A 115,343-nucleotide genomic window follows, 5' to 3' on the forward strand; every position below is an offset into this window, starting at 1 on the left:
GCCCGCTGCGCCATGACCACGCCGGTAGCGGCATGGTCGTCGGCGACTGCTACACCCGCCTGGAGGTGAGTGATGGTGTGCGTCTGCGCGAACTGGCCCAGGCTCATCAGCTCACCGTCAACACCTTCGCCCAGGCGGCCTGGGCCTTGCTGTTGGCGCGTTACAGCGGCGACCGCGATGTGGCCTTTGGCGTGACCGTGGCCGGTCGCCCGGTGAGTATGCCGCAGATGCAGCGCACCGTCGGCCTGTTCATCAACAGCGTGGCCCTGCGCGTGCAGTTGCCCGCGGCGGGTGAGCGCTGCAGTGTGCGCCAGTGGCTGCAGGGCCTGCTGCAAAGCAACATGGAACTGCGCGAGTACGAATACCTGCCGCTGGTGGCGATTCAGGCGTGCAGCGAGCTGCCCAAGGGCCAGCCGCTATTCGACAGCCTGTTCGTGTTCGAGAATGCGCCGGTTGAAACCGCCGTGCTCGATCACGCCCAGCACCTGAACGCCAGCTCCGACTCGGGCCGTACCCACACCAACTTCCCGCTGACGGCGGTGTGCTACCCGGGTGATGACCTGGGCCTGCACCTGTCTTTCGACCAGCGCTACTTCGACTACCCGACCGTCGAGCGCCTGCTGGCCGAATTCAAGCGCCTGCTGCTGGCGCTGGTACAAGGTTTTGATGGGGAGGTGAGCGAGCTACCGTTGCTGAGCGCCCAGGAGCAAGGCTTCCTGCTGGAGGACTGCAACCGGACCGAGCGGGTTTATCCGCTGGAACAAAGCTATATCGCGCAGTTCGAAGCGCAGGTCGTGGCGCATCCACAGCGTACCGTGGCCCGCTGCCTGGAGGCGTCCTATGATTACGCCGGGCTGAACCTGGCGGCCAACCGCCTGGGCCATGCGCTGGTGGCTGCCGGGGTCTGCGTGGACCAGCCAGTGGCACTACTTGCCGAGCGTGGGTTGCCGCTGCTGGGCATGATCGTCGGCAGCTTCAAGGCCGGCGCCGGCTACCTGCCGCTGGACCCGGGCCTGCCGGCGGCGCGCCTGCAAAGCATCATCCAGCTCAGCCGCACGCCAGTGCTGGTGTGCAGCGCGGCCTGCGCCGAGCAGGGGCGGCAGTTGCTCGGTGAGCTGGAGACTGCGCTGCGGCCGCAACTGCTGGTCTGGGAAGACGTCCAGGCCAACCCGATCGCAAGCCACAACCCGGGTATCCACAGTGGCCCGGACAACCTCGCCTACGTGATCTACACCTCAGGCTCGACCGGCCTGCCGAAAGGGGTGATGGTCGAGCAGCGCGGCATGCTCAACAACCAGCTGAGCAAGGTGCCGTACCTGGCCCTGAGCGAGCAGGACGTGATCGCCCAGACTGCCTCGCAAAGCTTCGACATCTCAGTCTGGCAGTTCCTGGCTGCGCCGCTGTTCGGCGCCAAGGTAGAGATCGTGCCTAACGCCATCGCCCATGACCCGCAGGGCCTGCTGGCGCACGTGCAGGCCACCGGCATCACCGTGCTGGAGAGCGTGCCGTCGCTGATCCAGGGCATGCTGGCCAGCGACCACCAGGCCCTCGACGGCCTGCGCTGGATGCTGCCGACCGGCGAGGCCATGCCACCGGAGCTGGCGGCGCAGTGGCTGCAGCGCTACCCGCAGATCGGCCTGGTCAATGCCTATGGGCCGGCGGAGTGCTCGGATGACGTGGCGTTCTTCCGCGTCGATGCCGCCTCGACCCAAGGCAGCTACCTGCCAATCGGCACGCCAACCGACAACAACCGGCTGTACCTGTTCGGCGAGGACCAGGCGCTGGTGCCGCTGGGTGCGGTGGGCGAGCTGTGCGTGGCGGGTACGGGTGTAGGCCGTGGCTACGTCGGTGACCCGGTGCGCACGGCGCTGGCGTTCATCCCTCACCCTTACGGGGCGCCGGGCGAACGCCTGTACCGCACTGGCGACCTGGCGCGGCAACGCCCGGACGGTGTGCTGGAGTACGTCGGGCGCATCGACCATCAGGTGAAGATTCGCGGCTATCGCATCGAACTGGGCGAAATCGAGGCCCGGCTGCATGAGCAGGCGGAAATTCGCGATGCTGCCGTGGCGGTGCAGGAGGGTGTGAACGGCAAGCATCTGGTTGGCTACCTGGTGGCGCACCAAGGCGTCAGTGCCGATGCCGCGTTGCTGGAGCAGGTCAAGCAACGTCTGCGTGCCGAGTTGCCGGAGTACATGGTGCCGTTGCACTGGGGCTGGTTCGACAGCTTGCCGCACAACGCCAACGGCAAGCTCGACCGCAAGGCCCTGCCAGCCATCGACATCGGCGGCCAGTACAGTCAGGCCTATCAGGCGCCACGCAACGAATTGGAGGACATGTTGGCGGGTATTTGGGCCGATGTGCTCAAAGCCGAGCGGGTGGGGGTGCACGACAACTTCTTCGAGCTGGGCGGGCATTCGTTGTTGGCCACGCAGATCGCTTCGCGGGTGCAGAAGCAGCTACAGCTGAACGTGCCGCTGCGGGCGATGTTCGAGTGCAGCACGGTGGAGGCGTTGGCCGAGTATGTTCAGGGGCTGCAGGGCAGTGCGCTGGATGATGACAAGATCGACCGGCTCAGTGACCTGATGGCGGAACTGGAGGGGTTGTGATGGGCAGGGGCGCTTGGCGCCCCTTTCATTGGGTGCGCCAGGCATGGCGCGTTGCGCGTAGCGCAACCCGCTTGGTTGTGGTGGCCAAAGCGGGTGACTTGGATGTGAAAGTCCTCTACACACCCGGCAAGGGGAAGTGTTAGCCGGAGGCAAGGGTGTCGTGGGTGACCGCGAATCTGAAGGAAGCCCGAGGCAAACTGCTGGCCTGACGAACAGGAAGCGGATAGAGGCGGCACAGCGGGGTGAGGCGGCCCAAATCGTCAAAGCCCAATACTTGCACGGGGCGCTGTGACGTAAATCCGACAGGCATAAGCAGGAAGGTCGCGCGAATTACCCTGGGAGATCTGCACGTTTGCCGATGTGCTACCGAGCGTCGAGAGGCGACGGGATGAACGTGCAGAAGTCAGCCGAAGCCGTAGTAAGTGGCGGATAACCGCGCCACCAAGGGCCGAACAGGTTATGCCGCTAGTAGGCGTCACTGTCTCGTTGGTAGCCGTAATGCAGAAATTTCCTACAACGGAATCTGTCACTCCGAATCCCGGCCAGAAGCCGAGGGTGATGCCTGACAGTGCAAAGGTGCCGGCGGCGTCAGCGACGTGGACGAACGCGGAGCCGGACACGCTGATGGAGCGGGTGCTTGCACCGGCCAACCTCAGGCGTGCGTATCAACGCGTGGTTAGCAACAAGGGGGCTCCGGGTGCCGATGGCATGACGGTCGCTGACTTGGCGGGCTACGTGAAACAGTATTGGCCAACCCTCAAGGCCAGGTTGCTGGCCGGTGAATACCATCCCCAAGCAGTGCGAGCGGTTGAAATTCCCAAGCCGCAGGGCGGCACACGGCAACTGGGAATCCCCACCGTCGTGGATCGCCTGATCCAGCAAGCATTACAGCAACAACTCACGCTACTCTTCGATCCGCTGTTTTCGGACTACAGCTACGGTTTTCGTCCGGGCAAAAGCGCTCACCAAGCCGTTGAAATGGCCCGCTCCCATGTGGCGGCGGGGCATCGCTGGTGCGTGGAGCTTGATCTGGAAAAGTTCTTTGATCGGGTCAACCACGACATCCTGATGGCCTGCTTGCAGCGTCGCGTCGAAGACAAGCGAGTGCTTAGGCTCATCCGCCGCTACCTTGAAGCTGGGGCCATGTCGGGCGGTATCGTCAGCCAACGGCAAGAGGGGACACCGCAAGGCGGCCCACTCTCGCCGTTGCTGTCGAATATCCTTCTGGATGAGCTCGACCGCGAATTGGAACGGCGGGGTCATCGCTTCGTGCGCTACGCCGATGATGCGAACATTTATGTGCGCAGTCCTCGGGCGGGCGAGCGGGTGTTGGCCAGTATCGAGCGCTTCCTGTGCCATCGTTTGAAACTGACGGTGAACCGGAAGAAGAGCCAAGTAGCAGGGGCTTGGAAGTGTGACTACTTGGGTTACGGGATGAGCAGGCACCAGCAACCAAGGCTGCGTGTGGCAACGATGAGCCTGGGGCGTTTACGCGACCGGCTCAGAATATTGCTGCGGAGTGTAAGGGCCCGCAAAGTGGCGACTGTCATTGAGCGAATCAACCCTGTCCTGCGAGGCTGGGCTGGCTACTTCAAGCTCAGCCAGAGCAAACGCCCACTTGAGAAATTGGATGGTTGGGTCAGGCATAAACTTCGCTGCGTCATCTGGCGTCAATGGAAACGGCCCTCAACGAGGGCGCGCAACCTGATGCGCCTGGGCCTGAGCGAAGAACGTGCCTGTAAATCGGCCTTTAATGGCCGAGGCCCGTGGTGGAACTCGGGAGCATCTCATGTGAATCAGGCGCTACCGAAGAGGCTATGGGATAGGTTCGGACTGGTCTCGATACTGGATACGATAAACCGGCTTAGCCGTATAACCTGAACCGCCGTGTACGGAACCGTACGCACGGTGGTGTGAGAGGACGGCGGCTGTGAAGCCGCCTCCTACTCGATTCGGGTTGCGCACACTGCGGTTGAGTCGTTCATCCGGATTTGCAGATCAATCAGGCAGTCGCTCGTTGCTGGCTATTTTCGTGAAGAGGCCCTCAAAGCTAGGCTAATAATCGCCAAACGGTTCCCTTAGAACCCACTGGTCAACAATTGGCCGTCGTACTCGAATATTAGTAAATGCATGTTCTTCAATTAAATAACTTTCCCTGGTTGCCTCATTTTTCCCATTCCATATTTTTTTGATCTTGCCCGCAGCCACGAGCACATCGAAATCCTTGATGTACACACCAAATACACGAGCTTCACCTTTGTGAAGCTTGGCGGCTGCATTCGCATAGCGCTCGGCCACGCCATAGTTGCGTGTAAAATAAAACCCCTGCCCATGATCAACAATTTGATGTCGCTGGGGCTGAACGCCAGACTCTAAAGACCACGTAGAGCTCCTGATGCCGCCATGATATCCTGCAAATACATAATCTGGCGGAAGATTGTTTGAGGTATGTGCAGGAGCGTGTACCGGTTCTAACATTGTCATCCGCACCTCGAGACGGTGATACTTACCTTCCCCTTTTAAGAGCGCCCCATGCCAATCTGGGATGTGGGCGCGACCTGAGAATGCCGAAGATAACCCTCGCCAAAAACGGAAATGCCCACTTGGATCCTGCCAGTTTATTGGGTCTCCCTGGCAATAACCATATGCATTCAGACCACCGCGCTTGAACGGGCTGAAACTGTCAGGCGAGTTGAAACGCATGAGCCCAGGGCTAAATGCCCGTAAACCGTTACCCAGCAAATAATTACCAGTCATCGGGTCCGGTCGCTCACCGTTAAAACCCAGCAGGCCCGATGAGTTCGGGTGATACCCATAAGGTGAGTAAGTGGATGTGTTAGCGGCCGACATTTCGCTCGCCTCATCAATAGGATTCATGTAAGTAGGCACCATGATGTTTTTCTCGGCGTGGCTTTGCGGTCGACTTTGACAGTGTTCGTTAAAATGCGCTACTGATAAAAATAACAGGTTGTGTGGAAGGGGGCTGAAGCGGCCCTGTGTTTCTGGCTGACTTCACTTCCGTCGCGGTTTTAATCTGGGTGCTTTGCTGAATCCAGGATTTAATTTTTAGGATTTCCCCTAGGTCGATGCATTAATAAAGGCTTCATCCAGCGATTTGGCGCGGTGGCGTTCCATGAACTGTCCACCACTGTCAAACGCTTCCAGTCGTTTGTTTGCGAGCATATAAAAGCGCTGGCAGTTTTTCGTGATTTCCTCTGTGTAATGAGAAGATATCAGCACGCTCGCGCCTTCCGCGCACGCGCTTTTTATACCGAGCCATATATAATGTCGAAACTCAGGGTCTACGCCAGCCGTTGGCTCATCAAGAATGATCAAGTCACTGTTTAAAAGCAGCAAGGTCAGCGTGAAGTAGCTGCGAATTTCACCGTAGCTGCAATTGGCGGCTTTTTTCTTGGCGATTTCTGCATATCGCTTGGACAGTGATGGGGACCATTTGGCTAGTTTCGAGAGAATCTCTGTGTGATCTGGGGAAGCGTTGGGGGTCAGGCTGGTGATAAGCTTGCCCGCTTCGTTCATACGCAGTAATGGGGGCGGTGTAAGGATTTGGGTCAAATAGGCCTGGCGCCTGGATACATTGGAAATGGCACCTTTTGCCGGTTTCTTTATTTTACAGATGAGGTCGAAAAGGGTTGTCTTTCCGGCCCCGTTGTTGCCCAGAATGCCGACCAGTTCCCCCGCTTTTATAGTGAGTTCAATGTCGTTCAGCAGCGGATTTTCGCTGTATCCGAAGTGAAGGTTTTTTATAGTTAAAATGTCCATCAGTATCGGCTCCATATGGGTTGGATTCTGAAATATCTTCCGGTCAGGTATGTCGAGGCCGCAGAGGCCGAAAGTGCAATCAGGAAACTGTTGAGAAGGGGCATTTCGCCATGGAAGATCTGCGCGCTTAGAAAGAGCGGGTTGATCAGCATCAGCGCCTGAGAAGCATCGTGCCCCAGCGTGGCGCCGGTGTATCCGGAGACCAGCATGAGAAATGACATGAGTGAGAAAAGTGTGCTGGCTGTGCTGAATTTTATCGGCAGCGCAGCGATCCCCAGGCCGATACAGGTGAACATGAGGTAGCTGGTGTAGAAGCATGCCATCAGATAGAGGAATTCAGGAAGTGAGTAGTGACCTCGTAGGGGTTTGGTCAAGAGATAGAAAAGCGTGGCGTACAGTGAGCTCAATAAGAAATAGCTGAGTGTATGGGCCGTCAGGAATATCTTGATTGCGCCGGGTTGGTAGATGAAGGATCGCGTGAAGCCACTTTCCCTTCTGCCGATGAGGTAGAAGCTGAATCCAAAGAACGCGAGGGTGGCAGAGATGTATGAGTAGAACCAGGCGGCTGAAGCGGTATAGGTCGAGGCTGCATGCGTTGGCTGGGTGATGATGAAGAGTATGCAGGGGGCCAGTGCTGACCAAAGAAGCGATGTGGGCTCCCTCAAGTGCTCAGTGGTCAAGATTTTTGTGATGGTCGTGATTTTCTGTGCGCTGCGGATACAGTGGTTTGGATTCATGAGTAGACCAATTTGGTGTCATGGTTGCGGTGTTATTTGATTTCGCAGTGAGTGTCGAAGCCAATGCCATGAGGGTAATGCCAAATTGATTTTCCATGAGTGTCTCCTGGTTTTTGGTGTGGTCTGAAATGTATGGGTATGGAGGTTTAGGCGTTCGGTTGTTTCAAGTCAATCTTTCGGTGGGGATGGCGTGGCTGGACGTGATATTGGAGTGTTCGGTTTAAAGCTATTTTTGTGGGAAAACTCTTCAGAAGGTTCTTGCTTAAATCTGATAATGTTTTTTGGGGTTTATTTTTTCTTCTAATTGTGTAAGAAATTTCTGTTTTTGATGCTCGAACGCTCTGTTGTGAATGTCCGAATGTTCTTTGTTGTGCGTGTGTGTAGGATTTGAATAAGGGAAGCAAGCAAACGATGTTTAACGACAGGGCGTGCCGAATAATTGTTTCTAGATATGTTGAGTGGCAGATTTAAATCTGCGCGGGGTAGATTTGCCCGGTCGGGAGATTTAATGCTTGCGAAAGAACGGCCTGCGTCCAATCACCAATGTGTCTCCACTCCCAGTGTAGGAGCGGGTTTACCCGCGAATACAGTGGCGGCGGCAACGGTGAACGGCTGGTGGAAATTGGCCAGCAGGTCCGGCCCTTTCGCGGGTAAACCCGCTCCTACGGCCGACCGCGCAGGCCTTGCGATCACGAGCCTGGCGCAAAACCCAGCCGTTAGCGCGAGCCCCGTAGGAGCGGGTTCACCCGCGAACACCGGCGTAGCCGGTGCCATGCCCCGCGTCACCTGCTTCGCGGCGCTCGATCTGTGCCCCACCACATGCACTAGCGCTTGCCCAGAATCTTCCCAAGCATCTCCGGCCGTGGTGCCCCTTGCTGGCTTTGCAGGTTGCCTTGCTCATCCTGATAGAAAATGGCCGGGGTCGCCTGCAACCCCATCTCTTCCATCAACGCCATGTTCGCCGCCAGCTTCTGTTGCACAGCCTCTGGCACCTGTTCCAGCGCCTTCAGGGTACTGGCCTTGCCGGCCTTTTCATGCTGCTGCAGTGCCTTGACCGGGTCTTTCGCTGCCAGCAGTGCCGCCGATTTGCCCGGGCTGTCTTCGCGGATGATGCCGACCATGATATGGCGCAACTGCACCTTGCCCGATTCCACCCACGGCCGCGCCTGTTCCCAGAACATGTTGCAGTAGGGGCAGTTCGGGTCGCTGAACAGGTACACCTTGCGCGGCGCATCGGCCTTGCCGTCGGCGATCCACGCGGTTTTCTCCATTTTCGCCCAGATTTCCTTGCTCATCGGCGCGTATACCAGCTTTTGCAGCGGCTCGGCGCTCAGGTCTTTGCCCTGTTCGTCGAACAGGCTGCCGACCAGTACATGCTTGCCGTCAGGGGTCAGGTACAGGGCCAGGGCGTTGTTCTGGTACTCGGCGGCATAACCGCGCAGGCCGTTGGGCGCATCGAAGCTGCCCTTGATCACGGCGCCTTTGGCTTGCAGTTGCTGAACTGCCTTGGGCAGTTCTTCGGCCTGCAGGGCAGGGGCGGCCAGCAGGGCCAGGGACAGGGGCAGCAGTGCAGTCAATCGCATGTCAGTTTCCTTGTGCGGCAGGGCCGGGCGCAAGGGCCCGGTCGAAAGGTTCCAGGGCGTGGCGCAGGCTGGCCCGGGACAGCTCGCCCAGGTGGCTGCCGACCAGCCGCCCGTTGGCGTCGTAGAACAGGGTGGTGGGCAAGGCCATGGAGCCGACGCGCTGGGCCAGCAGGCCGGTGCCGTCGAACAGCACGTGGGTCAGGCTCAGGCCGGTGGTGGCGAGGAAGGTGCTGACGTTTTCCGGGGTTTCGCCCTGGTTGACGAACAGGAAGGTCACGTGCGGGTAAGCGCTTTGCGCCTGTTGCAGCACGGGCATCTCACGCCGACACGGTGGGCACCAGGTGGCCCAGATGTTGATGACCAGCGGCTTGCCGCGGTAGCTGTGCAATGCCACGGCCTGGCCGCCGGCGTTGCGCAGGCTCAGTTCGGGCAGCTCGGTGCCTTTGCTGTACAGGTGGCCACCGAGGCTGGCCAGGCCCCAGAACAGTGCGCCGCTGAACAGCGCCCAGCCTAGCGGGCGGCGCAGGCCGGGGTGGCGCCAGCCCTGCCACAGGGCTCCGAGCACAATGCCCGCAAGGCCCGACCAGAACAGGAAGCCGCCGTCACGGATGTCGATGATTTGCAGCGGGTCGTCCCGGTACATCGGCCAGTAGGCCAGTACGAAGCCGGCGCGGGCACACAGCAGGCCGATCAGGAACAGGTTGAACAGCGCCGATTCCGGGCTCTCGCCGCCACGTCGGGCGACCCACCAGCCGACCACGCTGGCGATCACCAGGGCGGTGAGCATCAGCAGGTGGTTGAGGGCCATGGTCAGTGGCCCGAGTGTTACGGTCAGCATCAGCCTTGGCTCCTGGTCTGGACCCAGTGTTGCTGGAACGCTGCTGCGTCCACCTCACCGGTGATGCGCCGCGCGCGGCGTTCTTCGCCTTCCGGGCCGATCCAGATGATGCTGGGCGGGCCGGGTACCTGGTAGCGCTGCAGCAGGGCTTTGCTGGCTGGGCTGTCGGCGGTCACGTCCAGGCGCAGCAGGTGCACGCCGGCCAGGCCGGTCTGCACGTCGCTGCGGGCGAACACCTGCTTTTCCATGACTTTGCACGACACGCACCAGTCGGCATAGTAGTCGAGCATCACCCACTGGCCGCGGGCTTTGGCCGCGTCCAGCTCACGTTGCAGGTCCTCGGGGCGGCTGACGGTGACGAAGCTGTCCTCGGCATGCTGGCCAGCGGCCGCTGTGTTGCCCCCGGCGAACGGACGTAGTGGCTGCCAGAGGTCGTCGCCGCCTGCTGCCGCACCGACCAGCAACAGGCCGCCCCACAGGGCGCCGAGTAACGGCACTGCACGCAACGCCGGCAGCCGCTGCAGGGCTGGCCAGGCAGCCCAGGCCAAGGCGATCAGCCAGGCGCCGCTCAGTGCCAGCAGCAAGGTAGCAGGCAGCAGGCTGCGCACGGTGTACAGCGCCATGGCCAGGAACACGAAACCGAACACACCCTTGACCCGGTTCATCCACGCACCCGGGCGCGGCAGATAACGGTTGCCCAGGGTTACCAGCAACAGCAGCGGCACGCCCATGCCCAGGCCGAGGCTGAACAGCACCAGCGCGCCTTGCAGTACGTCACCGCTCTGCGCGATGTACAGCAGCGCACCGGCCAACGGCGCAGTCATGCACGGGCCGAGCAACAGGCCGGACAACGCCCCGAGCAATGCCGCGCCATACAGGTTGCCGCCACGGGTACCTTGCCCGGCGCGGTCCAGGCGGTCGCGCAGGGCGGCAGGCAGTTGCAGTTCGAAGACGCCGAACATCGGCAGTGCCAGCAGCACGAACAGCCCTGCCAGGCTGCCCAGCAGCCAGGGTTGCTGCAGCCAGGCCTGCAGGCTGGCACCCAGCAGGGCAGCAACCACCCCGAGCCCGGCGTACACCAGGGCCATGCTCAGCACATAGACCCCAGCCAGCAGCCAGCCGCGCCGGGCACTGGCGCCATTGCCCAGCACCAGCCCGGCAAGGATCGGCAGCATCGGCAGCGAGCAGGGGGTGAAGGCCAGCAGCAGCCCAAGGCCGAAGAACGCCAGCAGGCTCCAGGCCAGGTGGCCTTGCTGAAGGCCGCTGGCCAGGGCCTGGTCGCTGGCTTGCTCGGCGGCGGGCGTTACGCTGCCACCCAAGTCGATCGAGGTGGTCTGCGGCGGGTAGCACAGGCCGGCATCGGCACAGCCCTGCCAGCCCAGGCGCAACTGACCCTGGGCGTTGGCAGGCAATAGCAGTTCAAGCTGGTCGCGATACACCGCGCTGTCGCCGAAGAACTCGTCGTGATGGTTGAGTGCCGGTGGCAGTTGCGGGTGTTGCTCGGTGGGCAGGCCATCGAACTTCAGGCGCTTCTGGTACAGGTAGTAGCCCGGCTTGATCTGGAAGTACAGGCGCATCTGGCCGTCGGCCTGGCGGTCGTGGGTCAGCACGAAGGCTTGGTCAACCGGCAGGAAGTCTGGTTTCACATCGAACGGGTTGGCTTGCAACGGGCCGGCCAGTAGGAGTGTGAGGAAGAGCAGGAGAACGCGCATGTCTTCGCCTTGGCAGATCTGGGAATGGGGCCATGCTGGCTGGGGTTGATTAAATGAAGGTTAACGCGGGTGTTGGGGTTGGGGGTGAGTCAGGAGTAGTAAGAGCTTGTTCTGGGTTTGCAGGGTCTTTGTTGTTGGATTTTCGAGGGGGCGGTGTTGGAATTTTGAGGGGACGGCGTTGGGATTTTGAGGGGACGGCGTTGGAATTTTGAGGTGTTTGCCGATTCATTTTCAGCGCCTGTGAGATCGAGCGCCGCCCGCGCGGCGCTTCGCGGGTAAACCCGCTCCTTGTATGTTGTCCTTAGCCTGGCGGGAGAGGTTATTCTCGTCAGGCTGAAGAAGCACTTCCGGGGAGGCCGATCGCTCCTAAAGGCAGGGATTACCCCTGACCTTGTACGTAGAGAGGCCCCCCGCCTCATTGCCCACTGCGAAGAGTATCGAGAAGCCGACAAGTCGGACTTCGCATTACAAGGTTGCAGCAGCATGAAGTTCGAGGTCGGGGAACCGGAGGCCATTGTTACCTAACTCGCTGGGGAGAGGGAAGAATGAGTGTCTGTGTTGGCCTCGATATCGGCTCACGCACTTCGATCGTCGGGGTACGTAAAGATGGGCGTCCGGCCGGACAGTGGGATATCGCTCAAACCCCTGCAGGCCGTAAGGCTGCGGTGAAAAAGCTGCTGGCACTCAAGCCCAAGTCGATCGTGATGGAGGCGACCGGAATCTATTACCTAGACTTGGCTCTTGAGCTACATGCGGCTGACCTCCCTGTTTCAGTGATCAACCCCAAGAGCTTTCACAATTTCGCCAAACTGATGCTGGTGAACAGCAAGACCGATGCAATAGATGCTCAGTTGCTGTCCGAGTACGGCGAGCGTATGACACCGCGCTTGTGGACGCCTCCAAGCCCTGTGCAGCTTGAGCTGAGGGCTCTGGGCCGGCACATCAACCGTTTGGTGGGACACCGTACCAGGGCGAAGAACGAACTTCATGCGCTGCAGGCGACCTCTACGACCGTGTCGATGCTGATCGAAGATCAAGAAGAAGCCATTGCTTCACTGGATAATCGAATTGAACGCTTTCGTAAGGCTGGCCGCGAGATGGTCGCCCAGTGTCCGACGCTTACTCGGCAGTACAAGCAGCTGCTCGCAGGCCCAGGAATAGGAGAAGTCTCAGCACTTGCTGCATTGGCTGAGCTGACCACCCTTCCTCAAATGCTCAAGTCCTCGCAGGTAGCTCGTCACGCGGGGCTGGATGTTCGGCAGACACAGTCGGGGACGAGCATTGACAAGCCCGGTCGGCTCGGCAAAAGCGGGAATGCTTATCTGCGGGCAGCCATGTACATGCCTGCCTTGACCGCAGTGCGCTGCGACCCTTATGCGAAGGCTTTTTACGAATCCCTGGTCAGTAGGGGCAAGAAAAAAATGCAGGCTATCGCTGCTGTCATGCGCAAGTATCTGACAGGCATCTGGGCATGCATGCGTGGGGATGTGCCATTTGATACGGTGAAGCTTTTCAGCTCTGAACACCTCGGAAAAGCTTGACCGCCAACAGAGTATCTACGTTTGTTTCGGGCCAATTATTCCTGTGGGATTTGCGCGCGACCGCCTTGGCGCATGTCTCGATATCGCGTCGTACAAACAAGGCGGTCGCGCGCGACTGGTGCAGGAGGGACTGGCCCGAAACAAACGTAGGAGCGGGTTTACCCGCGAAGCGCCGCGCGGGCGGCGCTCGATCTCATAGGCGCTGCAAATCGCCCGGCGAACACCTACCAGGCGCTGAAAATCGCCCGGCGAACACCTACCAGGCGCTGAAAATCTCCCGGCAAACACCTACCAGGCGCTGAAAATCTCCCGGCGAACACCTACCAGCCGCTGAAAATCTCCCGCCAAACACCTACCCGCCAAAGCGCGAATTCCGCCCCTTGCCCTATACACACCGCGACACATTGTCGGCTTGACTTTGCCTCTACCCACCCAATTGCTGTAAAGTTGACACCAAGGTCAGCTTTTCTCAAGCCAGGCCAAGAATCAAAAGAAAGGGCAGGCCCCAACTGCCCAGAGGATCAAGCATGTCCAACCGTGATATTTCCCGGCGCGCCTTCCTGCAAGGCGGCCTGATCGCTGGTGTCGGCGTGACCATGGCGCCACTTGGCAGCCAGGCCTTCGCCGCGTTGATGGAGGAGCGCGTCACCACCTCGCCACAGAAGTGGATGAACCACGACGGCAAGGCGCGTTTCCGTAACGATGCCTTGTCCAAGGTCTGCGGCGACAAAGTGTTCGCCCGCGACATCCGCGCCAAGGACATGCCCGGCTGGCCCGCGCAGCAAGGTCATGCGCTGCTGCTCAAGGCGACCAAGGTCGACCGGATTTATGCCGGCCATGACCTCAGCCTGCTCGGCAGCGACCTGCAGCCGGACCGCATCGTCACCGCCGCCGACCTCGAACAGGACGGCATCGCCTGGCCCGAGGCCCATTCGCCCGACCCGCTGCTGCCGCCCGGCAAGGTGCCGATGTTCATCGGCCACCCGGTGGCGATCCTGATCTGGCACGACTTCGAGCGCTTCCGCCAGGCCAAGCGCAAGCTGCAGTTCAATCAGCAGGCGATCCGTTACGGTGCCCAGGCGCCGTTGTACCAGCGCGACCCTTATGGCAGCTTCCGTTTCGTGCGGGTGGGCGGCACCACGCCGTTCGACGACGATGAGTTCTCCAGCCTGAAGAACTCCATGCTGTTCCCCACCATTCTCAACCGCAAGCCGGTGTGGTCGAAGCAGCCCAACCAGCACGGCGACCTGACCGAGCAGGGGTTGTTCTACGCCAAGCGCATGGCCGAGCAACTGGACAACCCGCCCGAGGACTGGCTGGTGTTCGACGAGCGCTACAAGACGCCATCCATCGAACCTGCCGCGCTGGAGCCGGACAACGGCAACGGCTGGTATGACCCGGCCACGGGCACGCTGCACTTCGTGGTCGCCACTCAGTGCCCGTTCGAAGTGGCGCAGGAATGCGTGCACATGATCAAACCGTCGCGCTTCGCCCTGAACACGCTGAACATGCACCCGGGCTATACCGTGGGCTATGGCTCAAAAGACAACAATATCTTCGTCTTCTATGCCGCAGTGGCTGCGCTGTACGGCGCCGGCGTGCCGATCCGCCTGGCCAACGACCGCTACGAGCAGTTCCAGAGCGGCATCAAGCGCCATGCCTTCGATATCCGCTACCAGTTGGCGGTGGACAAGAAGGACAACAGCTTCAAGATCTTCCGCGCCGACATGAGCTGCGACGGCGGCGGGCGCATCAACTACAGCCCGTCGGTGGCCGCCGTGGGCGCCACTGCTGCCCAGTCGATCTACTACATGCCACAGAACGACCTGTCGGTGACCGCCTACTACTCCCGTGGCGTCGAGGCCGGTTCCATGCGCGGTTACGGCACCCTGCAGAGCATGGCGGCCACCGAGATGATGGTGGATGAGATCGCTGGCCGCCTGGGGGTCGATGCTATCGACCTACGCCGCGCCAACGCGCTGAAATCGGGCATGAAGAACACCCAGGGTGCGGTCCCGGCCGGCGCCCTGCGCCTTTACGAGATCCTCGACAAGGCCGCTGTGCACGAGTGGTGGCGCAACCGCGAGGCCCGCAAGCAACAGATGGACGCCAAGGACCCGGACCACTGGTACGGCGTCGGCTTCGCCATCTGCCAGAAGGACTTCGGCACAGGCTCCGAGGCGCCGATGGCCAGTGTCGAGTTCAGCGCCGATGGCCGCATCAGCCTGCGCCACATCGGCACCGAGCTGGGCACTGGCATGTCCACTTCCCAAGCACTGGTGGTAAGCGACTTCCTTGGCCGTTCGGCCGACGAGGTGAAGACCGCGGTCACCGAATGGTCGGAGCTGCAGCTGACCACCAGCGGCAACCCCTACCTGATCAGTCAGCCCGAACAGGACGCTGCGCTGCGCAATCCGCGCTGGGTCGGCAAGCTGGCGTCGCCGTCGTCGGCGACCAACTCGGCCTTCTACTTCAGCCATGCTACCCGCGAAGCGGCGCGTGTGCTGTTCAATCATGGGCTGTGGCCGGCGGCCATGGCGATCTGGAGCCAAGGCCCGCACGGCGGCCAGGCCAACCCGCTGGTGGTGCGCCGTGAAAATGCGGTGTGGGTCAACGGTGAGCTGACCGGCAACGGCCTGGCGCCGATTCCGTTTGCCCAGCTGGCGCAGAAGGCCCACGACATGGGGCTGGTCACTGGCGTGAGCGTGCACGGCTTCAACCGCTGGAGCTGGGCCGAGGCCGACTTTGTCATCGATGGCGTGCGCGAGCGCTTCCCGCTCGATGCCATGGCGGTGAAATACGGCGATGGTGCGGTGAATGCCAAGAAGGCGCAGATGGGCAGCCATGGCTATCACCTGCTCGACCGGCAGAATGCAGCCTACCCCGACACCCAGCTGAACAACGCCATGGTCACCTACTACAGCCCGGTGGCGACCATCGTCGAGGTCAAGGTCAACAAAGGCACCTTGGAGACGCAGGTGCTCAACCACCACAGTTGGGTCGAGTGTGGCCGGGTGCTGGTGCCGGAACTGGTCAAGGGCCAGCTCGAAGGCGGTATCGCCATGGGCATTGGCCATGCACTGACCGAAGAAATGCCGTTGTACGAGGGTGGGCCCGGGGAGGGCGACTGGAACTTCAACCGCTACCGCCTGCCGCATGCGCGCGATGTGGCGGTGTGGCAGCAGACCAGCGAAATCCTCCCGCCGCTGTCACCGACCGACCCCTCCAAGGGCATCGCCGAAGTGGTGATGATCCCGGTCGTCGGTGCCATCGGCAATGCCGTCGCGCATGCCATCGGCAAGCGCGTGCGCGATCTCCCCATCACCCCAGCCCGTATCAAGGAGGCCCTCAATGGCTAACCGTCCACTGCAACTGACGCTCAATGGTCAACCGGTCGGGCCGGTCGAGGTCCCCGCGGACCTGGCGATGATCGACTACCTGCACGAACACCAGAACCTCACCGGCTCGCGCCTGGGTTGCGGCCAGGGCATCTGCCACGCCTGCGTGGTGATCGTCGACAACCCCGACGGCACCAGCGAAGAAGTGCGCACCTGCATCACCGGTGCGCATTACTTCGAAGGCAAGAAGGTTCGCACCATCGAAGGCCATGCCAAGAAAGACGAGGCCGGCAACCTGACGCTCAACCCGATCCAGCAGAAGTTCGTCGACCTGTTCGCCTTCCAGTGCAGCTACTGCGCACCAGGCTTCGTCAATGCCGCTACCGTGCTGGTGGAAACGGCCCAGCGCCAGCCGTTGAAGAAGAGCGAAGTGGAGGACCGCATCGAGGCCAGCCTCGGTCACCACATCTGCCGCTGCACAGGCTATGTGCGCTACTACGATGCCACCCGCAAGGTGCTCAACGATCTCGGCCTGGTCAAGGAGGGTTGAACATGGGCTTCGTACGTAGCGCCTCGGCGTTGGCTCTCGGGCTGGCTGTCAGTTCGTTTGCCTTGGCGGCCGACGATGCGCAGGTCAAGCGCGGTGAATACCTGGCCCGCGCGGCCGACTGCATGGCCTGCCACACCGCCGAAGGCGGCGCGCCGTATGCGGGCGGCCTGCCGATCCATTCGCCGTTCGGCACCATTTATGGCAGCAATATCACCCCGGACAAACAGTATGGCATCGGCAACTACAGCGCCGACGAGTTCTTCGCCGCAGTCACCGAGGGCAAGCGCAAGGATGGCGCCAACCTTTATCCTGCGATGCCTTACACCTCGTACCACCTGATCAAGCGTGAAGATTCGGACGCGATCCTCGCCTACCTGATGACCATACCGCCGATCAACCGCCCGGCACCGCAGACCGCGCTGCGCTTCCCGTTCAATGTGCGCATGGGGCTCAGCGGCTGGAACATGCTGTATGGCAAGAGCGTGCAACTGCAGCCGACCGAGGGTAAAAGCCCGGCCTGGCAGCGCGGCCAGTACATGGTAGAGGTCATGGGCCATTGTGGCGAATGCCATACCCCGCGCAACCCGATCGGTGCGCTGCAGCAGGACCAACGCCTGAGCGGCGGCCTGCTGGGTGGCTACCTGGCGCCAAGCCTGCTGGCCCAGGACCTGGCCGAGCGCGGCTGGACCCAGCCGGACCTGACCACCTTCCTCAAGCACGGCATCAGCGCCCAGGGCAGCATGTTCAACGAGATGTTCCCGGTGGTGCACCACAGCACCCAGCACCTGGAAGATGCAGACCTTGCGGCCATGGCCACCTACCTGCTGGGCGACCAGCCGCCGCCGGCCAAGGCTATCGAGTCCGTTGCCCTGGAGCAGATGAGCGACAGTGCCAAGCGGGGCCACCAGCAGTACCTGAACGTCTGCGCCGGCTGCCATGGGGTCGACGGCGAGGGCAAGCCGCACATCGCCGTAGCCATGCGCGGCAACACCGTGCTGCGCCAGGCCGACTCCCGCAATCTGGTCAAGGTGGTTCTGGAAGGCATCCGTGAACAGCAGTTCACCGGCTTTGAGCGCATGCAGCCGATGCCGGGCTTTGCCGACAAGCTTGATGACCAACAGGTGATAGATATGGTCAACTACTTGCGCCAGGCCTGGGGTGGATTGCCCGGCGACCTGAACCTACAGCAGCTCGCCGAGCTGAAGGCGGAGTAAAGCGTGCAGCATCTCGATCTACAGGTGATCCGTCAGGCTTTGCAGTGGTCCTGCAACGGCCAGCGGGTATGGTTGTGCACGGTGCTCGCCACCTACGGCTCGGCGCCGCGTGCGCCGGGTTCGCTGCTGGCGGTGAACGCCAGCGGCCAGTGGCTCGGCTCGCTGTCCGGTGGCTGTGTCGAAGACGACTTTCTCGAACGCGTGGCCCTGGGGGAATTCCCGGAGCCGGTTGCCATCGTGCGTTATGGCGACGGCAGCGACCCGCGTTCGCGCGTTCGCCTGCCGTGTGGCGGTGTGCTTGAAGTACTGGTGGAGAACCTGCCGGTTGAATGCGAGGTGCAGGCGCATCTGCGTGAGCTGGAACGTGCGCTGCAGGGTCAGCGCCGGATACTGCGTGAGGTGAGCCTGCCTACGGGTACCCGCCAGCTGCTCGATGACCATAGTCAGGGGCCACGGGTGGAACGGGAAAATGCCCGGGTGCGCTTGCGTGTCGGCGCCGCCCAGCGGCTGCTGCTGGCCGGTTATTCCAGCGTGGCGCATTTTTGCGTCGAATTCGGCAGGGGCATGGGGTTTGAGGTCATCCTTTGCGAGCCGCGTGACGAAGTACTCGACGGCGTAGTGCTGAATGGCATCGAGGTGCGCCGCGAGCTTCCGTCGGAATTCATCGCCAATGGCGGTTGCCATGCCGACACGGCAGTGGTGGCATTGACCCACGATCCAAAAATCGATGACCTGGCCATGCTTGAAGCCGTGCGGACCGAAGCGTTCTACATCGGCGTGATGGGCTCCAAGGCCACCTCCGACAAGCGTCGCGAACGCTTGCAGCGAATTGGTGGCCTGGGTTGCGACGAGCTGGCGCGCATCCATGCGCCGATTGGCCTGAACCTGGGCAGCAAGACCCCGGCCGAGATCGCCCTGGCGGTACTGGCCGATATCCTTCGTGTGCGCAACGGCATCGAGCGGGCGGCGCTGTGAGCGTGGTTGCGCTGGTGCTGGCGGCGGGGCGCGGCACGCGTTTCGGCGCTGACAAGCGCCGGGCGACCCTGGCGGATGGCCGCAGTTTGCTGGCGCATAGCGCGGAGCGGGCACGGGCGGTGTTTAATGATGTGCGTGTGGTGTTGCGCGCGGGCGAGCAGGGCGGGGATTTCGGTTTGCCTGGCGGTTACCGAGTGATCGTCAGCCCGGATGCGGCAGCGGGCATGGGGCACAGCCTGGCGGCCGGGGTCGGGTCGTTGGGCGACAGCCAGGCACAGGCGGTGGCGATCTTGTTGGGTGATATGCCGTGGATCGAGTTGGCTACCTTGCGCCGCTTGGCCGAGGCTTCCAGCGCTTCGAACATTGTGTTGCCACGCCATGCCGGGCAGCAGGGCCACCCGGTGATTTTTGGGCGCGATTTCTGGCCGGCGCTGGGGCTATTGGCCGGCGATGAAGGGGCGCGGGCGGTGGTGCAGGCGCAGCGGGATTGTTGTGTTGTGGTTGAGGTGGAGGATGCTGGGGTGTTGCTGGATGTGGATACCCCGCAGGGGTTGATGTAGGGCCAAGGTGTTCGCCATAGCGTCCGCGGCGCCTGTGGCAGGTGTTCGCAGATGTCACGACGAACAACCCGGCCCCTCACCACACCCAAGCCGAACCCCCACCCCCCACAAAAGGTCCATAATCCCCCTTAATCCGCCCAAGGTGCAATAACAGCCACACCACTCCGGGAGCCCCACCATGCACGTTCTGCTCTGCGAGGACGACGACCTGATCGCCGCCGGCATCTGCGCCGGCCTCACCGCCCAGGGCCTGACTGTGGACCGGGTGGGTAACGCCGCTGCTGCGCGGGCGATGCTGCAGGCCGCGCAGTTTGACGTGATGATTCTCGACCTCGGCCTGCCCGACGAAGACGGCCTCAAGCTGCTGCGCCGCCTGCGCGAAAAAGGCGAGACCCTGCCGGTACTGGTGCTCACCGCCCGCGATGCCGTCACCGATCGTGTCGATGGCCTGCAGGCCGGTGCCGACGATTACCTGCTCAAGCCCTTCGATCTGCGCGAGCTGGCCGCACGCCTGCATACCTTGCTGCGGCGGGTGGCCGGGCGGGCGGTGAACGTGATCGAGCACGGCCCGCTGCGCTATGACCCGAGTAGCTGCGAGGCGACCTTGGCCGGCCAGCATGTCGACCTGTCCCGCCGTGAGCAGGCCCTGCTCCAGGCGCTGCTGCAGAACCCCGGGCGCGTGCTGTCCAGCGAGCAACTGAAAGACTGCGTGTATGGTTTCAGCGACGAAGTCGAGAGCAACGCCCTGAACGTGCACATCCACCACCTGCGGCGCAAGCTGGGTAACGGCATTGTCGAGACCGTGCGTGGCCTGGGCTACCGGCTGGGCCCGGCGCAGGCACCGCAAGAGGCCGCATCATGAGCCTTCGGGTACGCCTGAGCCTAATCCTCGGCAGCGCCTTCGTGATCATCTGGGCGCTGGCCGCGGCGTGGATGCTGCGTGACCTGCGCCAGCAGATGATGTTTTCCCTCGACCAGCGGCTGGTGGCGTCGGCGCGTATGGTCGCCGGGCTGATCGACCAACTGCCGCAGCCGCTGACCGCCAAGGGCGGGGAGGCGCATTTTTCCGCCGACCAGTTCAGCGTACCGGATGGCATGGCCTGCCAGGTCAGCTCGCTGCGTGGCGAGATCCTCGCCAGCAACCACAAGCACGATGGCGCCATGGACGACGAGCGCAGCGGGTTTCGTGACCAGACCATCGACGATGCGCTTTGGCGCACCTTTACCTACAACCACGGCGATGTGCGCATCACCACGGCCGACCGGCACATGGAGCGCGAGGCGCTGAACCAGTCGATTCTGCTGGCGGCATCGGCGCCGGTACTGATGGCCCTGCTCGGCAGCCTGGGGCTGTTGTGGATCGGCCTTGGCAAGGGCCTGGAGCCGCTCAACCGCATGCGTGATGCGTTGCGCCGCAGGCGTGCGGACAGTGTCGAGCCGCTGCAGGTGGCGGGCATGCCCAGCGAGTTGCAGCCGTTGCTGGAGACCCAGAACCAGCTGTTCCTGCGCATTGCCCAGACCCTCGAGCGTGAGCGGCGCCTGACCGACGATGCCGCGCATGAACTGCGCAGCCCGCTGACCGCGATCAAGACCCACCTGCAGGTGGCGCGCATGACCGACGGTGCAGTGCGCGAGCAGGCGCTGGAGCATGCCGAGCAGGGCACCGACCGCATGCACCGCACGCTTGAGCAGTTGCTGATGCTGGCGCGGGTGGAAGGCAGCCTGTCGTTCGAGGATGGCGTGCAGTGCAGCGCCGAGCAGGTGGCCCGTCAGGCGGTGCAGGATGCCGGCGGCGGCGACAACCGGCGTATCGTGTTGCGTTTGCCAGAGGAGGCGACGCAAATCTACCTGGGGATGCCGGCACCGTTGGCGGTGGCAGCGCTGCGCAACCTGCTGGACAACGCCTTGCGTCATGGCGGCGATGAAGCCGTGGAGTTGGAGGTGCAAATGGCGGACGGCCAGGTGGGCTTCATGGTGCGTGACCATGGGCCAGGCATTGCTGAAGCGGACCTGGAGCACCTGACCGAGCGCTTCTGGCGCAATGGGCAGAGTGGTGGTTGCGGTTTGGGGCTGGCGATTGTGCAGGCGATCGTGCAGCGGTGTGCCGGTAGCCTGCGCTTTGACAGCCGTAGTGACGGCTTGCGGGTCTTGTTGCAGGTACCGGCGCGTCCTGGGCATTGATGTTTATCGCCTGTGCTGGCCTCTTCGCGGGTGAACCCGCTCCTACGGGCGGTGCGGTCTGTGGGGGCGGGTTTGCCTGTGCTGGCCTCTTCGCGGGTGAACCCGCTCCTACGCGGGCGGTGTGGTTGTTGTAGGAGCGGGTTTACCCGCGAAAGGGCCGGCACAGACAAAGATAAAATCGCGTAACAACCGCTAAATCCTCCCCCCACTCAAGCGTTTCCAAAGCGATAACCGCCCATCCGCTTGCTCGCGAGGATTTACCCATGTCCACCGCTTCCAGCCTTGCCCGGGTTGTACCGGCCAGCGTGCCGCAACCCTTGTACGAATTCACCGATTCGCCTTTGCTGCAACGCCAGCAACAGCAGGAATCCAACGCCCGCAGCTACCCGCGGCGCATCCCGCTGGCGCTCAGGCGTGCCCGTGGCATCCACGTCGAAGACGTCGAAGGCCGCCAGTTCATCGACTGCCTGGCCGGTGCCGGCACCCTGGCCCTGGGCCACAACCACCCGGTGGTGGTCGAGGCGATCCAGCGGGTGCTGGCTGACGAGTTGCCGCTGCACACCTTGGACCTGACCACCCCGGTCAAGGACCGCTTCGTCCAGGACCTGTTCGGCATCCTGCCCGAGGCGCTGCGCCGCGAGGCCAAGGTGCAGTTCTGTGGCCCGACCGGCACTGATGCAGTCGAGGCTGCGCTCAAGCTGGTGCGCACCGCCACCGGCCGCAGCACCGTGCTGGCCTTCCAGGGCGCCTACCATGGCATGAGCCAAGGCGCGCTGAGCCTGATGGGCAGCCATGGGCCGAAACAGCCACTGGGGGCCTTGCTCGGCAACGGCGTGCAGTTCATGCCTTACCCGTACGACTACCGCTGCCCGTTCGGCTTGGGCGGCGAAGCCGGGGTGAAGACCAACCTGCATTACCTGGAAAACCTGCTGCTCGACCCGGAAAGCGGCGTGCCGCTGCCGGCGGCGGTGATCCTTGAGGTGGTGCAGGGCGAGGGTGGTGTGATCCCGGCCGATATCGAATGGCTCAGGGGTGTGCGCCGTATCACCGAGCAGGCCGGTGTGGCGCTGATCCTCGACGAGATCCAGAGCGGCTTTGCCCGCACCGGGCGCATGTTCGCCTTCGAACATGCCGGCATCGTCCCGGACGTGGTCACGCTGTCCAAGGCCATTGGCGGCAGCCTGCCGTTGGCGGTGGTGGTGTACCGCGACTGGCTGGATACCTGGAAGCCGGGCGCACATGCTGGCACTTTCCGTGGCAACCAGATGGCCATGGCCGCGGGTTCGGCGGTGATCAATTACTTGGTCGAGCATCGCCTGGCCGAACATGCCGAGGCTATGGGGCTGCGCTTGCGCAAGCACCTGCTGCAGTTGCAGCAGGACTATCCGCAGTTGGGTGACATTCGCGGGCGTGGGCTGATGCTCGGGGTGGAACTGGTCGACCCACAAGGCCAGCCTGATGCGCTGGGCCACCCGCCGGCTAACCGCGACCTGGCGCCTAAGGTGCAGCGCGAGTGCCTCAAGCGCGGCCTGATCCTGGAGTTGGGTGGGCGACATGGGGCGGTGGTGCGTTTCCTGCCCCCGTTGATTATCAGTGGCGAGCAGATCGACGAGGTGGCGCAGCGGTTTGCCGAGGCGTTGATCGCGGCAGTCTGAACCATTGCCTGGGGGCGCAAAGCGCCCCCAGGCTATCTCAAGTCAATCAAAGGTCCGCCCGGCCCGCCAATAACCCATCAGGGTCAGGCACTCTCGTTGCAGCCCGCGCTCCTTGATCAGATACCGGCGAATATCCATTACCGTCGCCGATTCCCCCGCGACCCAGGCATGGAACGCACTGCTGGTGCTACTGGCCTGTTCCCACAAGATCCGTGTGTCGATGTCCACTTCTTCCAGCTTCGCCCGTGGTGCGGCAGGCTCCTGTGGCAGGCTGGCCAGTTCGCGCACGGCATGCTGCATGGCCTGGCCATGCGCGCAGCCCAGCAGCTCGCGCGGCAGCCAATGCAGTTCGGTGGCATCGCCATGGCGCAGATCCAGGCAATCAGCTTCCAACGGCACCTCGATGAACGCCTGCACCGCAAGCTCGGGCTGGGTCTCTGCCAGTTGCTCAAGGATGCCGGCAATCGCCGGAAGTGCCGTTTCGTCACCCACCAGCAGTACGTTGCGCACCCCCTGGGGTGGCTTCCATTCATAACCGCCGGGGTCGCCGGCATAGGCCAGGTTGGGCGCGACCATCTGCAGGCGGTCACCCACCTGGGCATGGCTGGCCCAAGCCGAAGCAGGGCCGTTGACGCCATGCAGCACGAAATCTACATCGACTTCCAGTGCTTCCCGACGCAGCGCGCGGATGGTGTAGGTACGCATGGGTGGGCGTTGTGCTGGCGGCAAGGCGCTGTGCGCAGTTTTCCAGTGGGCATCGGCGGGAAGTACAGGCAGCGAACCATCTGGGGCGGGAAAGAACAGCTTGACCCGTTGGTCGGGGGCCAGGGTGGCCATCTGGGCCACATCCGGGCCGGTGAACACCAGGCGTGCAAGTGATGGGGAAAGGGTGATGCGTTGCTTGAGCTGTAGGTCGAACAGGCGGTAGGCGCTGGCAGCCGGGCTGTGGCTGCCGACCAGGCGGCGCAGGCCTTGCTGGAGTGCCTGGGTGATGCGGGCGGGGCTGGACATGCGAAGGTCCTCTTGCAGGGCGGCTTTCTCGGTAAACGAGCCGCCGCGACGGCAAATTAACGCCTCGCTGTTGGCTTGTCAGCCACGCCCGAGATTGACCCAGAAATTCACCGACAACGATGAGTGAGATAAATCGAATGGCTGGCCGTGGAATGTGGTGTGTCTGCAACTGCCGTCAGGGGCGCGGAGGCATTAATTTTTTTCAGGTTGTATCCGTTTCGTAGGGATAGCCGGGCCCCGCCCGATACCTCACTCGTACGGAAGCAATCTGATGAATGCCGAAAAGTCCCTGCTACTGGCCCGCCGTTTCATTGAACTGCCGCAGGAGAAACGCGGCGTGTTCCTCGAGACCCTGGCCAGGGAGGGCATCGACTTTTCCCAGTTCCCCATTCCGGCCGGGGTCCAGGCGCCGGACCGCCAAGGGTTATCCTATGCCCAGCAGCGCATGTGGGTACTTTGGCAGATGGACCCCCAGGGCGGCGCCTACAACCTGCCAGGCGCGGTGCGTCTGACCGGGCAACTGGACGAGTCCGCGCTGGAGCAGGCGTTCGCCAGCCTGCTGGCGCGTCACCAGAGCCTGACCACAGTATTCGAGGTCCAGCCTGACGACAGTCTGCTCCAGGTCCATCGCCCGGTCGGCGAGGCCTTGATCGAGCGTGTCGACCTGCGTCAGTGGGATGAGGCCGAGTGCGAAGCGAAGGTGCGTGCAGAAGCCGAGGCCGAGTCATTGCGTCCATTCGACCTGGCGCAAGGGCCGCTGCTGCGCGTGCGTCTGCTGCGCCTGGCCGAGCAGGAACATGTGCTGCTGTTGACCCTGCATCACATTGTTTCCGACGGTTGGTCGATGAACGTGCTGATCGACGAGTTCAGCCGCTGCTACGACGCCTTCGCCGTTGGCCATGCGCCGCAACTGCCGGACCTGCCGATCCAGTACGTCGACTATGCCCTGTGGCAGCGCCGCTGGCTGGAAGCCGGCGAACTGGCACGGCAGCTGGCGTACTGGCAGGCGCAGTTGGGCGATGAGCAGCCCGTGCTCGAGCTGCCCTTGGATAATGCCCGTCCGGCGACCCCGAGCTTCAGCGGCGAGCGCCGCTCGTTCGCGGTCGATGCGGCCTTGGCCGAGCGGCTGCGCGGCTTCGCCCGCCAGCATAACCTCACGCCGTTCATGGTCATGCTTGGCGCGTTCGGCTTGCTCCTGCAACGCTATACCGGCCAGCCCGACCTGCGTATCGGCAGCCCGGTGGCCAACCGCAACCGCGCCGAAGTCGAAGGGCTGATCGGTTTGTTCGTCAACACCCAGGTGTTGCGTGTGCGGCCGGACGCGCACCTCGATGTGCTGGCCTACCTGCAAGGCATCAAGCAGGTCGTACTCGGTGCCCAGGCGCACCAGGACCTGCCGTTCGAACGCCTGGTCGAGGCGCTCAAGGTCGAGCGCAGCCTGAGCCATGCGCCGCTGTTCCAGGTGATGTACAACCACCAGCCACAAGTCGCCGACCTGGCCACCGTGACCCTGGCCTCGGGGCTGCAACTGTCGCCCCTGGCATGGCGCAGCCGCACCACCCAGTTCGACCTGAGTCTGGACACCTACGAGCAGGGTGGCACCCTGCACGCCGCCTTCACCTACGCCAGCGACCTGTTCCAGGCCGCCACCATCGAACGCATGGCGACACACTGGCAGGCCCTGCTGCAGGCCCTGGTCAGCCAGCCGCACAGCGCGCTGTGGCAGCTGCCGATGCTCGATGACGCCAGCCGTCGCACAGTGCTGGAGGATTGGAACGCCACCGCCCGCGATTATCCGCTCGGGCGCGGCGTGCACCAGCTGTTCGAGGATCAGGTGCGCCACGCGCCAGACGCCCCGGCGCTGATGTTCGGTGATACCGCGCTCAGCTATGCGCAGCTCGATGCCCGCGCCAACCGCCTGGCTCACTTCCTGCGTGTGCAAGGCGCCGGAGCCGACAGCCTGGTGGGTATCAGCGTGCTGCGCAGCGTAGAAATGGTCGTCGGGCTGATGGCGATCCTCAAGGCCGGTGCGGCTTACGTGCCGCTGGATCCGGAATACCCCGAGGAGCGCCTGGCCTACATGATCGAGGACAGCGGCATTCGCCTGCTGCTGACCCAGCAGGCGCTGCAGGGCAGCCTGCCGGTGCCCGGTGACGTGCAGTGCATCGCCCTGGACCAACTGACGCTGGACGACCAGCCAGACAGCCCGCCCCAGGTGGCGAACGACCCACGGCAGCTGGCCTATGTCATCTATACCTCCGGCTCCACCGGCCGGCCGAAAGGCGCCGGCAACAGCCATGAAGCCCTGGCCAACCGCCTGCACTGGATGCAGGAAGCCTATGGCCTGGGCGCCGGTGACACGGTGCTGCAGAAGACCCCGTTCAGCTTCGACGTCTCGGTCTGGGAGTTCTTCTGGCCGCTGATGACCGGTGCTCGGCTGGCCGTGGCCGCACCCGGTGACCACCGGGATCCGACGCGCCTGATCGAGACCATTCGTCGCCATCAGGTCAGCACCCTGCATTTCGTGCCCTCGATGCTCCAGGCCTTCATCCACGAGCCCGGTGTCGAGACCTGCGACAGCCTGCGCCGCATCGTCTGCAGCGGCGAGGCATTGCCGGTGGACGCGCAGCTGCAGGTGTTCGGCAAGCTGCCGGCGGCGGCGCTGTACAACCTCTACGGCCCCACCGAGGCGGCTATCGACGTCACGCACTGGACCTGCATCGACGAAGGCCGCGACAGCGTGCCCATCGGCCAGCCCATCGCCAACATCCGCACCTATGTGCTCGATGCTGGCCTCGAGCCGGTGGCGCCGGGCGTTGCCGGCGAACTCTATCTGGGTGGCATTGGCCTGGCCCGTGGTTACCACCGGCGTCCGGGGTTGACCGCCGAGCGCTTCGTTGCCGACCCCTTCGTAGCCGGACAGCGTCTGTACCGTACCGGCGACCGGGTTCGCCAGCGTGTGGATGGCGTGATCGAGTACTTGGGGCGTTTCGATCATCAAGTGAAAATCCGTGGCCTGCGCATCGAACTGGGCGAGATCGAGGCGTGCCTGGCCCAGCATGCCTGGGTGCGCGAGGCCGTGGTGTTGGCGCTGGACGGCAAGCAACTGGTGGCCTACCTGGTGCTCGACGAAACGCCAGACGGCTGGCAGCAAGGGCTTAAGGACTGGCTGCTGCAGGCACTACCGGAATTCATGGTGCCCAGCCACCTGATGCCGCTGGAGCACTTCCCGCTGACCCCCAACGGCAAGCTTGACCGCAAGGCCCTGCCGCAACCGGATGCCGCTCCGCGCGGCGCCTACGTGGCGCCGCAAACCGATGTGCAGCATATCCTGGCGCAGGTCTGGAGCGAGGTGCTGGGCGTGGCCGAGGTCGGTCTGGACGACAACTTCTTCGAGCTGGGCGGCGATTCGATCATCGCCATCCAGGTGGTTGGCCGCGCTCGACGCCAGGGCCTGCAGTTCAGCCCGCGCGACCTGTTCCAGTTCCAGACCGTGCGCGGCCTGGCCGGCGCGGTCGGACGCCAGCCATCGTTGACGGTTGAGCAGGCGCCGGCCACCGGCGAGGTGGCGCTTAGCCCTGTGCAGCGACATTTCTTCGAACAGGCCATTGCGGTCCGCCAGCACTGGAATCAATCATTGCTGCTCGGAGCCCGGCAACCGTTGCAGGCCCAGGCGCTGGTCGATGCCTTGGGCGATGTGGTCAACCACCATGACGCCCTGCGGCTGCGCTTCGAGCCCGCCGCCGAAGGCTGGCGGCAGCACTATGGCGCGCCGGTCGCGCAGGTCGAGCTGTGGCAGCGCCAGGCTGCGGATGCCCAGGCGCTGACGACGCTCTGCGACGATGCCCAGCGCAGCCTCGACCTGGGCAGTGGACCGCTGTTGCGCGCCATGCTGGTCGACTTGCCGCAAGGCGAGCAGCGCCTGTTGCTGGTCATCCACCACCTGGTGGTCGACGGCGTGTCCTGGCGTATTCTCCTGGAGGACCTGGAGCAGGCTTATGCCCAGCGCCTGGCCGGGCAGCCGCTGTCGCTGGCGCCGCGCACCAGCAGCTACCAGGCCTGGTCTGCGCAACTGCACGAGCAGGTGCCGGCGTTCCTCGGACAATTGCCCTACTGGCAAGCGCAGCGCGGCGATGGCGCACTGCCGTGCGACAGGCCGGACGCGCCGGTGAGCAACCGCCATGGGGCCAAACTGGCGTCGCGTCTGTCCCGCGAGCGCACCCGTCAGTTGCTGCAGGTCGCGCCCGCAGCCTATCGCACCCAGGTCAACGACCTGCTGCTGACCGCCCTGGCACGTGTCATCTGCCAATGGAGCGGCAGCCAGGCGGCGCTGGTGCAGCTGGAGGGGCATGGCCGCGAAGAGCTGTTCGACGGCATCGACCTGACCCGCAGCGTCGGCTGGTTCACCAGCCTCTATCCACTGCGCCTGGCCCCACGCGCCGATCATGGTGACTCGATCAAGGCCATCAAGGAACAGCTGCGCGCGGTGCCGGACAAAGGCATGGGCTACGGCGTACTGCGTTACCTGGGTGACGCCTCGGTGCGCGAGGCCCTGGCGACGCTCGACGCGCCGCGCATCACCTTCAACTATCTGGGCCAGTTCGACAGCCAGTTCGATGCCCAGGCCTTGCTGGCGCCGGCCACCGAGCGCGGTGGTGACGGCCAGGACCCGGACGCGCCGCTGGCCAACTGGCTGACCCTGGAAGGACAGGTCTACAACGGCGAGCTGTCGCTGCAATGGGGCTTCAGCCTGGCGATGTTTGACACCGACACGATCCAGGCGCTGGCCACGGCCTATGAACAGGAGCTGGAGGCGCTCATCGAGCACTGCCTGGGCGTGCCTGCCGGGCAACCGTCGCCGTCGGACTTCCCGTTGGCGCGCATTACTCAGGCGCAACTGGATGCATTGCCGGTGCCCGGCCACGAGATCGAAGACCTCTACCCGTTGTCGCCCATGCAGCAGGGCATGTTCTTCCACTCGCTGTATGAAACCCAGGGCGGCGCCTACATCAACCAGTTGCGCCTGGATATCGGCGGCCTGGACCTGGAACGCTTCGGCGAGGCCTGGCAGGCGGCCCTGGCACGTCACGAGATCCTGCGCAGCAGCATTCACTGGCAGGGCCTGGACAGTGCCCACCAGATCGTCCAGCGTCAGTTGCCACTGCCGCTGCGCATCGTCGACGAACCTGCGGCAGACCTCGATGCACTGGCTCGGGCCGAGCACGAAGCGGGTTTCGACCTGTCCCGCGCACCCTTGTTCAGGCTGCTGCTGGTGCGTACCGGGGCCGACGACTGGCACCTGGTCTACACCTGCCATCACATCCTCCTGGATGGCTGGAGCAATGCCCAGCTACTGGCCCAGGTGATCCAGCACTACGTCGGTGAGCGCACGTCAGCGCCGGCCGGCCGTTTCCATGATTACCTGGCGTGGCTGCAACGCCAGGACGCCAGTGCCGGCGAGCGTTTCTGGAAAGCCCGTCTCGGCGCCTTGCAGGCGCCGACGCTGCTCGCCCAGGCCCTGCGTCGCCCCGCCGACGCGCAAGGCGAGGGTGAGTACCTCGCCCGCCTCGACGCCGCGCAGACCGCCGAACTGGAGCGTTTTGCCCGTCAGCACAAGGTGACCTTGAACACGCTGTTCCAGGCGGCCTGGGGCCTGTTGCTACAGCGCCTGACCGGGCAAGCCTGCGTGGCCTTCGGCGCCACGGTGTCCGGACGCTCGGCGCCATTGCCGGGCATCGACGACCAGCTCGGGTTGTTCATCAATACCTTGCCGGTGCTGATCGATGCCGCGCCTGATCGCCAGGTGGCCGGTTACCTGGCCGACGTGCAGGACTTCAACCTGGGCCTGCGTGAATTCGAGCATGTGCCGCTGTATGCCATCCAGGGGTGGGCTGGCCAGCAGGGCGCGGCGCTGTTCGACAGCCTGCTGGTGTTCGAGAACTTCCCGGTGGCCGAGGCGCTGCGCCAGGGCGCGCCTGCCGGCCTGCGTTTCGGCGCGGTGAGCAATCACGAGCGCACCCACTACCCGCTGACCATCGGCATCGAGCTCGGTGATGGGGTTAGCCTGGCGTTCGGCTACGACCCTGCGCTGTTCGCGGCAGAGCAGGTGGGTCAGCTGTGCGCCGGGCTACGCCAGGTGCTGGCGCAGATGGTCGCCACGCCGGCGGCGCCGGTAGGCGCGCTGGGCCTGCTCGACGATCAGGGGCAGGCCGAGGTGCTTGGCTTCAGCCAAGGCCGCGCACTGGCGTTGCCGAGCCAGGAACTGGTTCACCAGCGTATCGCGGCACAGGCCGCGCGCCAGCCACAGGCCTTGGCCTTGCAATGTGGCGAGCTGCGCCTGAGCTATGGCCAGCTCGATGGCCAGGCCAATCGCCTGGCGCATGCACTGATCGCTGAGGGTGTACGCCCTGGCCAGCGTGTCGGCCTGGCCCTGCGCCGTGGCCCGCAGCTGATCGTCAGCCTGCTTGCCGTGCTCAAGAGCGGCGCGACCTATGTGCCGCTGGATCCGCAGTATCCGCATGAGCGGCTGGCCTACATGATCGAGGACAGCCGTCTGGACCTGTTGTTGTGCGACGACGGCCTGCTGGTCGAGTTGGCGCTGCCGGCGGGGCTGCGCCGCCTGGAGCTGGGGATGTTGGGCGAGCAGGTCGCGCAGTGTGGCGACCACGACCCGGATGTGCAGGTCGCCGCCGAGCAGCTCGCCTATGTCATCTACACCTCCGGTTCCACCGGGCGCCCGAAGGGGGTGGCGATCAGTCATGCGGCACTGCGCGAGTTCAGCTACAGCGCCACCGGCTACTCCCGCCTTGAGCGCGACGACCGGGTGCTGCAGTTCGCCACTTTCAGTTTCGACGGCTTCGTCGAGCAGTGCTATCCGCCACTGTGCGTCGGCGCCGCGCTGATCATGCGTGGCGAGGAACTGTGGGACGCCGATCAGCTGGCGCGGTTGATTGTCGAGCAGGGCGTGACCCTGGCCGACCTGCCGGCCGCCTACTGGCACATGCTGGCCAAGACTTGCGCGGCGCGGCCAGGCCACGGCCTGGGCAAGCTGCGTCAGGTGCACGTGGGCGGCGAGGCCATGTCGGTGGAAGGGTTGCGCCTGTGGCATGCGGCGGGGCTGGGCGGGATCAGCCTGGTCAACACCTATGGCCCGACCGAGGCGACGGTGGTCTCCAGCGTGCATGACTGCCGCCTCGAAGATGCGCAGGACGCGTATGGCGTGCCGATCGGCCAAGCCATCGCCGGCCGCTCGCTGTATGTGCTGGACAGTGCCGGCCAACTGTTGCCCAGCGATGGCGTCGGCGAGCTGTGCATCGGTGCGCCGAACTGCCTGGCGCAGCAATACTTCGACCGCCCGGGGTTGACCGCCGAGCGTTTCCTGCCGGATCCCTTCGCCGAACAGCGTGGCGCACGCCTGTACCGTAGCGGCGACCTGGCGCGTTATACCCAGGCCGGGGTACTGGAGTACGTAGGGCGTATCGATCATCAGGTGAAGATTCGCGGCATGCGTATCGAGATGGGCGAGATCGAGGCCTGCCTGCAAGGGCTGGCGTCGGTGCGCGAGGCGGCGGTGCTGGCCCTCGCCGGGCCGACCGGGCCCCAACTGGTGGCCTACCTGGTCGCAGCTCAGGCCACGCCGTCCGTTGACTGGCTACAGGGCGTACGGGCTGCCTTGGGCCAGGCGCTGCCTGACTACATGATCCCCGCCCACCTGCTGGTGCTGGAACGGCTGCCGTTGAACAACAACGGCAAGCTCGACCGCGCGGCCTTGCCGGCGCCGGACTTCAGTGCCGCCCAGCAGGTCTACGAAGCGCCGCGCACACCGTTGCAAGCACAACTGGCGACGATCTGGGCGCAGGCCTTGCAGGTCGAGCGCGTCGGCCTTGCCGACAGTTTCTTCAGCCTTGGTGGCCACTCGTTGCTGGCGACCGAGGTCATCGCGCGCATTCGCCAAGGGCTCGGGCTCGAAGTGCCCCTGCGGCAGTTGTTCGAGCAGCCGACCCTGGGGGCCTTCGCCGACCGTTGCGCCGAGCTGGGCCAGGGGGCGGCAGCGGCGATTGCGGTATTGCCGCGCACGCCTGCGATGGCCGTGTCCTATGCCCAGGAGCGCCAGTGGTTCCTCTGGCGGCTGGACCCACAGAGCGCCGCCTACAACGTTCCGGCGGCGTTGCGTGTGCGGGGGCCGCTCGAGTTGTCGGCGTTGCAGTCGGCATTCGACCGGGTCATCGCCCGTCACGAGCCATTGCGCACCACCTTCGATGACACCACGGGGATGCTGCGACAGCATATTCATCCGCACCTGGCGCTGCCAATCGTGATCGAGCACCCAGGCGAGCTGGACGATGCGGCGCTGGCGGCTTGGGTCGATGCCCAGGTGCGGGCGCCATTCGACCTGGTGCGAGGGCCGTTGCTGCGGGTCAAGTTGCTGGCCATGGGCGAGCAGGATCATGTGCTGGTTATCGTCCAGCATCATATCGTTTCCGACGGCGCCTCCCTGGAGGTGTTGGTCGAAGAGCTGCTGCAGGGCTACCACGGCGAACACAGTGCGCCGTTGCCTGTGCAGTACGCCGACTACGCGGCCTGGCAGCGCCAGTGGTTAGACGGTGGCGAGCGTGCGCGCCAGCTCGATTACTGGATGGCGCAGCTGGGCGGTGAGCAGGTCGTGCTCGAGCTGCCGTTCGACCGGCCACGCCCGGCTCAACGGCGCCTGCGTGGTGCCCGCCTGGACTTCCCGCTCGAGGCTGAACTGAGCCATGGCCTGCAACAGCTGGCCAAGACTCAGGATGTTTCCTTGTTCATGTTGTTGCTGGCAGCGTTCCAGGCCTTGCTGCACCGCTACAGCGGCCAGGCCGACATCCGCGTCGGCGTACCGGTGGCCAACCGCACTCGGGCTGAAACCGAGCGGCTGATCGGTTTCTTCGTCAATACCCAGGTGATGCGTGCCCAGGTCGATGGCGGGCAGGGCTTTGACGTCCTGTTGCGCCAGACCCGGCAGGCGGCGCTGCAGGCCCAGGCCCACCAGGACCTGCCGTTCGAGCAACTGGTCGAGGCCCTGGCACCGGAACGCAATCTTAGCCACAGCCCCGTGTTCCAGGTGTTGTTCAACCACCAGTACGCTGCGCGCGCCGAGCGGAACTGGGGTGACCTGCGTGTCGAGCCGCTGCATTGGGACAGTGCCACGGCGCAGTTCGACCTGGTGCTGGATACCAGCGAGACCGCGCAGGGGCTGATGGTTTCCCTGGCGTACGACACCGACCTGTTCGAGCGCTCGACCATCGAGCGGCTGTCGACCCACTTCATCAATCTGTTGCAAGGCATCGTCGAGCAACCGCAACAACCGGTGGCCGAACTGCCATTGCTGGCGGCCGCCGAGCGCGAGCGCACCCTGGTCACGTGGAACGCCACCGCTGAAAACTACCCGCTGGAGCAGAGCATCCAGCAACTGATCGAGGCCCAGGTGCAGCGCACCCCGGATGCCCCGGCGCTGGCCTTCGGCGAGACGCGCCTGAGCTACGCCCAGCTCAACGCCCGCGCCAATCGCCTGGCCCATCGCCTGATCGCCCTGGGTGTCGGCGCGGATGTGCTGGTGGGCATCGCGGTGGAGCGTTCGGTGGAGATGGTGGTCGGTTTGCTGGCCATCCTCAAGGCCGGTGGTGCCTACGTGCCGCTGGACCCGGAATACCCCGAAGAGCGCCTGCGCTACATGATCGAGGACAGCGGCGTGCAACTGCTGCTGACCCAGAGCCACCTGCAACTGCCGCTGGCCGAAGGCGTGCAGACCCTGGCGCTGGACCTGGAACCGGGCGCCGATGACGCGCGCAACCCGAACGTGGCGGTGGCCCCTGAAAACCTGGCCTATGTGATCTACACCTCCGGCTCCACAGGCCGGCCAAAAGGCGCGGGCAACCGCCATTCGGCCCTGGTCAACCGACTGTGCTGGATGCAGCAGGCCTATCGACTGGATGCCCGCGACAGCGTGTTGCAGAAAACGCCGTTCAGCTTCGACGTGTCGGTGTGGGAGTTCTTCTGGCCCTTGATGACCGGTGCGCGACTGGTGGTTGCCGCGCCGGGTGATCATCGCGACCCGGCCCGTCTGGTCGAGCTGATCACCGGCGAAAACATCACCACGCTGCACTTCGTACCGTCGATGCTCCAGGCGTTCCTGCAAGACAGCGGCGTGCCGCGCTGCACCAGCCTTGCGCGCATCGTCTGCAGTGGCGAAGCGCTGCCGGCCGATGCCCAGCAGCAGGTGTTCGCCAAGCTGCCGAAGGCCGGCCTGTACAACCTGTACGGCCCGACCGAGGCGGCCATCGACGTGACCCACTGGACCTGCCGCGAGGAAGGGCGCGACAGCGTGCCGATCGGCGAGCCGATTGCCAACCTGGCCTGCTACATCCTCGACGCCGAGCTGCAACCGGTGCCGGTGGGCGTGCTGGGCGAGCTGTACCTGGCCGGCGCAGGCCTGGCGCGCGGCTACCACCGCCGCCCGGGGCTGACCGCCGAGCGTTTCGCCGTGAGCCCATACGGCAATGGCGAGCGCATCTACCGCACCGGCGACCTGGCGCGCTACCGCGCGGATGGGGTGATCGAGTACGCCGGGCGTATCGACCACCAGGTCAAGCTACGTGGCCTGCGCATCGAACTGGGTGAGATCGAGGCGCGCCTGCTGGAGCACGACCTGGTGCGTGAAGCCGTGGTGACGGTGCCGGACGGCAAGCAGCTGGTCGGTTATGTGGTGCTGACCGGCGAAACCGCCGATTGGCAGGCGCAACTGGCCGAGCACCTACGCCGTGGCCTGCCGGACTACATGGTGCCGAACCAGTGGCTGGCACTGGACAGCCTGCCGCTGTCGCCCAATGGCAAGCTCGACCGCAAGGCCTTGCCTGCCGTGGATGCCGCGCAATCGCAGCGTGCCTATGTGGCGCCGCAGAGTGAACTGGAACAACAGGTCGCGGCGATCTGGGCGCAGGTGCTGCACTTGGAGCAGGTTGGTCTGGGCGACAACTTCTTCGAACTGGGAGGGCATTCGCTGTTGGCTACCCAGGTGTTCTCGCGTCTGCGCGAGCTAGGCATCGACGCACCGCTCAAGACGCTGTTCGAGCAGGCCAGCCTGCAGGGCTTCGTCGCCAGCCTGCCAGCACCGTCGTTGGCGGCGCGGGCTCCGGCCATCCGGCCGACGCCGCGCGATGCGGCGCTGCCGGTGTCCTATGCCCAGCAACGCCAGTGGTTCCTCTGGCAGCTGGAGCCACACAGCAGCGCCTACCACATCCCCATGGTCCTGCGCCTGAAAGGCAGCCTCGATCGTGCGGCGCTGCAACACAGCTTCAATGCGCTGGTCGAGCGTCATGAGGCCCTGCGTACTCGCTTCGTCGAAAGCGACGAGGGCATCGTCCAGGTGATCGAGCGCTCGGCTGCGCTGGTCATCGCCCATGAACGACTGGCGGACGAGGCGACCCTTCAGGCGCGTGTCGCTGAGGAGATCCGCCAGCCGTTCGACCTAGCCCGCGGCCCGCTGCTGCGGGTCCGCCTGCTGGAGCTGGCGGCCGACGACCAGGTGCTGGTGCTGACTCAGCACCATATCGTCTCGGATGCGGCGTCCATGCAGCTGATGGTCGGCGAACTGATCGATGGCTATGCCCGCCACCGCGAGGGCGATGCCGCCCCACTGCCTGCCCTGGCGCTGCAATATGCCGACTACGCCCGTTGGCAGCGTGAATGGATGGAGGCTGGCGAGCGTGAGCGGCAACTGGCCTACTGGGTCGGGCAACTGGGCAGCGAGCAGGATGTGCTGGCCTTGCCGCTGGACCGCCCGCGTCCTGCCGAGCAGAGCTATCGCGGCGCCCAGCTCGACCTGGCCGTGCCGTCGGCGTTGAAGGACGGCCTCGAGGCGTTGGCCCGCCGCCAGGGCGCGACCCTGTTCATGGTGCTGCTGGCGTCGTTCCAGGCCTTGCTGCATCGCTACAGTGGCCAGCGCGACATCCGCGTCGGCGTGCCGGTGGCCAACCGCAACCGGGTCGAGACCGAAGGGCTGATCGGCTTCTTCGTCAACACCCAGGTACTGCGTGCCGATATCGATCCACGCCAGCCGTTCGGCGTGCTGCTGCAACAGGTGCGTCAGGCTGCGCTGGGCGCCCAGGCGCACCAGGACCTGCCGTTCGAGCAACTGGTGGATGCGCTGGCGCCGACCCGCAGCCTCAGCCACAGCCCGTTGTTCCAGGTGATGTTCAACCACCAGGCCGCCGCGCTCGCGCCGGTACGCGCCGTGCCAGGCTTGGCGGTCCAGGCCATGGCCTGGGACAACGACACCACGCAGTTCGACCTGAGCCTGGACACCTGCGAGACCGATGAAGGGCTGAGCGCTTCGCTGATCTACGCCACTGACCTGTTCGACCAGGCCACCATCGTGCGCCTGGGTGAGCATTGGCTGAACCTGCTGCAAGGCATCGTCGAGCAACCGCAACAACCGGTGGCCGAACTGCCATTGCTGGCGGCCGCCGAGCGCGAGCGCACCCTGGTCACGTGGAACGCCACCGCTGAACATTACCCGCTGGAGCAGAGCATCCAGCAACTGATCGAGGCCCAGGTGCAGCGCACCCCGGATGCCCCGGCGCTGGCCTTCGGCGAGACGCGCCTGAGCTACGCCCAGCTCAACGCCCGCGCCAATCGCCTGGCCCATCGCCTGATCGCCCTGGGTGTCGGCGCGGATGTGCTGGTGGGCATCGCGGTGGAGCGTTCGGTGGAGATGGTGGTCGGTTTGCTGGCCATCCTCAAGGCCGGTGGTGCCTACGTGCCGCTGGACCCGGAATACCCCGAAGAGCGCCTGCGCTACATGATCGAGGACAGCGGCGTGCAACTGCTGCTGACCCAGAGCCACCTGCAACTGCCGCTGGCCGAAGGCGTGCAGACCCTGGCGCTGGACCTGGAACCGGGCGCCGATGACGCGCGCAACCCGAACGTGGCGGTGGCCCCTGAAAACCTGGCCTATGTGATCTACACCTCCGGCTCCACAGGCCGGCCAAAAGGCGCGGGCAACCGCCATTCGGCCCTGGTCAACCGACTGTGCTGGATGCAGCAGGCCTATCGACTGGATGCCCGCGACAGCGTGTTGCAGAAAACGCCGTTCAGCTTCGACGTGTCGGTGTGGGAGTTCTTCTGGCCCTTGATGACCGGTGCGCGACTGGTGGTTGCCGCGCCGGGTGATCATCGCGACCCGGCCCGTCTGGTCGAGCTGATCACCGGCGAAAACATCACCACGCTGCACTTCGTACCGTCGATGCTCCAGGCGTTCCTGCAAGACAGCGGCGTGCCGCGCTGCACCAGCCTTGCGCGCATCGTCTGCAGTGGCGAAGCGCTGCCGGCCGATGCCCAGCAGCAGGTGTTCGCCAAGCTGCCGAAGGCCGGCCTGTACAACCTGTACGGCCCGACCGAGGCGGCCATCGACGTGACCCACTGGACCTGCCGCGAGGAAGGGCGCGACAGCGTGCCGATCGGCGAGCCGATTGCCAACCTGGCCTGCTACATCCTCGACGCCGAGCTGCAACCGGTGCCGGTGGGCGTGCTGGGCGAGCTGTACCTGGCCGGCGCAGGCCTGGCGCGCGGCTACCACCGCCGCCCGGGGCTGACCGCCGAGCGTTTCGCCGTGAGCCCATACGGCAATGGCGAGCGCATCTACCGCACCGGCGACCTGGCGCGCTACCGCGCGGATGGGGTGATCGAGTACGCCGGGCGTATCGACCACCAGGTCAAGCTACGTGGCCTGCGCATCGAACTGGGTGAGATCGAGGCGCGCCTGCTGGAGCACGACCTGGTGCGTGAAGCCGTGGTGACGGTGCCGGACGGCAAGCAGCTGGTCGGTTATGTGGTGCTGACCGGCGAGGCCGCCGATTGGCAGGCACAACTGGCCGAGCATCTGCGCCGTGGCCTGCCGGACTACATGGTGCCGAACCAGTGGCTGGCACTGGACAGCCTGCCGCTGTCGCCCAATGGCAAGCTCGACCGCAAGGCCTTGCCTGCCGTGGATGCTGCCCTTGTGCAAAAGGTCTATGAGGCACCGGCCAATGCGCGGGAGCACCGTCTGGCCGCAGTCTGGGCCGATGTGTTGCGCCTTGAGCGGGTTGGGGTGAACGACAACTTCTTCGAGCTTGGGGGCGATTCCATCGTCTCGATTCAGGTCGTCGGACGTGCGCGCCAGCAGGGCCTGCACTTCACGCCCAAGGAGCTGTTCCAGCACCAGACCGTGCGCGGCCTGGCAGCGGTGCTGCGCGAAGGCGAGGGAGCGGTGAAGGCCGAGCAAGGTCCGCTGCTCGGGGGCATGCCATTGCTGCCGTTCCAGCAGTGGTTCTTCGACCAGCGCATGAGCGAGCCGCAGCACTGGAACCAGTCGCTGTTGCTGCGCGGCACCGAAACGGTGGATGCCAGCGCATTGGAGCAGGCGCTGCTGGCACTGTACGCCCAGCACGACGCCCTGCGCCTGCGCTTTGCCGACGGCAGCGCCGAACACGGTCCGCTGCAACCGGCCCAGCCGTTGCTATGGCGTGCCGCGCTGCGCAGCGCCGAGGAAATCGAGGCGACCTGCGAAGAGGCCCAGCGTAGCCTGGACCTGGCCCAGGGCCCGCTGCTGCGTGCGGTGCTGATCGACCTGGCCGACGGTGGCCAGCGCCTGCTGCTGGTGATCCACCACCTGGTGGTCGATGGCGTGTCCTGGCGCGTGCTGCTGGAAGACCTGCACGATGCCTACCGCCAGGCCCTGGCGGGCAGCACGCCGAAACTGCCGGCCAAGACCAGCGCCTTCAAGACCTGGGGCGAACGCCTGCAGCAGCATGCCGCAAGCCTGGACAGCGAGCTGGCCTACTGGCAAGGGCAACTGGCCGGTGCGCCGCTGGACCTGCCCGAGGCCGAGCTGGGCGCCAGCCTGCAGAACCGTCACCGCCAGAGCGTGCAGGCACACCTGGATGCCGAGCTGACCCGACGCTTGCTGCAACAGGCCCCGGCGGCCTACCGCACCCAGGTCAACGACCTGCTGCTGACCGCCTTGGCCCGGGTGGTGTGCCGCTGGAGCGGCGCCGATTCGGCGCTGGTGGAGCTGGAAGGCCATGGCCGCGAAGACCTGTTCGACGACATCGACCTGAGCCGTACGGTGGGCTGGTTCACCAGCGCCTACCCGGTGCGCCTGACCCCGGCCGCCGAGCTGGGCGCCTCGATCAAGCAGGTCAAGGAACAGCTGCGCGGCGTGCCGCACAAGGGCATCGGTTTCGGCGCTTTGCGCTACCTGGGCGACGAGGCTGCGCGCGCGAGCCTGGCCGGGCTGCCGGTGCCGCGCATCACCTTCAACTACCTGGGCCAGCTGGATGGCCAGTTCGATGAGCGGGCGCTGTTCGTGCCCGCTGCCGAAAGCGCAGGTGAGGAGCAGAGCCCGCTGGCGCCGCTGGGCAACTGGCTGGTGCTCAATGGTCAGGTGTATGGCGGCGAGCTGAGCCTGGCGTTCAGCTTCAGCGGGCAGATGTTCGCCCGCGCGACCATCGAGCGGCTGGCGCGGGCCTACGAGGCGGAGCTGGCGGCGCTGGTCGAGCACTGCCAGGCGCCGCAAGGGCTGACGCCGTCGGACTTCCCGCTGGCGGGCCTGAGCCAGGCGCAACTCGACGCACTGCCGGTGGCGGTGGCCGAGGTCGAAGACATCTACCCACTGTCGCCGATGCAGCAGGGCATGCTGTTCCATTCCACGTTCGGCGAGAGCGACGGCGACTACATCAACCAGATGCAGGTCGAGGTCGCAGGTCTGGATGTGGCACGCTTCGAGGCGGCTTGGAACGCTGTGCTCCAGGCCCATGACAGTCTGCGTTGTGCCTTCGTCTGGTCCGCCGACCAGGCCCAACCGGTGCAGGTAGTGCTGCGCGAGGCCCGTGTGCCGTTCAGCGAGCTGGACTGGCGCGGTCGTGATGACCTTGCGCTGGCGCTCCCGACACTGGCCGCCGAAGAACGTGGGCGCGGCTTCGATGTGCTGCAGGCGCCATTGCTGCGCCTGGTGCTGGTACGCCTGGAAGATGACCGCCATGCACTGATCTACACCAGCCATCACATCCTCATGGACGGCTGGAGCAATGCGCAACTGCTGGGTGAAGTGCTGCAACGCTACTGTGGCGAGCGGCCCACGCAGGCGGCGGGCCGCTTCGGCGACTACATTGGCTGGCTGCAGCGTCAGGACCGAGCGCAGAGCGAAGCTTTCTGGCGCGAGCAACTGGCCGCACTGGAAGAGCCCACTCGCCTGGCCAGCACCTGTCAACATGTCGGTGTCGATGGCTACGACGAGCACAGCCTGTCGATCGATGCGCAGACCACCGCGCGCCTGGGCCGCTTCGCCCGTGAGCGCAAGGTCACCGTCAACACCTTGGTGCAGGGTGCCTGGGCCTTGTTGCTGCAGCGTCGTGTCGGCCAGGACTGCGTGTCGTTCGGCGCCACCGTGGCCGGGCGACCGGCCGAGCTGGCCGGTATCGAGCAGCAGATCGGCCTGTTCATCAACACCTTGCCGGTGATCGTGCCGTGCACCGCCGGGCAGGCGCTTGGCGACTGGCTGGACGATCTGCAGGCGCTCAACCTGCGCATCCGCGAACAGGAGCACACGCCACTGTTCGACATTCAACGCTGGGCCGGGCAGGGCGGTGACGCGCTGTTCGACAGTCTGCTGGTGTTCGAAAACTACCCGGTGGCCGAGGCCCTGGAGCGTGGTTCGCCCTCGGGGCTGCACTTTGGCCCGGTGCGCACACAGGAGCAGAGCAACTATCCGCTGACCCTGGCGGTCGGCCTGGAGGACAGCCTGTCACTGCGCTGCAGCTATGACCGGCAGGCGTTCAGCGCGGCGATCATCGAGCAGATCGGCCAGCAACTGCGTCACTTGCTGCTGCAGATGCTCGAACAGGGCGCTGAGGCGCCTGTCGAGACCTTGCAATTGCTCGATGATGAGCAACGCCAGGCTGCGGTACAGGCCTGGAATACCGCCCCGGCCACGTTCGCGCCGAGCCAGCCGCTGCATCGCCTGATCGAAGCCCAGGCGGCCCGCGCGCCGCAGGCGCCGGCGCTGGTCTGTGAAGGCGAACAGTTGAGCTACGCCGAGCTGAACCGCCGGGCCAACCGGATCGCCCACGCGCTGATCGCCCGAGGCGTCGGCCCGGACGTGCTGGTGGGCCTGGCCGCGCCGCGTTCGCTGGAGATGGTGGTCGGCCTGCTGGCCATCCTCAAGGCCGGTGGTGCCTACGTGCCGCTGGACCCGGCCTATCCGCTGGATCGCCTGCACTACATGATCGAGGACAGCGGCCTGCAGTTGCTGCTCGGCCAGGGCGACCTCGGGCTGAGCCTGGCGGCGAACGTGCAGGTGCTGGACCTGGCCGCCGACTATGCCGACTACGCTGACTTCGCCGAGGTCAACCCGAACGTTGCGGTGGACCTGGATAACCTGGCCTATGTCATCTACACCTCCGGCTCCACCGGCAAGCCGAAGGGCACCTTGCTGCCGCACCGCAACGTGCTGCGCCTGTTCGAGGCCACGGACGGCTGGTTCGGCTTCGGCCCGCAGGACTGCTGGACGCTGTTCCACTCCTATGCCTTCGACTTCTCGGTATGGGAGCTGTTCGGCGCCTTGCTGCATGGTGGCCGCCTGGTGATCGTGCCGCAGGATGTCAGCCGTTCGCCGGAGGCCTTCTACCAACTGCTGTGCGAGCAGCGGGTGACCGTGCTCAACCAGACGCCGTCGGCGTTCCGCCAGCTGATGCAGGTGGCCTGCGCTGAAGGCCAGCGCAGCGACCAGCAGCTGCGCTACGTGGTGTTCGGCGGCGAGGCGCTGGAGGTCGGCAGCCTGCGTCCGTGGTTCGAGCGCTTCGGCGATCGTGCCCCGCAACTGGTCAACATGTACGGCATCACCGAAACCACGGTGCACGTGACCTACCGTCCATTGTCGCTGGCTGACCTGGCGCAGAGCGCGTCGAGCCCGATTGGTGTGCCGATCCCGGACCAGAGCCTGTACGTGCTCGACAGCGACCTCAACCCGGTGGCCGCCGGCTGTGTCGGCGAGCTGTACGTCGGTCGCCAGGGCCTGGCCCGTGGCTACCTCAAGCGCGCCGACCTCAGCGCCACGCGCTTCATTCCCGACCCGTTCGGCGAGAGCGGGGCACGGCTGTACCGCAGCGGCGACCTGGCACGCTGGCGCGCCGATGGGGTGATCGAGTACGTCGGGCGGATGGACCATCAGGTGAAGATCCGTGGCTTCCGCATCGAGCTGGGCGAGATCCAGGCGCGGCTGCAGGCGCTGCCCCAGGTGCGCGAGGCCGTGGTGCTGGCCCAGGAGGGGGCGAGTGGCACCCAACTGGTCGGTTACCTGGTGGCCGGGCAAGCGGTGGCGGATCAGGCGCTCTGGCGTGAGGCGGTCAAGGCCGCACTGCGCGAAGACCTGCCGGAGTACATGGTGCCGGCGCACCTGCTGCTGCTCGAGCGCATGCCGCTGACCGCCAACGGCAAGCTCGACCGCCGTGCCTTGCCGGCGGCGGATGCCAGCCTGCTGCAACAGGCTTATGTGGCGCCAGTCACTGAACTGGAACAGCAGGTGGCAGGCATCTGGGCTCAGGTGCTGGAGCTGGAGCAAGTAGGCTTGAGCGACAACTTCTTCGAGCTTGGCGGCCATTCGTTGCTGGCCACCCAGGTAGTGCTGCGCCTGCGCGAAGCGCTGGGCCATGAAGTGCCGGTCAAGACGCTGTTCCTGGCCCGCGACCTGGCGGACTTCTGCGAGGCCTTGCAGGCCCTGCAGCCCGCGCTCGATCCACTGCACGATGTTTTGGCTAAATCCTTGGAGGACCTCAATCGTCTAACTGCCGATGATCTTGAAAAACTGATTTCCTAGTGAGGACACGGCATGCAGCAACTAATCGAATCGGTAAGCGCGCTTTCTTCCGAGAAGCGCAAAGCCTTGGCGATTCTGCTGAGTCAGAAGGGGGTCAACCTCTATGGCATCGCGCCGATTTTCCGGCGTGATGCCGACGAGCCCCTTCGGCTGTCCTATGCCCAGGAGCGTCAGTGGTTCCTCTGGAACCTGGAACCGCACAGCGCGGCGTATCACATCCCCACGGCGCTGCGCTTGCGCGGCGCCCTGGACATGGCCGCGCTGCAGCGCAGCTTCGCGACGCTGATCGAGCGTCACGAAGTACTGCGCAGCGTGTTCGTCGAGGTCGACGGGCAGTTGCTGCAGCAGGTTCGCGCGCCGTTCGCGCTGCCGCTGCCGGTGCAGGTACTGACCGATGCCGGGCAACTGGAACAGGCGGTGGCGGGGGAGATCGCCGTGCTCTTCGACCTGGGCGAAGGGCCGTTGCTGCGCGCGCGCCTGCTGCAGGTGAGCGAAGACGACCATGTGCTGGTGTTGACCCAGCACCACATCATTTCCGACGGCGCCTCGATGCAGTTGATGGTCGAGGAGCTGATCAACTGCTATGGCGCGTTCAGTCGTGGCCAGCAGCCCGAACTGCCGGCGCTGCCGATCCAGTATGCCGACTATGCATTGTGGCAGCGCCAATGGATGGAGGCTGGCGAGCGCGAGCGCCAATTGGCCTACTGGACCACCCGCCTGGGCGGTGAGCAGCCGGTGCTGGAATTGCCGCTGGATCGTCCGCGGCCAGCGCTGCAGAGCTTGCGTGGCGCACGCCTGGATATCGAGCTGTCGGCCGAGCTGGGCAAGGGTTTGCAAGAGGTAGCGCGGCAGCAGGGGGCGACCCTGTACATGGTCCTGCTGGCGTCGTTCCAGGCGCTGTTGCACCGCTACAGCCGACAGCGCGATATCCGTGTCGGCGTGCCGATCGGCAACCGCAACCGCGCCGAGACCGAGCGCCTGATCGGCTTCTTCGTCAATACCCAGGTGCTCAGCGCCGAAGTCGATGGTCAGGCGCCGTTCACCACATTGCTGCAACAGGCCAAGGAGGCGGCGCTGGGCGCCCAGGAGCATCAGGACCTGCCGTTCGAGCAACTGGTCGAAGCCTTGGCGCCGGAGCGCAACCTCAGCCACAGCCCGTTGTTCCAGGTGCTGTTCAATCACCAGGCGCACCGTGGCGCGGGCCGGCAGGCCTATGAGCTGCCGGGGCTGCGGGTCGAATCGCTGAACTGGGAGAGCCAGACCGCGCAATTCGACCTGATGCTCGATACCCATGAAGAGCAGGGGCAGTTGTGGGCGTCGCTGACCTACGCGACCGACCTGTTCGACTCAACCACCATCGAGCGCCTGGCGGGCCACTGGCAGGCGTTGCTCGAAGGTATCGTCAGCGCCCCCGGCACGCGCGTCAGCGAGTTGCCGATGCTGACGACGGCGGAACGTGCCGCAACGCTGGCTGCCTGGAATACCGCCCCGGCCACGTTCGCGCCGAGCCAGCCGCTGCACCGCCTGATCGAAGCCCAGGCGGCCCGCGCGCCGCAGGCGCCGGCGCTGGTCTGCGAAGGCGAACAGTTGAGCTACGCCGAGCTGAACCGCCGGGCCAACCGGGTCGCCCACGCGCTGATCGCCCGAGGCGTCGGCCCGGACGTGCTGGTGGGCCTGGCCGCGCCGCGTTCGCTGGAGATGGTGGTCGGCCTGCTGGCCATCCTCAAGGCCGGTGGTGCCTACGTGCCGCTGGACCCGGCCTATCCGCTGGATCGCCTGCACTACATGATCGAGGACAGCGGCCTGCAGTTGCTGCTCGGCCAGGGCGACCTCGGGCTGAGCCTGGCGGCGAACGTGCAGGTGCTGGACCTGGCCGCCGACTACGCCGACTACGCTGACTTCGCCGAGGTCAACCCGAACGTTGCGGTGGACCTGGATAACCTGGCCTATGTCATCTACACCTCCGGCTCCACCGGCAAGCCGAAGGGCACCTTGCTGCCGCACCGCAACGTGCTGCGCCTGTTCGAGGCCACGGACGGCTGGTTCGGCTTCGGCCCGCAGGACTGCTGGACGCTGTTCCACTCCTATGCCTTCGACTTCTCGGTATGGGAGCTGTTCGGCGCCTTGCTGCATGGTGGCCGCCTGGTGATCGTGCCGCAGGATGTCAGCCGTTCGCCGGAGGCCTTCTACCAACTGCTGTGCGAGCAGCGGGTGACCGTGCTCAACCAGACGCCGTCGGCGTTCCGCCAGCTGATGCAGGTGGCCTGCGCTGAAGGCCAGCGCAGCGACCAGCAGCTGCGCTACGTGGTGTTCGGCGGCGAGGCGCTGGAGGTCGGCAGCCTGCGTCCGTGGTTCGAGCGCTTCGGCGATCGTGCCCCGCAACTGGTCAACATGTACGGCATCACCGAAACCACGGTGCACGTGACCTACCGTCCATTGTCGCTGGCTGACCTGGCGCAGAGCGCGTCGAGCCCGATTGGTGTGCCGATCCCGGACCAGAGCCTGTACGTGCTCGACAGCGACCTCAACCCGGTGGCCGCCGGCTGTGTCGGCGAGCTGTACGTCGGTCGCCAGGGCCTGGCCCGTGGCTACCTCAAGCGCGCCGACCTCAGCGCCACGCGCTTCATTCCCGACCCGTTCGGCGAGAGCGGGGCGCGGCTGTACCGCAGCGGCGACCTGGCACGCTGGCGCGCCGATGGGGTGATCGAGTACGTCGGGCGGATGGACCATCAGGTGAAGATCCGTGGCTTCCGCATCGAGCTGGGCGAGATCCAGGCGCGGCTGCAGGCGCTGCCCCAGGTGCGCGAGGCCGTGGTGCTGGCCCAGGAGGGGGCGAGCGGCACCCAGCTGGTCGGTTACCTGGTGGCCGAGCAAGCGGTGGCGGACCAGGCGATCTGGCGTGAGGCGGTCAAGGCCGCACTGCGCGAAGACCTGCCGGAGTACATGGTGCCGGCGCACCTGCTGCTGCTCGAGCGCATGCCGCTGACCGCCAACGGCAAGCTCGACCGCCGTGCCTTGCCGGCGGCGGATGCCAGCCTGCTGCAACAGGCCTATGTAGCCCCGCAAAGCGAAATGGAACAGCGCATTGCCGCTGTCTGGGCCGATGTGCTGCGTCTGGAGCGGGTCGGCTTGAGCGACAACTTCTTCGAGCTGGGTGGCGACTCGATCATTTCCATCCAGGTGGTCAGCCGTGCCCGTCAGGCCGGCATACATTTCACTCCCAAGGAGCTGTTCCAGCACCAGACCGTGCAAGGCCTGGCCCGTGTGGCGCGCGAGGGCGGCGCGGCGCAGCGCATCGACCAGGGGGCGGTGCAGGGCGGCATGCCGCTGCTGCCGGTACAGCAGTGGTTCTTCGGCGAAGTGAGCGACGAGGCGCACCACTGGAACCAGTCAGTGCTGCTGCGTCCCACTCGGGCCTTGCAGGCGGCGACCGTCGAGGCGGCCTTGCAGGCCCTGCTGGTGCAGCACGATGCGTTGCGCCTGCGCTTTACCCGCGAGCAGGGTCAGTGGCAGGCCAGTCACGGTCAGCCTGGCCAGGCCAAGGACCTGCTCTGGCAGCGGCAGGCCGCCGACCAGGACGCGCTGCTGGCACTGTGTGAAGCGGCGCAACGCAGCCTGAGCCTGGAAGGGCCGCTGCTGCGTGCTGTGCTGGTCGGCATGGGCGACGGCAGCCAACGCTTGCTGTTGGTGATCCACCACCTGGTCATCGACGGCGTGTCCTGGCGCGTGCTGTTCGAGGACCTGCAACAGGCCTGCGCGCAACTGGATGCGCAGCAGCCTGTGCGGCTGCCGGCGAAAACCAGTGCCTACAAGGCCTGGGCCGAGCGTTTGGGGGAGCACGCCCGTAGTGACGCCATGGCGCGCGAGCTGGCCTGGTGGCAGGGCCAGCTGGCCGATGCTCCGCAGGACCTGCCGTGCGCCAATCCGGCCGGCGGCCAGCAGAACCGCCATGCCCGCAGCCTGCATACGCGGCTGGACAGCGAGCTCACCCGGCAGTTGCTGCAGCAGGCCCCGGCGGCTTACCGCACCCAGGTCAACGACCTGCTGCTGACCGCGCTGGCCCGAGTGGTGGGCCGCTGGAGCGCGCAGCACACCGTGCTGATCCAACTTGAAGGGCATGGCCGCGAAGACCTGTTCGACGACATCGACCTGACTCGCACCGTCGGCTGGTTCACCACCTTGTTCCCGCTGGCCCTCACGCCTGCGCAGGACCTGGCGGGCTCGATCAAGGCGGTCAAGGAGCAACTGCGTGCCGTCCCCTCCAAGGGCATCGGCTACGGCATGCTCCGCCATCTGGGCGATGCTGCGGTGCAGGCCGGTCTTGCCGCCTTGCCGGTGCCGCGTATCACCTTCAACTATCTGGGGCAGTTCGATGGCAGTTTCGACGCCGAGCAGGGTGCGCTGTTCGTCCCGGTCGGCGAGCCGCGCGGCGAGGAGCAGAGCCCGGCGGCGCCGCTGGGCAACTGGCTGACGCTCAATGGGCAGGTCTACGGTGGTGAACTGGCCATTGGTTGGACCTACAGCCACGAGATGTTCGATGAGGCCACGGTCCAGGCCTTGGCCGATGACTATGCCGCCGAGCTGAAGGCGCTCATCGCCCATTGCTGCGACTTGCGCCATGCCGGTGTCACGCCCTCGGACTTCCCGCTGGCACGCCTGGATCAGGCGCACCTCGACCAGTTGCTGGACGATCCGCGCGCGGTCGAGGATGTCTATCCGTTGTCGCCGATGCAGCAGGGCATGCTGTTCCATAGCCTGTATGGCCAGGGCAACGGCGACTATATCAACCAGATGCGGGTGACCGTGGAAGGCTTGCAGGTCGAGCGTTTCCGCGCGGCCTGGCAGGCGTCGGCCGATGCCCAGCCGATCCTGCGCAGTCGCTTCGCCTGGGAAGGTGACATCGGCCAGCCGCTGCAGATCGTCCAGCGCCAGGTCCAGGTGCCGTTCGACTACCTCGACTGGCATGCCGAGGCCGAGCCTGGCGCACGCCTGGACGCCCTGGCCGAGGCCGAGCGCGCTCGTGGTTTCGACCTGCGTGAGGCGCCGTTGCTGCGCATGACCGTGGTGCGCACCGGCGAGCAGCGCTTCGAGCTGATCTACACCAACCATCACATCCTCATGGACGGCTGGAGCAACTCGCAGTTGATGGGGGAAGTCCTGCAGCGTTATGCCGGGCAGGCGCCGGCCCAGGCCGGGCGTTACCGCGACTACATCGACTGGTTGCAGCGCCAGGATCCGGCGGTCAGTGAAGCGTTCTGGCGCGAGCGCCTGGCCGAGCTGGAGGCGCCCACACGTTTGGCCCAGGGCCTGCAGGCCGAGCCTGGCAGCGGGTACGCCAGCCATGTGCGGCTGGTCGACGCCGAGCGCACGCAGCGTCTGGAAACCTTCGCCCGCCAGCAGAAGGTCACTGTCAACACCCTGCTGCAAGCGGCCTGGCTACTGCTGTTGCAGCGCTACAGCGGGCAGGCCACGGTGGCCTTCGGCGCCACCGTGGCGGGCCGGCCGCTGGAGCTGCCGGGTATCGAGCAGCAGATCGGTCTGTTCATCAACACCCTGCCGGTGATCGCCACGCCACAGCCGGCCCAGTCCGTGGCCGACTGGCTGCAGGCAGTGCAGGCGCTCAACCTTGGCTTGCGTGAGCACGAGCACACGCCCTTGTTCGATATCCAGCGCTGGGCCGGGCAGGGCGGTGACGCGCTGTTCGACAGCCTGCTGGTGTTCGAGAACTACCCGGTGGCCGAGGCCCTGGAGCGTGGCGCGCCACAGGAGCTGCGCTTCGGCAGCGTCGACAGTCGCGAGCAGACCAACTACCCGCTGACCCTGGGCGTGAACCTGGGCGGTACCCTGGAGCTGCACTATAGCTTCATGCGTGCCCATTTCGATGAGGCGGCCATTGTCCGCCTGGACCAGCAACTGATCGGCCTGATGGAGCAGTTCAGCCAGGCGCCCACCGCGGCGTTGGGCAACCTGAGCCTGCTCGATAGCCAGGCCCAGCAGGCCCTGGCCGTGGCCAACGCGCCGCAGCCATGGCAGGACGGCTTGCTGGTGCACCAACGCATCGCCGCCCAGGCCGCGCGCCGGCCTCAGGCTCCCGCGGTACTGTTCGGCGACCAGGTGCTGGACTTCGCCAGCCTGGAGCGTCAGGCCAACCAACTGGCCCATCGCCTGGTCGCTGAAGGCGTAGGCGCCGAGATCCGTGTCGGCGTGGCCTTGCCCCGTGGGCCGCAGGTGATCGTCGCCTTGCTCGCGGTGCTCAAGGCCGGTGGCGCCTATGTGCCGCTGGACGCCAGCTATCCGGCCGAGCGCCTGGCCTACCTGATGCAGGACTCCGGTATCGCCCTGTTGCTCACCGACTCGACCTTGCGCGGGCAACTGCCGCTGCCGGCGGCGTTGGCTGCCCTCAATCTCGACCAGCTCGACCTGACCGCACAGCCGACCCATGCGCCGCAAACAGTGGTGCAGCCGCAGAGCCTGGCCTATGTGATCTACACCTCCGGTTCCACCGGCAAGCCCAAGGGGGTGTGCGTCGAGCATGGCCCGCTGGCGATGCACTGCGAAGCCATCGGCCGGCGCTATGCCATGGTCGAGGACGATTGCGAGCTGCACTTCATGTCGTTCGCCTTCGACGGTGCTCATGAGCGCTGGCTCACCGCGTTGACCCACGGCAGCCGCCTGCTGGTGCGTGATGACAGCCTCTGGGAGCCAGGCCAGACCTGCGCGCGCATGTGTGAGCACGGCGTGACGGTGGCGGCGTTCCCGCCGGCGTACCTGTTGCAGATGGCCGAGCACGTCGAGCTGCATGGCCAGGCGCCGAAGGCGCGCATTTACTGCTTCGGCGGCGACGCGGTGCCCCGTGACAGCTACCAGCGCGTGCATGCCGCCCTGGCGCCGGAGCACATCATCAACGGCTACGGCCCGACCGAGACGGTGGTGACCCCGCTGATCTGGAAAGCCGACCGCGCTACCGACTGCGGCGCTGCCTACGCACCGATCGGCACGCGTATCGGCGACCGTCGCACCTATGTGCTGGCCGCCGACCTGAGCGTCCTGCCAGCCGGCCTGCAGGGTGAGCTGTACCTTGGTGGCCACGGCCTGGCCCGTGGCTACCTGGACCGGCCGGGCATGACCGCCGAGCGCTTCGTTCCCGATCCGCACGGCGAGCCAGGCGCGCGCCTGTACCGCAGTGGCGACCTGGTACGCGAGCGCCGCGATGGCGTGTTCGACTACCAGGGGCGAGTGGACAACCAGGTGAAAATCCGCGGCTTCCGTGTCGAACTGGGCGAAGTCGAGGCCCGCCTGCTGGCCCAGGCTGGCGTGCGCGATGCCGCCGTGGTCGCCCGGCCAGGCCCGAGCGGCCAGCAGTTGGTCGGCTATGTGGTGGCGTTGCAGCCAGGTCAGGCTGATGCCGCGTGGTGCGACGCGCTCAGGGCGAGCCTGCGCGAAGTGCTGCCGGACTACATGGTTCCAGCGCATGTCCTGTCGCTCGCCAGCATGCCGCTGACCCCCAACGGCAAGCTTGACCGCAAGGCGCTGCCGCAGCCTGAGGCCGGTCAGTCCCGACATGATCACCAGCCACCGCGTACCGCGCTGGAGCAGACGGTGGCGGCGATCTGGGCCGATGTGCTCAAGCTGCCGCAGGTGGGCTTGCACGATCACTTCTTCGAGCTGGGTGGTCACTCGTTGCTGGCCACCCAGGTCGTCGCCCGGGTGCGTCACGCCCTGCAGGTCGAGGTGGCGCTGCGCACCTTGTTCGAGCATGGCACCCTGCAGGCATTCTGCGCCCAGCTATCGGAGTCTGCCGACGCAGCGGTGCCCGCCATCGGCCTGGCCGATCGCTCGCGGGCGCTGGCATTGTCCTATGCCCAGGAGCGCCAGTGGTTCCTCTGGCAGCTGGCCCCGGACAGCGCCGCCTACCATATTCCGGTGGCCCTGCGCCTGCGTGGCGCGCTGCGTGTCGAAGCCCTGCGCCGGGCGTTCGAACACCTGGTGGCGCGGCACGAGAGCCTGCGCACGGTGTTCGTTCATGCACAGGGGCGTACCGAGCAGGTGATACAGGCGCCGTACGCCTTCGAGCTGCCTCTGGAGGTGCTGGCCGATGCCAGCGATGCCGCGCTGCTGTCGCGGGTGGAACAGGAGGTCGCACGTCCGTTCGACCTCGGGCAGGGCCCGCTGCTGCGCGCCTGCCTGTTGCGCCAGGGCAGCGATGAACATGTGCTGGTGCTGGTGATGCATCACATCGTCAGCGATGGTGTGTCGATGCAGGTCATGGTCGACGAGCTGGTGGCCCTGTACGACGCCTTTGACCAGGGGCAGGCACCGAGCCTTGCGCCGTTGCCGGTCCAGTACGCCGACTATGCCGTCTGGCAGCGCCAGTGGATGGACGCTGGTGAGCGTGAGCGGCAGCTGACCTATTGGGTCGAACGCCTGGGCGGCACGCAGCCTGTGCTCGAACTGCCGCTGGATCACCCGCGTCCGGCGATGCGCAGCCAAGCCGGTGCCAGTTTGACGCTGGCCCTGCCCGGTGAGCTGCAGCAGGCATTGCGCGCGCTGGCCAGGGAACAGGGGGTGACGCTGTTCATGCTGTTGCTGGCGGCTTACCAGACGTTGCTGCACCGCTACAGCGGCCAGTCCGACATCCGTGTCGGTGTGCCGATCGCCAACCGCAACCATGCTCGCACCGAAGGCATGATCGGCTTCTTCGTCAACACCCAGGTGCTCAAGGTCGAGTTCGCGCCGCAGGCGACCTTTGCCGCGCTGCTCGGCCAGGTGCGCCAGGCGGCGCTGGAGGCCCAGGCCTACCAGGACCTGCCGTTCGAGCAACTGGTCGAGGCCCTGGCGCCGGAGCGCAACCTCAGCCACAGCCCGCTGTTCCAGGCACTGTTCAACTACCAGAGCGGCGCGCGCCGTGGCCAGGGCGCGCAACAGGCGCACGCCTTGAGCGTCGAAGGGCTGCAATGGGATACCGGTGTCGCCCAGTTCGACCTGACCTTGGATGTGTTCGACAGCGAAGAGGGCGTGCTGGCCTCGTTGGTGTATGCCACCGACCTGTTCGAGCGCTCGACCATCGAGCGGCTGTCGACCCACTTCATCAATCTGCTGCAAGGCATCGTCGAGCAACCGCAACAACCGGTGGCCGAACTGCCATTGCTGGCGGCCGCCGAGCGCGAGCGCACCCTGGTCACGTGGAACGCCACCGCTGAACATTACCCGCTGGAGCAGAGCATCCAGCAACTGATCGAGGCCCAGGTACAGCGCACCCCGGATGCCCCGGCGCTGGCCTTCGGCGAGACGCGCCTGAGCTACGCCCAGCTCAACGCCCGCGCCAATCGCCTGGCCCATCGCCTGATCGCCCTGGGTGTCGGCGCGGATGTGCTGGTGGGCATCGCGGTGGAGCGTTCGGTGGAGATGGTGGTCGGTTTGCTGGCCATCCTCAAGGCCGGTGGCGCCTACGTGCCGCTGGACCCGGAATACCCCGAAGAGCGCCTGCGCTACATGATCGAGGACAGCGGCGTGCAACTGCTGCTGACCCAGAGCCACCTGCAACTGCCGCTGGCCGAAGGCGTGCAGACCCTGGCGCTGGACCTGGAACCGGGCGCCGATGACGCGCGCAACCCGAAAGTGGCGGTGGCCCCTGAAAACCTGGCCTATGTGATCTACACCTCCGGCTCCACAGGCCGGCCAAAGGCGCGGGCAACCGCCATTCGGCCTTGGTCAACCGACTGTGCTGGATGCAGCAGGCCTATCGACTGGATGCTCGCGACAGCGTGTTGCAGAAAACGCCGTTCAGCTTCGACGTGTCGGTGTGGGAGTTCTTCTGGCCCTTGATGACCGGTGCGCGACTGGTGGTTGCCGCGCCGGGTGATCACCGCGACCCGGCCCGTCTGGTCGAGCTGATCACCGGCGAAAACATCACCACGCTGCACTTCGTGCCGTCGATGCTCCAGGCGTTCCTGCAAGACAGCGGCGTGCCGCGCTGCACCAGCCTTGCGCGCATCGTCTGCAGTGGCGAAGCGCTGCCGGCCGATGCCCAGCAGCAGGTGTTCGCCAAGCTGCCGAAGGCCGGCCTGTACAACCTGTACGGCCCGACCGAGGCGGCCATCGACGTGACCCACTGGACCTGCCGCGAGGAAGGGCGCGACAGCGTGCCGATCGGCGAGCCGATTGCCAACCTGGCCTGCTACATCCTCGACGCCGAGCTGCAACCGGTGCCGGTGGGCGTGCTGGGCGAGCTGTACCTGGCCGGCGCAGGCCTGGCGCGCGGCTACCACCGCCGCCGGGGCTGACCGCCGAGCGTTTCGCCGTGAGCCCATACGGCAATGGCGAGCGCATCTACCGCACCGGCGACCTGGCGCGCTACCGCGCGGATGGGGTGATCGAGTACGCCGGGCGTATCGACCACCAGGTCAAGCTGCGTGGCCTGCGCATCGAACTGGGCGAGATCGAGGCGCGCCTGCTGGAGCACGACCTGGTGCGTGAAGCCGTGGTGACGGTGCCGGACGGCAAGCAGCTGGTCGGTTATGTGGTGCTGACCGGCGAGGCCGCCGATTGGCAGGCGCAACTGGCCGAGCACCTACGCCGTGGCCTGCCGGACTACATGGTGCCGAACCAGTGGCTGGCACTGGACAGCCTGCCGCTGTCGCCCAATGGCAAGCTCGACCGCAAGGCATTGCCCGCCGTGGATGCCGCGCAATCGCAGCGTGCCTATGTGGCGCCGCAGAGTGAACTGGAACAACAGGTCGCGGCAATCTGGGCGCAGGTCCTCGGGCTTGAGCGAGTCGGCCTGACTGACAACTTCTTCGAACTGGGCGGGCATTCCCTGCTGGTGATCAATATCGTGTCGCGTATTCAACTCGAACTGGGGCTGAAGCTGGTCCCGCAACTGCTGTTCCAATACCCGGTGCTTGGTGCTCTGGTGGCGCAACTGCAAGCCACCGGCGCACAGGTGCAGGATTCGACCCTGAGCCGTCTGGAAGACCTGCTTGACGACATGGAGGGGCTGTGATGGACAGCACCGTTGCCGCGCGGATCGCTCGCCGCTTCATCACCTTGCCACTGGACAAGCGTGCCCTGTACCTGGAGAAGATGCTGGCCGAGGGCGTGTCCCCGGCCAACCTGCCGATCCCCGAGGTGCAGTCGGCCTTCGAGCAACTGCCGCTGTCCTTCGCCCAGGAGCGTCAGTGGTTCCTCTGGCAGCTGGAGCCGCACAGCAGTGCCTATCACATCCCCATGGCCCTGCGTCTGCGCGGCCGGCTGGATCGCCAGGCGCTGCAAGGTGCCTTCGAGCGGTTGGTGGAGCGGCATCAGACGCTGCGCACCCGTTTCGTCTTCGACCAGACGCGCCCATTGCAGGTGATCGACCCCGTGGCCGGGTTGGCCATCGCCCATGAGGTGGTCGGGCCGCTGGACCTGGCACAACTGGAGGCCCGGGTGGCCGAGGAAACCCGTCAGCCGTTCGACCTCGAGGCGGGGCCGCTGCTGCGGGTCCGTCTGCTGGAGCTGGCGCCCGACGACCAGGTGCTGGTGCTGACTCAGCACCATATCGTTTCCGATGGCGTGTCGATGCAGGTGATGGTCGGCGAGCTGATCGCCCTGTATGCCGGCTTGAGCCTCGGCCAGGCGCCGACCCTGGCGCCGCTGCCGATCCAGTATGCCGACTATGCCCTGTGGCAGCGCCACTGGATGGAGGCGGGCGAGCGTGATCGCCAGCTGGCCTACTGGACCGAGCGCCTGGGCGCGCAGCAACCGGTGCTGGAACTGCCGCTGGATCACTCGCGGCCGGCGCAGCCCAGCTACCGTGGCGCGCGTTGCAACCTGCAACTGCCGGCGGCCTTGAGTCATGACCTGCAAGCCCTGGCCCGGGCCGAGGGTGGCACCTTGTTCATGCTGCTGCTGGCGGCATTCCACGCGTTGTTGCACCGCTACAGCGGCCAGGACGATATCCGCATTGGGGTGCCCAGCGCCAACCGCAACCGGGTCGAGACCGAAGGGCTGATCGGTTATTTCGTCAACACTCAGGTGATTCGTGCCCAGGTCGCTGGCGAGCAGCCCTTCGTCGAATTGTTGCGCCAGGTGCGCCAGCACGCGTTGGATGCCCAGGCCTATCAGGAGCTGCCGTTCGAGCAACTGGTCGAGGCCCTGGCGCCGGAGCGCACCCTGGGGCTCAATCCGCTGTTCCAGGTGATGTTCAACCATCAAGCGGCCGGCCGTGGCGGGGCGACCAGCGCGCGCCTGGGCGACCTGCAGATCGAAGGCGTGGACAGTGTTACCGAAGTGGCTCAACTGGACCTGACCCTGGAGACCCGCGAATCGCCAGAGGGATTGGAGGCGTCGTTCATCTATGCCACCGACCTGTTCGAGCGCTCGACCATCGAGCGGCTGTCGACCCACTTCATCAATCTGTTGCAAGGCATCGTCGAGCAACCGCAACAACCGGTGGCCGAACTGCCATTGCTGGCGGCCGCCGAGCGCGAGCGCACCCTGGTCACGTGGAACGCCACCGCTGAAAACTACCCGCTGGAGCAGAGCATCCAGCAACTGATCGAGGCCCAGGTGCAGCGCACCCCGGATGCCCCGGCGCTGGCCTTCGGCGAGACGCGCCTGAGCTACGCCCAGCTCAACGCCCGCGCCAATCGCCTGGCCCATCGCCTGATCGCCCTGGGTGTCGGCGCGGATGTGCTGGTGGGCATCGCGGTGGAGCGTTCGGTGGAGATGGTGGTCGGTTTGCTGGCCATCCTCAAGGCCGGTGGCGCCTACGTGCCGCTGGACCCGGAATACCCCGAAGAGCGCCTGCGCTACATGATCGAGGACAGCGGCGTGCAACTGCTGCTGACCCAGAGCCACCTGCAACTGCCGCTGGCCGAAGGCGTGCAGACCCTGGCGCTGGACCTGGAACCGGGCGCCGATGACGCGCGCAACCCGAACGTGGCGGTGGCCCCTGAAAACCTGGCCTATGTGATCTACACCTCCGGCTCCACAGGCCGGCCAAAAGGCGCGGGCAACCGCCATTCGGCCCTGGTCAACCGACTGTGCTGGATGCAGCAGGCCTATCGACTGGATGCCCGCGACAGCGTGTTGCAGAAAACGCCGTTCAGCTTCGACGTGTCGGTGTGGGAGTTCTTCTGGCCCTTGATGACCGGTGCGCGACTGGTGGTTGCCGCGCCGGGTGATCATCGCGACCCGGCCCGTCTGGTCGAGCTGATCACCGGCGAAAACATCACCACGCTGCACTTCGTGCCGTCGATGCTCCAGGCGTTCCTGCAAGACAGCGGCGTGCCGCGCTGCACCAGCCTTGCGCGCATCGTCTGCAGTGGCGAAGCGCTGCCGGCCGATGCCCAGCAGCAGGTGTTCGCCAAGCTGCCGAAGGCCGGCCTGTACAACCTGTACGGCCCGACCGAGGCGGCCATCGACGTGACCCACTGGACCTGCCGCGAGGAAGGGCGCGACAGCGTGCCGATCGGCGAGCCGATTGCCAACCTGGCCTGCTACATCCTCGACGCCGAGCTGCAACCGGTGCCGGTGGGCGTGCTGGGCGAGCTGTACCTGGCCGGCGCAGGCCTGGCGCGCGGCTACCACCGCCGCCCGGGGCTGACCGCCGAGCGTTTCGCCGTGAGCCCATACGGCAATGGCGAGCGCATCTACCGCACCGGCGACCTGGCGCGCTACCGCGCGGATGGGGTGATCGAGTACGCCGGGCGTATCGACCACCAGGTCAAGCTACGTGGCCTGCGCATCGAACTGGGTGAGATCGAGGCGCGCCTGCTGGAGCACGACCTGGTACGTGAAGCCGTGGTGACGGTGCCGGACGGCAAGCAGCTGGTCGGTTATGTAGTGCTGACCGGCGAAACCGGCGATTGGCAGGCACAACTGGCCGAGCATCTGCGCCGTGGCCTGCCGGACTACATGGTGCCGAACCAGTGGCTGGCACTGGACAGCCTGCCGCTGTCGCCCAATGGCAAGCTCGACCGCAAGGCCTTGCCACGCCCGGACCAGACCGTCAAGGCTCGCGACTATCAGGCGCCGGCCACACCGACCGAAATCGCCCTGGCCGAGATCTGGCAAACCGTGCTGGGCGCAGGCCCGGTGGGCGTTACCGAGAATTTCTTCGCCCTGGGCGGCGACTCGATCATGTCGATCCAGGTGGTCAGTCGTGCGCGACAGGCCGGGATCCATATCACGCCCAAGGCATTGTTCCAGCACCAGACCGTGCAGCGCCTGGCGGCCGTGGCCCAGCTCGGGGAGGCGGTGGTGCCGCGTATCGACCAGGGCCCGGTGACGGGCAGCGCGCCGCTGCTGCCGTTCCAGCAATGGTTCTTCGACCAGCGCATGAGCGAGCCGCAGCACTGGAACCAGTCGCTGTTGCTGCGCGGCACCGAAACGGTGGATGCCAGCGCATTGGAGCAGGCGCTGCTGGCACTGTACGCCCAGCACGACGCCCTGCGTCTGCGCTTTGTCGACGGCAGCGCCGAACACGGTCCGCTGCAACCGGCCCAGCCGTTGCTATGGCGTGCCGCGCTGCGCAGCGCCGAGGAAATCGAGGCGACCTGCGAAGAGGCCCAGCGTAGCCTGGACCTGGCCCAGGGCCCGCTGCTGCGTGCGGTGCTGATCGACCTGGCCGACGGTGGCCAGCGCCTGCTGCTGGTGATCCACCACCTGGTGGTCGATGGCGTGTCCTGGCGCGTGCTGCTGGAAGACCTGCACGATGCCTACCGCCAGGCCCTGGCGGGCAGCACGCCGAAACTGCCGACCAAGACCAGCGCCTTCAAGACCTGGGGCGAACGCCTGCAGCAGCATGCCGCAAGCCTGGACAGCGAGCTGGCCTACTGGCAAGGGCAACTGGCCGGTGCGCCGCTGGACCTGCCCGAGGCCGAGCTGGGCGCCAGCCTGCAGAACCGTCACCGCCAGAGCGTGCAGGCACGCCTGGATGCCGAGCTGACCCGACGCTTGCTGCAACAGGCCCCGGCGGCCTACCGCACCCAGGTCAACGACCTGCTGCTGACCGCCTTGGCCCGGGTGGTGTGCCGCTGGAGCGGCGCCGATTCGGCGCTGGTGGAGCTGGAAGGCCATGGCCGCGAAGACCTGTTCGACGACATCGACCTGAGCCGTACGGTGGGCTGGTTCACCAGCGCCTACCCGGTGCGCCTGACCCCGGCCGCCGAGCTGGGCGCCTCGATCAAGCAGGTCAAGGAACAGCTGCGCGGCGTGCCGCACAAGGGCATCGGTTTCGGCGCTTTGCGCTACCTGGGCGACGAGGCTGCGCGCGCGAGCCTGGCCGGGCTGCCGGTGCCGCGCATCACCTTCAACTACCTGGGCCAGCTGGATGGCCAGTTCGATGAGCGGGCGCTGTTCGTGCCCGCTGCCGAAAGCGCAGGTGAGGAGCAGAGCCCGCTGGCGCCGCTGGGCAACTGGCTGGTGCTCAATGGCCAGGTGTATGGCGGCGAGCTGAGCCTGGCGTTCAGCTTCAGCGGGCAGATGTTCGCCCGCGCGACCATCGAGCGGCTGGCGCGGGCCTACGAGGCGGAGCTGGCGGCGCTGGTCGAGCACTGCCAGGTGCCGCAAGGGCTGACGCCGTCGGACTTCCCGCTGGCGGGCCTGAGCCAGGCGCAACTCGACGCACTGCCGGTGGCGGTGGCCGAGGTCGAAGACATCTACCCACTGTCGCCGATGCAGCAGGGCATGCTGTTCCACAGCCTGTCCGACGAAGGCGACGACCTGTACGTCAACCAGCTCAGCCTGCCGGTCGAGGGGCTCGAGCAAGAGCGCTTCCGCGCCGCCTGGCAGCATGTGATCGGCCGTCACGAGATCCTGCGTACCTCCTTCCACTGGGAAGGCGGCCAGAGCGCGCCGTTGCAGGTGGTGCACCGTCACGTCGACGTGGCTATGACCGTGCTCGACTGGCGGGCACGATCCTTTACCGCCGCCGACCTCGAGGCGGTCGCCCGCGCGCAGCGTGGCTTCGACCTCGGCCAGGTGCCGCTGCAACGCCTGTTGCTGGTGCGCACGGGCGACGCCGAGCACCAGCTGGTGTGGACCAGCCACCATATCCTCATGGACGGCTGGAGCAGTTCGCAGTTGTTCGGCGAGGTGCTGCAGCACTACGCCAGCGGTGAAGTGACCGGCGACAGCGGCCGCTACCGTGACTTCATCGCCTGGTTGCAGGAGCAGGATCAGGGGCGCCTGCAGGACTACTGGCAGGGCCGTCTGCGCCTGCTCGACGCGCCGACCCAACTGAGCCAGTCGATTCACCCGCGGCACACTGCCGACCTGCCGGGGCACGAGGCGCTGTACACCCGTTGGGACGCCCAACGCACCGCCGCCTTGCAGCAGCACTGCCGGGCCCAGGGCATTACCGCCAACACCCTGATCCAGGGTGCCTGGCTGTTGCTGTTGCAGCGTTACACCGGACAGCGCAGCGTGGCCTTCGGCGCTACAGTGGCCGGTCGTCCCGAGAGCCTGGCCAACGCGCAGCACATGCTTGGCCTGTTCATCAACACCTTGCCGGTGATCCAGACCCTCGAGCCGACACAGCGCCTGGATCAGTGGCTGCAGCAACTGCAGGCCGACAACCTGGACCTGCGCGAGCACGCCCATGCGCCGCTGGCCGACATCCAGCGTTGGTCGGGGCAGGGTGGCCAGGCCCTGTTCGACAGCATCATCGTGTTCGAGAACTACCCCATCGACCAGCGCCTGGAACAGGCCCAGGGCGGCCTGCGCTTCGGTGCCTCGAGCAGCCACGACGTCACCAACTTCCCCATGGACCTGGCGGTAACCCTCGGCGAGACCCTGGCCATCGAGTACCTGTTCCTGCGCAGCCACTTCACGCCCGAGGCCGTGCAGGGCATTCGCGCACTGATGGAGACCTTGCTGCAGTCGATGATCGACAGCCCTGTCGAATACATCGGCAACCTGCAACGGCTCAGCCCGGCGCAGTATCAGGCGCTCGACGCCTGGGGCGCGGTGCCGGCGCAGGCCGGCGAGCGGGTGATGCTGGCGCAACTGATCGCTCGCCAGGCGGCCGCGCGGCCCGAGGCCATCGCCGCCGAGTGTGCCGGCCAGAGCCTCAGCTACGCGGCGCTGGAGGCCCGTTCCGACGTGCTGGCGCGGCAACTGCTCGCCCGTGGTGCCGGCCCGGAGGTACTGGTGGGCGTAGCCCTGGAACGCTCGGTGGATATGCTGGTGGCCCTGTTGGCGGTGTTCAAGAGCGGTGGGGCTTATGTGCCGCTGGACCTGGACTACCCGGCCGAGCGCCTGGCCTTCATGATCCAGGACTCCGGCATGCGCCAACTGATCGGTCGTGCCGACCTTGGGCAGCGCCTGGCCCTGCCCGAGGGCCTGGAACCGCTCGACCCGGCGACCCTGGCGTGCGAAGCCGGTACGCCGGCCAGCGTGTTCCCGGTGCCGGGCGAGCACAGCCTGGCCTACTTGATCTACACCTCTGGCTCGACCGGTGTGCCCAAGGGCGTGGCGGTCAGCCATGGACCTTTGAGCATGCATTGCCAGGCCATCGCCGAGCTCTACGAGATGGAGGCCGGCACCCGAGAGCTGCACTTCATGTCGTTCGCTTTCGACGGCGCCCACGAGCGCTGGCTAACCACGCTGGCGGTGGGCGGTACGCTGATCCTGCGCGACAACGAACTGTGGACGCCCCAGCAGACCTGCGAGGCGCTGAGTCGGGGCCGGGTCGACATCGCCTGCTTCCCGCCCGCCTACCTGAAGCAGGTGGCCGAATATGTGCAGCGCAGCGGTGTCGAGCCGCCGCCGGTGCGTATCTATTGCCTGGGCGGCGACGCGGTGCCGGAGCAGACCTTGGCCGAGGTGCGCGAGGTGCTGCGGCCACGCTACATCACCAATGGCTATGGTCCGACTGAAACGGTAGTCACGCCGATGCTCTGGAAGGCCTCGGCCGAAGAGCCCTGCGGCGCGGCCTACGCACCCATCGGCCGGGTCGTGGGGCAGCGCTCGCTACGGGTGCTGGACGATGACCTCAACCCATTGCCGGTCGGTTTCGCCGGGCAGCTGTTCATCGGTGGCCATGGCGTGGCTCGCGGCTATCACCAGCGACCATCGATCACTGCCGAGCGGTTCGTGCCGGACCCATTCGGTGAGCCTGGTGCGCGTTTCTACCGTTCCGGGGACCTGGTGCGCCTGCGTCAAAGCGGGATACTGGACTACGTCGGGCGTCTGGATCACCAGGTGAAGGTGCGGGGCTTCCGCATCGAGCTGGGCGAGATCGAAGCCAGCCTGCGCCAGCAACCGGGTGTCGGCGATGCCGTGGTGATCGCTCGCGACGGCGTCTCCGGCAAGCAGTTGATCGGCTACGTTGCGGCCACCGCCGAGGTTCGCGGCGATCAGCTCAAGGCCGCCCTGGCCGAGACGCTGCCGGCCTACATGGTGCCGTTGCAGGTGATCTGCCTGGAGCGCCTGCCGGTCTCGCCCAATGGCAAGCTCGACCGCAAGGCCCTGCCGGAGCCCACCTTCGACCTGGCCAGCCATGTGCCCCCGCGCTGCGAGGAGGAACAATGGATGGCGCAGATCTGGGCCGAGGTGCTGCAGGTCGAGCAGGTGGGGATCGCCGATAACTTCTTCGAGCTGGGTGGCGATTCGATCCTCAGCCTGCAGGTTATTTCGCGGGTGCGCAACCATGCGCAACTGAAACTGGAGCTCAAGCTGCGCGACCTGATGCGTTGCCAGACCATCGCCAACCTGTTCGACCAGCAGGGCGTGTCGCGGGTCAGCGGCGAGCAGCAGGCCGTGGTGGTGGAGGGCGCCTTCCCGCTGATCCCGATCCAGGAGTGGTTCTTCACCGCGCAGACCCATGCGCCGGAACACTTCAACCAGGCGTTGATCCTGCGTGCCAACCAGCCACTGGATGCGCGGGCGCTGGAGCGCACACTGACCTGCATGCTCGGCCAGCACGATGCCTTGCGCCTGCGTTTCACCCACGAGCAGGGGCGCTGGATCCAGCGTTACCAGCCGTTGCAGGAGTGCCTGCAGCGCCTGGGCGACGACCCGCTGCTGTGGGTGCGCGAGGTGGCCGACGAAGAGGCGCTGGAGGACCTGGCCAATGAGCTGCAACGCAGCCTGGACCTGGCCCAGGGGCCACTGATGCGCGGCTTGCTGGCGACCCTGGGCAATGGCCAGGTACGCCTGCTGCTGGTGATCCACCACCTGGTGATCGACGGTGTGTCCTGGCGTGTGCTGCTGCAGGACTTGCAGGAGGCCTACCAGGCTTTCCTCGCCGAACGGGAGCCGCTGCTGCCGCTGCGCACCAGCAGCTTCGGTGAATGGGCCGCTGGCCTGGCCGGCCATGCGGTGACCCTGCGCGAGCGTGAGCTCGAGTACTGGGTGGCGCAGCTCGACCGGCAGGACGGGCCGCTGCGCTGTGACAACCCACGTGGCGGCAATCTCATGTGCCACCGCGAAGAGGCCGCGTTCAGCCTGGATGCGCAACGGACCGCACAGTTGCTCAAGGAGGCGCCCGCGGCCTACCAGACGCAGATCAACGACCTGCTGCTGACTGCGCTGAGCCGGGCCCTGTGCCAATGGGACGACAGTGCGTCGGCGCTGGTGCTGCTGGAAGGCCATGGCCGCGAGGATCTGTTCGAGCAACTGGACCTGAGCCGTACCCTGGGCTGGTTCACCAGCATGTATCCGGTACGCCTGAGCCCGGTGTCCGAGCCCGGGGCGTCGATCGTGGCGATTCGCGAGCAGTTGGCCCAGGTGCCGGACAAGGGCATCGGCTACGGCGTGCTGCGCCACATGGACGAACCGTGGGTGCGCGCGCGCCTGGCCGACCTGCCGCAGGCGCAGGTCACCTTCAACTACCTGGGGCAGCTCGACCAAAGCTTCGATGCCGAGCAGGCGCTGTTCCTGCCCGCGCCGGAGAGCGTTGGCGACAGCTTCTCGCAGCAGGCGAGCCTGGCCAACTGGCTCGAAGTGGTAGGCCAGGTGTTCGACGGCAAGCTGTCGTTCCGCTGCATCTACAGCAACCGACGCTTCCGCCAGGGCACCATCACGGCCTTCATGGAACAGTTCCAGGCCGAGTTGGTGCTGTTGATCGAGCACTGCCTGCAGGTCCAGGCCAACTGAATTTTCCTTCTTCTGACAGGCCGGATGCGGGTGCGTCCGGCCCAGGAACCGAGCCATGCCACTGAATCCTGAAATTGCCGAATTCCTCGACCTGGTCGACGCCAGCCCAGGCGATGGCCAGTCCATGGCCTTTCACCGCTCGACCCCCGCTCAGGCGCGCGACGCCTTCGAGCAGGCCTCCGTGCGCATGCGTTGGGAAGCGCCACAGGTGCACAGCGAGGACCTGCATTGCCAGGCTCGCGATGGCGCCACCCTGACGCTGCGTCTTTACCGGCCCTGCGCGCCTGCCGAGCAACCACTGCCGGTGCTGCTGTACCTGCACGGCGGTGGATTCGTGGTGGGCAGCATCGCCTCGCACGATGGTGTCTGTCGCGAGTTCTGCGCGCGCACCCCCTGCGCGGTGCTGACCGTCGATTACCGGCGCGCCCCGGAGCAACGCTTTCCGGTGGCGCTGGACGACTGCGCCGATGCCTTGGCGTGGCTGGCACACAACGCGCGCGAGTGGGGGCTGGATGCCAGCCGGGTGGCCGTGGGCGGCGACAGTGTCGGCGCGACCCTGGCCAGCGTGCTGGCGATCGACGCCGCCCACCTGGGTGGGGCTGTCCAGCCGCGGCTGCAATTGCTTTGCTATCCAGTGGCCGATGCCTCGAAGAGCTGGGAGTCGCGTACGCTGTTCGCCGAGGGCTACCTGCTGGAAAGCGCCACCCTGGAGTGGTTCTACGATCACTATGCGCGCCAGGCCGAGGACCGCTCGAACTGGCGTTTCTCGCCGCTGCTGGCCACCGGCTTGCAGGGCGTGGCGCCGGCATACATCGGCCTGGCAGGCTTCGATCCACTGCTAGATGAAGGGCAGGCCTATGCGCGTCACCTGCGCGAGCAGGGGGTGACGGTCAGCAGCGAAGTGTTCGAGGGGTTGGTGCACGACTTCCTGCGCATGCGCCTGGTCACGGCCGAGATCGACACGGTGTATGCGAGGTTGGCGCAGGTGCTGCGTGATGCCTTGAACTGATGTTTTGCACTGGATATCGAGGGCCGCTATGCGGCCCTTTTGCGTTGCCCCGCGGGCAAGCCCGCTCGTGCAGATGAGCACATGGCTTGAGAGTGACGGGGGGCTGTGGGGGCGGGCTTGCCCGCGAATAGGGGGGCGTTGCTGCGTGGGGTGTGGCGCCAGGCCCACGACCCAGGGCCTGGCGCCCTGGGTCGTGGTTGCGGTCAGAACTTGTACTGCACGCTGGTCATGAAGTTGCGGGGCGCGCCGTACACGCCCCAGCTGTCGACGTAGGAGAAGTACTTGCGGTCGAAGACGTTGTTGAGGTTGAGCGATGCGCTCAGGTTCTGGGTGATGTCGTAGCGCGCCATGAGGTTGGTCACGGCATAGCTGCCCTGGGTGAAGGTGTGCAGGTCCTGGCCGGTCTTGCTCTGCCAGTTCACGCCACCGCCGATGGTCAGCTTGTTGTCCAGAATGCCGGGCAGGCGATAGGTGGTGAAGGTCTTGGCGCTGTGACGGGGGTTGTTGGTGACGATGCGGTTGTCGTCGGAGTCGGTGCTGACGCTGTAGGCGTAGCCGGCGAACGCCTGCCAGCCCTCGGCCAGCTCGCCGTTGAGCTCCAGCTCCACGCCCTCGGTGGTGGTGCCCTGCTCGGCGCGGTAGATGTCCGGCGCACGCACATAGACGGGCAGGTTGTCCTGTTCGATGCGGAACAGCGCCAGGCTGGCGTTGAGTTTTTCGTCGTTGAAGCTGCCTTTCACGCCCAGCTCATAACCGGTGCCTTCCTGTGGGTCGAGGGCCTTGAACTTCTCATCGTGCACGCCATAGGGCTGCGGGTTGAAGATCTTGGTGTAGCTGCCGTAGACCGACCAGGTGTCGTTGAGGTCGTAGACCACGCCGGCATAGGGCAGGAATACGCCGTGGCGGTTTTCGTCGCTCTTGTTGTCGAGCGTCGGATCGTTCCAGTTCTGGTAGTCGCTGGTGCGTCGCCAGTCGGTGACGCGACCGCCGAGAATCACGGCCAGGTCGTCGGTCACGTGGAAGCGACCGGTCATGTAGGCGGCGTACTGGTTTTCCTGGATGTAGGTCTTGCCGACGGTGGTGGTGTCCGGGCGCGGGCCCTGGCCTTTCCAGTCCCAGACATTGTCGATGGTGCCGTCATAGCCGGTCCAGGGACCGAACCAGCCACCGTGATCCGGGGTGTTTTCGGTGTAGCGGGACAGGGTGACGCCGGTGATCAGCTCATGCTCCTGACCGAACAGGGTGAACGGGCCGGTCAGGTAGGCGTCGAGGTTGTTCTGGCGAGGCTTGCCCGACCAGCGGTTGGGGTACATGTAGGCGCCGGAGCCGTCCACCGAACTGATCTCGCCGTTCATGTAGTTGATCAGCTCGTCGAAGTCCATGACGCTGTGGCTGAGCTCGACCTTGCCGCTCCAGCCGTTGTCGAACTGATGCTCGAGGGAGGTGAAGACATTGGTCTGTTTGCGGTCGTTGTACGACCAGGTCGGCGAACTGTTCTTCGAGCGGCTGAAGTCGGTCTTGCTGCCGTCGGCGTAGCGGACCTGGAAGCCGGTGCGCAGCGGGTCGTTGACCTGGGTCTTGAGGTAACTGAAACCGACGGTCAGCATGGTTGCTTCGCTGAGGTCGAACTCGGAGATGCCGTAGATCAGCTGCGTATCCTGCTCGAGGCGGTCGACGAAAGAGTTCTGGGTCTTGTAGTCGACCACCAGACGCCCGCGGACGTTGCCGCTGTCGGTCAGTGGGCCGGAGACGTCGAATCCGGTGCCGTAACGGTCCCAGCTGCCAGCTTCGGCGGTCACGCTGCCCTGGAAGGTCGCGGTCGGGCGCTTGCGGATCATGTTGATGGTCGCCGACGGGGTGCCGGTGCCGCTGATCAGGCCGGTGGCGCCACGCACGATCTCGACACGGTCGTACATCGCCGTGCTCTGGGTGGTGTTGTCCAGGCGAGGGGAGGTGGGAACACCGTCGATCTCGAAGTTGTTGATCTGGAAGCCGCGCGACCAGTAGGTGTCGTTCTCGGCGCCGATGCCGGTGCGGAGCACGGTGATGCCTGGGGTGGCCTCGAGCACCTCGGTCAGGTTGGTCAGCTTCTGGTCGTCCAGGCGCTGGCGGGTGACCACGGTGACCGATTGCGGGGTTTCCTTCTGGGTCAGGTTCAGGCGTGTCGAACTACTGGACATGTAGGTGGTGTACAGGCCGGAGCCTTCGGTGATCGAGCCCGGCGCCATGCCCGAAATCGAGGTCGGGCTTAGCTCCAGTGCGGCCTCGCCGGCACTGGGTGGCGGCATCAGCAGGATGGTGTGGCCGTCCACGCGGTAGGACAGGCCGCTGCCCTGGAGCATGCGCTGCAGCACCTCGTCGGTCGACAGCGAGCCGGATACCGGGCTGGACTTCAAACCTTGCACCAACTCTGGGCTGTAGAGGATCTGCATCTGAGTCTGCTGGCCCAGTTGCTGCAAGGCGGTGGACAGTGGCTGGGCGGCGATGTTGACGGAGACCTGCTCGGCGTGCGCTGCGCTGCTCCCCAGCAGCATCAGGGCGAGCAGGGCGCCCGGCAGTACCGTACGGTTCGACTGCGATGGACGTACGGCGCGTGCCAGAGGGGTCGGGGACAGATTCGGGCGGTGCATGGGTGAAAGGGACTCCTGAAGGAAGTGGGCAGTTTTTCTTTTGGAATAATCAGTAACTGATAATTAGACGCATCACGGATTGAAAACCGGAAAACAGAATCAACAATCTGTCCTTTGCGATTTATCTGATGAAAACCCCGAGCGGTAATGCTATGGCGTCGACTGTTCCAGCTTCCTTGCGGGCGGATCGCGGCGCCGTGCCCCGGACAGGCCGGGCCGTGCGCCGCGCTCGTGGAGTGGTCAGGCCGGGACGTGCTGGGTGACCACGCGACCGGCTTCCATGCGTACCAACTGGTCGGCGATATCGAAGTAGCGATCATCGTGGGAGATCACGATGATGGTCTTGCCCAGGCGCTTGAGGTCGGGCAGCAGCTCGGTGTAGAAGATCCGGCGGAAGGTCGGGTCCTGGTCGGCTGCCCACTCGTCGAACACCAGCACCGGGCGATGCTCCAGCCAGGCATTGATCAGCGCCAGGCGCTTGCGTTGCCCGGTGGACAGGTCGGTGGTGGTGAACTTGCCGTCCTGGATGCTCACCTTGTGTGAGATTTCCAGGCGTTCCAGGTACTGGTTGGCATCTTCGGGAATGCTCTGTTCACCCTGGATCACATCGTCGAACAGGTAGTAGTCGGCGAAGATCGTGGTGAACAGCTGGCGATACTGGTCCCTGTCGCTGGCATCGATGATCTTGTCATCCAGTGCGATATGCCCCTGTTGTGGTGCGTAGAGTCCCAGCAACAGCTTGATCAGCGTGGTCTTGCCACAGCCGTTCTCGCCGACGATGAAGACGATTTCGCCCTGTTCGATCCGCAGGTTGACCGGCCCCAGTTGGAAGGGCGCGGCATCGCCCACCGCTGGGAAGGCGTAGCTCACCTCGACCAGTTCCAGGCTGCGCACCGTGGCCTTGGCAGCCGGTGCGTCGGTCAGCAGCAGGTGCGGCTCGGGGGAGGAGAACTGCCGGGAAAGATCGGCGATGCGCTGGAAGGCGATGCCGGCACGGCCGACGATGGGCAGCGTGCCGATCAGGTGTTCCAGCGGGCCTTTCATGTACAGCAGCACCAGGACGAAGCCACTGATGACCGCTTTGTCCTGTCCAGGGCCGGCACCGTGCATCAGCAGTGCGACGCCGATGACCACGAAGAACAGCATGGAGCCGAAGGTCTTGGCGATCACGAAGGTGTTGATCGCGCGGATCTGGGTCTTGCAGATGAAATCCGCGGTGGCCTGGATGCCATGCACGAACATGCGGTGGCGACGTGGGCGGTGGATGCGCAGTTCCTTCGCGCCACCGGCGACGGCGTTGTACTGGCGTTGCAGGTCGTCCTCGGCGTCGCGGGCGGCCATGAAGCCACGCACGCCTACCGATTGCGCCAGGTACTGGGCGCTCGTGCCCACGGCGATGGCCGCCAGCATCAGCAGGAACATCGGCCATGACAGCATGGCCAGGTAGCCCAGGCAGCCCAAGGTCACCGTCAGCGAGATCGCCAGGGGCGCGAAGGCGAAGGCGAAGTCGCTGATGGTGTCGACATCATGGGTCAGTACCGGAATCAGACGGTGGCTGCGAAAGCGCTCGATCTGCTCGATCGGCGCGGCGAGCACCTTCTCCCCCAGTGTTTTACGCAGGCGGGCGATGATGTGCTGGCCGACATAGTTGGTACCGATATCCGACAGGATCGTGCTCACCAGTGCCAGCAGGCACAACCCGGCAAAGCCCAGGATCAGGCTGTGCCCCAGGTCGCCCTCGGCGTGCAGCGCGCCGTTGATGGTGGCCAACAGCGTGGTCACGCTCAGGCCCCCGATCATGCCGAGGAAGATGGACAGGGTGACGATCGGCCAGAATGGCCTGAGCAGGGCCAGCAATTCACGCAGGGCCCCGCGGTTGGAAGTGCTCATCGGCTGGTTCCCGTCCTCAGGCGCAGGTCTGGCGCAGGCTGGCCGGCGCGTTGCTGGCCTGCTTGCCCAGGTGTTGGTAGAGCGACTGGCCGATCTCCGCCGCGCGTGCCGGCAATACCGACAGCAGCGTGTCGCTCAGGCCGTGGGAGGCTTCGCAGAACCCTTGCAGGTAGACGTTGGCGCCGAACTCAGGGTTGGCCAGCGCGCGGTAGTCGCGGTCCACCTCGAAGTCCTTCAGGTGCTGCTGCAGTGGCGCCAGCAATTCGCGGTGCGAGCGGCGTTCGTAGCCGGTGGCGAGGATCACCGCGTCGTAGCGGTGGGTCTGGCGCACATCGGTGGCCAGGTCGCGCAAGGTCAGCTCGATGCCTGCGGCAGTTTCCACCACATCTTCGATGGTGCGGCGGCACAGTACGGCGTGGCGGTGCTGATGGGCGACCTTCTGGCGGTAAAGGATGCCGTAGATGCGCTCGAGCAGGTCGACGTCGACTACCGAGTAGTTGGTGTTGTGGTATTCGCTGACTAGCTTCTCGCGCTCGGCGTGGGGCTGGTTGAACACCAGGTCGGTGTACTCGGGGGCGAAGATCTCGTTGACGAACGGGCTGTCGTCGGCCGGTTTGAGGGCCGAGGCGCGCAGGATCATGTCGACCTTGACCGATGGATAGCTGTCATTGAGATCGATGAAGGCCTCGGCGGCGCTCTGCCCGGAGCCGACCACGGCGATGCGCATCGGCTTGCCTTCGTTGCAAGGCAGCTGCTGCAGTGCGCTCAGGTACTGGGAGTGGTGGAATACCCGCGGGTCGTTCTTGAAGGCGCGGAAGGCGTCGGGGATCTTCGGCGTGCCGCCGCTGCCTACCACCACCGAGCGGGCACGGCGCTGGGTTTCACGGCCCTGCGGGTCGCGGGAGACGATGCGCAGGTGGTCGACCTTGCCCTCGCGTAGCTCAGGTTCGATGCGCAGCACTTCCTCGCCGTACACCGCCTGGGTGGCGAAGTGCTCGGCGGCCCAGCGCAGGTAGTCGTTGTACTCCAGGCGGCAGGGGTAGAAGGTGCCCAGGTTGATGAAGTCGGCCAGGCGCTGCTTCTGGTGCAGGTAGTTCACGAAGCTGTAGAGGCTGGTAGGGTTGCGCAGCGAAACCAGGTCCTTGAGGAAGGAGATCTGTAGCTCACTCTGGGTGGCCAGGGTGTTGCCGTGCCAGCGGTAGTCGGTCTGCTTGTCGATGAACAGGGCGTCGAGGGCGTGGCCGTTGGTCTCGGCGAGCTCTTCCAGGGCGATGGCCAGGGCCAGGTTGGAAGGGCCGAAGCCGACGCCGATGAGGTCGTGGATTTTTTCGGGGGAAGAGGTCTGGCTCATGGTTGCGGTTCCTTGGATGGTCGAGTGGGGCGCCGCTGAAGGGCGCCCCGTGTCCTGCGCAAGTACACCGATAGGAACGAGCCTGCTGGCGGAGAATTTACCGCCGCCGGGCGCTTTACAGCTCGCGGACCACGCGGAATCCGATCCAGTCGCCACGGTCGTCGCGCACTGTGGTGTTGCGGTTGCCCGAGCGCGAGAAGATCGGCGCCTCGCCCCAGTCGTTGCCGCGGATCGAGATCTGCCGGCAGTCGGCTTCCTTCCTGGCGCTGCCGTCGGCCGGCGCGCCGACATAGCTGTCGTGGTAACAGTCGGCAACCCACTCGTAGACGTTGCCGTGCATGTCGTACACGCCGAAGGCATTGGCCGGGAAACTGCCCACCGGTGAGCTGTAGCTGAAGCCGTCCTTGGGGCCGTAGACGTTGGCGTTCTTGCTGATCTCGAGATTGGCGTCCGGCTCGAACGGGAACATGCCGGTGCTGCCGCCGCGTGCGGCGTATTCGCGCTGGGCTTCGCTGACCATGGCGTAGTGCTTGCCGGTCTTCTTCGACAGCCAGGCCACATAGTGCTCGATGTCTTCGTAGCTCATGCACACCGCCGGCTGGCGAGGGCCTTGCTGGTAGCTGGGCTTGCTGTTGGTGCAGCGCCGTCCGGGACGATCGTCGCCGTCGGCGATGACGATGCCGGTGGCCTTCTGGTAGTCGGCCCATTCACCGGCGGTGATCTGGAAACGGCTGATGGCGAACGGTTTGGCGAAGGTCACCGGATGCTGCGGACCTTCGTCGTCCTGGCGGCCCATCTCGTCGGGCGGGGTGCCCATGGTGAAGGTGCCGGCGGGCAGCACGACCATTTCCGGGCAGGTCTTGTCGCAGTCGCGGAACACCGTGCCGGGCTTGTCCGACGGCTGCGCGGCCAGGGCCGGCAGGCTGCAGGCGGCCAGCACGGCGGCCAGGGTGAGGCGGTGCAGAGGTGCGCTCATGGAAGATGCCTTGTTCAAAGTTGCTGGGTAATGAGGGACATGGCCCGGTCTATCTGCTGCTCGTCGTTGAGCAGGCTTGGCGCCAGGCGGATCACCGGGCCGACGTCGCGATATACGGCGTCGCACATCACCTTGTTGGTGGTGAGGTGCGCGGCGACGGCGTCGGCATCACGATCCTTGATGCGGAAGAAGGTGAAACCGGCGGAGAACTGTTCGCTGCGCGGGGTCACCAGCTGGATCTGGCGGTGCTCGAGCAGGCGCTGTTTGAGCAGGCTGTTGAGCTGGTGGATGCGCTGCTGCACCTCGGCCTTGCCCAACTGCAGGTGCAGCTTGAACGCTTCGCCGGCGGCCCAGCGGTGCTCGAAGGCGTGGTAGCCGCCCGGGGTCATGATGGTGGCGAAGTCCTCATCGCGGGAGAAGGTGGCGACGCTGGGCACCAGGTGCTGCATGCCGGTGGAGGCGGCGCAGATGATCCCGGTGCCGCGCGGGCCGAACATCCACTTGTGGGTACCGGCGATGAAGTAGTCGCAGTTGAAGTCGGCGAAGCGGGCGTTCTCCACGCCGAAGCCATGCACGCCGTCGACCACATACAGGATGCGCTCGGCTTCGCTGCGCTCGCGGTTGTGTCGGCGCACCAGTTCACCGATCTCGCCCACCGGCAGCTTGACGCCGCTGCCAGAGTGCACCCAGGTCATGCCCAGCACCCGGGTGTTGGGCTTGATGGCCTTGTCGAGGATGCTCAGCACCTGGTCGGTGGAGACCGTCCATGGGTCGTCGAACAGGCGGATCTGGCGCACCGCGGTGCCCTGGCGCTGGTTGCGGAACTCCAGCGCCTTCTGTGCGGAATAGTGTTCGTGCTCGGTAATCAGGATCTCCTGCCCGGCGCCGACTTTGAGGCCGCCATAGATCATCGCCAGGCCTTCGGTGGTGCTGCCGGTCAGGGCGATCTGGCGCGGGCCGACCTCCAGGTAGCGTGCGGCCCACTCGCGTACTTCATCCTCGCGCTGCCATTCGTACTGGCTTTCCCAGTCCATCAGCGCGGCGGGGTTGCGGTCGAGGTCGGCGCGGTGGCGGTCGATGGCGGCCTGCACCGGGCGTGGGTGGGCGGTGACCAGGAAGTTGGCGAAGTGCGCCACGTTGGGGGCGAGGGGGAACAGCTCACGCAGGTTGCGCCATTTGTCGGCGCCGCTCAGCGGCTTGTCGGGGCTATCGGCCAGGGCCTGGGGCAGCAGCGGCAGGCTGGCGGCCAGCAGGCCAGCCTGCTTGAGAAAGGTGCGACGGTTGCTCATGGAAGACAGGCTCGACTCAACGGTTGGCGACGGGGTGGGCGGCTTTCTGCACTTGCTCCCAGGCGCGCAGGAAGTTGCCTGCCCAGAGTTTCGCGATGTCCGTTTCGCTGTAGCCTCGGGTCAGCAGCTCGGCGGTGACGTTGCGGATTTCGCCGACGTTGTTCCAACCGTCCAGGCCGCCGCCGTCGTTGAAATCCGAGCTGATGCCGACATGGTCGATGCCGACTTTCTTCACCGTATAGTCGATGGCGTCGACGTACTGCGCGAGAGTAGCCTTGGGTTCTTCTTCCAGAGTGCTGTACAGCGCGCTTGCGTATTCGCCGAAACGCGCTTCGGGCCAGATGGCGATCACCGCATCGCCCGGCATCAGGGCGTTGGCCAGGCCCTGCAGGGGTTGCAGGTCGAAGCGCGCGCGCAGGGCGTCGAGTTTTTCCATCACCGGCTTGCTCAGGGGCTTGAGGTACTGGCCGAAGCCGACCACCTGGATGACACCGCCGCTGTCCTTGATCAACTGCATCTCCTTGTCGGAGAGGTTGCGAGGGATGTCTACCAGCGCCCGGGGCGCGGAGTGCGAGGCGACCATTGGTGCGCGGGTAAGGCGGGCGACATCTTCAAGCGCCAGGGTGGACATCTGCGATACGTCGATGATCACGCCCAGATCGTTGAGGCGCTTGACCGCCTGCTTACCCAGCGGCGACAGGCCACCGAGGGCATCGGCGGTGTCGTTGAAGAACGGCAGTGGGCGCGAGGAATCGGCCCAGTCGTTGTTGCCTGTGTAGCTGAAGCCGAACATGCGCATGCCGCGCGCAGCCCACAAGTCCAGCTGCGACAGGTCGTGGCCCAGTGGGTAGGCGTTGAGCATGCTGATGAAGATGGCGAACTTGCCTTCGCCATTGAGCCGGCGGAAGTCATCGGGGGTGTAGGCGATGCCGACCTGGTTGGGAAAGTCCCGGACCATCCCGCTGATGATCTTGTAGCGAGCTTCCTGTTCCTGCCGGGCGGCATCGACGAAGCCGGGGGTAGGGCGGTGCGGGGCGTTTGGGCCGTTCCAGATTTCCGGCCAGCCGAAGATGGTCAGCGCCGCACCGGACAGGCGACCACGGTTGGCCTTGACCAGGTCGAACTGGCCCGGGCCGTCCTTGTCGATTTCGTGGCCGGCACTGCCCAGTTCGAGGGGCACGGTGACATGGCTGTCGAACGACAGCATGTGCTCGTGCAGGTCGTTGGCCTGTTGCACGATTTTCAGCGGGTAGCCGGCGTGCTGCTGTTGCCAGAAGAAATAGCCGGCGGCACCCCCCAGGGCGGCCACCAGGGCCAGGGGTAGGCCGATGTACAGGGCCTTGCGGGAACGGGTCTTGGTCATTGCCATCTCGTTGCACGATTGATCGGGGCGGCCTGCCGACATGAAGCGTGCTGCTTGGGCAGGGCTTGGGTATCAGGTGAACGAGCGACGGCCGGGCAAATTTATCGCCAGCTTCGAACCAGGCGGAGTCACGCCTGGCGCTAAATTTCGCCGATGGCGCAACGTTTTAGCCTTGGACGGGCCGTGCTCCACGGCCGCAATGAATGCTCAGGTAGTTGCAATGACGATTTCTCGACGCGGGTTCATCGCCGGTGTGGCATTGGCAGGCGTGGCGGTGCCCGGCGCGATGTATGCGCAGCACGTGCAACGCCAGCGGTTTGACGAGCAGTTTCCGGAAACCCCCGGCGAGGCGGTGGTGGAACTGGCCGACGCGGCGCTGCAGCAATTGGGCGACACCTTGCGCGGTATCTGGCGTTTTACCCTGCAAGGGGAAGATGCCGGGCTGCCCGGCCTGCCTGAGGGTGAGTTGGAAATGTTTCTCGATGTTGCCCCAAGTGGCCGCGGCCTGCGTGGTTACCTGGACACGCCTGAGCGCCTGCGTGGCTCCGAGGAGCCACGTTACCGAGTGCTTGGTGACCTGCTGGTGGATACGAACAGGGCCTTGCGTTGGCGGCTGTTTCCTACCTGGCCGGGGGAAGACCAGGCGGGCTACCAGTGCACGGTGGTGCTCGACGAAGTCTGGGGTGGGTTCGGTAATGCCGGGCAGGCCACCCTGAATGGGCGCATCGCGGCGCTGGGGCGTTCGTTGACCCTACCCGTGCAGGACAACAAATTTCTTGCGCTCAAGCGCAGTTTCCCCGAGGCACGCGAGCGCACGCCTTTGTCCTCGGCCTTGCTGGCCTGGCTGATTGCGCCGGAGCACCGTCTGTTCCACCAGTTGTGGCATGCCTCGCGTGACAAGTGGCACAACCTCGACAAGGACAAGCAGGCGGCCCTACGCGGCTTGGGTTGGCAGCCTGGGCCGCGCGACCAGGAGCGTGACGCCCGTGGCCGGCACAAGGATCGCAATGGCTCGGGCGAGGACTTTTTCTTCATGCACCGACACATGCTGCGTGCCGCTCGGGCCATCCAGGACCTGCCGTCATGGGCGCGTTTCCCACTCCCGCAGCCAGAGCTCGAACGCGACCGCGTCGGCTTCGCCAGCTATTTCGACAACCATGACGGTACGGCCTTGCCACCCACCTGGCTGGCTTCGGACGATGCCGCCTATACCCAGTGGGTGCGCGATATCAAGACGCCGGATACCTTCCACGGTAACTTCCAGGTCTGGGAGTCGAGGTACACCGACCCGCATTACCTGAGCACCCTCACCCTAGGGCAGTTCGGTTCGCAGATGGAGTTGGGCCTTCACGATTGGTTGCACATGCGCTGGGCCTCGGTGCCGCGCGACCCGTCCAGCGGCTTGCCGGTGCCGTTCGCGCGCCAGCCGGAGGACTTTGCCGCACGCTGGTTCGAAGCGGAAAACGACTTTCTCGGCGACCCGTTCTCGTCCCATGTCAACCCGGTGTTCTGGCGCTTCCATGGTTGGATCGATGACCGTATCGAAGATTGGTTCCGCGCCCATGAGCGCGCGCATCCCGGCCAGGTGCGGCGCACCGAGGTCAACGGTGTACCGTGGTTCGCGCCGGGGCGTTGGGTAGAGGTAGCCGACCCATGGCTGGGGCCGGATACCCATGGCTGTTCGACTGTGCCGGGGCTGCGGCCGGGCCGCAGTGTGGAGATGGACCCAGAGACCATGAAGCTGGCGCTGCGTATCATCTTCGCTGATGACGACCTGTTTGCCAGCTTGCGGCCGAAGGTGCCGCAGCGGCCCTGGTATGCCCGCAACCTGAAACTGGCGCGGCGCTGACACCGTGCGGGTTTAGCCTAATGCCAGTGTTAGGTAATCTTGGGCCGCTTTGCGGCCCATCGCCGGCAAGCCAGCTCTCATCAAACAAAATGCAACCCATTGTTTTCTAAGCACTCAGGCGGCCACCAGTTGATACCCCAGTTTCCGGGCTTTGCGAAGCAAAGCCCGGACCTGCCGGTCTTGGCTTCTGGCTTCGAACTCCTCAAGACCTTGTTCAACATAAGCCTGCTTCTTGGTTAACAGGTTGTACACCAGACGTGCCAACTGATGCGCAGTGGCTTTGATGGCGCAGCTGGTATCCATTCGAGTCAGTCTGGCTCGGTGCGATGCGCCAATGAAACCCTTGTCGTTACGGGCATTGGATGCAGCCTGCTTGAGTGCTTGAGCTGCTCGATTGACTATTTTGGGCCCGCCACCTGCCAGTCGATGACCGCCGGAAATTCGGGTAGGGGGAGCCAGTCCCAACCAAGAGCAGAAGTGCTGTGAGGACGGGAATCGTGATAGATCTGTACCGATCTCCCCTCCCAGCACTAATGCAGTGTCCACCCCAATGGTTGGAATTGCGGTTAGGTCCACGCCAAGAACTTTCCACAATGTCTGATGCAATTCAGTCTGTTGGGCACCGTTTCGGTGTGGGCTCCGTAAAGGCTTATTGGATGGCTCTGGCTTGTTTTGCAGCACCGGCAACTGCTCTAGCGCGGATTTTATGGCGTCGTCACAATCAGCAATTTGCTGCTCCAGGAAGTCATAGGCAGCCAATTCCTGAGTTAGCGCATGCAAATGCTCGCGCCGCCAATTGCCATGAAGACTCCGAGCGACAGCCTCCTTGCCTGCCTTGATGCGGCGGTCGGTTAGTTCAGCCAATTGCGATGGGTCCCGTTCACCTGCGCAGATGGCTCGCAAAATCTTCATGCCAGTTACGCCGGAAATATCACTGATGACATTGGCCAGCTGGATGTTCATTTGGCTCATGGCCTTTTGCATCCGGTTCAGCGTCTGCGCCTGGTCTTTCACTTTGGAAGCACGCTGCCTGACCAATGACCGGACGCAGCAGGTCAGATCATCGGGGCGGAATGCGCCTCTGAGCAGTCCATGAGTCATCAGCTGCCAAATCCACTGGCAATCCAGCACATCTGATTTACGGCCCGTGATTTGTCGAGTTGCTCTGGCATTGACGAGATAAACCTCAAAACCGCGCTCGCTGAGAATCTCGTAAATTGGAATCCAATAAACTCCCGTGGATTCCATGGCAACGACCTTGATCCCCAGGCTTTCAAGCCAGTTAGCCATCTTGAGCAGGTCGTCAGTAAAGGACGTGAACGACTGGACGGGATTTTCGTGCCGGGGATCGACCGCCACGAAATGCTCTCGACCACCGACATCGATCGCCGCGCAATCGGGATGGACGACGGTAAAGCGTTGCTTGGAAGGCTTGCGCGCCATGATGAATCCTCGCAGGATAAAGGGCGCGCGGGGCACACGGTGGCGAAAGGGTTCACTCTCTCATACGTGGTCACAGCTGAATCAGCTAATGCCTACAGGGACTTCACGCCGATACCGTGCGGATCACTCTCCCACGCGGGTGTGCGGACACACACCAGTGCTGGCTACGATCTCTGTCCCGCGCACACGAACCCTAACAAAGCAAAAGGCGGCTGGCCCTACCGGGCCAACCGCCTTTTCTTTTTCAAAATGTCAGCGTCGCTGCGGATCTGAAGCCGTACACCTCATGTTTGCTGCGCGACAGCGCAGCCCGGAAGGGCTGGGTGATCTCCCACAGGAATCCCGTAATTACCTGTGGGAGATCACCCAGCCCCTTGACGCTATCTGACAGGCATCAGCGCTCGACCTGCCAGCCACCTCCCAATGCCTTGTACAACGCTACGCTGCCCTGCAGCCGAGCCAGGTGCAGTTGCGCCTGTTGGTCCTGGGCGACATACAGCGTGCGCTGGGTTTCCAGCACGGTCAGCAACGTCTCGGCGCCGGCGCTGTAGCGCTGCTGCGCAAGGTCGAAGGCGGTGCGGGCTTCCTGTACCTCCTGGTCCTGCCACTGCTGCTGGCGGTCTACGCCATGGATCGCATTGAGCGCTTTTTCCACGTCGGCGAAGCCTGCCAGGATTGCGGCGCGATAGTCGTGCAGCAGCTCTTCCTGTTCGGCACTGGCCAGTTCGCGTTCGGCGCGCAGGCGGCCGTTGTTGAAGATGGGTGCGACAATGCCGGCAGTCAGGGTATAGAAGGGGCTGTCGAGAATATCGCCGAAGGTCCGTGCACCGCTGCCCAGGTCCGCTCCCAGGGTCAGCTTGGGCAACATGGCGGCCCTCGCCACTTGTACGTTGGCGCTGGCGGCGGCCAGTCGGGCCTCGGCAGCGGCAATGTCGGGGCGCCGGCCGAGCAGGTCGCTGGGCACGCCGCTGCCGATCGCCGGCCAGCGCAGGGCGCCGATCGATTCGTTGGTGTCCGGCAATGCCTGCACCGGATCACCGAGCAAGGTGGCGAGGGTGACCCGGTTGTCCTGCCATTGCTGCTCCAGCAGGGGCACCTGGCGCTCTTGTGCCGCCACCAGGCTGCGTTGCTGCGCCAGCTCCAGTCGCGTGGCCGAGCCAGAACGCTGGCGTGCCTCGACCAGGCCCAGCACGTCCCGGGCGTTTTTGAGGTTGAGGCGAGCGATACGCAGCTGTTCCTCCAGGGCCAGGCCCTGTAGGTAGCTATCGGCGACGGCGCTGGTCAGGGTCAGCTCCACCGTCTGGCGATCGAAGCGGCTGGCGTCCAGGCCATGCAGGGCGCTGTCGCGGGCGGCGCGGATGCCGCCCCAGAAATCGACCTCGTAGCTGGCGCTCAAGCGTGTGCCGAGTGAGGTACTGGTGCGCTCGCTGCTGCTGGCGTCGAGTTGGTCGTTGCCGTCGCCGCGCAACAGGCGCTGGCGGCTGCCGTCCAGGCCGAACGTCAGTTCCGGCAGCAGCGGAGCGCCGGCGATCACGGCTTGGGCTTGGGCCTGGCGCACCCGTGCCGCGGCGGCGGCCAGGTCGTGGCTGTTGTGCCGGGCGCGTTCGATCAGACGGTCCAGCTCGCGGCTGGCGAAGGCTTGCCACCAATGGGCATCCGGCAGGGTCTGGCTGGGAGCGTCGGCACGGGATTGCCAGGTTGGCGGCGCGGCAATACCGGCCTCGGGGGCGGGCGGTGTGCTGCAGGCGGCCAGGGCCAGGCTGAGGGTCAACAGGCTGATGCGGCTTGGCAATGTCATGGGCTATACGCTGGTAAGGGCTTTGACCGGATCGAGGCGAGCAGCCTTGCGGGCCGGCATGAAACCGAACACCACGCCGGTGATGACGGCGCAGGTGAAGGCGCCGAGAATGGCGGGTAGGGCGAATGCCACGGCGATGCCGGCGAGCATCAGGCCGCCACCGATGCACAGTGCCAGCACGATACCCGTCACCCCGCCGACCATTGACAGCATCACCGCCTCGCTGAGGAACTGACGCAGGATATCGCGCTGACGGGCGCCGGTGGCCATGCGGATGCCAATCTCGCGGGTACGTTCGCGCACGGTCATGAGCATGATGTTCATCACGCCGATACCGCCGACCAGCAGGGAAATCGCGGCGATGGCACCGAGCATCAGCGACAGGCTGTTCTGGGTGCGCGCTTCGGCCTGGATCAGTGCGGCGTCGTTGGTCAGTTCGAAGTCCTGCTTGCCTTGATGGCGCTGGCGCATCAGGTGGGCGATTGCCCGCTCGGTCTCACTAACCCGGCTCGAATCGGCAGCTGCGATGATCACGTATTCCGGGTCTTGCTTGCCGAACAGGCGCACGGACGCGGCGGAGTAGGGCACCACGATGCGCTCGTCGCTGTCCTGGTCGCCGGAGCTGGCACCTTTGCCGGCGAGCAGGCCGACCACTTGGAAGGGCACGTTGCCGATCAGCAGGTACTGGCCCAGCGGATCGCTGCCAGGCTCCATGAGCTTGTCCCGGACCTTCTGGCCGATCACCGCGACGGCGGCGGCAGCCTGTTCGTCAGCTTCGGTGAAGAAGTTGCCTTCGACGACTGGCCAGTTGAGGATCTCGGAGAACTGGGTGTTATTGCCGCCGACGTAGAACTGCTGGTTGTTGTTGCCGTGGCGCACGGTCAACTGGTCGCCGATCACCGGCATGATGCGCTGGACCTGGGGTAACTGGGCGATGGCGGCGACATCGTCCAGCGTGACGATGCCGGCCGGTTCGCGCAGCGTGGCGTGGCGGCCACTGAGGTAGAGGATGTTCGAGCCGAACGCCGCCATCTGCGCCATGACCTGGCGCTTGCTGCCTTCGCCGACAGCCAGCATCACTACCACCGAGGCCACGCCGATGACGATGCCGAGCAGGGTCAGGGCGGTGCGGAAGCGGTTGATCCACATGACCCGCCAGGCCGCTTGCAGGGCTTCGAGCAATTCGCCCTTCCAGGCCCCGCGCAAGGTGGCGCCGCGGTCCAGTCGCTGGCGCAGGTCGTCGGCCTGCAGGCCTGGATGCGTTTCGTCGGGGGGCTGGTCGGCCGCCGAGTCGCTGATCATCAGGCCGTCGCGGATCTCGATCACCCGTCGCGCCCGGGCCGCTACTTCACGGTCGTGGGTGATGAGGATGATCACATGGCCCTGGCTGGCCAGCTCGCCGAGCAGGGCCATGACTTCGGCGCCGCTGTGGCTGTCCAGGGCGCCGGTGGGTTCGTCGGCGAGGATGATGTGGCCGCCGTTCATCAGGGCTCGGGCGATCGACACCCGCTGTTGCTGGCCGCCAGACAACTGGTGCGGCCGGTTGCCCGTGCGGCTGGCCAGGCCGAGGCGTTCGAGCAGGGCTGCGGCGCGGGCATGGCGCTCGGCGGCCGGGGTGCCGGCATAGATGGCTGGCATTTCGACGTTTTCCTGGGCCGAGCCGGAGGGGATCAGGTGGTAGCCCTGGAATACGAAACCAAAGGCTTCGCGCCGCAGCCAAGCCAGTTCGTCGCTGTCCAGTTCGGCAACGTCCTTGCCAGCGAAGCGAAAACTACCGCTGGTGGGGCGATCGAGGCAGCCAAGGATGTTCATCAGGGTCGACTTGCCCGAGCCGGAGGCGCCGACGATGGCGACGAACTCGCCAGGGTGGATGCTCAGGCTGATGCCGCGCAGCACTTCCACCTTCGGCGAATCGATGCCGCCGTAGTGCTTGCGGATGTCAGTGAGTTCAATCAGGGGCGCTGTCATTCAACCTCCGCTGGCGGCTGGGGCGCCGATGACCAGTTGCTCGCCTTCGGCGAGGCCATCGAGTATCTGTACACGCAGGCGGTCGCTCAGGCCGGTGCGCACCTTGCGCTGTTCAATCTTGCCGTCACGGGTGAACACCTGGGCCAGGCGCAGGCCTTCGTCTTCGGCATCATCCAGGGCTGCCAGCGGCGCCGTGAGCACTTGGCTGGCCTGGCCGGCGACGAAGAATACCTGGGTGGTCATTTCGGCCATCAGGGCCCCATCCGGGTTTTCCACATCGAGCAGCACGGTGTATTGCACCACTTGGGCGCCAGTTGTGCCGGCGGTGACGCTGGCGGGGCTGCCACCGCCCTGACTGGTCTGATCCAGCGGCCTGGGCGGGATCGGCAGGATTTGGCGCACAGTGCTGGTCCAGCGGCGCTTGCCGCCGGCCAGGGTGGTGAAGTAGGCGGTCATGCCGGGTCTGACCTTGCCGATGTCGGCTTCGGACACCTGTGCCCAGACGGTCATCGGCGAGAGTTTGGCGATGCGCAAGATCAGCGGTGTTTGCTGCTGGGCGTTGAGCGTTTGGCCTTCGCGGGCATCCACCGCCACCACAGTGCCGTCCATGGGCGCATAGATGCGGGTGTAGCCCAGCTCTGCCTGGTCGCTGCGCAGGCTGGCCTGGGCCTGGAGGATCTGCGCCTGGTACATGTCGATGCGGGCCTGGGTCACCTTGAGCTGGGCATCGGCGATTTGCAGGTCTTCCTCGCGGGTGGCACCGGCATCGGCCAGGTCGCGCTGGCGCTTGAGTTGTTGCTGGGCCAGGCGGTACTGGGCACGCTGCTCGGCCAACTGGGCCTTGAGGTTTTCGATCGAGTATCGGCCGGCATCAAGCCTGGCCTGCTGGGTGGAAGGGTCGATTTCCACCAGCAACTGGCCTTGGCGGACCTGGTCGCCCGCTTCTACATGCAGGCGACGGATCTGCCCGGAGGCCTGGGCGCCGACGTCCACATAGCGGCGTGGTTGCAGCGTGCCGAGGGCGGTGACGCTGCTTTCTATATCGGCGCGGGTCACGGCCACGGTGTTGACCGGATGATTGTCCAAGGGCAGGGTCTTCCAGGCCAGCAGGCTGCCCAGGCCAATCAGGCCCAGGCCACCGAAGAGGATGCGGCGGCGAGTATTGGGTAAGCGTCTCATGCGGACTTCCAGCCATGGATGTTGGCCATACGCAGCCAATCGAGGCGCGCAGGGAGGTCCCAGTTAGACGAAGACGAGTGGGCGGGATTTACCCCCACTGGAGGGGGGAGGCTGTGTGTTGCTGAGAATAATTATAATTTGTAAGATTGCAAGCTGATATCACACACTCCCGCGCCTCTGCCGCCGTCCAGGCAGGGTGGCGCCAGGTACCGTCGTGGAACATTATTATCGTGAACTGGTGAGCTTCCTTTCCGCACGCCTTGGCAGTCGCCAAGCGGCGGAAGACGTTGCCCACGATGCATACCTGCGGGTACTGGAGCGCACCGACACCGAGCGCATCGATCACCCGCGTGCCTTCCTCTACCGCACCGCGCTAAACCTGGTGGTCGACCGCCACCGCCGCCACCTGGTGCGCCAGACCGAGCCGCTGGAGGTGCTGGATAGCGACGAGCGCTGGCATACTCCGGCGCCGGCCCACGACATGCAGCAGGACCAGCGCCTGGCGCTGATGCGGCGTGCCCTGGATGAGCTGAGCAAGGTCTGCCGCGAGTGCTTCTTGCTGCGCAAGCTCGACGGCCTGTCGCACCAGCAGATCGCCGATCGGCTGGGCATCTCGCGCAGCCTGGTGGAAAAGCACATCGTCAATGCCATGAAGCACTGCCGGGTGCGCATGCGGCAATGGGAATCCTGATTGCCAGGTTAAAGGCAAATGCAAATTCCGTCAGTCAATCACTTGATTTATGCGGCTTTCCCGACTTCTATCAAAGAAGACCGCTGCCAGGCATGGCCCTGGCAATAGCCGTTACCGGCGCAGTATGGTCATGGAGCGTGCCCATTACCTAATGGCCCAGGTCCGACCATGGCAAACAAGACCCTGCGCATCCTCATCGCCGATGCACACCCGTGCCAGCGCCTGCAACTGGAGCGGTTGCTCAATGGCCTGGGCTATTACCGGATAGCCCCCGTGGATAGCTTCGAGGAACTGCAGCGCCTGGTGCAGTGCGCCTTGCAGCCCTTTCACCTGTTGCTGGGCAATATCGAGTTGGCCAGCCATTGTGGCGTAGATCTGGAACGCTTCTGCCGCGTCAGCACACAAATCCAGCATGCCCTGCTTTACCATTCCAGCCAGTTGAAAGTGCCAGCAGTGCCGCAGACCGAGCGCCAGGCGGTCAGCCTGAGCCTGCCTCAGGCGCCCGATAACGAGGCGCTGGAGACGTTCATGGCAATCATCGACGCCCCGGTGGTGGTCGGCAAGCTACCGCTGCCGGGCACGCTGCCAGCCAGTACAGCGCGGCCACGGCCGCGAGCCAACTTCGCGCATACGGTGTTCAGCCGCTAGCGGTGCTGCCGGCGGGGCAATCGGGCAGCTATTTGTTATGCTCTTGCCCTTTGCCGATCTGCGGACCCTGCCATGACTGCCATCGATACCGCTCGCCCGCCCCGGTTCAGCCGCGGCGACCATCGGACCCTGGGCCTGGCGGCGCTGGGCGGCGCGCTGGAAATCTACGACTTCATCATTTTCGTGTTCTTCGCGCTGACCCTCAGCCAGCTGTTCTTCCCGCCGGAGATGCCCGAATGGCTGCGCCTGCTGCAAAGCTTCGGGATCTTCGTCACCGGCTATCTGGCGCGGCCGCTGGGCGGCATCCTGATGGCGCACTTCGCCGACCATCTGGGGCGCAAGCGGGTATTCAGCCTGAGCATCCTGATGATGGCCCTGCCGTGCCTGCTGATCGGAGTGATGCCGACCTATGCCGACATCGGCTATGCCGCCCCGCTGATCCTGTTGGCCTTGCGCATCCTCCAGGGTGCTGCCGTAGGCGGTGAAGTGCCAAGCGCCTGGACGTTCGTTGCCGAGCACGCGCCAAACGGGCGGCGCGGCTATGCCCTGGGCTTTCTGCAGGCCGGGCTGACCTTCGGCTACCTGCTGGGGGCGCTGACCGCAACCTTGCTGGCGCAACTGTTCACTCCGCAGGAAATCCTCGATTACGCCTGGCGCTACCCGTTCCTGTTGGGTGGGGTGTTCGGTGTGATTGGTGTGTGGCTGCGCCGCTGGCTCAGTGAAACACCGGTGTTCCTCGCCTTGCGCGCGCGCCAGGAGCAACCTGTGACGTTTCCGCTGCGGCGAGTGCTGGGCGAGCACCGCCGGGCGTTGATCCCTGCCGCGTTGCTGACCTGTGTGCTGACCTCGGCGGTGGTGGTGCTGGTGGTGATCACGCCGACGGTGATGCAGCAGCGTTTCGGCATGAGTGCCGGGCACACCTTCGCGCTGAGCAGCGTGGGCATCGTCTTCCTCAACATTGGCTGCGTGCTGGCCGGGCTGCTGGTCGACCGTGTGGGTGCCTGGCGCGCGCTGATGCTGTATAGCCTGTTGCTGCCGCTGGGTATCGGCGCGTTGTACGCCAGCCTGGTGGGGCAGTGGGGCATGACCTGGCTGGCCTATGCGCTGGCGGGGTTGAGCTGCGGCGTGGTGGGGGTGGTGCCCTCGGTGATGGTGGGGCTGTTCCCGGCGCAGATCCGCGTATCGGGCATTTCCTTCACCTACAACGTGGCCTACGCATTGTGGGCCAGTACCACGCCGTTGGCACTGATTGCGCTGATGCCGTGGAGCCCGTGGGTGTGTGTCGGGTTTTGTCTGATCATGGGCGCGGTGGGGCTGCTGACGGCCTTGTATTTCGGGCGTCGTGAGCCTTTGGTGTTTGCGGCGGAGCCGATACCGGTCATGTGCGGCGACAAATGAGCCGGTAACGGCTGCGCGACACTGGGGCAGACTTCCAGGTGGGGGCTATTGGAATAACCTATTAGCCAAATTTAACCTGGAAGGTTAATTTCTCATGGAAAAGAGAACGCCTCATTGCCCGCTGGAGCGGGTAAGAGCACTGGTGGGCGCTGGCCGCATCAGCCCTACAACCGCTTCCTTACGAGGCGCTCAGGCCTTGGGAATGGAATATGCGGACATGCTGGAGGTCATCACCGGTCTGGAGCGCAGAGATTTCTACAAAAGCATGACCAGTTATGCCGACCACCGCGTTTGGCAAGATGTCTATCGGCCGCTTACGGTAAAGGGATATCTGTACCTGAAACTGTCAGTGGTAGATGACGCGCTCATCGTGTCTTTCAAGGAGTTGTGAACATGAGATGCCCAATTTGCGGAGGTGCCGAGCTCGCGCTAGACACTCAGGACATGCCCTACCGGTATAAGGGGGAATCGACCCTGATACCTGATGTGACGGGCGATTACTGTTCTGTCTGTGGTGAGGCAGTGCTAAGTCATGACGAGGCTATGCGAGTCAGCGATCTGATGTCTGCCTTCAATCGCCAAGTCAATGCTCTAGACGTTGATCCCGATTTCATCGTTTCCGTACGCAAGAAATTTGATCTGGATCAGCGGGAGGCTGGGGAAATATTCGGTGGAGGAGTCAATGCTTTTTCACGTTATGAGAATGGCAAAACCAAACCGCCGGTGGCGCTGATCAAATTGTTCAAGTTGCTCGACCGTCACCCGGAGCTCTTTGAGGAAGTCAGGACTGCGTGAGGCGGTTGCCCGGCCTTGCTTGGGTTTCCAAATGACACTGTCTGTAGGCGCGGATAGCCAACAAAAAGCCCCCGGCCCATAAGGACCGGGGGCTTTTTGTTGCCGCAAGGGCAGGGGCCTTACATGTTCGGGTAGTTCGGCCCGCCAGCGCCTTCAGGGGTGACCCAGGTGATGTTCTGGGCCGGGTCTTTGATGTCGCAGGTCTTGCAGTGCACGCAGTTCTGCGCGTTGATCTGGAAACGCTTGTTGCCGTCTTCTTGGGTGACCACCTCGTACACGCCGGCCGGGCAGTAGCGCTGGGCTGGCTCGTCGTACAGCGGCAGGTTGCTGGCGATCGGTACGCTCGGATCGGTCAGCTTCAGGTGGCAGGGTTGTTCCTCTTCGTGGTTGGTGCTGGAGAGGAATACCGAGCTGAGCTTGTCGAAGCTGAGCTTGCCGTCCGGTTTCGGGTAGTCGATCTTTTTCGAATCGGCGGCCAGCTTGAGGCAGGCATAGTCCGGCTTGGTGTCGTGCAGGGTGAACGGCAGCTTGCCACCGAACCAGTTCTGGTCGACATAGTTGAACGCCGCGCCCAGCAGCGGGCCGAACTTGTGCATGGCCGGGCCGAAGTTGCGGCTGGCGAACAGTTCTTCGTACAGCCAGCTGGCCTTGAAGGCGCTGACATAGCTGTTCAATTGATCGCCGCCTTCGCTGCCGGCGATCAATGCGTCGGCCACTGCTTCGGCTGCGAGCATGCCGGACTTCATCGCGGTATGGCTGCCCTTGATCTTGGCCACGTTCATGGTGCCCAGGTCGCAACCGATCAGCGCGCCACCATTGAAGACCATTTTCGGCAGCGAGTTGATGCCGCCCTTGGCCAAGGCGCGGGCGCCGTAGCTGATGCGCTTGCCGCCTTCGAGGTACTGGCTGATCACCGGGTGGTGCTTGAGCCGCTGGAATTCGTCGAACGGCGACAGGTAGGGGTTGGCATAGGACAGGTCGACGATCAGGCCGACCACCACCTGGTTGTTTTCCAGGTGATAGAGGAACGAGCCACCGGTGTTTTCCTTGGCCACCACGTCCAGCGGCCAGCCGGCGGTGTGCACCACCAGGCCCTGTTCGTGCTTGGCCGGGTCGATTTCCCAGATTTCCTTCAGGCCGATGCCGTAGTGCTGGACGTCGGACTCGCTGTCGAGGTTGAAGCGCTTGATCAGCTGCTTGCCGATGTGGCCACGGCAGCCTTCGGCGAACAGGGTGTACTTGGCGCGCAGTTCCATGCCCGGGGTGTACAGGCCATCCTTGGGGTTGCCTTCACGGTCGACACCGAGGTCGCCGGTGACGATGCCGCGGACCACGCCGTTGTCGTCGAACAGCGCTTCCTGGGCGGCGAAGCCCGGGTAGATCTCAACGCCGAGGTTCTCGGCCTGCTGGGCCAGCCAGCGGCACAGGTTGCCCAGCGAGATGATGTAGTTGCCATGGTTGTGCATGGTCTTGGGCACGAACAGGTCAGGCACCTTGGTCGCGCTGCCGGCATCCTTGAGCACGTAGATGTCGTCGCGCTTCACTTCGGTGTTCAGCGGTGCGCCGAGCGCTTTCCAGTCGGGGAACAGCTCGTTCAGGGCGCGGGGCTCGAACACTGCGCCAGAGAGGATGTGGGCGCCGACTTCAGAGCCTTTCTCCACCACGCAGACGCTGATTTCGCTACCGGCTTCGGCGGCCTTCTGCTTCAGGCGGCAGGCGGCGGACAGGCCCGCCGGGCCGGCGCCGACGATGACCACGTCGAATTCCATGTATTCGCGTTCCACTGGTTCTCTCCTACTGATCAAGGCTCGTGCTGTTGCTTTGTCTTATGGGTGCGGGGCATTCGCAGCGGTTCTACGCAACGGCGGAACTGTAGCTGGGCAAATGACGGACTACACCGTTTTGTCTTGGCCGCGCATTATATCTACACCACTTGGCGGGTCCAATACAAACGTTTGTTTGAATTTGCCGCAGGCCAGTAAAATCACAGGAACGCGGCTGGAGGGTGACCGATTTGCCGTATTGACCGGAATGGGTGTTACGGTCAAGATACGAGCGGTTTTACGTTCGCCGTAGGCTTGCAGCCGGGCGCAGGTACACCTCTAAAGACCAGGTGTGGAGCAGGGTTTTGCGGGCTTAGGCCGGTTTGTAGTGGAGTTTACACGCCACGACAGGAAATGACCCGTGAGGATTTGTCGCAAGAGTCCGAACAAGACTGTTTGGTCACTGTGAAGATGCTGCCTCCCGATACGTTTTTAGAGGTGCCCTTGTACCCACGCGCATCGCTGGGCTCTGCCCCAGGCGACTATCTATTCACCGGAGAGTAACGAGGAATCCATGAAGGTTCTTGTAGCTGTCAAACGAGTGGTCGACTACAACGTCAAGGTTCGCGTCAAAGCGGACAACTCCGGCGTCGACCTTGCTAACGTCAAGATGTCCATGAACCCCTTCTGCGAAATCGCCGTGGAAGAAGCCGTACGCCTGAAGGAAAAAGGCGTTGCGACCGAGATCGTCGTGGTTTCCGTCGGCCCGACCACCGCTCAGGAGCAACTGCGTACTGCCCTGGCCCTGGGGGCCGACCGTGCCATCCTGGTAGAAGCCGCTGACGAACTGAACTCCCTGGCCGTGGCCAAGGCGCTGAAGGCCGTTGTCGACAAGGAGCAGCCGCAGCTGGTCATCCTCGGCAAGCAGGCCATCGACAGTGACAACAACCAGACCGGCCAGATGCTGGCCGCGCTGACTGGCTTCGCCCAGGGTACCTTTGCGTCCAAGGTCGAAGTCGCTGGCGACAAGCTGAATGTCACCCGTGAAATCGATGGCGGCCTGCAGACCGTTGCACTGAACCTGCCCGCGATCGTCACCACCGACCTGCGCCTGAACGAGCCACGCTACGCGTCGCTGCCGAACATCATGAAGGCCAAGAAGAAGCCACTGGAGACTGTTACTCCAGACGCACTGGGCGTTTCCCTCGCCTCCACCAACAAGACCGTGAAGGTTGAAGCCCCGGCTGCCCGCAGCGCGGGCATCAAGGTCAAATCGGTGGCCGAACTGGTCGAGAAGCTGAAGAACGAAGCGAAGGTAATCTAAATGACTATCCTGGTTGTCGCTGAATACGAGGCCGGCGCCGTAGCCCCGGCCACCCTGAACACTGTCGCTGCAGCCGCCAAGATCGGTGGTGATGTGCACGTCCTGGTCGCTGGCCAGAACGTCGGTGGCGTTGCCGAATCCGCTGCCAAGATCGCCGGCGTTGCCAAGGTGCTGGTGGCTGATAACGCCGCCTACGCCCACGTCCTGCCGGAAAACGTCGCGCCGCTGATCGTCGAGCTGGCCAAGGGTTACAGCCACGTGCTGGCCCCGGCTACCACCAATGGCAAGAACATCCTGCCGCGCGTTGCCGCGCTGCTGGACGTGGACCAGATCTCCGAGATCATCTCGGTCGAGTCCGCCGACACCTTCAAGCGCCCGATCTACGCGGGTAACGCCATTGCCACCGTGCAATCGAGCGCGGCCATCAAGGTGATCACCGTGCGTACCACCGGCTTCGACGCCGTGGCCGCCGAAGGTGGTTCGGCTGCCGTCGAGGCTGTTGGCGCTGCGCACAACGCCGGTATTTCGGCTTTCGTTGGCGAAGAGCTGGCCAAGTCAGACCGCCCAGAGCTGACTGCAGCCAAGATCGTCGTTTCCGGCGGCCGTGGCATGGGCAACGGTGACAACTTCAAACACCTGTACAGCCTGGCCGACAAGCTCGGCGCTGCGGTTGGTGCTTCGCGCGCCGCAGTCGACGCAGGCTTCGTGCCGAACGACATGCAGGTCGGCCAGACCGGCAAGATCGTTGCGCCACAGCTGTACATCGCCGTCGGTATCTCCGGCGCGATCCAGCACCTGGCCGGCATGAAAGACTCCAAAGTGATCGTGGCGATCAACAAGGACGAAGAAGCGCCGATCTTCCAGGTGGCCGACTACGGCCTGGTCGCTGACCTGTTCGAAGCGGTTCCGGAGCTGGAAAAGCTGGTCTGATCCGCCTGCTTCACTTATAAAGAACCCGGCCCTCGTTTTGAGGGTCGGGTTTTTTTATGGCTTGAGGGGTGAGGGATGAGGTTGCGCGGAACGGGCAGGGTGCTGGCATGTGTGGCGCTGTTGGTGTCACCACTGGCCATGGCCGCAGGCAAGTGCGAGCGCCTGGTGGCGACCGGTAGCCCAGATGCGCCGCCCTATTCGTGGCAAGACCCGAAAGACCCCGGGCACCTGATTGGCGCCAACGTCGACCTGTTGCGCCAGGTGGCTGGCGAACTGGGTGTGAAGGTCGAGGTGCTGAGTGCCGGTCGCCGTGATCAGGCGCTGGAAGAGGTGCGCAGTGGGCGCATGGACCTGCTGCTCGACACCCCCTTGCAGGTGGAGCAACTGACCGCGCTGGACTACATCCATCCGCCGTTGCAGCTCAATGAGTACCTGGTGTGGACCCGCCATGATGCAGCGGTGACCTTTGATGGCCCGGCCGATCTGGCCAGATACCAGGGCAGTTTGTCCGAGCGTGCACGCCTGACCCCGGCCTTTACTGCGTTCGCCAAGGCCCAGCTCAAGCTGGTGCCGGCGCAAAACCTGACCCAGGCCTTTCAGAAACTGGTACTCGGCCAGGTGGACTATGTGCTGGCTGGCCGTTACTCCGGTATGGCCATGGCCCAGAGCCTGGGCATGAGCAATGACCTGATAGCCCGCGGCTTGCCGGTGGACAGGCCGGGCCTGTACCTGGCGCTGTCGCACAACTCGGCGTGCAATGACAGCTGGTTGCGTGGGCAATTGGCAAAAAAACTGACAGAATTGCCGATCTCTGGTGCATCCGAAGCTGTGCTGCAACGAAATGTCGAGCGCTGGAAAGCGCAGATGCAGGTACCGGCGGACGCCCCCAAACACTAGGAAGATTGCGTGAGAACCCAACCACTAATCCTTGCCCTGGCCGTGCTCGGCCTAGCTGGCTGCGCCAATGATCCGGCCCCTGAAGAGCAGATGCGCATTTCCGAACAGGCACTGGACCAGGCCAAGGCCGTCGGCGCCACTGAGCAGGTCGAAACGCTGAAACTGGCTGAAGACAAGTTGGCCCGCGCCAAGTCCAACATGCTTACCCAGGACTACCGCGATGCGCGCATGCGCGCTGAGCAAGCCGAGCTGGATGCGCGCCTGGCCGAGGCCCAGGTGCTGAACCAGAAGAGCGAAGAGCAGCTGCAGGTGCTGCAGTCGCGGGTCAAGCGCTTGCGCAAGCAACTGGAGGTGCAGCCATGATCCGTCGTACGCCTTTGGCTGCACTGGCATTGCTGGCGCTGACGGCAGGTTTGCAAGGTTGCGCCAGCCAGCGCAGCAGTGCCGCGCTGGATGAGGCCACCGTCGCCTTCCAGGGGGTCAAAGATGATTCCGATGTGCTGCGCAGCGCGCCGCGTGACGTGATTCGGGCGGGTGAGTCGCTGGCTCGCGCCGAGCGCCTGTCCAGTTACATCGGCACCGGTTCCGATGTGCGGCATTATGCTTACCTCAGCCAGCGCTACAGCGAGATTGCCCGCGAGCATGCCAAGCTGGCGCTGAACCAGGAGCGCCAGGCCAAGCTCGACCTGGAGCGCCAGCGCCTGCAACTGGCCTTGCGTGAGGCCAAACTGGCCAGCGTGCAGCAGCAGGGCAAGTGGGTCGAGTCGCAGATTGCCGCGTTGGCTTCGGAGCAGGCCGACCGTGGCTTGGTGATGACCTTGGGCGATGTGCTGTTCGATACCGGCAGTGCCGACCTGAAGAACTCGGCCAGCCGGACTGTGCTCAAGCTGGTGCAGTTCCTGCAGCTCAACCCGCGCCGGGTAGTGCGTATCGAGGGCTATACCGACAGTACTGGCGCGGGCGAGGAGAATCTCAAGCTGTCGCGCGACCGGGCGCAGTCCGTGGCCGACATGCTTGTGGACCTGGGCATCGACGAAAAGCGCCTGCAGGTTGAAGGCTATGGCGACCAGTACCCGATCGAGGCCAATGCTTCGGAGCGGGGCAGGGCGCAGAACCGTCGGGTGGAGATCGTATTCTCCGATGACAAGGGTCGGCTCGCGCCAGCGCGCTGAGTCTTGTCGAAACGGGCCGCTTTGCGGCCCGTTTTATGTCGGATTAATCGTTTCGATAGCGGTCACGCTGTTGTATTGTCGACTACGTTGCAATCTGTCCCAGTACACTTTGCAACTGTTACGGTATCCTCTACCGTCAGTGACCCGTACAAGAACAACGAGCATGTCGACATGACCAACCTGCTGCTGTACCAGCGTATCGCCCAGCAACTGGCCGATGATATCCGTCGCGGTGTCTACCAGCCAGGCGAGCGGGTACCCTCCGTGCGCAAGATGAGCGCCCAGCTCAATGTCAGCCATGCCACGGTGTTGCAGGCCTATGCCAATCTCGAGGACCAGGGGCTTATCCGGGCGCGGCCGCAGTCTGGCTATTACGTGCACCAGACCCCTGCCTTGACCGCGCAAACCCCGGACATCGCTCGGGTGGAGCGCCCGGGCCTGGTCACGCGCGCCAGCATCATCCAGCAGGTGCTGACTGAGGCGCGCCGCGATGGTGTGTTCCCGTTTGGCGCTGCTGTACCGCATGTCGACTACCTGCCAGTGCGCGCCCTGCATCAGCAAATCGCCAAGGTGACGCGCTTCCATAGCCCGCGCGCCTTCAGCTACATGTTCAGCCCCGGTTTCGAGCCGCTGCGCCGACAGATCGCCATACGCATGCGCGATGCCGGCGTGCTGGTCGACCCGCGCGAAGTGATCGTGACCCATGGGTGTGTCGATGCCCTGCAGATGTCGCTGCGGGTGCTGACCCGCCCAGGTGACCTGATCGCCGCCGAGTCACCGACCTATTACGGCTTGCTGCAGCTGGCTGACCTGCTGGGTTTGAAAGTGATCGAAATCCCCAGTGACCCGTCCACCGGTATCAGCCTCGAAGCCTTGCAACTGGCGGCTAACCAATGGTCGATCAAGGCGCTGGTGCTCACTGCGCGCTTGAGCAACCCGCTGGGCGGCACCGTTCCCGAAGAGCGGCAAAAGCAATTGCTGCGCCTGGCCTCGGACTTCGATATCCAGATCATCGAGGATGACATCTACGGTGAGCTGATGTTCGAGCAAGGCAAGACCAAGGCGCTGAAGGCGTTCGACCGGCTGGACCGGGTGATCTACTGTTCGAGCTTCTCCAAGACCCTGTCCCCTGGCGTGCGGGTGGGGTGGATGATCGCCGGGCGTTACCAGGACGAAATTCAGCGCCTGCAGACTTTTACCACCCACTCGGCCTGTAGCGTGACGCAGATGGGCGTGGCAGCCTACCTGGAAAATGGCGGCTACGACCGGCATCTGCGCTACATACGCCAGGAGTATCGCAAGAACCTCAGTGCCTATCAGTTGGCAGTGCAGCAGCACTTCCCCGAGGGTACCCAGATGACCCGGCCGACAGGCGGCTTCATCCTCTGGGTGAGCCTGCCCGGTCGGGTCAATACCCAGGAGCTGCATGTGCGCGCGCTGGAGCAGGGCATCAGTATTGCACCAGGACTGATATTCAGTAACACAGAGCAGTTCAACCACTGTGTCCGACTCAATTGCGGCATACCTTGGAATAAAGAGGCCGAGCGGGCTGTGATTACGCTCGGTTTGCTGGCGCAGCAGTTGTGCAGGGAGACTGCGGTCACGCTGTTGTAAGGCTTGCAAGCCGCCTGTGGAACAGGGAGCATAGGCATTTTTCCTGCCAGTCTGTCCATTTGCCATGAACGCTTCGCGCTGCTTTGTCCTGATCGTGTGCCTTCTGACGTTCTGCTGCCCGGTCGTCCCTGCCTTGGCTGCGCAACCGGCAAACCAGGCTCAAACAGCTCAGGGTAAGCACGTGCCAAAAAAGGCGACTGCCAAGACTGCACACAAGCCGGTCAGCAAAGCCGTTGCCAAGCCCTTGCCCATGACAAATCTGGACCTCAGCCTGCCAGTCGAGATGGTCGACAACCTTGAGCCGAATGTGGGCACGCCTTCGCCAATCCAGCGGCGCAAACCTTTGTTGCCGCCCATGTTCACAGAAAAGCCAGAGACCAATGACAGTCCGTATCAGCTCAATGGCCGGCTGATCAACAACGAAATGCAGCTGCAACTGCGCAATGACAGCCGTCATGACGTGGAAGGAGCTGCCATCGATTTCGAGTATCGCCAATAGGCGGGAACTGACTGCCAGGTCACAGCAGATTTCATCGTGCCAGCAATTTCAAACGACTGTTTGAGCGGTTACTATCCAGGGACGTTCGTCCCGTTTTGTTCCAGGGAGTCCTGATTTTGGTGAATAGCCATGCAATGCCGTGAGGGCTGTGGTGCCTGCTGCATCGCCCCGTCCATCACTTCTGCGATGCCGCGAATGCCCAATGGCAAGCCGGCGGGTGAGCGCTGCCTGCACCTGACTGCGGCCAACCTTTGCGACCTGTTCGGCAAGCCTGAGCGGCCGGCGGTGTGCGGTGGTTTCAAGGCAGATGTCGAGGTGTGCGGCAGTGATCGTGACGAGGCAATCAGGATTCTTGGCTGGTGGGAGCAGATGACGGCGGCGTGACAGGCTGGATCTTCGACAACAAGGATAAACATGATGAGATCGTTCAAGCGTATTGCACTGCTGTGTGGTGTGGGTGTTCTGCTGTCGCCTGTGGCCTGGGCTGAAAACTGGCAAGTGGCCAAGGACGAGGAGGGCATCAAGGTGTCCCTCAGTGAGGTGGCCGGGTCCAAGTACAAGGCCTATCGCGGTGTGACCGTGATCAAGGCGCCGCTGGCCAAGGTCGAGGCGCTGCAGGAGGACGTGTCCGGGGCTTGTGCCTGGATTCACGAATGCAAGTCGCAGAAGCTGCTCAAGCACGAAGGTGACCAGAGCTGGACCTATACCCAGTTCAATACGCCATGGCCGGTGACGCCGCGTGATTCCGTGCTGCACATTACGACCGTCAAGGAGGCGGATGGCAGCCTGACCCGTAACCTGAAAGAAGAGCCGACTTACCTGCCGGAAGAGAAGGGTTTTGTTCGGGTGGCAAAAGTCGACGGCTTCTGGAAGCTGGTGCCCAAGGGTGACAGCACTGAAGTGACCTACCAGGTGCACACCGAGCCAGGTGGTAGCGTGCCGGCGATGGTGGCCAACAAGTTTGTGGTCGATGCGCCGTTCAATACCCTGAAAGGGCTGCGCGAGCGGGCGGAGAAAAACTGAGGTTTTGTGGTGTCTGTGCCGGCCTCTTCGCGGGCTTGCCCGCTCCCACAGGTACAGCGCAGCCCTCGAGATCTGTGCAGTACCTGTGGGAGCGGGCAAGCCCGCGAAGAGGCCGGTACAGGACAAATAAAAAAGGCTGCCCGAGGGCTAATGCCAGTCAGTTAAGACTGACGCATTGACCTTTAGCCCATAGGCCGCAAAATCCGATGCTTGGAAACGAGCATCGGATTTTTTATGCGCCTGTCAAAAGCCCTGTCCCTCACTCATGAAATGGCATCGCGGCCACATGCCCTCGAAGGGCTTGGAGCCTTGCTTGATCCAGACATTGTGAAACAGGCCTTCGAAACGGCAGGCGTCTCGACTATACGCAAGCGCCGGTTGCCGTTGGAAAGCCTGGTCTGGTGCATCATCGGCATGGCGTTGTTCCGCCGGATGTCGGCTTGGGATGTCGTGAATCACATGGACATCATGCTGCCGGGCAAGCGACCGCTGGTGGCGCCCAGCGCTGTTGTTCAGGGACGGCAACGGCTGGGTAGCGAAGCGGTTCGCGAGGTGTTTTCGCTCACCCAGCAGCGATGGCATGCAGAAGTCCAACACCCTCAATGGTTGGGGTTAACGCTTTTGGGTGTGGATGGCGTCGTCTGGAATACCCCCGACACCGCAGAAAATCGGGCGTGCTACGGCGGCGCGACCAATCAGCATGGCGATGGCAGTTACCCTCAAGTCCGAATGGTCTGCCAGATGGAACTGACTAGCCATCTGCTGATAAGCAGTACTTTCGAGAGCTATCACAGTAGCGAAATGAAGCTGGCCGAACAGTTGATCGCTACCACGCCTGATCACTCGCTGACCCTGTTCGATAAAGGTTTCTACTCGTTGGGTTTGCTGCATCACTGGCAATCACAAGGCGAGCAGCGTCATTGGCTTATTCCTTTGAAGAAGGGTAGCCAGTACGAAGTCGAGCACAAGCTTGGGCGCAACGATGCCGTAGTCATTCTGCGCACCTCGCCACAAGCCCGTAAGCAATGGCCCGGCCTGCCGCTGGAGACTCGAGCACGGCTGTTAAGCAAGACGATTAAAGGCAAGGTGGTGAGCGTACTGACCTCAATGGTCGATCCGCTGCGTTTCCCGGGTGATGAGATCGTCGACCTTTACAGTCAGCGTTGGGAAATCGAACTGGGATATCGAGAGATCAAGCAAGGGCTTTTAGGTGGTGAATATACGCTGAGAAGCAAGACGCCGGAGATGATTGCGCAAGAGCTATGGGGCGTACTGCTGGGCTACAACCTGTTGCGTTATCAGATGGTGCAAATGTCTCGACAGTGCCCTGGTGTGTACCCATGCGAGATGAGTTTTACTGCCTGTAGCTGGGCAATACTGGGCTTGCTGCATGGCACATCCTTGAACCACCCCGGAAATTTGCCGGGATTTTTGTCGGATCTGCAGGCTTCGGCGGCACAATATGTCTTGCCACATCGACGGCCTGACCGATGGTTTCCGCGAACGGTGAAGCAACGTCCAGCGAAGTACCCCACCCGAAAATGAAAAATGCCAGTCAGCTTAACTGACTGGCATTAGCCCGAGGGCAGCCTTTTTGCGTTCGGCTAGCAACGCTTATTTGCGGTCTTTCAGGGCAACGATGTCGCGCTTCTGCTCGCCGGTGTACAGCTGGCGCGGACGGCCGATCTTGTACGGGCTGGAGAGCATTTCTTTCCAGTGCGAGATCCAGCCCACGGTACGTGCCAGGGCGAAGATCACGGTGAACATGCTGGTCGGAATGCCGATCGCCTTGAGGATGATCCCCGAGTAGAAGTCGACGTTCGGGTACAGCGAGCGCTCGATGAAGTAAGGATCGGTCAGGGCGATCTCTTCCAGGCGCATGGCCAGTTCCAGCTGCGGGTCGTTCTTGATGCCCAGCTCGCGCAGGACTTCGTCGCAGGTCTGCTTCATCACGGTGGCGCGCGGGTCGCGGTTCTTGTACACGCGGTGACCGAAGCCCATCAGCTTGAACGGGTCGTTCTTGTCCTTGGCCTTGGCGATGAATTTGTCGATGTTCGAGACATCGCCGATTTCATCCAGCATGGTCAGTACGGCTTCGTTCGCACCGCCGTGGGCCGGGCCCCACAGTGCGGCGATACCAGCGGCGATACAGGCGAACGGGTTGGCACCCGACGAGCCTGCCAGACGAACGGTGGAGGTGGAGGCGTTCTGCTCGTGGTCGGCGTGGAGGATGAAGATCCGGTCCATTGCCTTGGCCAGCACCGGGCTGATCGGTTTGATCTCGCACGGGGTGTTGAACATCATGTGCAGGAAGTTTTCCGCGTACGACAGGTCGTTGCGCGGGTACATCATCGGCTGGCCCATGGAGTACTTGTAAACCATCGCAGCCAGGGTCGGCATCTTGGCGACCAGGCGCACCGCGGAGATTTCGCGGTGTTGCGGGTTATTGATATCCAGGGAGTCGTGATAGAACGCCGACAGGGCGCCGACTACGCCGCACATCACCGCCATCGGGTGAGCGTCGCGACGGAAGCCGTTGAAGAAGGACTTCAGCTGCTCGTGAACCATGGTGTGGTTCTTGACGGTGCTGACGAACTGGGCCTTCTGCTCGGCATTCGGCAGTTCGCCATTGAGCAGCAGGTAGCAGGTTTCGAGGTAGTCGGATTGTTCGGCGAGTTGCTCGATCGGGTAGCCGCGGTGCAGCAGGATACCTTTGTCGCCGTCAATATAGGTGATCTTCGACTCGCACGAGGCAGTCGCCATGAAACCTGGGTCGAAGGTGAAGTGACCAGTGGCCCCTAACCCGCGGACGTCGATTACATCAGGACCAACGGTGCCGGTTAAAATGGGCAGCTCGACGGGGGCAGCGCCCTCGATGACCAACTGCGCTTTTTTGTCAGCCATGTGGCCTCCTATTAATGCTTGAAATCATCAGACAGACCCCCCACGCAGGGCCCGCACCACTATAGAGGGATAAATTCAGATGTCAATTTGCCTAAAGGCTTGTTGAATCAGGCATTCAAGCCTGATTTTTCCCGAAATTCTCGCCCATTTACGCCTTTTGTTCATTAAAGGCAATGCGCTATTTGGGCTACCCCGTCACGTTGTCATAAGCAGCCTAACTGTCTATACTCGGCACCCGACCGCCAGGGGCTTGCAAGCCCGAACTGCTGGGGGTCGCCGTTCCCTGGGTGGTGGGTACCTGACCAGTACACTTACCAACAACTTTGCCCTGATTCGCTAGGGGCTCTTCAGTGTGAAAAAAGCCGTGAAAAGCCAACGACCTGTAAACCTAGACCTAAGGACCATCAAGCTCCCCGTCACTGCGTACACGTCCATCCTGCACCGTATCTCCGGCGTCATCCTGTTCATCGGCCTTGCCATCATGCTTTATGCACTGGGCAAGTCGCTGGGTTCCGAGGAAGGCTTCGGTGAGGTGAAGGCGTGTCTGACCAGCCCGCTGGCCAAGTTCGTGACCTGGGGCCTGCTGTCCGCCCTGCTTTATCACCTCGTGGCAGGTGTTCGTCACCTGATCATGGACATGGGTATCGGTGAGACGCTGGAAGGCGGCAAGCTGGGCTCGAAAATCGTGATCGTCATCTCCGTGGTGCTGATCGTTCTGGTGGGAGTTTGGGTATGGTAACCAATGTCACGAACCTGTCGCGTTCGGGCCTCTATGACTGGATGGCGCAGCGCGTTTCTGCGGTCGTTCTCGCGGCTTACTTCCTCTTCCTGATCGGCTACGTGGTCGCCCACCCAGGCATCGACTACACCCAGTGGCATGGTCTGTTCTCCAACAACGCGATGCGGATCTTCAGTCTGCTGGCCCTCGTTGCCCTGGGCGCTCACGCCTGGGTCGGCATGTGGACCATTGCAACCGACTACCTGACGCCTATGTCGTTCGGCAAGTCGGCAACTGCGATTCGTTTCCTGTTCCAGGCGGTATGCGGCGTTGCGATGTTCGCTTACTTCGTCTGGGGTGTGCAGATTCTCTGGGGTATCTGATCAATGGCTAGCATTCCAACCATTTCCTTCGACGCCATCATCATCGGTGGCGGCGGCGCCGGCATGCGCGCAGCGCTGCAACTGGCTCAAGGCGGCCACAAGACTGCCGTAGTCACCAAGGTCTTCCCGACCCGTTCGCACACTGTATCCGCCCAGGGCGGCATCACCTGCGCCATCGCTTCGGCCGACCCGAACGACGACTGGCGCTGGCACATGTACGATACCGTCAAGGGTTCCGACTACATCGGCGACCAGGACGCTATCGAATACATGTGTCAGGAAGGCCCGGCTGCGGTCTTCGAACTGGATCACATGGGTCTGCCGTTCTCGCGCACCGAAACCGGCCGCATCTATCAGCGCCCGTTCGGTGGTCAGTCCAAGGACTTCGGTAAAGGTGGCCAGGCCGCCCGTACCTGTGCCGCTTCCGACCGTACCGGTCACGCGCTGCTGCACACCCTGTACCAGGGCAACCTGAAAGCGGGCACCACGTTCCTCAACGAGTACTACGCAGTTGACCTGGTGAAGAACCAGGACGGCGCATTCGTGGGTGTGATCGCCATCTGCATCGAAACCGGCGAAACCCTGTACATCAAGTCCAAGGCCACCGTGCTGGCCACTGGCGGTGCGGGCCGTATCTACGCGTCCACCACCAACGCCCTGATCAACACCGGTGACGGTATCGGCATGGCCCTGCGTGCAGGCGTGCCGGTGCAGGACATCGAAATGTGGCAGTTCCACCCGACCGGTATCGCCGGCGCCGGTGTACTGGTCACCGAGGGTTGCCGCGGTGAAGGTGGCTACCTGATCAACGCCCACGGCGAGCGCTTCATGGAGCGTTACGCGCCGAACGCCAAAGACCTGGCCGGCCGCGACGTGGTTGCCCGTTCCATGGTCAAGGAAATCATCGCCGGCAACGGCGTGGGCCCGAACAAGGACCACGTACTGCTGAAGCTGGACCACCTGGGCGAGGAAGTGCTGCACAGCCGCCTGCCAGGTATCTGCGAACTGTCCAAGACCTTCGCCCACGTCGACCCTGTGGTCGCGCCGGTGCCGGTCGTGCCGACCTGCCACTACATGATGGGCGGCGTTGCCACCAACATTCATGGCCAGGCCATCACCATGGACGCCGACGGCCAGGATCACATCATCCCGGGCCTGTTCGCCGTAGGTGAAGTGGCGTGCGTATCGGTTCACGGTGCCAACCGCCTGGGCGGCAACTCGCTGCTCGACCTGGTGGTGTTCGGCCGTGCTGCCGGCCTGCACCTGGAGAAGGCGCTGAGCGAAGGCGTGGAATACCGCGACGCCAGCGACACCGACGTCGATGTTGCCCTGAACCGCCTGAACAAGCTCAACGAGCGTACCAGCGGTGAAGACGTTGCCAGCCTGAAGCGCGAGCTGCAGAGCTGCATGCAGAACTACTTCGGTGTATTCCGTACTGGCGAATACATGCAGAAGGGTATCGAGCAGCTGGCCGGTCTGCGTGACCGTATCGCCAACGTCAAGATCAACGACAAGTCCCAGGCCTTCAACACCGCGCGTATCGAAGCGCTGGAGCTGCAGAACCTGCTGGAAGTCGCCGAAGCTACTGCCATCGCGGCCGAAGCCCGTAAAGAGTCCCGCGGCGCTCACGCCCGTGAAGACTTCGAAGACCGTGACGACGAAAACTGGCTGTGCCACACCCTGTACTACCCGGGTGAGAAGCGCGTTGCCAAGCGCGGCGTCAACTTTGCGCCGAAGACTGTTCCAGCCTTCGAACCAAAAGTCCGGACTTACTAAGGGTGGCTGCTATGTTGAAAGTCGAAGTTTATCGTTACAACCCGGACACCGACTCGGCGCCAAAAATGGAGTCGTTCGACGTCGATACCGGCGGCAAGGACCTGATGGTGCTGGATGTATTGGCACTGATCAAGGAAAAGGACGAGGGTTTCTCGTACCGTCGCTCCTGCCGTGAAGGCGTTTGCGGTTCCGATGGCATGAACATGAACGGCAAGAACGGCCTGGCCTGCATCACCCCGCTGTCGGCGGTGGTGAAAGGCGGCAAGCTGGTTCTGCGTCCTCTGCCAGGCCTGCCGGTCATTCGTGACCTGGTGGTCGATATGAGCATCTTCTACAAGCAGTACGAGAAGGTGAAGCCGTTCCTGCAGAACGACACCCCGGCCCCGGCCATCGAGCGCCTGCAGTCGCCGGAAGACCGTGACAAGCTGGACGGCCTGTACGAGTGCATCCTGTGCGCTTGCTGCTCGACTTCCTGCCCGTCGTTCTGGTGGAACCCGGACAAGTTCCTGGGCCCGGCAGCATTGCTGCAAGCCTACCGCTTCCTTGCCGACAGCCGCGATACCAAGACTCAGGAGCGCCTGGCGTCCCTGGATGACCCGTTCAGCGTATTCCGCTGCCGCGGGATCATGAACTGCGTAAACGTTTGCCCGAAAGGTCTGAACCCGACCAAGGCAATCGGTCACGTACGTAACATGCTGCTGCAAAGCGGCACCTGATACAAAGCGTTGTACCTGCAGTAAGCCGAGGTGCGGGTGGTGAGCCCGCACTGAGGTAAAACCCGAACAAGGGCCCACAAAGCCCGCGTTCATTACCTATGAAGATATGAGACCAGCAGGGGCTTTCCGGGCTGGTACCCGGAAAATCAGCAGGATCCAGGTGGCGTGGTTCAGTCGCTGTTTTCGGACTTTTCCAGGTTTGCTGTGGCTCTCGCCGATCAGTCCCCTAATCGAGGGTGACCAAGCATGCAAGAAAGCGTGATGCAGCGCATGTGGGATAGCGCCCACCTTTCAGGTGGTAACGCTGCATATGTGGAAGAGCTCTACGAGCTCTACCTGCACGACCCTAACGCTGTGCCAGAAGAGTGGCGCACTTACTTCCAGAAGTTGCCAGCCGACGGCAGCACCGCTACTGATGTATCGCACTCGACAATCCGCGACCATTTCGTACTGCTGGCAAAGAACCAGCGCCGCGCCCAACCGGTTTCCGCCGGGAGCGTGAGCAGTGAACACGAGAAGAAGCAGGTTGAAGTTCTGCGACTGATCCAGGCCTATCGTATGCGCGGCCATCAGGCTGCCAAGCTCGACCCGTTGGGGTTGTGGCAGCGCCCTGCGCCCGTAGACCTGTCGATCAATCACTACGGCTTGACCAATGCCGATCTTGATACGACCTTCCGTGCCGGCGACCTGTTCATCGGCAAAGAGGAGGCGAGCCTACGCGACATCTTCGATGCACTCCAGAAGACATATTGTCGCACCATTGGCGCCGAATTCACCCACATCGTCGATTCCGAGCAGCGCAGCTGGTTCCAGCAGCGCCTGGAAAGCGTGCGCGGCCGTCCGGAGTTTTCCGCTGACGTGCAGGCCCACCTGCTCGAGCGCGTGACCGCCGGTGAGGGCCTGGAAAAGTACCTGGGCACCAAGTACCCGGGCACCAAGCGTTTCGGCCTTGAAGGCGGCGAGAGCCTGATTCCGATGCTGGATGAAATGATCCAGCGTTCCGGTTCTTACGGCGCCAAGGAGGTCGTGATCGGCATGGCCCACCGTGGCCGTCTGAACGTGCTGGTGAACACCTTCGGCAAGAACCCGCGCGAGCTGTTCGACGAGTTCGAAGGCAAGAAGATGAACGAGCTGGGCTCCGGTGACGTGAAGTATCACCAGGGCTTCTCCTCGAACGTGATGACCCCGGGTGGCGAAGTGCACCTGGCCATGGCGTTCAACCCGTCCCACCTGGAAATCGTTTCGCCGGTGGTCGAGGGTTCGGTGCGCGCCCGTCAGGACCGCCGCAACGATACCGTTGGCGACAAGGTGCTGCCGATCTCGATCCACGGCGACGCTGCGTTCGCTGGCCAGGGCGTGGTCATGGAAACCTTCCAGATGTCGCAGACCCGCGGTTTCAAGACCGGCGGTACCGTGCACATCGTGATCAACAACCAGGTTGGTTTCACCATCAGCAACCCGCTGGATGCGCGCTCCACCGAGTACGCGACCGACGTTGCCAAGATGATCCAGGCACCGATCCTGCACGTGAACGGCGATGACCCGGAAGCCGTGCTGTTCGTCACCCAGCTGGCCATCGACTACCGCATGCAGTTCAAGCGTGACGTGGTCATCGACCTGGTCTGCTACCGTCGCCGTGGCCACAACGAGGCTGACGAGCCTAACGGCACCCAGCCGCTGATGTACCAGCAAATCAGCAAGCAGCGCACTACCCGTGAGCTGTATGCCGAGCAGCTGATCCAGGCCGGTCGCATCGACGCCGAGCGCGCTCAGGCCAAGATCGACGAGTACCGCAACGCGCTGGACAATGGCCTGCACGTGGTAAAAAGCCTGGTCAAGGAGCCGAACCGCGAGCTGTTCGTCGACTGGCGTCCGTACCTGGGCCATGCCTGGACCGCGCGTCACGATACCCGTTTCGACCTCAAGACCCTGCAGGATCTGTCGGCCAAGCTGCTCGAGCTGCCGGAAGGTTTCGTGGTCCAGCGTCAGGTGTCGAAGATCTACGAAGACCGTCAGAAGATGCAGGCCGGTGGCTTGCCGATCAACTGGGGTTATGCAGAGACCATGGCTTACGCCACCCTGCAGTTCGAAGGTCACCCGATCCGCATGACCGGCCAGGACATCGGCCGTGGCACCTTCTCGCACCGTCACGCGGTGCTGCACAACCAGAAGGACGCCAGCACCTACATTCCGTTGCAGAACCTGTTCCCAGGCCAGCCACGTTTCGATCTGTACGATTCGTTCCTGTCCGAGGAGGCGGTACTGGCCTTCGAATACGGCTACTCCACCACCATGCCGAACGCGCTGGTGATCTGGGAAGCCCAGTTCGGCGACTTCGCCAACGGTGCGCAAGTGGTGATCGACCAGTTCATCACCAGTGGTGAGCACAAGTGGGGCCGTCTGTGTGGCCTGACCATGCTGCTGCCACACGGCTATGAAGGGCAGGGGCCGGAGCACTCCTCCGCGCGTCTGGAGCGTTACCTGCAGCTGTGCGCCGAGCACAACATCCAGGTCTGCGTACCGACGACGCCGGCACAGATTTACCACCTGCTGCGTCGCCAGGTCATTCGCCCGCTGCGCAAGCCGCTGGTAGTCCTGACGCCGAAGTCGCTGCTGCGCCACAAGCTGGCCATCTCGACCCTGGAAGACCTGGCAGAAGGCTCGTTCCAGACCGTGATCCCGGAAATCGACGCAATCGATCCGGCCAAGGTCGAGCGTCTGGTGCTGTGCAGCGGCAAGGTCTACTACGACCTGCTGGAAAAACGCCGTGCCGAAGGCCGCGAAGACATTGCCATCCTGCGTATCGAGCAGCTGTATCCGTTCCCTGAGGACGATCTGGTCGAAATCCTCGCCCCTTACACCAACCTCAAGCATGCGGTCTGGTGTCAGGAAGAGCCGATGAACCAGGGCGCCTGGTACAGCAGCCAGCACCACATGCGCCGTATCCTGGGCCGCCACAACAAGGCACTGGTCCTGGAATACGCCGGTCGCGACGCTTCTGCCGCGCCAGCCTGTGGTTACGCTTCGAAGCACGCCGAACAGCAGGAAAAACTGCTGCAAGACGCCTTCACTGTCTAACGCCTTCGCGCACCTGAAACCGAATTTAAGGAAACACAGATAATGGCTATCGAGATCAAAGCCCCAACCTTCCCGGAATCGGTTGCCGATGGCACCGTTGCCACCTGGCACAAGAAGCCGGGCGAAGCCGTCAAGCGTGACGAGCTGATCGTCGACATCGAGACTGACAAGGTTGTCCTGGAAGTACTGGCTACTGCCGATGGCGTGCTGGGCGACATCGTCAAGGGCGAGGGCGACACCGTCCTGTCCGACGAATTGCTGGGTTCGATCGTTGAGGGCGGTGCTGCCGCTGCGCCTGCCGCGGCCGCCGCACCTGCAGCTGCTCCGGCCGCTGCCAGCGCTGACGCCGGCGAAGATGACCCGATCGCTGCCCCGGCTGCGCGCAAGCTGGCTGAAGAAAACGGCATCGATCTGGCTACCGTTGCAGGTACCGGTAAAGGCGGTCGCGTCACCAAGGAAGACGTGGTTGCTGCTGTTGCCAAGAAGAAGTCGGCACCTGCCGCTGCACCGGCTGCCAAGCCTGCCGCTGCTGCCGCTGCCCCGGTTGTCGTCGCCGCTGGCGACCGTACCGAGAAGCGTGTGCCAATGACCCGCCTGCGTGCCAAGATCGCCGAGCGCCTGGTCGAAGCCCAGTCGAACATGGCGATGCTGACCACCTTCAACGAAGTGGACATGACCGAAGTCATGGCCCTGCGTTCGAAGTACAAGGACCTGTTCGAGAAGACCCACAATGGCGTGCGCCTGGGCTTCATGTCGTTCTTCGTCAAAGCCGCTACCGAAGCGCTGAAACGCTTCCCGGCCGTCAACGCCTCGATCGACGGCAACGACATCGTCTACCACGGCTTCGCCGACGTCGGTGTTGCCGTGTCCAGCGACCGTGGTCTGGTGGTGCCGGTGCTGCGTAACGCCGAGTCGATGAGCCTGGCTGAAATCGAGAACGGCATCGCTACCTTCGGCAAGAAGGCCCGTGACGGCAAACTGTCCATCGAAGAGATGACCGGTGGCACCTTCACCATCACCAACGGTGGCACCTTCGGTTCGATGATGTCGACCCCGATCGTCAACCCGCCGCAGGCCGCCATTCTCGGCATGCACAACATCATCCAGCGCCCGATGGCCATCAATGGCCAGGTCGTGATTCGCCCGATGATGTACCTGGCGCTGTCGTACGATCACCGCCTGATCGACGGCAAGGAAGCGGTAACCTTCCTGGTCACTATCAAGAACCTGCTGGAAGATCCGTCCCGCCTGCTGCTGGACATCTAACCCTCTGGCTGCGTACCGTGCCGGGCCTGGCTTCGCAAGAAGCCAGGCCGCGCGGTTCGCGGCTTGTAGCTTGTAGCTGATAAGGAATCTTTTATGACCCAGAAATTCGACGTAGTGGTAATCGGTGCAGGCCCAGGCGGCTATGTGGCTGCCATCAAGGCTGCCCAACTTGGTCTGAAGACTGCCTGTATCGAGAAGTACACCGACGCCGAGGGCAAACTGGCCCTGGGCGGCACCTGCCTGAACGTAGGTTGCATTCCTTCCAAGGCGCTGCTGGACAGCTCCTGGAAGTACAAGGAAGCCAAAGAGAGCTTCAACGTCCACGGTATCTCCACGGGCGAAGTGAAGATGGACGTCGCCGCGATGGTTGGCCGCAAGGCCGGCATCGTCAAGAACCTGACCGGTGGCGTTGCCACCCTGTTCAAGGCCAACGGCGTCACTTCGATCCAGGGGCACGGCAAGCTGCTGGCCGGCAAAAAGGTCGAAGTCACCAAGGCTGACGGCACCACCGAAGTCATCGAAGCCGAGAACGTGATCCTGGCTTCCGGCTCGCGCCCGATCGACATTCCGCCGGCCCCGGTCGACCAGAATGTCATCGTCGACTCCACGGGCGCCCTGGAATTCCAGGCCGTACCGAAGCGCCTGGGCGTTATCGGTGCAGGCGTGATCGGCCTGGAGCTGGGCTCGGTATGGGCTCGCCTGGGTGCTGAAGTGACCGTCCTGGAAGCCCTGGACACCTTCCTGATGGCTGCCGACACCGCCGTGTCGAAAGAAGCCCAGAAGACCCTGACCAAGCAAGGCCTGGACATCAAGCTGGGCGCTCGCGTCACCGGCTCGAAAGTCAACGGCAATGAAGTCGAAGTGACCTACACCAACGCCGAAGGTGAGCAGAAGATCACCTTCGACAAGCTGATTGTTGCAGTCGGCCGTCGCCCGGTGACCACCGATCTGCTGGCTTCCGACAGCGGCGTGACCATCGACGAGCGTGGCTACATCTTCGTCGACGATTACTGCGCCACCAGCGTTCCGGGCGTGTACGCCATCGGTGACGTGGTACGCGGTATGATGCTGGCCCACAAGGCTTCGGAAGAGGGCATCATGGTCGTCGAGCGCATCAAGGGCCACAAGGCCCAGATGAACTACGACCTGATCCCGTCGGTCATCTACACCCACCCGGAAATCGCGTGGGTCGGCAAGACCGAACAGGCCTTGAAGGCCGAGGGCGTTGAGGTTAACGTGGGCACCTTCCCGTTCGCGGCCAGCGGCCGTGCGATGGCTGCCAACGACACCGGTGGTTTCGTCAAGGTCATCGCCGATGCCAAGACCGACCGCGTTCTGGGTGTTCACGTGATTGGCCCATCGGCTGCCGAACTGGTGCAGCAGGGCGCAATCGCAATGGAATTCGGCACCAGTGCCGAGGATCTGGGCATGATGGTCTTCAGCCATCCAACCCTGTCCGAAGCGTTGCATGAAGCAGCGCTGGCGGTGAATGGCGGCGCCATTCACGTGGCCAACCGTAAGAAGCGTTAATTATAAGAAACCACGGCGGGCTGCCCGTCGTGAGTCTTGCGTGCATGACTCACCGCGGAAAGTCCGCCGGACCGGATCACACGGGAAACCCGGGGTCAACGGTCACAGGTGGTGCGGCGCCACTGATGGCGCAGCGCCGAAGCGCAGTACCTAACGAAGACGGTAAAAAGCATGAATCTTCACGAGTATCAGGGTAAGCAGCTGTTCGCTGAGTACGGCCTGCCAGTTTCCAAGGGTTTCGCAGTCGACACCCCTGAGCAAGCTGCAGAAGCCTGCGACAAGATCGGCGGGAACGAGTGGGTTGTAAAAGCCCAGGTTCACGCGGGTGGTCGCGGTAAAGCGGGCGGCGTAAAGCTGGTTCGCAGCAAGGAAGACGCCAAGGCGTTCGCTGCACAGTGGTTGGGCAAGAATCTGGTTACCTACCAGACCGATGCCAACGGTCAACCCGTCTCCAAGATTCTGGTCGAATCCTGCACTGACATCGCCAAAGAGCTGTACCTGGGCGCTGTAGTCGATCGTTCGAGCCGCCGTATCGTGTTCATGGCTTCCACCGAAGGTGGCGTGGACATCGAGAAAGTCGCTCACGAAACGCCTGAGAAAATCCTCAAGGCCACCATCGACCCACTGGTCGGCGCTCAGCCGTTCCAGGGTCGCGAGCTGGCTTTCCAGCTGGGCCTGGAAGGCAAGCAAGTTCAACAGTTCGCCAAGATCTTCGTTGGCCTGGCCAAGCTGTTCAAGGATCATGACCTGGCGCTGCTGGAAGTGAACCCGCTGGTGATCAAGGCCGATGGCGACCTGCACTGCCTCGATGCCAAGATCAACATCGACGCCAACGCCATGTACCGTCAGCCGAAGCTGAAAACCTTCCACGACCCGTCGCAGGACGACGCCCGTGAAGCCCACGCTGCCAAGTTCGAACTGAACTACGTTGCCCTTGAAGGCAACATCGGCTGCATGGTCAACGGTGCTGGCCTGGCCATGGGTACCATGGACATCGTCAACCTGCACGGCGGCAAGCCGGCCAACTTCCTCGACGTTGGCGGTGGTGCTACCAAAGAGCGCGTTACCGAAGCGTTCAAGATCATTCTGTCCGACAGCAATGTCGCGGCCGTTCTGGTCAACATCTTCGGCGGCATCGTTCGCTGCGACATGATTGCCGAAGGCATCATCGGTGCAGTGAAAGAAGTCGGCGTTAAAGTTCCGGTCGTCGTTCGCCTCGAAGGCAACAACGCCGAACTGGGCGCTAAAGTACTGGCAGAAAGCGGTTTGAACATCATTGCGGCAACCAGCCTGACCGACGCTGCTCAACAAGTTGTCAAAGCTGCGGAGGGCAAGTAATGAGCGTCCTGATCAATAAAGATACCAAAGTCATCTGCCAGGGCTTCACCGGCTCGCAGGGTACTTTCCACTCCGAACAGGCCATTGCCTACGGCACCAAGATGGTCGGCGGCGTAACCCCAGGCAAGGGTGGCACCACCCACCTGGGCCTGCCGGTGTTCAACACCGTCAAGGAAGCCGTGGAAGCTACCGGCGCTGACGCTTCGGTCATCTACGTACCGGCTCCGTTCTGCAAAGACTCGATCCTGGAAGCTGCCTTTGGCGGCATCAAGCTGATCGTCTGCATCACCGAAGGCATTCCTACCCTGGACATGCTGGATGCCAAGGTCAAGTGCGACGAGCTGGGCGTGACCCTGATCGGCCCTAACTGCCCAGGTGTCATCACCCCGGGCGAGTGCAAGATCGGCATCATGCCAGGCCACATCCACTTGCCAGGCAAGGTCGGTATCGTTTCGCGTTCCGGCACCCTGACCTACGAAGCTGTGAAGCAGACCACCGACGCCGGCTTCGGCCAGTCGACCTGCGTCGGCATCGGCGGTGACCCGATCCCGGGCTCCAACTTCATCGACATCCTGAAGCTGTTCCAGGAAGACCCGAAGACCGAAGCGATCGTCATGATCGGTGAGATCGGCGGTTCGGCTGAAGAAGAAGCCGCGGCCTACATCAAGGCCCACGTCACCAAGCCTGTCGTTTCCTACATCGCCGGTGTTACTGCACCTGCGGGCAAGCGCATGGGTCACGCTGGCGCCATCATCTCCGGCGGCAAGGGCACTGCGGACGAGAAGTTCGCCGCCCTGCAGGACGCGGGTGTGAAAACCGTGCGTTCCCTGGCTGACATCGGCAAGGCCCTGGCCGAGCTGACTGGCTGGGAAGCCAAGAAGTAATACTGCTACACCCCCCACGCGCACAGAGGCCACCTTCGGGTGGCCTTTGTCGTATGTGGGATTCGTAGGAGCGGGTTTACCCGCGAAGAGGCCGGTGCTGGCAATAGAGATTCTTCGATAGGTTTGATAGGAATTTTCACGCAGACGAATGTTTCAATCCGAGGATAATACCTGCCGTCCTCGGTCACACAGACGACAAACATGTACGCACATCGGACAAGCAGCACTGTGCCAGTGCGTTTGACTGACAAACCAGTTACATTACGCGTTCACTCTGTGCCCGTACCCCAAAAGGGAACGACACGCTAAACGGGTCTGGCCTATCAAGCCGGGCAGCATTTCCCCTTACCCAAAGGGAAATCCCCTCTCGAATCCCGATTTCAGCAGTGTGGTACTACCTTAAATGAAAGTTCTCAAAGGCCAGGATATCCTGGCGCTTGGCTTTATGACGTTTGCGCTTTTCGTGGGTGCAGGCAATATCATCTTCCCGCCTATCGTCGGCCTGCAGTCTGGCCCGCACGTATGGATGGCGGCCTTGGGCTTCCTGGTCACTGCCGTGGGCCTGCCGGTCATCACGGTGGTCGCTCTGGCCAAGGTCGGTGGCGGCATGGATGCACTGAGCAGCCCGATCGGCAAGTTCTTCGGCGGCCTGCTGGCAGCCGTGTGCTACCTGTCGGTCGGCCCATTGTTCGCCACCCCGCGTACGGCCACCGTGTCGTTCGAAGTGGGCGTTGCACCGCTGACCGGTGAAAGCCCGCTGGCGCTGTTCATCTACAGCCTGGTGTACTTCATCGTCGTGCTGGCCGTGTCCATGTACCCTGGCAAGTTGCTCGACACCGTGGGCCGCTTCCTGGCACCGTTGAAGATCATTGCCCTGGCAGTACTGGGCATCGCTGCCTTCGCGCTGCCCGCCGGTAGCATTGGTGACGCACAGCCTGCCTATGCCGCCGCTGCGTTCTCCAAGGGCTTCTCCGATGGCTACCTGACCATGGATACCCTGGGTGCCCTGGTGTTCGGTATCGTCATTGTCAATGCCATTCGCTCGCGCGGTGTCGAGTCGCCGAGGCTGATTACCCGCTACGCCATCATCGCCGGCCTGATCGCCGGTGTCGGGCTGGCCCTGGTCTACATCAGCCTGTTCCGCCTGGGTGCCACCAGCCACGACATCGCGGCTGACGCCACCAACGGTGCGGCGGTGCTGCATGCCTACGTACAGCACACCTTCGGCTCCCTGGGCAGCGGCTTCCTCGCCGTGCTGATCGCGCTGGCCTGCCTGGTGACCGCGGTTGGCCTGACCTGTGCCTGCGCCGAGTACTTCAGCCAGATCCTGCCGCTGTCGTACCGCGCGCTGGTGGTGATCCTTGCCGGCTTCTCGCTGCTGATTTCCAACCTTGGCCTGACCAAGCTGATCATGTTCTCGATCCCGGTGCTCACCGCCATCTATCCGCCGTGCATCGTTGTGGTTGGCCTGAGCTTCGTGAAAGACCTGTGGAACTCGCCAACGCGCATCCTGGCGCCCGTGATGCTGGTCTCGCTGCTGTTCGGCATGGTCGATGCGATCAAGGGCAGCAGCCTTGCCCACGTGTTGCCAGACTTCATGGCGCACCTGCCATTGAGTGATGCCGGCATGGCCTGGCTGGTACCGTCGGTGGTGACCCTGGTGGGTGCCGTGGCCTGCGACCGCATGCTCGGCAAGCCGCGCGAGGCGCTGGCCTGACTGGACAAGTTGAAGCCTGAGGGCGGCACCGGCCACAAGCCGAAGGGTGCCCGCCAAGGGTGAAAACAAGAGAGCCCCGTATCCGAAAGGATGCGGGGCTTTTTGCTGTTTGCCGGTTTCGGCCTCTTCGCAACAGGTAATGCATTTTTCAGTGTGCAGGTGTGCCTTTTGCCGCTTGCCAGCGTCGAAATCCGGTCCCTATCCTTTAGGCACATGGCCCTTTCGGTAACCCTGCATGAACTTCATCCAAAGCAACCTCAACAACCTGTTGGCCATCGCCTGGTTCGCCCTGTGCTGGGGTGGCTATACCCGCTATGCGATCTGGAAGGGGCGCGACACCGCGTGCCTGGCCAGCGTGCTGCACTTGTACCGCGAAGACTGGATGCGCCGCATGCTGCTGCGCGACAACCGCATCGCCGATGCCAGCGTGATCGGTAACCTGGAGCGCAACGCTTCGTTCTTCGCCTCCAGCACCCTGATCATTCTGGCTGGCATCCTCACCGTGCTCGGTGCCTCCGACCGGGCACTGTCGTTGCTGGCCGACCTGCCGCTGGTTCAGCAAACATCCCAGGGCATGTCGGAGATCAAGCTGCTGTGCCTGGCCATGGTATTTGTCTATGCCTTCTTCACGTTCAGTTGGTGCATGCGCCAATACAACTTTGCCGCCGTGCTGGTGGGCTCGGCGCCGATGATCGGCGAACGGCTGGTCAATGAGCTGGAGCGCAAGGCGTTCGCCTCCCGCGCGGCGCGGGTATTGTCGTTGGCGGCTAACCAGTTCAACTTGGGGCTGCGTTCGTATTACTTCGGCATGGCCATGTTGAGCTGGTTTATCAGCCCATGGTTGTTCATGGCGATGAGTGTGGGAGTAGTGCTGATTCTGTACCGTCGAGAGTTCCATTCGGATGTGCTCGATGTGATGGTGTTCACACCGACCGAAAGTGTACTGTCGGAGCCGGCCAAGGAAAGCTCGGTTGGTTCCAACTGAAACGATTAATCGAAAGTTCGCAGGCACAAAAAAACCCGACATTGTCGGGTTTTTTGTTTTAGCCAGTTACTGCTTGGCAGGTTCTGCCGGCGTAGCTGGAGCCGGAGTAGCCGGAGCGGCTTCTTCGGCAGCCTTCTGCTCGGCTTCGGCCTGATCTTTGGCAGCTTCGGCGTTTTCCTCGGCGGCTTCGTTCATCTTATCCTGAGCTTCACCCATTTTTTCCTGGGCTTGCTCGGCGTGTTGCTGTGCGTCCTGGGCTTTGTCTTCGCTCGCTTTATCGCAAGCAGCCAGGCCCATGGCAGCGGCCAGCATCAGAGCAAAAGCAAAAGGTTTACGCATGGGGGTGTTTCTCCTTGGTGGAATAAGTGACTTGTTCCTTCGAGTGCAACTACGCGGAATAAGTTCAACGAAGATTACAGATATATAACGTCCCGTTCTACATGGACTTTTTAACGAATTTATGCCGCTGCCCTGCGGCCGATGGGAACAGCCGATGAGCGATTCAACCTTGATGGCAATGGCCGAGCGCTTTCTCTCGGCGTTAAAACATTGTCAGTTGTTGCAGATGCGCGTGGCGCAGGCTGATGGCGATGGCATGACCCTGGTCCTGCCGTGGTCGCCGGCGATTGTCGGCAACCCGCAAACCGGTGCCGTGCACGGCGGTGCGCTGACCACGCTGATGGACACCACCTGTGGCATGGCCACGTTGTGTGTGTTGCCGCGCTTCGAAGTGTGCCCGACGTTGGACCTGCGCATCGACTACATGCACCCGGCTGAGGCCGGCAAGGACATCTACGGCCACGCCCAGTGCTACCGTGTTACCCGCGACGTGATCTTCACCCGTGGCACCGCCTATCAGGACGACCCCGACCAGCCCATCTGCCAGGTGGTGGGCACGTTCATGCGCCTGGGCCAGGACATCAAGGGCGGCATCCGTTTCGGCGACAGTCTGAAGGAGGGCAAGGCATGATTCCGCACGCGGTACGCCAGCAGCTCAACGCCGCCCATGCGGTGGGCGACTATCGACCGTTGCTGGCGCTGATTCCCTATGCCGGGCTGATCGGCATCGAATGCGAGCGTCAGGGCGATGACGTGTTGTTCCGCCTGCCGGCCAGCCCGGACAATATCGGCAACCCACTGCTACCGGCCATCCATGGCGGCGTGATCGCCGGCTTCATGGAGCTGTCGGCAGCGCTGTACCTGCTGATCTACAGCGAGAGCGCAAGCATTCCGAAGATCATCGACTTTTCCATCGACTACCTGCGCGCCGGGCATTTTCGCGATACCTACGCCCAGTGCCAGCTGTGGCGCCAGGGCCGGCGGGTGACCAACGTGGCCATCACCGCCTGGCAGGGCGACAGGCAGTCGCCGATTGCCACGGCCCGTGCGCATTTCAAGATCGAACCGGAAAAGCCCTTGAAATCATCCGGGCAGCCCCCATCTGCATGACATCCGCCGTTAACGCTGGCCGAACCGGCCGCCAGGCGCCAACGCCATCAGATCGGAGTTTCGAAGACCATGACTGTGGAAACACAAAAGGAAACGCTGGGCTTCCAGACCGAGGTGAAGCAACTGCTGCACCTCATGATTCACTCGCTGTACTCGAACAAGGAAATCTTCCTGCGGGAGCTGATTTCCAACGCTTCCGACGCCGCCGACAAGCTGCGTTTCGAAGCCCTGGCCAAGCCAGAGCTGTTCGAGGGCGATGCTGACCTGAAGATTCGCCTGAGCTTCGACAAGGACGCCGGTACCGTGACCCTCGAGGACAACGGCATCGGCATGAGCCGCGAAGACGTCATTGCCCACCTGGGCACCATCGCCAAGTCCGGCACTGCCGACTTCATGAAGAACCTAACCGGTGACCAGAAGAAGGACTCGCACCTGATCGGTCAGTTCGGCGTGGGCTTCTACTCCGCGTTCATCGTTGCCGACAAGGTCGACGTGTACAGCCGCCGTGCAGGCCAGCCAGCGGCCGAAGGTGTGCACTGGTCGTCGAAAGGCGAGGGCGAGTTCGAAGTCGCCACCATCGACAAGCCACAGCGCGGTACCCGTATCGTCCTGCACCTGAAGAAGGACGAGCAGGAGTTCGCCGATGGCTGGCGCCTGCGCAACGTGGTCAAGAAGTACTCCGACCACATCGCCCTGCCGATTCAGCTGCCGAAAGAGCAGGCCGCCGCCGAAGGTGAAGAGCAGCCGGCCGAAGAGTGGGAAACCGTCAACCGCGCCAGCGCCCTGTGGACCCGTTCGCGCACCGAGGTGAAGGACGAGGAGTACCAGGAGTTCTACAAGCACATCGGCCATGACTTCGAAAACCCGCTGGCCTGGAGCCACAACAAGGTTGAAGGCAAGCTCGAATACAACTCGCTGCTGTACGTGCCGGCCCGTGCGCCGTTCGACCTGTACCAGCGCGAAGCGCCACGCGGCCTGAAGCTGTACGTGCAGCGTGTGTTCATCATGGACCAGGCCGAGTCGTTCCTGCCGCTGTACCTGCGCTTCATCAAGGGTGTGGTCGATTCCAACGACCTGTCGCTGAACGTGTCGCGTGAAATCCTGCAGAAAGACCCGATCATCGATTCGATGAAGACCGCGCTGACCAAGCGCGTGCTGGACATGCTGGAGAAGCTGGCGAAGAACGAACCCGAGAAATACAAGGGCTTCTGGAAAAACTTCGGTCAGGTGCTGAAAGAGGGCCCGGCCGAAGACTTCGCCAACAAGGAGAAAATCGCCGGTCTGCTGCGCTTTGCGTCCACCCAGGACGACAGCGGCGAGCAGAGCGTCGCCCTGGCCGACTACCTGGCCCGCGCCAAGGAAGGTCAGGACAAGATCTATTACCTCACCGGCGAGTCGTACGCGCAGGTCAAGAACAGCCCGCACCTGGAAGTCTTCCGCAAGAAAGGCATCGAAGTGCTGCTGCTCACTGATCGCATCGACGAGTGGCTGATGAGCTACCTCAACGAATTCGACGGCAAGGCCTTTGTCGATATTGCCCGTGGCGACCTGGACCTGGGCAAGCTGGATTCGGAAGAAGACAAGAAAGCCCAGGAAGAAGTCGCCAAGGACAAGGAAGGTCTGGTCGAGCGACTGAAAGGTGCGCTGGGTGACAGCGTGGCCGAAGTACGCGTATCGCACCGCCTGACCGACTCGCCGGCGATCCTGGCCATTGGCGAGCAGGACCTGGGCCTGCAGATGCGCCAGATCCTGGAAGCCAGCGGGCAGAAAGTGCCGGAGTCCAAGCCGATCTTCGAGTTCAACCCGAGCCACCCGCTGATCGAGAAGCTGGATCACGAGCAGAGCGAA

General features: G+C 63.9%; 62 protein-coding genes and 2 pseudogenes (2 of these 64 only partly in view). 44 read left to right on the forward strand and 20 right to left on the reverse strand.

Translation table 11 applies throughout. The annotated features are described in order from the left end of the window. A protein-coding gene (locus ACI7M0_RS08365) for a non-ribosomal peptide synthetase (RefSeq protein WP_129933703.1) crosses the window boundary here: on the forward strand, positions 1 to 2,609 show its final stretch. 10,345 nt of this gene lie to the left of the window's left edge; the window shows 2,609 of its 12,954 coding nt (coding positions 10,346–12,954); its start codon lies beyond the left edge, outside the window; its stop codon occupies positions 2,607 to 2,609. A 459-nt stretch (positions 2,610 to 3,068) separates the two neighbouring features. Beyond that, complete coding sequence (gene ltrA / locus ACI7M0_RS08370) at positions 3,069 to 4,490, forward strand: group II intron reverse transcriptase/maturase (RefSeq protein ID WP_029886716.1); 1,422 nt, start codon at positions 3,069 to 3,071, stop codon at positions 4,488 to 4,490. Between the two features lie 714 nt (positions 4,491 to 5,204). On the opposite strand, the pseudogene ACI7M0_RS08375 reads toward ltrA, so the two are convergent. The 6 genes and pseudogenes from ACI7M0_RS08375 to dsbD form a co-directional block, all read right to left on the reverse strand. After that, positions 5,205 to 5,438: pseudogene (locus ACI7M0_RS08375) on the reverse strand (RHS repeat-associated core domain-containing protein); the annotation flags it as partial. A 249-nt stretch (positions 5,439 to 5,687) separates the two neighbouring features. After that, on the reverse strand, positions 5,688 to 6,389 hold the full coding sequence (locus tag ACI7M0_RS08380; RefSeq protein WP_129934007.1) for an ATP-binding cassette domain-containing protein: 702 nt from the start codon (positions 6,387 to 6,389) through the stop codon (positions 5,688 to 5,690). Next, positions 6,389 to 7,126, reverse strand: a complete 738-nt coding sequence (locus ACI7M0_RS08385; protein WP_129934008.1) for a hypothetical protein — start codon at positions 7,124 to 7,126, stop codon at positions 6,389 to 6,391. The genes ACI7M0_RS08380 and ACI7M0_RS08385 overlap by 1 nt, the downstream gene beginning before the upstream one ends. An 824-nt stretch (positions 7,127 to 7,950) precedes the next feature. Next, positions 7,951 to 8,709 carry a thiol:disulfide interchange protein DsbG gene (dsbG, locus tag ACI7M0_RS08390; protein WP_014861740.1) on the reverse strand — a complete coding sequence of 253 codons (759 nt, stop codon included), beginning with the start codon at positions 8,707 to 8,709 and terminating at the stop codon, positions 7,951 to 7,953. A gap of 1 nt (position 8,710) precedes the next feature. Continuing rightward, positions 8,711 to 9,547: a TlpA disulfide reductase family protein gene (locus ACI7M0_RS08395; RefSeq protein ID WP_129934009.1), complete on the reverse strand. Its 837-nt coding sequence runs from the start codon at positions 9,545 to 9,547 to the stop codon at positions 8,711 to 8,713. Continuing rightward, positions 9,547 to 11,259, reverse strand: a complete 1,713-nt coding sequence (gene dsbD, locus ACI7M0_RS08400) for a protein-disulfide reductase DsbD (RefSeq protein ID WP_129934010.1) — start codon at positions 11,257 to 11,259, stop codon at positions 9,547 to 9,549. Before dsbD ends, ACI7M0_RS08395 begins: the two co-directional genes overlap by 1 nt. Before the next feature lie 545 nt (positions 11,260 to 11,804). Between dsbD and ACI7M0_RS08405 the strand changes: the two genes are divergently transcribed. From ACI7M0_RS08405 to ACI7M0_RS08445, 9 genes are all read left to right on the forward strand, one after another. Beyond that, positions 11,805 to 12,800, forward strand: coding sequence for an IS110 family transposase (locus ACI7M0_RS08405; RefSeq protein WP_129934054.1), 996 nt, complete (start codon positions 11,805 to 11,807; stop codon positions 12,798 to 12,800). 527 nt (positions 12,801 to 13,327) lie between these two features. Continuing rightward, entirely contained in the window at positions 13,328 to 16,159 is a 2,832-nt protein-coding gene (locus tag ACI7M0_RS08410; protein ID WP_129971926.1) for a xanthine dehydrogenase family protein molybdopterin-binding subunit, read from the forward strand. Then, on the forward strand, positions 16,152 to 16,688 hold the full coding sequence (locus tag ACI7M0_RS08415; protein ID WP_003254265.1) for a (2Fe-2S)-binding protein: 537 nt from the start codon (positions 16,152 to 16,154) through the stop codon (positions 16,686 to 16,688). The genes ACI7M0_RS08410 and ACI7M0_RS08415 overlap by 8 nt, the downstream gene beginning before the upstream one ends. Before the next feature lie 2 nt (positions 16,689 to 16,690). After that, the gene (locus ACI7M0_RS08420) at positions 16,691 to 17,902 is read left to right on the forward strand and encodes a cytochrome c (RefSeq protein WP_129934036.1); all 1,212 of its coding nucleotides are present in this window, start codon (positions 16,691 to 16,693) and stop codon (positions 17,900 to 17,902) included. Positions 17,903 to 17,905: 3 nt separating this feature from the next. Continuing rightward, positions 17,906 to 18,877, forward strand: a complete 972-nt coding sequence (locus ACI7M0_RS08425) for an XdhC family protein (protein ID WP_129934035.1) — start codon at positions 17,906 to 17,908, stop codon at positions 18,875 to 18,877. Beyond that, positions 18,874 to 19,437 (forward strand): NTP transferase domain-containing protein, encoded by a 564-nt coding sequence (locus tag ACI7M0_RS08430; protein WP_129934034.1) that lies wholly within the window; start codon positions 18,874 to 18,876, stop codon positions 19,435 to 19,437. The genes ACI7M0_RS08425 and ACI7M0_RS08430 overlap by 4 nt, the downstream gene beginning before the upstream one ends. 178 nt (positions 19,438 to 19,615) lie before the next feature. Next, positions 19,616 to 20,299, forward strand: a complete 684-nt coding sequence (locus tag ACI7M0_RS08435) for a response regulator transcription factor (protein WP_004576176.1) — start codon at positions 19,616 to 19,618, stop codon at positions 20,297 to 20,299. Then, positions 20,296 to 21,618: an ATP-binding protein gene (locus ACI7M0_RS08440; protein WP_014590245.1), complete on the forward strand. Its 1,323-nt coding sequence runs from the start codon at positions 20,296 to 20,298 to the stop codon at positions 21,616 to 21,618. Before ACI7M0_RS08435 ends, ACI7M0_RS08440 begins: the two co-directional genes overlap by 4 nt. 263 nt (positions 21,619 to 21,881) lie before the next feature. Continuing rightward, positions 21,882 to 23,273 carry an aspartate aminotransferase family protein gene (locus ACI7M0_RS08445; protein WP_129933897.1) on the forward strand — a complete coding sequence of 464 codons (1,392 nt, stop codon included), beginning with the start codon at positions 21,882 to 21,884 and terminating at the stop codon, positions 23,271 to 23,273. Positions 23,274 to 23,315: 42 nt separating this feature from the next. On the opposite strand, the gene ACI7M0_RS08450 is transcribed toward ACI7M0_RS08445, so the two are convergent. Next, entirely contained in the window at positions 23,316 to 24,284 is a 969-nt protein-coding gene (locus ACI7M0_RS08450; protein ID WP_129933896.1) for a siderophore-interacting protein, read from the reverse strand. Positions 24,285 to 24,555: 271 nt separating this feature from the next. Between ACI7M0_RS08450 and ACI7M0_RS08455 the strand changes: the two genes are divergently transcribed. The 3 genes and pseudogenes from ACI7M0_RS08455 (at position 24,556) to ACI7M0_RS08465 (ending at position 64,261) form a co-directional block, all read left to right on the forward strand. Next, complete coding sequence (locus ACI7M0_RS08455; RefSeq protein WP_405314572.1) at positions 24,556 to 43,167, forward strand: non-ribosomal peptide synthase/polyketide synthase; 18,612 nt, start codon at positions 24,556 to 24,558, stop codon at positions 43,165 to 43,167. A gap of 12 nt (positions 43,168 to 43,179) precedes the next feature. Next, positions 43,180 to 63,252, forward strand: a pseudogene (locus ACI7M0_RS08460) (non-ribosomal peptide synthase/polyketide synthase). A gap of 55 nt (positions 63,253 to 63,307) precedes the next feature. Further along, a complete protein-coding gene (locus ACI7M0_RS08465; RefSeq protein WP_129934022.1) occupies positions 63,308 to 64,261 on the forward strand; it encodes an alpha/beta hydrolase in 954 nt (317 codons plus the stop codon). A 203-nt stretch (positions 64,262 to 64,464) separates the two neighbouring features. Here ACI7M0_RS08465 and ACI7M0_RS08470 read toward each other — a convergent pair whose 3' ends face one another. The 6 genes from ACI7M0_RS08470 to pvdM all read right to left on the reverse strand — a co-directional run bounded on the left by ACI7M0_RS08470 (position 64,465) and on the right by pvdM (position 73,760). After that, entirely contained in the window at positions 64,465 to 66,891 is a 2,427-nt protein-coding gene (locus ACI7M0_RS08470; protein ID WP_104961109.1) for a TonB-dependent siderophore receptor, read from the reverse strand. Positions 66,892 to 67,131: 240 nt separating this feature from the next. Beyond that, the gene (locus ACI7M0_RS08475) at positions 67,132 to 68,781 is read right to left on the reverse strand and encodes a cyclic peptide export ABC transporter (protein ID WP_104961110.1); all 1,650 of its coding nucleotides are present in this window, start codon (positions 68,779 to 68,781) and stop codon (positions 67,132 to 67,134) included. 16 nt (positions 68,782 to 68,797) lie between these two features. Next, the gene (locus ACI7M0_RS08480; protein WP_104961111.1) at positions 68,798 to 70,132 is read right to left on the reverse strand and encodes a lysine N(6)-hydroxylase/L-ornithine N(5)-oxygenase family protein; all 1,335 of its coding nucleotides are present in this window, start codon (positions 70,130 to 70,132) and stop codon (positions 68,798 to 68,800) included. A 115-nt stretch (positions 70,133 to 70,247) separates the two neighbouring features. Continuing rightward, positions 70,248 to 71,108, reverse strand: a complete 861-nt coding sequence (locus tag ACI7M0_RS08485; RefSeq protein ID WP_051101450.1) for a formylglycine-generating enzyme family protein — start codon at positions 71,106 to 71,108, stop codon at positions 70,248 to 70,250. A gap of 14 nt (positions 71,109 to 71,122) precedes the next feature. Further along, positions 71,123 to 72,397 carry an aminotransferase class V-fold PLP-dependent enzyme gene (locus ACI7M0_RS08490; RefSeq protein ID WP_129933962.1) on the reverse strand — a complete coding sequence of 425 codons (1,275 nt, stop codon included), beginning with the start codon at positions 72,395 to 72,397 and terminating at the stop codon, positions 71,123 to 71,125. A 16-nt stretch (positions 72,398 to 72,413) separates the two neighbouring features. Next, on the reverse strand, positions 72,414 to 73,760 hold the full coding sequence (gene pvdM / locus ACI7M0_RS08495; protein ID WP_129933961.1) for a pyoverdine-tailoring dipeptidase-like protein PvdM: 1,347 nt from the start codon (positions 73,758 to 73,760) through the stop codon (positions 72,414 to 72,416). A 220-nt stretch (positions 73,761 to 73,980) separates the two neighbouring features. Between pvdM and ACI7M0_RS08500 the strand changes: the two genes are divergently transcribed. Further along, positions 73,981 to 75,609 (forward strand): twin-arginine translocation signal domain-containing protein, encoded by a 1,629-nt coding sequence (locus ACI7M0_RS08500; RefSeq protein ID WP_129933960.1) that lies wholly within the window; start codon positions 73,981 to 73,983, stop codon positions 75,607 to 75,609. Between the two features lie 114 nt (positions 75,610 to 75,723). Here ACI7M0_RS08500 and ACI7M0_RS08505 read toward each other — a convergent pair whose 3' ends face one another. From ACI7M0_RS08505 to ACI7M0_RS08520, 4 genes are all read right to left on the reverse strand, one after another. Further along, positions 75,724 to 77,052 (reverse strand): IS110-like element ISPpu9 family transposase, encoded by a 1,329-nt coding sequence (locus tag ACI7M0_RS08505; RefSeq protein ID WP_129934048.1) that lies wholly within the window; start codon positions 77,050 to 77,052, stop codon positions 75,724 to 75,726. 394 nt (positions 77,053 to 77,446) lie between these two features. Then, complete coding sequence (locus tag ACI7M0_RS08510) at positions 77,447 to 78,850, reverse strand: efflux transporter outer membrane subunit (RefSeq protein WP_129933755.1); 1,404 nt, start codon at positions 78,848 to 78,850, stop codon at positions 77,447 to 77,449. A gap of 3 nt (positions 78,851 to 78,853) precedes the next feature. Further along, positions 78,854 to 80,818, reverse strand: coding sequence for a MacB family efflux pump subunit (locus ACI7M0_RS08515; RefSeq protein WP_129933754.1), 1,965 nt, complete (start codon positions 80,816 to 80,818; stop codon positions 78,854 to 78,856). Continuing rightward, complete coding sequence (locus ACI7M0_RS08520; protein WP_129933753.1) at positions 80,819 to 81,997, reverse strand: efflux RND transporter periplasmic adaptor subunit; 1,179 nt, start codon at positions 81,995 to 81,997, stop codon at positions 80,819 to 80,821. A 214-nt stretch (positions 81,998 to 82,211) separates the two neighbouring features. Between ACI7M0_RS08520 and ACI7M0_RS08525 the strand changes: the two genes are divergently transcribed. The 5 genes from ACI7M0_RS08525 (at position 82,212) to ACI7M0_RS08545 (ending at position 85,529) form a co-directional block, all read left to right on the forward strand. Next, positions 82,212 to 82,688, forward strand: coding sequence for a sigma-70 family RNA polymerase sigma factor (locus tag ACI7M0_RS08525; protein ID WP_129933752.1), 477 nt, complete (start codon positions 82,212 to 82,214; stop codon positions 82,686 to 82,688). Positions 82,689 to 82,856: 168 nt separating this feature from the next. Continuing rightward, entirely contained in the window at positions 82,857 to 83,336 is a 480-nt protein-coding gene (locus ACI7M0_RS08530; protein WP_129933751.1) for a histidine kinase, read from the forward strand. Between the two features lie 72 nt (positions 83,337 to 83,408). Beyond that, positions 83,409 to 84,734 (forward strand): MFS transporter, encoded by a 1,326-nt coding sequence (locus ACI7M0_RS08535; protein WP_104961116.1) that lies wholly within the window; start codon positions 83,409 to 83,411, stop codon positions 84,732 to 84,734. A 94-nt stretch (positions 84,735 to 84,828) separates the two neighbouring features. Next, complete coding sequence (locus tag ACI7M0_RS08540) at positions 84,829 to 85,125, forward strand: type II toxin-antitoxin system MqsR family toxin (protein WP_023389615.1); 297 nt, start codon at positions 84,829 to 84,831, stop codon at positions 85,123 to 85,125. A 2-nt stretch (positions 85,126 to 85,127) separates the two neighbouring features. Further along, positions 85,128 to 85,529: a type II toxin-antitoxin system MqsA family antitoxin gene (locus ACI7M0_RS08545; RefSeq protein ID WP_019437852.1), complete on the forward strand. Its 402-nt coding sequence runs from the start codon at positions 85,128 to 85,130 to the stop codon at positions 85,527 to 85,529. A gap of 119 nt (positions 85,530 to 85,648) precedes the next feature. On the opposite strand, the gene ACI7M0_RS08550 is transcribed toward ACI7M0_RS08545, so the two are convergent. After that, positions 85,649 to 87,313, reverse strand: coding sequence for an electron transfer flavoprotein-ubiquinone oxidoreductase (locus ACI7M0_RS08550; RefSeq protein ID WP_003254233.1), 1,665 nt, complete (start codon positions 87,311 to 87,313; stop codon positions 85,649 to 85,651). Between the two features lie 553 nt (positions 87,314 to 87,866). Between ACI7M0_RS08550 and ACI7M0_RS08555 the strand changes: the two genes are divergently transcribed. The 10 genes from ACI7M0_RS08555 (at position 87,867) to ACI7M0_RS08600 (ending at position 96,296) form a co-directional block, all read left to right on the forward strand. Beyond that, positions 87,867 to 88,616 carry an electron transfer flavoprotein subunit beta/FixA family protein gene (locus ACI7M0_RS08555; RefSeq protein ID WP_003254232.1) on the forward strand — a complete coding sequence of 250 codons (750 nt, stop codon included), beginning with the start codon at positions 87,867 to 87,869 and terminating at the stop codon, positions 88,614 to 88,616. After that, a complete protein-coding gene (locus tag ACI7M0_RS08560) occupies positions 88,617 to 89,546 on the forward strand; it encodes an electron transfer flavoprotein subunit alpha/FixB family protein (RefSeq protein WP_010954958.1) in 930 nt (309 codons plus the stop codon). A gap of 75 nt (positions 89,547 to 89,621) precedes the next feature. Continuing rightward, positions 89,622 to 90,443 (forward strand): ABC transporter substrate-binding protein, encoded by an 822-nt coding sequence (locus ACI7M0_RS08565; RefSeq protein WP_104961117.1) that lies wholly within the window; start codon positions 89,622 to 89,624, stop codon positions 90,441 to 90,443. Between the two features lie 9 nt (positions 90,444 to 90,452). Further along, on the forward strand, positions 90,453 to 90,806 hold the full coding sequence (locus tag ACI7M0_RS08570) for a DUF4398 domain-containing protein (protein WP_010954956.1): 354 nt from the start codon (positions 90,453 to 90,455) through the stop codon (positions 90,804 to 90,806). Beyond that, on the forward strand, positions 90,803 to 91,615 hold the full coding sequence (locus ACI7M0_RS08575) for an OmpA family protein (protein WP_010954955.1): 813 nt from the start codon (positions 90,803 to 90,805) through the stop codon (positions 91,613 to 91,615). Before ACI7M0_RS08570 ends, ACI7M0_RS08575 begins: the two co-directional genes overlap by 4 nt. Positions 91,616 to 91,786: 171 nt before the next feature. Next, the gene (locus ACI7M0_RS08580; protein WP_003254223.1) at positions 91,787 to 93,229 is read left to right on the forward strand and encodes a PLP-dependent aminotransferase family protein; all 1,443 of its coding nucleotides are present in this window, start codon (positions 91,787 to 91,789) and stop codon (positions 93,227 to 93,229) included. A gap of 64 nt (positions 93,230 to 93,293) precedes the next feature. Continuing rightward, positions 93,294 to 93,728, forward strand: a complete 435-nt coding sequence (locus ACI7M0_RS08585) for a hypothetical protein (protein WP_129933750.1) — start codon at positions 93,294 to 93,296, stop codon at positions 93,726 to 93,728. 129 nt (positions 93,729 to 93,857) lie between these two features. Beyond that, entirely contained in the window at positions 93,858 to 94,112 is a 255-nt protein-coding gene (locus tag ACI7M0_RS08590) for a YkgJ family cysteine cluster protein (protein ID WP_019437847.1), read from the forward strand. Positions 94,113 to 94,145: 33 nt separating this feature from the next. Beyond that, complete coding sequence (locus ACI7M0_RS08595) at positions 94,146 to 94,751, forward strand: START domain-containing protein (RefSeq protein WP_043195569.1); 606 nt, start codon at positions 94,146 to 94,148, stop codon at positions 94,749 to 94,751. A gap of 234 nt (positions 94,752 to 94,985) precedes the next feature. After that, entirely contained in the window at positions 94,986 to 96,296 is a 1,311-nt protein-coding gene (locus ACI7M0_RS08600) for an IS4 family transposase (protein ID WP_104960600.1), read from the forward strand. A gap of 69 nt (positions 96,297 to 96,365) precedes the next feature. Here the strand turns inward: ACI7M0_RS08600 and gltA are convergent, their stop codons facing one another. Beyond that, entirely contained in the window at positions 96,366 to 97,655 is a 1,290-nt protein-coding gene (gltA, locus tag ACI7M0_RS08605; RefSeq protein WP_003254218.1) for a citrate synthase, read from the reverse strand. A gap of 352 nt (positions 97,656 to 98,007) precedes the next feature. Here gltA and sdhC point away from each other — a divergent pair, with 352 nt between their 5' ends. From sdhC to ACI7M0_RS08660, 11 genes are all read left to right on the forward strand, one after another. Beyond that, positions 98,008 to 98,394: a succinate dehydrogenase, cytochrome b556 subunit gene (gene sdhC / locus ACI7M0_RS08610; RefSeq protein WP_008091902.1), complete on the forward strand. Its 387-nt coding sequence runs from the start codon at positions 98,008 to 98,010 to the stop codon at positions 98,392 to 98,394. Continuing rightward, the gene (gene sdhD, locus ACI7M0_RS08615; protein ID WP_003254214.1) at positions 98,388 to 98,756 is read left to right on the forward strand and encodes a succinate dehydrogenase, hydrophobic membrane anchor protein; all 369 of its coding nucleotides are present in this window, start codon (positions 98,388 to 98,390) and stop codon (positions 98,754 to 98,756) included. Before sdhC ends, sdhD begins: the two co-directional genes overlap by 7 nt. 3 nt (positions 98,757 to 98,759) lie before the next feature. Continuing rightward, the gene (gene sdhA / locus ACI7M0_RS08620; protein ID WP_003254213.1) at positions 98,760 to 100,532 is read left to right on the forward strand and encodes a succinate dehydrogenase flavoprotein subunit; all 1,773 of its coding nucleotides are present in this window, start codon (positions 98,760 to 98,762) and stop codon (positions 100,530 to 100,532) included. An 11-nt stretch (positions 100,533 to 100,543) separates the two neighbouring features. Then, positions 100,544 to 101,248, forward strand: coding sequence for a succinate dehydrogenase iron-sulfur subunit (locus ACI7M0_RS08625; RefSeq protein WP_003254212.1), 705 nt, complete (start codon positions 100,544 to 100,546; stop codon positions 101,246 to 101,248). A gap of 246 nt (positions 101,249 to 101,494) precedes the next feature. Then, positions 101,495 to 104,326 carry a 2-oxoglutarate dehydrogenase E1 component gene (locus ACI7M0_RS08630; RefSeq protein WP_003254210.1) on the forward strand — a complete coding sequence of 944 codons (2,832 nt, stop codon included), beginning with the start codon at positions 101,495 to 101,497 and terminating at the stop codon, positions 104,324 to 104,326. A gap of 42 nt (positions 104,327 to 104,368) precedes the next feature. Continuing rightward, on the forward strand, positions 104,369 to 105,592 hold the full coding sequence (odhB, locus tag ACI7M0_RS08635; RefSeq protein WP_064493140.1) for a 2-oxoglutarate dehydrogenase complex dihydrolipoyllysine-residue succinyltransferase: 1,224 nt from the start codon (positions 104,369 to 104,371) through the stop codon (positions 105,590 to 105,592). A gap of 93 nt (positions 105,593 to 105,685) precedes the next feature. Further along, positions 105,686 to 107,122, forward strand: coding sequence for a dihydrolipoyl dehydrogenase (gene lpdA / locus ACI7M0_RS08640; protein ID WP_010954949.1), 1,437 nt, complete (start codon positions 105,686 to 105,688; stop codon positions 107,120 to 107,122). Between the two features lie 171 nt (positions 107,123 to 107,293). Continuing rightward, positions 107,294 to 108,460, forward strand: coding sequence for an ADP-forming succinate--CoA ligase subunit beta (sucC, locus tag ACI7M0_RS08645; RefSeq protein ID WP_003254205.1), 1,167 nt, complete (start codon positions 107,294 to 107,296; stop codon positions 108,458 to 108,460). Beyond that, positions 108,460 to 109,344, forward strand: coding sequence for a succinate--CoA ligase subunit alpha (sucD, locus tag ACI7M0_RS08650; RefSeq protein ID WP_003254203.1), 885 nt, complete (start codon positions 108,460 to 108,462; stop codon positions 109,342 to 109,344). The genes sucC and sucD overlap by 1 nt, the downstream gene beginning before the upstream one ends. A gap of 403 nt (positions 109,345 to 109,747) precedes the next feature. Then, a complete protein-coding gene (gene brnQ / locus ACI7M0_RS08655) occupies positions 109,748 to 111,061 on the forward strand; it encodes a branched-chain amino acid transport system II carrier protein (protein ID WP_010954948.1) in 1,314 nt (437 codons plus the stop codon). Between the two features lie 235 nt (positions 111,062 to 111,296). Continuing rightward, positions 111,297 to 112,046 (forward strand): DUF599 domain-containing protein, encoded by a 750-nt coding sequence (locus ACI7M0_RS08660; protein ID WP_064493141.1) that lies wholly within the window; start codon positions 111,297 to 111,299, stop codon positions 112,044 to 112,046. 66 nt (positions 112,047 to 112,112) lie between these two features. On the opposite strand, the gene ACI7M0_RS08665 is transcribed toward ACI7M0_RS08660, so the two are convergent. Continuing rightward, positions 112,113 to 112,385 carry a hypothetical protein gene (locus tag ACI7M0_RS08665; protein WP_104961120.1) on the reverse strand — a complete coding sequence of 91 codons (273 nt, stop codon included), beginning with the start codon at positions 112,383 to 112,385 and terminating at the stop codon, positions 112,113 to 112,115. A gap of 154 nt (positions 112,386 to 112,539) precedes the next feature. Here ACI7M0_RS08665 and ACI7M0_RS08670 point away from each other — a divergent pair, with 154 nt between their 5' ends. The 3 genes from ACI7M0_RS08670 to htpG form a co-directional block, all read left to right on the forward strand. Further along, a complete protein-coding gene (locus ACI7M0_RS08670; protein ID WP_010954945.1) occupies positions 112,540 to 113,016 on the forward strand; it encodes a PaaI family thioesterase in 477 nt (158 codons plus the stop codon). Then, complete coding sequence (locus tag ACI7M0_RS08675) at positions 113,013 to 113,495, forward strand: PaaI family thioesterase (protein ID WP_003251519.1); 483 nt, start codon at positions 113,013 to 113,015, stop codon at positions 113,493 to 113,495. Before ACI7M0_RS08670 ends, ACI7M0_RS08675 begins: the two co-directional genes overlap by 4 nt. A 69-nt stretch (positions 113,496 to 113,564) precedes the next feature. After that, on the forward strand, positions 113,565 to 115,343 hold the 5' portion of the coding sequence (gene htpG / locus ACI7M0_RS08680) for a molecular chaperone HtpG (protein WP_014590273.1). Its footprint extends 126 nt past the window's final position; the window shows 1,779 of its 1,905 coding nt (coding positions 1–1,779); the start codon lies at positions 113,565 to 113,567; the stop codon falls past the right edge of the window.

Source organism: Pseudomonas sp. 10(2024) (assembly GCF_045164175.1).
Taxonomy (GTDB): Bacteria; Pseudomonadota; Gammaproteobacteria; order Pseudomonadales; family Pseudomonadaceae; genus Aquipseudomonas; species Aquipseudomonas alloputida.

Excerpts from the sequence above, each read along its gene's own strand:
- ACI7M0_RS08560 (WP_010954958.1), top strand. The coding sequence starts at position 88,617 with ATGACTATCCTGGTTGTCGCTGAATACGAGGCCGGCGCCGTAGCCCCG.
- ACI7M0_RS08630 (WP_003254210.1), top strand. The coding sequence starts at position 101,495 with ATGCAAGAAAGCGTGATGCAGCGCATGTGGGATAGCGCCCACCTTTCA.
- ACI7M0_RS08445 (WP_129933897.1), top strand. The coding sequence starts at position 21,882 with ATGTCCACCGCTTCCAGCCTTGCCCGGGTTGTACCGGCCAGCGTGCCG.
- ACI7M0_RS08535 (WP_104961116.1), top strand. The coding sequence starts at position 83,409 with ATGACTGCCATCGATACCGCTCGCCCGCCCCGGTTCAGCCGCGGCGAC.
- ACI7M0_RS08450 (WP_129933896.1), bottom strand. The coding sequence starts at position 24,284 with ATGTCCAGCCCCGCCCGCATCACCCAGGCACTCCAGCAAGGCCTGCGC.
- ACI7M0_RS08540 (WP_023389615.1), top strand. The coding sequence starts at position 84,829 with ATGGAAAAGAGAACGCCTCATTGCCCGCTGGAGCGGGTAAGAGCACTG.
- ACI7M0_RS08585 (WP_129933750.1), top strand. The coding sequence starts at position 93,294 with ATGAACGCTTCGCGCTGCTTTGTCCTGATCGTGTGCCTTCTGACGTTC.
- ACI7M0_RS08590 (WP_019437847.1), top strand. The coding sequence starts at position 93,858 with ATGCAATGCCGTGAGGGCTGTGGTGCCTGCTGCATCGCCCCGTCCATC.
- ACI7M0_RS08625 (WP_003254212.1), top strand. The coding sequence starts at position 100,544 with ATGTTGAAAGTCGAAGTTTATCGTTACAACCCGGACACCGACTCGGCG.
- ACI7M0_RS08520 (WP_129933753.1), bottom strand. The coding sequence starts at position 81,997 with ATGAGACGCTTACCCAATACTCGCCGCCGCATCCTCTTCGGTGGCCTG.
- sucD (WP_003254203.1), top strand. The coding sequence starts at position 108,460 with ATGAGCGTCCTGATCAATAAAGATACCAAAGTCATCTGCCAGGGCTTC.
- ACI7M0_RS08470 (WP_104961109.1), bottom strand. The coding sequence starts at position 66,891 with ATGCACCGCCCGAATCTGTCCCCGACCCCTCTGGCACGCGCCGTACGT.
- ACI7M0_RS08435 (WP_004576176.1), top strand. The coding sequence starts at position 19,616 with ATGCACGTTCTGCTCTGCGAGGACGACGACCTGATCGCCGCCGGCATC.
- ACI7M0_RS08530 (WP_129933751.1), top strand. The coding sequence starts at position 82,857 with ATGGCAAACAAGACCCTGCGCATCCTCATCGCCGATGCACACCCGTGC.
- ACI7M0_RS08490 (WP_129933962.1), bottom strand. The coding sequence starts at position 72,397 with ATGAGCAACCGTCGCACCTTTCTCAAGCAGGCTGGCCTGCTGGCCGCC.
- ACI7M0_RS08555 (WP_003254232.1), top strand. The coding sequence starts at position 87,867 with ATGAAGGTTCTTGTAGCTGTCAAACGAGTGGTCGACTACAACGTCAAG.
- sucC (WP_003254205.1), top strand. The coding sequence starts at position 107,294 with ATGAATCTTCACGAGTATCAGGGTAAGCAGCTGTTCGCTGAGTACGGC.
- ACI7M0_RS08515 (WP_129933754.1), bottom strand. The coding sequence starts at position 80,818 with ATGACAGCGCCCCTGATTGAACTCACTGACATCCGCAAGCACTACGGC.
- ACI7M0_RS08465 (WP_129934022.1), top strand. The coding sequence starts at position 63,308 with ATGCCACTGAATCCTGAAATTGCCGAATTCCTCGACCTGGTCGACGCC.
- ACI7M0_RS08405 (WP_129934054.1), top strand. The coding sequence starts at position 11,805 with ATGAGTGTCTGTGTTGGCCTCGATATCGGCTCACGCACTTCGATCGTC.
- ACI7M0_RS08600 (WP_104960600.1), top strand. The coding sequence starts at position 94,986 with ATGCGCCTGTCAAAAGCCCTGTCCCTCACTCATGAAATGGCATCGCGG.
- sdhD (WP_003254214.1), top strand. The coding sequence starts at position 98,388 with ATGGTAACCAATGTCACGAACCTGTCGCGTTCGGGCCTCTATGACTGG.
- ACI7M0_RS08475 (WP_104961110.1), bottom strand. The coding sequence starts at position 68,781 with ATGAGCACTTCCAACCGCGGGGCCCTGCGTGAATTGCTGGCCCTGCTC.
- ACI7M0_RS08480 (WP_104961111.1), bottom strand. The coding sequence starts at position 70,132 with ATGAGCCAGACCTCTTCCCCCGAAAAAATCCACGACCTCATCGGCGTC.
- ACI7M0_RS08595 (WP_043195569.1), top strand. The coding sequence starts at position 94,146 with ATGAGATCGTTCAAGCGTATTGCACTGCTGTGTGGTGTGGGTGTTCTG.
- ACI7M0_RS08455 (WP_405314572.1), top strand. The coding sequence starts at position 24,556 with ATGAATGCCGAAAAGTCCCTGCTACTGGCCCGCCGTTTCATTGAACTG.
- ACI7M0_RS08675 (WP_003251519.1), top strand. The coding sequence starts at position 113,013 with ATGATTCCGCACGCGGTACGCCAGCAGCTCAACGCCGCCCATGCGGTG.
- ACI7M0_RS08380 (WP_129934007.1), bottom strand. The coding sequence starts at position 6,389 with ATGGACATTTTAACTATAAAAAACCTTCACTTCGGATACAGCGAAAAT.
- ACI7M0_RS08415 (WP_003254265.1), top strand. The coding sequence starts at position 16,152 with ATGGCTAACCGTCCACTGCAACTGACGCTCAATGGTCAACCGGTCGGG.
- pvdM (WP_129933961.1), bottom strand. The coding sequence starts at position 73,760 with ATGACCAAGACCCGTTCCCGCAAGGCCCTGTACATCGGCCTACCCCTG.
- ACI7M0_RS08665 (WP_104961120.1), bottom strand. The coding sequence starts at position 112,385 with ATGCGTAAACCTTTTGCTTTTGCTCTGATGCTGGCCGCTGCCATGGGC.
- ACI7M0_RS08660 (WP_064493141.1), top strand. The coding sequence starts at position 111,297 with ATGAACTTCATCCAAAGCAACCTCAACAACCTGTTGGCCATCGCCTGG.
- ACI7M0_RS08565 (WP_104961117.1), top strand. The coding sequence starts at position 89,622 with ATGAGGTTGCGCGGAACGGGCAGGGTGCTGGCATGTGTGGCGCTGTTG.
- ACI7M0_RS08670 (WP_010954945.1), top strand. The coding sequence starts at position 112,540 with ATGAGCGATTCAACCTTGATGGCAATGGCCGAGCGCTTTCTCTCGGCG.
- ACI7M0_RS08545 (WP_019437852.1), top strand. The coding sequence starts at position 85,128 with ATGAGATGCCCAATTTGCGGAGGTGCCGAGCTCGCGCTAGACACTCAG.
- ACI7M0_RS08505 (WP_129934048.1), bottom strand. The coding sequence starts at position 77,052 with ATGGCGCGCAAGCCTTCCAAGCAACGCTTTACCGTCGTCCATCCCGAT.
- odhB (WP_064493140.1), top strand. The coding sequence starts at position 104,369 with ATGGCTATCGAGATCAAAGCCCCAACCTTCCCGGAATCGGTTGCCGAT.
- gltA (WP_003254218.1), bottom strand. The coding sequence starts at position 97,655 with ATGGCTGACAAAAAAGCGCAGTTGGTCATCGAGGGCGCTGCCCCCGTC.
- sdhA (WP_003254213.1), top strand. The coding sequence starts at position 98,760 with ATGGCTAGCATTCCAACCATTTCCTTCGACGCCATCATCATCGGTGGC.
- ltrA (WP_029886716.1), top strand. The coding sequence starts at position 3,069 with ATGCCGCTAGTAGGCGTCACTGTCTCGTTGGTAGCCGTAATGCAGAAA.
- ACI7M0_RS08500 (WP_129933960.1), top strand. The coding sequence starts at position 73,981 with ATGACGATTTCTCGACGCGGGTTCATCGCCGGTGTGGCATTGGCAGGC.
- ACI7M0_RS08485 (WP_051101450.1), bottom strand. The coding sequence starts at position 71,108 with ATGAGCGCACCTCTGCACCGCCTCACCCTGGCCGCCGTGCTGGCCGCC.
- ACI7M0_RS08510 (WP_129933755.1), bottom strand. The coding sequence starts at position 78,850 with ATGACATTGCCAAGCCGCATCAGCCTGTTGACCCTCAGCCTGGCCCTG.
- ACI7M0_RS08440 (WP_014590245.1), top strand. The coding sequence starts at position 20,296 with ATGAGCCTTCGGGTACGCCTGAGCCTAATCCTCGGCAGCGCCTTCGTG.
- ACI7M0_RS08420 (WP_129934036.1), top strand. The coding sequence starts at position 16,691 with ATGGGCTTCGTACGTAGCGCCTCGGCGTTGGCTCTCGGGCTGGCTGTC.
- ACI7M0_RS08410 (WP_129971926.1), top strand. The coding sequence starts at position 13,328 with ATGTCCAACCGTGATATTTCCCGGCGCGCCTTCCTGCAAGGCGGCCTG.
- ACI7M0_RS08385 (WP_129934008.1), bottom strand. The coding sequence starts at position 7,126 with ATGAATCCAAACCACTGTATCCGCAGCGCACAGAAAATCACGACCATC.
- ACI7M0_RS08395 (WP_129934009.1), bottom strand. The coding sequence starts at position 9,547 with ATGCTGACCGTAACACTCGGGCCACTGACCATGGCCCTCAACCACCTG.
- dsbD (WP_129934010.1), bottom strand. The coding sequence starts at position 11,259 with ATGCGCGTTCTCCTGCTCTTCCTCACACTCCTACTGGCCGGCCCGTTG.
- lpdA (WP_010954949.1), top strand. The coding sequence starts at position 105,686 with ATGACCCAGAAATTCGACGTAGTGGTAATCGGTGCAGGCCCAGGCGGC.
- ACI7M0_RS08575 (WP_010954955.1), top strand. The coding sequence starts at position 90,803 with ATGATCCGTCGTACGCCTTTGGCTGCACTGGCATTGCTGGCGCTGACG.
- dsbG (WP_014861740.1), bottom strand. The coding sequence starts at position 8,709 with ATGCGATTGACTGCACTGCTGCCCCTGTCCCTGGCCCTGCTGGCCGCC.
- brnQ (WP_010954948.1), top strand. The coding sequence starts at position 109,748 with ATGAAAGTTCTCAAAGGCCAGGATATCCTGGCGCTTGGCTTTATGACG.
- ACI7M0_RS08580 (WP_003254223.1), top strand. The coding sequence starts at position 91,787 with ATGACCAACCTGCTGCTGTACCAGCGTATCGCCCAGCAACTGGCCGAT.